Source organism: Rothia similimucilaginosa (assembly GCF_029850875.1).
Classification (GTDB): Bacteria; Actinomycetota; Actinomycetes; order Actinomycetales; family Micrococcaceae; genus Rothia.
In genome coordinates, this window is sequence record NZ_JAOVAM010000005.1 from 57672 (window position 1) to 173014 (window position 115343).

Annotated in this window: 88 protein-coding genes, 1 tRNA gene, 2 pseudogenes and 3 riboswitches (1 of these 94 only partly in view); of the genes and pseudogenes, 48 read left to right on the plus strand and 43 right to left on the minus strand. The window is 57.9% G+C overall.

The window, feature by feature from the left end:
• The first annotated feature begins 1321 nt into the window (after window positions 1-1321).
• On the plus strand, window positions 1322-1579 hold the full coding sequence (locus QFX05_RS05010; protein WP_279741469.1) for a hypothetical protein: 258 nt from the start codon (window positions 1322-1324) through the stop codon (window positions 1577-1579).
• 363 nt (window positions 1580-1942) lie between these two features.
• On the opposite strand, the gene QFX05_RS05015 is transcribed toward QFX05_RS05010, so the two are convergent.
• The 7 genes and pseudogenes from QFX05_RS05015 to QFX05_RS08395 all read right to left on the minus strand — a co-directional run.
• Window positions 1943-3373 carry an FAD-dependent oxidoreductase gene (locus QFX05_RS05015; protein ID WP_279741634.1) on the minus strand — a complete coding sequence of 477 codons (1431 nt, stop codon included), beginning with the start codon at window positions 3371-3373 and terminating at the stop codon, window positions 1943-1945.
• A 134-nt stretch (window positions 3374-3507) separates the two neighbouring features.
• Window positions 3508-3873: a DUF2218 domain-containing protein gene (locus tag QFX05_RS05020; RefSeq protein ID WP_279741470.1), complete on the minus strand. Its 366-nt coding sequence runs from the start codon at window positions 3871-3873 to the stop codon at window positions 3508-3510.
• A 181-nt stretch (window positions 3874-4054) separates the two neighbouring features.
• The gene (locus tag QFX05_RS05025) at window positions 4055-4504 is read right to left on the minus strand and encodes a hypothetical protein (protein ID WP_279741471.1); all 450 of its coding nucleotides are present in this window, start codon (window positions 4502-4504) and stop codon (window positions 4055-4057) included.
• On the minus strand, window positions 4501-5247 hold the full coding sequence (locus QFX05_RS05030; RefSeq protein WP_279741472.1) for an ABC transporter ATP-binding protein: 747 nt from the start codon (window positions 5245-5247) through the stop codon (window positions 4501-4503). The genes QFX05_RS05025 and QFX05_RS05030 overlap by 4 nt, the downstream gene beginning before the upstream one ends.
• A gap of 9 nt (window positions 5248-5256) precedes the next feature.
• The gene (locus QFX05_RS05035) at window positions 5257-5883 is read right to left on the minus strand and encodes a hypothetical protein (RefSeq protein WP_279741473.1); all 627 of its coding nucleotides are present in this window, start codon (window positions 5881-5883) and stop codon (window positions 5257-5259) included.
• Between the two features lie 36 nt (window positions 5884-5919).
• Window positions 5920-7209, minus strand: a complete 1290-nt coding sequence (locus QFX05_RS05040) for a hypothetical protein (RefSeq protein ID WP_279741474.1) — start codon at window positions 7207-7209, stop codon at window positions 5920-5922.
• Window positions 7210-7316: 107 nt separating this feature from the next.
• Window positions 7317-7520 (minus strand): annotated as a pseudogene (locus tag QFX05_RS08395) (lactococcin 972 family bacteriocin); the annotation flags it as partial.
• Window positions 7521-7988: 468 nt separating this feature from the next.
• Between QFX05_RS08395 and QFX05_RS05045 the strand changes: the two are divergent.
• Both QFX05_RS05045 and QFX05_RS05050 read left to right on the plus strand, forming a co-directional pair.
• Window positions 7989-9455 carry an NCS2 family permease gene (locus QFX05_RS05045; protein ID WP_279741475.1) on the plus strand — a complete coding sequence of 489 codons (1467 nt, stop codon included), beginning with the start codon at window positions 7989-7991 and terminating at the stop codon, window positions 9453-9455.
• Window positions 9456-9766: 311 nt separating this feature from the next.
• On the plus strand, window positions 9767-11215 hold the full coding sequence (locus QFX05_RS05050) for an NCS2 family permease (RefSeq protein ID WP_279741476.1): 1449 nt from the start codon (window positions 9767-9769) through the stop codon (window positions 11213-11215).
• 230 nt (window positions 11216-11445) lie between these two features.
• On the opposite strand, the gene QFX05_RS05055 is transcribed toward QFX05_RS05050, so the two are convergent.
• Together QFX05_RS05055 and QFX05_RS05060 are read right to left on the minus strand one after the other, a co-directional pair.
• Window positions 11446-11889: a YchJ family protein gene (locus tag QFX05_RS05055; protein WP_279741477.1), complete on the minus strand. Its 444-nt coding sequence runs from the start codon at window positions 11887-11889 to the stop codon at window positions 11446-11448.
• Window positions 11890-12068: 179 nt separating this feature from the next.
• Window positions 12069-13496: an LLM class flavin-dependent oxidoreductase gene (locus tag QFX05_RS05060; RefSeq protein WP_279741478.1), complete on the minus strand. Its 1428-nt coding sequence runs from the start codon at window positions 13494-13496 to the stop codon at window positions 12069-12071.
• Between the two features lie 113 nt (window positions 13497-13609).
• Window positions 13610-13718, minus strand: a riboswitch (SAM riboswitch).
• Between the two features lie 175 nt (window positions 13719-13893).
• Window positions 13894-13990, plus strand: a riboswitch (SAM riboswitch).
• Window positions 13991-13994: 4 nt separating this feature from the next.
• Between QFX05_RS05060 and QFX05_RS05065 the strand changes: the two genes are divergently transcribed.
• The 4 genes from QFX05_RS05065 to QFX05_RS05080 all read left to right on the plus strand — a co-directional run bounded on the left by QFX05_RS05065 (window position 13995) and on the right by QFX05_RS05080 (window position 19353).
• Window positions 13995-14831 (plus strand): ABC transporter ATP-binding protein, encoded by an 837-nt coding sequence (locus QFX05_RS05065; RefSeq protein ID WP_279741479.1) that lies wholly within the window; start codon window positions 13995-13997, stop codon window positions 14829-14831.
• Window positions 14832-14896: 65 nt separating this feature from the next.
• Entirely contained in the window at window positions 14897-15961 is a 1065-nt protein-coding gene (locus QFX05_RS05070) for an aliphatic sulfonate ABC transporter substrate-binding protein (RefSeq protein ID WP_279741480.1), read from the plus strand.
• A complete protein-coding gene (locus tag QFX05_RS05075) occupies window positions 15961-16803 on the plus strand; it encodes an ABC transporter permease (RefSeq protein ID WP_279741482.1) in 843 nt (280 codons plus the stop codon). Before QFX05_RS05070 ends, QFX05_RS05075 begins: the two co-directional genes overlap by 1 nt.
• 426 nt (window positions 16804-17229) lie before the next feature.
• Window positions 17230-19353: an AMP-binding protein gene (locus tag QFX05_RS05080; protein WP_279741484.1), complete on the plus strand. Its 2124-nt coding sequence runs from the start codon at window positions 17230-17232 to the stop codon at window positions 19351-19353.
• Window positions 19354-19496: 143 nt separating this feature from the next.
• Here QFX05_RS05080 and QFX05_RS05085 read toward each other — a convergent pair whose 3' ends face one another.
• On the minus strand, window positions 19497-20585 hold the full coding sequence (locus QFX05_RS05085; protein ID WP_279741486.1) for a C4-dicarboxylate ABC transporter substrate-binding protein: 1089 nt from the start codon (window positions 20583-20585) through the stop codon (window positions 19497-19499).
• 234 nt (window positions 20586-20819) lie between these two features.
• Between QFX05_RS05085 and QFX05_RS05090 the strand changes: the two genes are divergently transcribed.
• On the plus strand, window positions 20820-21671 hold the full coding sequence (locus QFX05_RS05090; RefSeq protein ID WP_279741487.1) for a transcriptional initiation protein Tat: 852 nt from the start codon (window positions 20820-20822) through the stop codon (window positions 21669-21671).
• Between the two features lie 116 nt (window positions 21672-21787).
• Here the strand turns inward: QFX05_RS05090 and QFX05_RS05095 are convergent, their stop codons facing one another.
• Together QFX05_RS05095 and QFX05_RS05100 are read right to left on the minus strand one after the other, a co-directional pair.
• Entirely contained in the window at window positions 21788-22912 is a 1125-nt protein-coding gene (locus tag QFX05_RS05095) for a C4-dicarboxylate ABC transporter substrate-binding protein (protein ID WP_279741489.1), read from the minus strand.
• A gap of 339 nt (window positions 22913-23251) precedes the next feature.
• Entirely contained in the window at window positions 23252-24835 is a 1584-nt protein-coding gene (locus QFX05_RS05100) for a DHA2 family efflux MFS transporter permease subunit (RefSeq protein ID WP_279741491.1), read from the minus strand.
• Window positions 24836-25097: 262 nt separating this feature from the next.
• Here QFX05_RS05100 and QFX05_RS05105 point away from each other — a divergent pair, with 262 nt between their 5' ends.
• On the plus strand, window positions 25098-25415 hold the full coding sequence (locus QFX05_RS05105; protein ID WP_279741492.1) for an acylphosphatase: 318 nt from the start codon (window positions 25098-25100) through the stop codon (window positions 25413-25415).
• Between the two features lie 50 nt (window positions 25416-25465).
• Here QFX05_RS05105 and QFX05_RS05110 read toward each other — a convergent pair whose 3' ends face one another.
• On the minus strand, window positions 25466-26098 hold the full coding sequence (locus QFX05_RS05110; RefSeq protein WP_279741494.1) for a GNAT family N-acetyltransferase: 633 nt from the start codon (window positions 26096-26098) through the stop codon (window positions 25466-25468).
• Between the two features lie 250 nt (window positions 26099-26348).
• Here QFX05_RS05110 and QFX05_RS05115 point away from each other — a divergent pair, with 250 nt between their 5' ends.
• The 3 genes from QFX05_RS05115 (at window position 26349) to QFX05_RS05125 (ending at window position 28547) form a co-directional block, all read left to right on the plus strand.
• Window positions 26349-26930, plus strand: a complete 582-nt coding sequence (locus tag QFX05_RS05115; RefSeq protein WP_279741496.1) for a peroxiredoxin — start codon at window positions 26349-26351, stop codon at window positions 26928-26930.
• Between the two features lie 3 nt (window positions 26931-26933).
• The gene (locus QFX05_RS05120) at window positions 26934-27464 is read left to right on the plus strand and encodes a carboxymuconolactone decarboxylase family protein (RefSeq protein ID WP_279741498.1); all 531 of its coding nucleotides are present in this window, start codon (window positions 26934-26936) and stop codon (window positions 27462-27464) included.
• A gap of 288 nt (window positions 27465-27752) precedes the next feature.
• Window positions 27753-28547 carry a trimeric intracellular cation channel family protein gene (locus QFX05_RS05125; RefSeq protein WP_279741499.1) on the plus strand — a complete coding sequence of 265 codons (795 nt, stop codon included), beginning with the start codon at window positions 27753-27755 and terminating at the stop codon, window positions 28545-28547.
• A gap of 100 nt (window positions 28548-28647) precedes the next feature.
• Here the strand turns inward: QFX05_RS05125 and QFX05_RS05130 are convergent, their stop codons facing one another.
• The 5 genes from QFX05_RS05130 to QFX05_RS05150 form a co-directional block, all read right to left on the minus strand.
• Complete coding sequence (locus tag QFX05_RS05130; RefSeq protein WP_279741500.1) at window positions 28648-29397, minus strand: amino acid ABC transporter ATP-binding protein; 750 nt, start codon at window positions 29395-29397, stop codon at window positions 28648-28650.
• Window positions 29390-30064 carry an amino acid ABC transporter permease gene (locus tag QFX05_RS05135; RefSeq protein ID WP_012904266.1) on the minus strand — a complete coding sequence of 225 codons (675 nt, stop codon included), beginning with the start codon at window positions 30062-30064 and terminating at the stop codon, window positions 29390-29392. The genes QFX05_RS05130 and QFX05_RS05135 overlap by 8 nt, the downstream gene beginning before the upstream one ends.
• A gap of 22 nt (window positions 30065-30086) precedes the next feature.
• Window positions 30087-30905, minus strand: a complete 819-nt coding sequence (locus tag QFX05_RS05140; protein ID WP_279741504.1) for a transporter substrate-binding domain-containing protein — start codon at window positions 30903-30905, stop codon at window positions 30087-30089.
• 482 nt (window positions 30906-31387) lie between these two features.
• Complete coding sequence (locus QFX05_RS05145; protein ID WP_279741505.1) at window positions 31388-31894, minus strand: CoA-binding protein; 507 nt, start codon at window positions 31892-31894, stop codon at window positions 31388-31390.
• Window positions 31894-33336, minus strand: coding sequence for an O-acetylhomoserine aminocarboxypropyltransferase/cysteine synthase family protein (locus QFX05_RS05150; RefSeq protein WP_279741506.1), 1443 nt, complete (start codon window positions 33334-33336; stop codon window positions 31894-31896). Before QFX05_RS05150 ends, QFX05_RS05145 begins: the two co-directional genes overlap by 1 nt.
• A gap of 385 nt (window positions 33337-33721) precedes the next feature.
• Here QFX05_RS05150 and QFX05_RS05155 point away from each other — a divergent pair, with 385 nt between their 5' ends.
• Window positions 33722-35323 carry an ATP-binding protein gene (locus QFX05_RS05155; RefSeq protein WP_279741508.1) on the plus strand — a complete coding sequence of 534 codons (1602 nt, stop codon included), beginning with the start codon at window positions 33722-33724 and terminating at the stop codon, window positions 35321-35323.
• Between the two features lie 137 nt (window positions 35324-35460).
• Here QFX05_RS05155 and QFX05_RS05160 read toward each other — a convergent pair whose 3' ends face one another.
• A complete protein-coding gene (locus QFX05_RS05160) occupies window positions 35461-36360 on the minus strand; it encodes a YwqG family protein (RefSeq protein WP_279741510.1) in 900 nt (299 codons plus the stop codon).
• A 391-nt stretch (window positions 36361-36751) separates the two neighbouring features.
• On the opposite strand from QFX05_RS05160, the gene QFX05_RS05165 reads away from it, so the two are divergent.
• A complete protein-coding gene (locus tag QFX05_RS05165) occupies window positions 36752-37435 on the plus strand; it encodes an integrase (RefSeq protein ID WP_279741512.1) in 684 nt (227 codons plus the stop codon).
• Between the two features lie 37 nt (window positions 37436-37472).
• Here QFX05_RS05165 and QFX05_RS05170 read toward each other — a convergent pair whose 3' ends face one another.
• The 3 genes from QFX05_RS05170 to QFX05_RS05180 all read right to left on the minus strand — a co-directional run bounded on the left by QFX05_RS05170 (window position 37473) and on the right by QFX05_RS05180 (window position 40669).
• Window positions 37473-38510, minus strand: a complete 1038-nt coding sequence (locus QFX05_RS05170; RefSeq protein WP_279741514.1) for a magnesium and cobalt transport protein CorA — start codon at window positions 38508-38510, stop codon at window positions 37473-37475.
• 169 nt (window positions 38511-38679) lie between these two features.
• Window positions 38680-39972: an adenylosuccinate synthase gene (locus QFX05_RS05175; protein ID WP_279741516.1), complete on the minus strand. Its 1293-nt coding sequence runs from the start codon at window positions 39970-39972 to the stop codon at window positions 38680-38682.
• 235 nt (window positions 39973-40207) lie between these two features.
• Entirely contained in the window at window positions 40208-40669 is a 462-nt protein-coding gene (locus QFX05_RS05180; protein ID WP_279741518.1) for a DUF4870 domain-containing protein, read from the minus strand.
• 541 nt (window positions 40670-41210) lie between these two features.
• Here QFX05_RS05180 and QFX05_RS05185 point away from each other — a divergent pair.
• A complete protein-coding gene (locus tag QFX05_RS05185) occupies window positions 41211-41327 on the plus strand; it encodes a hypothetical protein (RefSeq protein ID WP_279741520.1) in 117 nt (38 codons plus the stop codon).
• A 130-nt stretch (window positions 41328-41457) separates the two neighbouring features.
• Here the strand turns inward: QFX05_RS05185 and QFX05_RS05190 are convergent, their stop codons facing one another.
• Window positions 41458-41829, minus strand: a complete 372-nt coding sequence (locus QFX05_RS05190) for a recombinase (RefSeq protein WP_279741522.1) — start codon at window positions 41827-41829, stop codon at window positions 41458-41460.
• Window positions 41830-42059: 230 nt separating this feature from the next.
• Here QFX05_RS05190 and nadE point away from each other — a divergent pair, with 230 nt between their 5' ends.
• On the plus strand, window positions 42060-42893 hold the full coding sequence (gene nadE / locus QFX05_RS05195; RefSeq protein WP_279741524.1) for an ammonia-dependent NAD(+) synthetase: 834 nt from the start codon (window positions 42060-42062) through the stop codon (window positions 42891-42893).
• A gap of 118 nt (window positions 42894-43011) precedes the next feature.
• Here nadE and QFX05_RS05200 read toward each other — a convergent pair whose 3' ends face one another.
• Window positions 43012-44529 (minus strand): MATE family efflux transporter, encoded by a 1518-nt coding sequence (locus QFX05_RS05200; RefSeq protein WP_279741527.1) that lies wholly within the window; start codon window positions 44527-44529, stop codon window positions 43012-43014.
• 340 nt (window positions 44530-44869) lie between these two features.
• Window positions 44870-46510 carry a Na+/H+ antiporter gene (locus QFX05_RS05205; RefSeq protein WP_254757468.1) on the minus strand — a complete coding sequence of 547 codons (1641 nt, stop codon included), beginning with the start codon at window positions 46508-46510 and terminating at the stop codon, window positions 44870-44872.
• A 377-nt stretch (window positions 46511-46887) separates the two neighbouring features.
• Here QFX05_RS05205 and pdxS point away from each other — a divergent pair, with 377 nt between their 5' ends.
• Together pdxS and pdxT are read left to right on the plus strand one after the other, a co-directional pair.
• Window positions 46888-47793 carry a pyridoxal 5'-phosphate synthase lyase subunit PdxS gene (gene pdxS / locus QFX05_RS05210; RefSeq protein ID WP_254757469.1) on the plus strand — a complete coding sequence of 302 codons (906 nt, stop codon included), beginning with the start codon at window positions 46888-46890 and terminating at the stop codon, window positions 47791-47793.
• Window positions 47794-47899: 106 nt separating this feature from the next.
• The gene (gene pdxT, locus QFX05_RS05215; protein WP_254757470.1) at window positions 47900-48532 is read left to right on the plus strand and encodes a pyridoxal 5'-phosphate synthase glutaminase subunit PdxT; all 633 of its coding nucleotides are present in this window, start codon (window positions 47900-47902) and stop codon (window positions 48530-48532) included.
• A gap of 88 nt (window positions 48533-48620) precedes the next feature.
• On the opposite strand, the gene QFX05_RS05220 is transcribed toward pdxT, so the two are convergent.
• Both QFX05_RS05220 and QFX05_RS05225 read right to left on the minus strand, forming a co-directional pair.
• Complete coding sequence (locus QFX05_RS05220; protein WP_279741529.1) at window positions 48621-49286, minus strand: hypothetical protein; 666 nt, start codon at window positions 49284-49286, stop codon at window positions 48621-48623.
• 340 nt (window positions 49287-49626) lie between these two features.
• A complete protein-coding gene (locus tag QFX05_RS05225) occupies window positions 49627-50196 on the minus strand; it encodes a hypothetical protein (protein WP_279741531.1) in 570 nt (189 codons plus the stop codon).
• 311 nt (window positions 50197-50507) lie between these two features.
• Here QFX05_RS05225 and QFX05_RS05230 point away from each other — a divergent pair, with 311 nt between their 5' ends.
• Complete coding sequence (locus tag QFX05_RS05230; RefSeq protein ID WP_279741533.1) at window positions 50508-51254, plus strand: hypothetical protein; 747 nt, start codon at window positions 50508-50510, stop codon at window positions 51252-51254.
• Window positions 51255-51347: 93 nt separating this feature from the next.
• Here QFX05_RS05230 and QFX05_RS05235 read toward each other — a convergent pair whose 3' ends face one another.
• From QFX05_RS05235 to QFX05_RS05245, 3 genes are all read right to left on the minus strand, one after another.
• Complete coding sequence (locus QFX05_RS05235; protein WP_279741535.1) at window positions 51348-51695, minus strand: hypothetical protein; 348 nt, start codon at window positions 51693-51695, stop codon at window positions 51348-51350.
• 253 nt (window positions 51696-51948) lie between these two features.
• Window positions 51949-53256: a M18 family aminopeptidase gene (locus QFX05_RS05240; RefSeq protein WP_279741537.1), complete on the minus strand. Its 1308-nt coding sequence runs from the start codon at window positions 53254-53256 to the stop codon at window positions 51949-51951.
• A 143-nt stretch (window positions 53257-53399) separates the two neighbouring features.
• Window positions 53400-54380, minus strand: a complete 981-nt coding sequence (locus QFX05_RS05245; RefSeq protein WP_279741538.1) for a CPBP family intramembrane glutamic endopeptidase — start codon at window positions 54378-54380, stop codon at window positions 53400-53402.
• Between the two features lie 241 nt (window positions 54381-54621).
• Between QFX05_RS05245 and QFX05_RS05250 the strand changes: the two genes are divergently transcribed.
• The gene (locus tag QFX05_RS05250; RefSeq protein ID WP_279741539.1) at window positions 54622-56349 is read left to right on the plus strand and encodes a hypothetical protein; all 1728 of its coding nucleotides are present in this window, start codon (window positions 54622-54624) and stop codon (window positions 56347-56349) included.
• Between the two features lie 242 nt (window positions 56350-56591).
• Here QFX05_RS05250 and QFX05_RS05255 read toward each other — a convergent pair whose 3' ends face one another.
• Together QFX05_RS05255 and QFX05_RS05260 are read right to left on the minus strand one after the other, a co-directional pair.
• The gene (locus QFX05_RS05255) at window positions 56592-58058 is read right to left on the minus strand and encodes a glycosyltransferase 87 family protein (protein WP_279741541.1); all 1467 of its coding nucleotides are present in this window, start codon (window positions 58056-58058) and stop codon (window positions 56592-56594) included.
• A complete protein-coding gene (locus tag QFX05_RS05260; RefSeq protein ID WP_279741543.1) occupies window positions 58055-59416 on the minus strand; it encodes a glycosyltransferase 87 family protein in 1362 nt (453 codons plus the stop codon). Before QFX05_RS05260 ends, QFX05_RS05255 begins: the two co-directional genes overlap by 4 nt.
• 316 nt (window positions 59417-59732) lie before the next feature.
• Here QFX05_RS05260 and QFX05_RS05265 point away from each other — a divergent pair, with 316 nt between their 5' ends.
• Window positions 59733-62627 (plus strand): multicopper oxidase domain-containing protein, encoded by a 2895-nt coding sequence (locus tag QFX05_RS05265; protein WP_279741545.1) that lies wholly within the window; start codon window positions 59733-59735, stop codon window positions 62625-62627.
• A gap of 622 nt (window positions 62628-63249) precedes the next feature.
• Here the strand turns inward: QFX05_RS05265 and QFX05_RS05270 are convergent.
• From QFX05_RS05270 to QFX05_RS05295, 6 genes are all read right to left on the minus strand, one after another.
• Window positions 63250-64461: a cytochrome P450 gene (locus tag QFX05_RS05270; protein WP_279741546.1), complete on the minus strand. Its 1212-nt coding sequence runs from the start codon at window positions 64459-64461 to the stop codon at window positions 63250-63252.
• A 247-nt stretch (window positions 64462-64708) separates the two neighbouring features.
• Window positions 64709-66154, minus strand: a complete 1446-nt coding sequence (locus tag QFX05_RS05275; protein WP_279741548.1) for a sugar porter family MFS transporter — start codon at window positions 66152-66154, stop codon at window positions 64709-64711.
• Between the two features lie 225 nt (window positions 66155-66379).
• Window positions 66380-67381: an aldo/keto reductase gene (locus QFX05_RS05280; protein ID WP_279741550.1), complete on the minus strand. Its 1002-nt coding sequence runs from the start codon at window positions 67379-67381 to the stop codon at window positions 66380-66382.
• Window positions 67382-67417: 36 nt separating this feature from the next.
• Window positions 67418-69172, minus strand: a complete 1755-nt coding sequence (locus QFX05_RS05285) for an ABC transporter ATP-binding protein (protein ID WP_279741552.1) — start codon at window positions 69170-69172, stop codon at window positions 67418-67420.
• Window positions 69165-70856 carry an ABC transporter ATP-binding protein gene (locus QFX05_RS05290; protein ID WP_279741554.1) on the minus strand — a complete coding sequence of 564 codons (1692 nt, stop codon included), beginning with the start codon at window positions 70854-70856 and terminating at the stop codon, window positions 69165-69167. The genes QFX05_RS05285 and QFX05_RS05290 overlap by 8 nt, the downstream gene beginning before the upstream one ends.
• Before the next feature lie 122 nt (window positions 70857-70978).
• On the minus strand, window positions 70979-72124 hold the full coding sequence (locus tag QFX05_RS05295) for a radical SAM protein (protein ID WP_279741556.1): 1146 nt from the start codon (window positions 72122-72124) through the stop codon (window positions 70979-70981).
• A 516-nt stretch (window positions 72125-72640) separates the two neighbouring features.
• Window positions 72641-72757, plus strand: a riboswitch (SAM riboswitch).
• A gap of 117 nt (window positions 72758-72874) precedes the next feature.
• On the opposite strand from QFX05_RS05295, the gene QFX05_RS05300 reads away from it, so the two are divergent.
• From QFX05_RS05300 to QFX05_RS05315, 4 genes are all read left to right on the plus strand, one after another.
• A complete protein-coding gene (locus tag QFX05_RS05300) occupies window positions 72875-73780 on the plus strand; it encodes a methylenetetrahydrofolate reductase (protein WP_279741558.1) in 906 nt (301 codons plus the stop codon).
• 162 nt (window positions 73781-73942) lie between these two features.
• Complete coding sequence (gene metE / locus QFX05_RS05305; protein ID WP_279741559.1) at window positions 73943-76270, plus strand: 5-methyltetrahydropteroyltriglutamate--homocysteine S-methyltransferase; 2328 nt, start codon at window positions 73943-73945, stop codon at window positions 76268-76270.
• Between the two features lie 583 nt (window positions 76271-76853).
• The gene (locus QFX05_RS05310; RefSeq protein WP_279741561.1) at window positions 76854-78293 is read left to right on the plus strand and encodes an MFS transporter; all 1440 of its coding nucleotides are present in this window, start codon (window positions 76854-76856) and stop codon (window positions 78291-78293) included.
• Between the two features lie 107 nt (window positions 78294-78400).
• Window positions 78401-80383 carry a M13 family metallopeptidase gene (locus QFX05_RS05315; RefSeq protein WP_279741564.1) on the plus strand — a complete coding sequence of 661 codons (1983 nt, stop codon included), beginning with the start codon at window positions 78401-78403 and terminating at the stop codon, window positions 80381-80383.
• A 121-nt stretch (window positions 80384-80504) separates the two neighbouring features.
• Here QFX05_RS05315 and QFX05_RS05320 read toward each other — a convergent pair whose 3' ends face one another.
• Entirely contained in the window at window positions 80505-81638 is a 1134-nt protein-coding gene (locus QFX05_RS05320) for a DUF6318 family protein (protein WP_348635933.1), read from the minus strand.
• On the opposite strand from QFX05_RS05320, the gene QFX05_RS05325 reads away from it, so the two are divergent.
• Window positions 81570-82274, plus strand: a complete 705-nt coding sequence (locus tag QFX05_RS05325; RefSeq protein WP_279741566.1) for a hypothetical protein — start codon at window positions 81570-81572, stop codon at window positions 82272-82274. The two genes, QFX05_RS05320 and QFX05_RS05325, sit on opposite strands and share 69 nt — an antisense overlap.
• Before the next feature lie 85 nt (window positions 82275-82359).
• Here the strand turns inward: QFX05_RS05325 and QFX05_RS05330 are convergent, their stop codons facing one another.
• The gene (locus tag QFX05_RS05330) at window positions 82360-85209 is read right to left on the minus strand and encodes a choice-of-anchor M domain-containing protein (RefSeq protein ID WP_279741567.1); all 2850 of its coding nucleotides are present in this window, start codon (window positions 85207-85209) and stop codon (window positions 82360-82362) included.
• Window positions 85210-85471: 262 nt separating this feature from the next.
• On the opposite strand from QFX05_RS05330, the gene QFX05_RS05335 reads away from it, so the two are divergent.
• The 6 genes from QFX05_RS05335 to QFX05_RS05360 all read left to right on the plus strand — a co-directional run bounded on the left by QFX05_RS05335 (window position 85472) and on the right by QFX05_RS05360 (window position 93743).
• Window positions 85472-87715, plus strand: coding sequence for a TIGR03773 family transporter-associated surface protein (locus tag QFX05_RS05335; protein ID WP_279741569.1), 2244 nt, complete (start codon window positions 85472-85474; stop codon window positions 87713-87715).
• On the plus strand, window positions 87702-89477 hold the full coding sequence (locus QFX05_RS05340; protein ID WP_279741572.1) for an anchored repeat ABC transporter, substrate-binding protein: 1776 nt from the start codon (window positions 87702-87704) through the stop codon (window positions 89475-89477). The genes QFX05_RS05335 and QFX05_RS05340 overlap by 14 nt, the downstream gene beginning before the upstream one ends.
• Window positions 89478-89588: 111 nt before the next feature.
• Window positions 89589-90650: a choice-of-anchor M domain-containing protein gene (locus tag QFX05_RS05345; protein WP_279741574.1), complete on the plus strand. Its 1062-nt coding sequence runs from the start codon at window positions 89589-89591 to the stop codon at window positions 90648-90650.
• Window positions 90647-91525 carry a metal ABC transporter ATP-binding protein gene (locus QFX05_RS05350; protein WP_279741576.1) on the plus strand — a complete coding sequence of 293 codons (879 nt, stop codon included), beginning with the start codon at window positions 90647-90649 and terminating at the stop codon, window positions 91523-91525. Before QFX05_RS05345 ends, QFX05_RS05350 begins: the two co-directional genes overlap by 4 nt.
• Window positions 91522-92376 (plus strand): anchored repeat-type ABC transporter permease subunit, encoded by an 855-nt coding sequence (locus QFX05_RS05355; protein ID WP_049350274.1) that lies wholly within the window; start codon window positions 91522-91524, stop codon window positions 92374-92376. The genes QFX05_RS05350 and QFX05_RS05355 overlap by 4 nt, the downstream gene beginning before the upstream one ends.
• 296 nt (window positions 92377-92672) lie before the next feature.
• Window positions 92673-93743 (plus strand): alcohol dehydrogenase catalytic domain-containing protein, encoded by a 1071-nt coding sequence (locus QFX05_RS05360; RefSeq protein ID WP_279741579.1) that lies wholly within the window; start codon window positions 92673-92675, stop codon window positions 93741-93743.
• 505 nt (window positions 93744-94248) lie between these two features.
• Here the strand turns inward: QFX05_RS05360 and QFX05_RS05365 are convergent.
• Together QFX05_RS05365 and QFX05_RS05370 are read right to left on the minus strand one after the other, a co-directional pair.
• Complete coding sequence (locus QFX05_RS05365; protein WP_049363766.1) at window positions 94249-95613, minus strand: NADH dehydrogenase; 1365 nt, start codon at window positions 95611-95613, stop codon at window positions 94249-94251.
• A 209-nt stretch (window positions 95614-95822) separates the two neighbouring features.
• Window positions 95823-97388, minus strand: coding sequence for an MFS transporter (locus tag QFX05_RS05370; protein WP_012904341.1), 1566 nt, complete (start codon window positions 97386-97388; stop codon window positions 95823-95825).
• A gap of 177 nt (window positions 97389-97565) precedes the next feature.
• Between QFX05_RS05370 and QFX05_RS05375 the strand changes: the two genes are divergently transcribed.
• The 5 genes from QFX05_RS05375 (at window position 97566) to QFX05_RS05395 (ending at window position 104241) form a co-directional block, all read left to right on the plus strand.
• Window positions 97566-98144 carry a TetR/AcrR family transcriptional regulator gene (locus QFX05_RS05375; RefSeq protein WP_012904343.1) on the plus strand — a complete coding sequence of 193 codons (579 nt, stop codon included), beginning with the start codon at window positions 97566-97568 and terminating at the stop codon, window positions 98142-98144.
• Window positions 98145-98280: 136 nt separating this feature from the next.
• Window positions 98281-98601: a putative quinol monooxygenase gene (locus QFX05_RS05380; protein WP_070824786.1), complete on the plus strand. Its 321-nt coding sequence runs from the start codon at window positions 98281-98283 to the stop codon at window positions 98599-98601.
• A gap of 261 nt (window positions 98602-98862) precedes the next feature.
• The gene (locus QFX05_RS05385) at window positions 98863-99675 is read left to right on the plus strand and encodes an NUDIX hydrolase (RefSeq protein WP_070629352.1); all 813 of its coding nucleotides are present in this window, start codon (window positions 98863-98865) and stop codon (window positions 99673-99675) included.
• A 480-nt stretch (window positions 99676-100155) separates the two neighbouring features.
• Window positions 100156-101943: an ATP-binding cassette domain-containing protein gene (locus QFX05_RS05390; protein WP_279741589.1), complete on the plus strand. Its 1788-nt coding sequence runs from the start codon at window positions 100156-100158 to the stop codon at window positions 101941-101943.
• A gap of 474 nt (window positions 101944-102417) precedes the next feature.
• The gene (locus QFX05_RS05395; RefSeq protein ID WP_279741591.1) at window positions 102418-104241 is read left to right on the plus strand and encodes an ATP-binding cassette domain-containing protein; all 1824 of its coding nucleotides are present in this window, start codon (window positions 102418-102420) and stop codon (window positions 104239-104241) included.
• A 135-nt stretch (window positions 104242-104376) separates the two neighbouring features.
• On the opposite strand, the gene QFX05_RS05400 is transcribed toward QFX05_RS05395, so the two are convergent.
• Window positions 104377-105000, minus strand: a complete 624-nt coding sequence (locus QFX05_RS05400; RefSeq protein ID WP_279741593.1) for a superoxide dismutase — start codon at window positions 104998-105000, stop codon at window positions 104377-104379.
• 1471 nt (window positions 105001-106471) lie between these two features.
• Here QFX05_RS05400 and QFX05_RS05405 point away from each other — a divergent pair.
• The 11 genes and pseudogenes from QFX05_RS05405 to QFX05_RS05455 all read left to right on the plus strand — a co-directional run.
• Window positions 106472-107023: a MarR family winged helix-turn-helix transcriptional regulator gene (locus QFX05_RS05405; RefSeq protein WP_279741595.1), complete on the plus strand. Its 552-nt coding sequence runs from the start codon at window positions 106472-106474 to the stop codon at window positions 107021-107023.
• Between the two features lie 523 nt (window positions 107024-107546).
• Window positions 107547-108071 carry a ferritin gene (locus QFX05_RS05410; RefSeq protein ID WP_279741597.1) on the plus strand — a complete coding sequence of 175 codons (525 nt, stop codon included), beginning with the start codon at window positions 107547-107549 and terminating at the stop codon, window positions 108069-108071.
• Between the two features lie 232 nt (window positions 108072-108303).
• On the plus strand, window positions 108304-109656 hold the full coding sequence (nhaA, locus tag QFX05_RS05415) for a Na+/H+ antiporter NhaA (RefSeq protein ID WP_279741599.1): 1353 nt from the start codon (window positions 108304-108306) through the stop codon (window positions 109654-109656).
• A 255-nt stretch (window positions 109657-109911) separates the two neighbouring features.
• A complete protein-coding gene (locus QFX05_RS05420; protein ID WP_279741601.1) occupies window positions 109912-110598 on the plus strand; it encodes a hypothetical protein in 687 nt (228 codons plus the stop codon).
• Window positions 110487-110909, plus strand: coding sequence for a hypothetical protein (locus QFX05_RS05425; RefSeq protein ID WP_279741603.1), 423 nt, complete (start codon window positions 110487-110489; stop codon window positions 110907-110909). Before QFX05_RS05420 ends, QFX05_RS05425 begins: the two co-directional genes overlap by 112 nt.
• 234 nt (window positions 110910-111143) lie before the next feature.
• Entirely contained in the window at window positions 111144-111422 is a 279-nt protein-coding gene (locus QFX05_RS05430) for a hypothetical protein (RefSeq protein ID WP_279741604.1), read from the plus strand.
• A 1-nt stretch (window position 111423) separates the two neighbouring features.
• Window positions 111424-112389, plus strand: a pseudogene (locus QFX05_RS05435) (amino acid--tRNA ligase-related protein).
• Window positions 112390-112727: 338 nt separating this feature from the next.
• A complete protein-coding gene (locus tag QFX05_RS05440; RefSeq protein WP_279741606.1) occupies window positions 112728-114290 on the plus strand; it encodes an alanine/glycine:cation symporter family protein in 1563 nt (520 codons plus the stop codon).
• A gap of 186 nt (window positions 114291-114476) precedes the next feature.
• Complete coding sequence (locus QFX05_RS05445) at window positions 114477-114797, plus strand: PLDc N-terminal domain-containing protein (protein WP_279741607.1); 321 nt, start codon at window positions 114477-114479, stop codon at window positions 114795-114797.
• 88 nt (window positions 114798-114885) lie between these two features.
• Window positions 114886-114972 (plus strand) — tRNA-Leu (locus QFX05_RS05450).
• Window positions 114973-115200: 228 nt separating this feature from the next.
• Window positions 115201-115343: the 5' portion of a DUF3662 and FHA domain-containing protein gene (locus QFX05_RS05455; RefSeq protein ID WP_279741609.1), read on the plus strand. The gene runs 721 nt beyond the window's last position; the window shows 143 of its 864 coding nt (coding positions 1-143); the start codon lies at window positions 115201-115203; the stop codon falls past the right edge of the window.

The following is a 115343-nucleotide window of genomic DNA, read 5'->3' on the forward strand; positions in this document are numbered from 1 at the left end:
CCCGTCGTTCGAACCTCCACTAGTCTATGACAGGTTCGCGGAGGCATGCAAACCGTTTTTTCAATTTTGCCCGATTTTGACCCCTATTTTTAATCGTTTATAGCCTGGCACATATGCGTTTAAGCTTATCAATGAGGATTCAGAAAAACTTCAAAAAATTTTAAAATTTCTTCACAACACCCCATATCAGGGACTTTTGGAGAGGTTTTAGCGGCTTTTGGGTGCCCATAGAGGCTCTGAGAAAGCCTTATTATTTACCCTGATCCACACTAATTTCTACGGATCTTCTTCAGACTCTTCCAAAATTTTGTTTCTCAGAGAGCCCGAAGGGAATCCAAAGATGCTTTAGACACCCCCTCACATGAGCTCCGGGAGTTAGTTTTCCACCCCGCACTCACCTCACGGCAGCCTAAAACAGCAGAAAATATCTCCATAAAAAAATTCAGTTGTTTCTGGGGTGCCTGCATAAGGTGCACGAGCAAGCACTGCCCAGCCAGTACTACCCGGAGTGCGAAAACTGCAGAAGAGTGCACAGCAGATTCCACGATACATCTCCAGTAGATCCTGCGACACATCTTTCAGCTGCATCTTTCAGCGAGACTCACCCCAGCTTCATCCAATCCCCCCGAGCCCATAAAAATGTGCCTCGTAAAGCAATCACCCCCGCAGAGTGCACCTATATGAAAATGTTAACTCCAGGGAATACAATAAACCGGCTTGTCAGATACATATTTTTCTCTCTGTGCAGATATTTGCACAATAATGACGACATAGAAATATAAAGATTTGATAAACCTCTGGCGATTGACAAGGAGAGATGAAATCCAGCTGAAAATACCCCTGAATTGGCTTGAAGCCCCATCTTTGAGCACCGTAGTATAGAGGGCGTGAGGTCACTTCCGGACCTTGCACGGGGCCGCTTCCGGGCCCCAGACGTAGAGTTACCGCACATTACAGTACCGATAAACCGGATAGAGATCCAAAGGGGGATCCAGTATCCGCAACGATGAACCGCGCACGGCACTCCATGCACTTGGCATAGGTACCACAACCGTCGCTCTCGTCTGTGCGGTTGCACCCGCAGCACAGGCACAGCAGATGGCACACCTGCAGAAGGCAATGACTGCTGACCAGCAGCTCAAACTAATTCTGTGCCGCCTAGAGCATGTTCCTGCCTGTTTGAAGTATGCGAAGCCTGGATCCTCCAACCGCGGTAATAGCGGCATCGAGAGCGCACTGGGCAACCTGGCCACCGTCCAGGGCGCTGACGCAGGCCGTCAGATTGCAAGCGCCAAGGCCACTGTCCGCAAGTCTGATGGACGTGCCCACGCAGCCCTCTCCCCTCCCCCTTTGTGTTATTGCCTGCGTTATCAGTATTGCAAAGTTTGTCATTCAGCTGGGTATCGCCATTTACAAGCTTATTAGCGCACTCGTTAACGCCTTCAAGCAGTGGAAGACCTTCAAGAACATCGTGAAAGCTTTCATTTCTGGTGAGACTCGCAAGAAGCTGGGTACCGAAACTGAAACCATACTCAAGGTCATTTTGGGCATTGAAGACGTCCTCAAAAAGTGTGTATAGTCTACACACCGTACGGCCATGCACTTGTTGAGAGAGCTAATCTGGTGTTTCTTTAGCTTTCGAGACCCCGTTAAAGGGGTACGCTGCACGTGGATTCTGCGTGGGCTCGCTGCGCGTCCGGGGTAGCCGGAGAGTATGTCCTCGAGTGTCTTCGGCACCTACCCAACCCACCCACATGACCTCATGATACGGGGTGGGTTTCTTTAACCGCTCTTTCAGGCGAACGCTTCTCGATCTTTCCCCCTGACGTCCCCCCCCCATCTCCTTGTATATAGAGTCTCCTTATATATAGACAAAAATCGACCCCGCACCGACTAACGGTACGGGGTCGATTTCTATGCTCTAACGTACTACACGTATGGATTACTCACCGCGGGAGATGTTGATCATCTCGTCACGGTCCACGACCTTCACACGGGCGCGAGGCTCACCGGCTGCATCCTTAGATGCTGCGCCCAGTGCCTTCTCGTGATCATCCAGGCGGTGCCAGCCTTCCCAAGTGGTGTACTTGATGCCCTTAGAATCCAGGTATGCGCTGAATGCCTCTGCCTCCGGCTCGGGTGCGGTGTAGAGGTTCTCGCGATCCTCGAGCAGGTGGGTGATGGTCTCGAGTGCGTCAGACTTGGTGGAGCCAATCAGGCCGACGGGGCCGCGCTTAATCCAACCGGATGCGTACAGGCCGGGAACGATCTCGCCGTTCTCGTCCACGACGCGACCCTCAACGTTAGTGGTGACGCCGCGCTTGTCGTCGTAACCGATTTCGGGCAGTTCGGAACCGAAGTAACCGATTGCACGGTAGACAGCCTGTACGGGGTAGTCCACGTACTCGCCGGTGCCGACAATGCCGCCGTTGCCGTCGAGCTTGTTGCGCTCCATGCGCAGGCCCACGACCTTGCCGTCTTCGCCGAGGATCTCGTGCGGGGACTGCAGGAAGTGCAGGTGCAGGCGGCGGGATGCGGTCTGCTCGTTGGTCTTCTGGTCTTCCAGCCAGCCACGCAGGGTCTTCATCATAACCTTGGTCTGTGCGTTCTTCTCCATTGCTTCTTCGGAAGCCTCGTCAAATTGGAAGTCCTCTTCGTACAGGACGATATCCACGTCGCGGGAGTGTGCGAGTTCGCGCAGCTCAAGCGGGGTGAACTTCATCTGTGCGGGGCCGCGGCGACCGAAGACGTGCACGTCAGTTACGGGGGAAGCCTTCAGGCCCTCGTAGACGTTGTCGGGGATTTCGGTGACGAGCAGGTCGTCAGCGTGCTTGGAGAGGATGCGGGAGACGTCCAGGGCGACGTTACCGTTACCGAGCACTGCAACCTGCTCAGCTTCGAGCGGCCAGGTGCGGGGGTAGTCGGGGTGGCCGTCGTACCAGGAGACAAAGTCTGCTGCGCCGTAGGAGCCGTCCAGGTCGATGCCCTTAATATTCAGGGGTGCATCGAAAATCGCGCCGGTTGCGAAAATGATGGCGTCGTAGTGTTCACGCAGGTCGGCGAGGGTCAGGTCCTTGCCGTATTCGACATTGCCGAAGAAACGGATGTCGCCGCGGTCCAGGACCTTATGCAGTGCGGTAATGATGCCCTTGATGCGGGGGTGATCCGGTGCCACACCGTAACGAATCAGGCCGAAGGGGGCGGGGTAGCGGTCGAAGATGTCGATGGCGACCTCGACGGCGCCGGTGCGGACCTCTTCAGACTTGGTGAGGATGTCGGCGGTGTAAATACCGGCAGGACCTGCACCAATAACGGCGACGCGCAGGGGGCGTGCTGCTTCAGACACGAAAATCTTCCTTTCGAAGTTCACCATCCGACGCCCGGTGCGGCGCAAACAGACGGTGAGCTTAGTGTTCACTTCTTGCCTATTTTACCGGGGATTGACCGGTGTTCGGGGGCTTATAATGCTTTCGCATGCGACCCGAGACAAAGACTAAGGTTCGACCACTAGGAGGCGGGCACCGCCTCAAAGGCCACAACCAGTTCGTCGCGCTCACCGAAGCGGACCAGGTGGCGGTCCAGCACATCCGCCAGGCCAGTGGCCAACTCGTCGCTTTCGGCGCGTACCTCCATGATGAGGGCGCCTTCGGTTTCACGCAGATCGCCGTAGCCACGGAAAATGCCATCGCGGTTGAAAGTGAGGCGCAGACCGTCGGGCAGTTCTGCGGTGCCGAGCTTGCGGCCCATGTGAGAGCCGAGCTGCTTGATGTATCGGGCGGGGCGGTCGGTTGCTACGATGGCGCGCTGGCGTACCGGCAGGGATTCCGCAACGGGGTAGTTCTCAGCGGTGTTTTCTTGGGGAGTTTCAGTCACGGTGGGCTCCTTCTCATCTATGCCGAATTCTCATCTATTCCGGAAAAGGCTCACCACACGGAACCTGGCATCCGGCGACGCATTGTTTCACCTCGAATATAGCAGGAACTTAGGGTTCGCTAACCTAATATGTCATCGTTGTTCGCGTAGGGGCGATAAACAACCACCGTTCTTTACACGCCTACCTCTTGAGCTTAATCTCAGCAGCAGCACCCAAATGTGCCGAAGTCACCGCATCATTCAAACGCTTAAAATCCGACCGGTCAGTGTACGTAATCGTCAAAACAGCCTTCTGCCCATCGCACAGAAGCGTCTGAGAGAATTCAACATTCTTCGCAGCCGAACGAATAGCATTAAGCTCTTCAGTCCGCGCAAGAGCTTGCTGTACATCCTCCGGCGAAGAAGCTGTTGCACAAGCTGGTGTAGTGGTCGAATACTCATTCAGCCATGGCTCAAAAGCTCCACCCCAGTACAGACCCAGAAGAGCGCCAACAAACACCACGCAAGATACTAGAACGCCCACCACTTTTCGCGGCAGATGCCGCAATCCATTCTTTTGAGGGGCATCGCTTCCTGAATTTTCCGGCACACGATCATACTCATCACGAGCTAGGGGGCTCCTGGTCGTCATGATTCCTTCTCCTTCTGATGAGAATTTACGCTTACATCCGCTAGTCCCGAATCGGGAATTCGGGTGGGGGCTTCAAGACGGCATAGCCTATCGCAGGCGGCCATCATATCTGCGTCGTGAGTCGCCACGATAACTGTGGCTCCACGCCGAGCAGCAGAGCTCAAAAGCTCAACAACCAATGCCCGGTTCTCAGCATCGAGACTTGCCGTCGGCTCATCCGCAAAAATGTAGCGCACACCCTTATGGATTGCCCGAGCAATGCCCACTCTCTGCTTCTCACCACCACTCAGCAGGGCAGCCGAAGTACGCTCCTTCTCTTCAAGACCAATGACGCTCAGAAGCTCGCGGCTCTCATCCGTAATACGAGCACGGCCAAAGGTCTTACGGTCAAGCAGAATATTCTCGATAACGCTCCATTCCTCAATAATTCCGTAATCCTGAAATACGAAGGAAGCTTCATCAGCCCAGAATGCAAGACGTTCCTTCTCACGAGCACGTTCCATATGGCGGCCCCCGATAACCACCTCGCCCTCATGAGGTGGCATCAGCAGACCCAGAACATTCAAAAGCGTCGTCTTACCACATCCGCTCGGACCCACGATTCCGGTTACTTCCCCCGCATATGCCTCAAAGTGGGGACTCTGGAGAATGGGCTGCCCCTGCGCATACACCACAATATTGCGGGAGGCGATAGTTACCTCAGGATGTTCCGCATTGTTAGAAGGATAAACAGTCTTTGTCATCGTTCACTCCTATACGTGACGACGGTGAACCGTCGCGGTGAAGATACGGTTAAAACTCAGTCTCAGCACCAACGCCAGAATAGTGCCGTACAACAGCGGCGCCGCCAACGCTGAAAAGGCGTACTCTGCTCCCTGCACCAGGAGAAGTACCAACGCCACAGCAGAGCAAAGGCCCACAATGCAGGCTTCCTTCAGAAGGTACCCACTAAAAATTGTTCTGAGAGGCAGACCAGCAGTACGTAAAACAAAATCATTACGAGCACGAGCCGCAAGAGTAATGTACGTATTAATTGCTGTTCCGATAATGAGCGCCGCACAGAGAATTGCTAGGCCCACAAGATGCGCAACATACCGGTTACGTTCCAGCTGCGCGATGTAAAGGTGTTCCTCTCCCGCGCGGTCCACAGAAAGTAGGGTCTGCCCAATTTCCTCAGCGTTGTAGGCAGCCCGTACAGACGCAGGCTGAGAGACCATGATATTACCGGTAGTCAAGGCCGCAGAAATAAAGGAAGGTTGTAGATTCTGCGTCGCCGATTCGGTTACCACAAGAACAGGCTTTTTATAGTTCAGAAGCCGTGAATCCTGAGAGCTCAAAGCAGGCACCTTTACCCCCGACGAGTTGGTTTTATCCTCCACAGTGAGCAGAGTAAATCCGCGATCCTCCCGGTCTTTCTAGTGGAAAGAATACTCTGCACGCAAAGACTGAGATCCAGAGAAATTGCTATCCTCAACGTTCTTGAACGACAAGCCAAGACGTTGCTGCAGAAGGTCCACATACGCGCGGTTCACCATAAGAGCGCCGTCGTATCCACTGCCTTCCAAACCCTTAACGTTTTCCAACGCATAGGACAGAAGAACACCGTTCCGTGATTCAAGAGAACCTAAAGCACGCACTGTGGCCTGGTCGTAGGAGGCGAGCGCCTGTTCATCGCGTATCGTCGCTTCGGGCACGTTCACTCGTAAGGTGTACTGGTCAGACAGGAGAGACCAGCCAGCCGCCGCGTCGCTCCTACCCAAACTCATTTGGGCGCTTGAGACCAGACCCGGAATAGTGCATGCCACTAAAACCACCACGGCATACTTAGCGATTGCACTCGGAACTGTAAAACGTCGATACGCCGGCTCCCTACGTCCCACAGCATTAATGCTCGGCCAAGTCATGAGGTTGATAAGTAGCAGAGCAACCAACATGAAGACGGTAAACACGGCAAAAATCAGCGCTGTAACCCCCAGCAGTTGAGGAAGATGCGCCACGCCATACACGAACCCCTCTACACATCCCATACACAATGCTGTTACCGCTGCAGGAGGTAGCGACAGGAGCAGGAGGTCTTGCGCATCCCTTAGCTGCAGGCGCCGCGGGGAGTATCCGTTCAGAAGCAGAATATTCTGAGTTCGCGAACGGACCGACAGCCACCCCATGATTGCGGTACAGAAGAGCACAGCCAGGCAAATAAGGCTCATCAGAGAGCCCGAAGAAGTAACTGCCCCGTACACAACACGCATCGGGTTAACGGAGGTAACTTTAACATCCATACCTTGTTCACGGGCAAGGTTTTCAAAAGCTCGCACAAATTCTTGACTACCCGCCAGAGCGTATTGGCCGTCAAGTGAGGAATCCCCCAGTGCTCGTGCCGGATACTTCTTTCCGTGCTTATCCGGGTCAAACCAATCGATAGTTTCACCGTCAGAGCTCAGTGAATTCGCCCCAAATACGTAGATGGATTTTCCGTGCCAGAAATCTTCGGGGTCGGCGACCACCTTGAGTAGCTGGGCACCATCGGCAGCGTAACGGTCCACCAGAGCGTCAAAGTTCTGAATCAGCTCAGACTTAGACTGTTGCGAAGCACGAAGAGAAAGCTGTGCTTGCGTATTGGTACCCAGAGGAGTCTGCGTCTCCAGGACGGAGATGAGGGCGCTACCCAGCAGAAAGGTCAGAACCGTGCACAGTACTGCGCACACTCTCAGAGCATTTTTCATCGTTGAACTCCGGTAACTGACGTAATTTTGTACAGTGGGCGGACGCTTTCACAGCGCCCGCCCACGTATCCGTTCAAATATCTACAGGTTTAGCAGACACGGTAGTAATAGGAAGGGTGGTAGTGCCAGAACAAGTTTCCCCAGACCCATTTCGATGCCCGAGCAGTTTCGCCAGCACGAGTATCTACGGAACGGACAGTCCCGAACGCAGTAGAAACAGTAGAACCATGACAACGATCATTATGGTGATAATCAGAGAAGGCGCGGTTACCGCCCCATTCAACCCCATAATTCCAATCGCCACCCTCATGCGGCTTCTAAGTACCGGCCAGGGCTGCTGTCCTGACACCAGTTGCAAGTGCTCCCGACATGGCGAGCACAGCGAGTGATTTCATGACTTTCATAGTCTTACCTTTCGGTAGAACTTTCCCCTTTGCAGGAGATATATTTTGCTCTTCCACCCTGTGTGTGGTAACGATATTAGCACTATAGTGAAGAAAATAATATAGTTTTTCAGAATATTTAGATTTAAAACATATATTTTTTTACTAGTCAGCGGATTTTAGAATTTTTACCTGCCTTATCAGGCTTCCTGAACGAAAGCTGGGAATTTCCTGGATTAACGCTTAGAGAAACTTTAACCGTAGAATATTCCGGTAACAACAGTGTCACCTCCCCAACACACCGGGAAGTGGCACTTTTTTATGCGGGATCGGAACCCCGAACCCCGCCCCTACGAGAGTATCTACGGATTTTCACGAATGTCCTCTGAGAACACCGCGGCTCCCCAGAACCCCAAGGCAGATGCCAAGGGCGCACTGGACCGTTACTTCAAAATCAGCGAACGTGGCTCCACCATCGCAGCGGAATTCCGAGGCGGCCTCGCCACCTTCTTCGCGATGAGCTACATTGTCGTGCTGAACCCCCTCATCATCGGCCTGGGTAAGGACGCATCCGGCAACGCCCTCGGCGTACCGCAGGTCGCAGCAATGACCGCACTGGTCGCAGGCGTCATGACCATCCTCATGGGCGTCATCGCCAAGCAGCCCTTCGCCATGGCGGCAGGTCTCGGCGTGAACGCGCTGCTGGCAACCACCATCGCCTCCACCCCGAACCTGACCTGGCCCGCAATCATGGGCCTGGTCGTATGGGCTGGTGTGCTGATGACCATCCTCGTGCTGACCGGCTTCCGCACCGCAGTGTTCAACGCGGTCCCCGAATCGCTCAAGGTCGCAATCGTCGTTGGTATCGGCTTCTTCATTGCCTTCATCGGCCTCGTCAACGCAGGTATCATCCGCCGCATGCCCGACGCAGCCGGCACCACCGTGCCCGTCTCCTTCGGCGTCAGCGGCCACCTGCTCGGTTGGCCCACCCTCGTCTTCCTCTTCGGCCTGTTCCTCACCATTGCGCTGTTCATCCGCAACGTGAAGGGTGCAATCCTCTACGGCGTGCTCGCCTCCACCGCCCTCTCCATCATCCTGGAGAAGGTCGTGCCCTCCGGCAGCTCGCTTCAGTCCCCCACCGGCTGGTCCCTGAACGTCCCCGTCTGGGACTCCAACACCAGCAAGCTGCCCGACTTCTCCCTGTTCGGCTCCGCTGACCTGTTTGGCGCCTTCGGCACCCTCGGCGGCATGGCTGCAGTTCTGCTGATTTTCACCATCCTCATCTCCGCATTCTTCGATGCAATGGGCACCTCTGTCGGTCTCGCAACCGAAGCAGGCACCATCAAGGACGGCCAGATTGAGAACGTTGACAAAGTCCTGCTCGTGGACGCCCTCGGCTCCGTAGTCGGCGGTGGCACTTCCTCCTCCTCCAGCCAGATTTTCGTGGAATCTGCAACCGGTATCGGCGCGGGCGCACGCACCGGCTTCGCAAACGTCGTCACCGGCGCACTCTTCCTCGTCGCAATCTTCCTGTCCCCGCTGGTCACCATCGTCCCCTTCGAGGCGGTTGCACCCGCAATGGTGTTCGTTGGCTTCCTGATGATCCGCCAGGCAGTGAACATTGACTGGAACGACTGGGGGCTGGGTATCCCCGCATTCATGACCATCATCTTCATGCCCCTCTCCTACTCCATCGCGGACGGTATCGGCGCAGGATTCATCTCCTACGTCTTCATCCGCCTGGTGCAGGGTCGCGGCAAGGACGTGCACTGGCTCATGTACGTGGTTTCTGCAGTGTTCCTCATCTTCTTCGCTAACGGCCTGATTACCGGCTGGATGCACTAAATACATCGGGTGCTTTACTCTCCACGCATGGAGGCGCAGGCACCATCGGGGCGGGGTATCGGCACCTTTGAGGTGCCGGTACCCCGCCCTGCGCTATTCTTCCCCCGCTGCCGACCTAACTACAGGAGCGGGGAAACACCACATCACCGACTGAGCTGCCGCACACAACGCGTTTCAACGGCACAAGCTAGGAGGCGGCGCCTACAATGGTTGAACCATTGTGACGCCCAACCCCAGGATTTACCCGTGAGCTTTACCCGCGAAACTGGCGGCGCAACAGTACACACCGAACAACATCAACGGATCCTTATATGTCTGAACATCAGAAGGCGGCAGCGCCCACCAGCGCACTCGACCGCTACTTCAAGATTTCTGAACGCGGCTCCTCCATCGCCGCAGAATTCCGCGGCGGCCTCGCCGCATTCTTCGCCATGAGCTACATCGTGGTGCTGAACCCCCTCATCATCGGTACCGGCGCTGACGCATCCGAACGCATCCTCGGTATCGCACCCGTCGCAGCTGTGACCGCACTGGTTGCCGGTGTGATGACCATCCTCATGGGTGTTATCGCCAAGCAGCCCTTCGCGATGGCGGCTGGCCTGGGCGTGAACGCGCTGCTCGCCTCCACCATTGCCACCACCCCGAACTTGACCTGGGCAGACATCATGGGCCTGGTCGTTCTTGCCGGTCTAATCATGACCGTTCTGGTGCTCACCGGCTTCCGTACCGCGGTGTTTGAGGCGGTCCCCGAGTCGCTCAAGACCGCGATTGTGGTCGGTATCGGCTTCTTCATTTCCTTTATCGGCCTGGTCGACTCCGGCATTATCCGCCGCATGCCCGACGCTGCAGGCTCCACCGTTCCGGTGACCCTCGGCGCGGACGGTCACCTGCTCGGCTGGCCCACCCTCGTCTTCCTCTTCGGCCTGTTCCTCACCATCGCCCTGTTTATCCGCAACGTGAAGGGTGCAATCCTATGGGGCGTGCTCGCCTCCACCGCCCTCTCCATCATCCTGGAGAAGGTCGTGCCCTCCGGTTCCGTGACGAAGGCGGCAACCGGCTGGTCCCTAAACGTGCCTTCCCTGGAGGATCTGAAGTTCACCACTCCGGACTTCTCCCTCATCGGTTCCGCTGACCTGTTCGGTGCGTTCACCCATATTGGCCCGCTGGCTGCTTCCCTGCTGGTGTTCACCATTCTGCTGTCGGTGTTCTTCGACGCGATGGGCGTTTCGGTCGGTCTTGCCGCCGAGGCTGGCACCATGAAGGACGGCAAGGTTGAGGACATCGACAAGGTCCTGCTTGTGGACGCTTTCGGCTCCGTTGTTGGTGGTGGCGCATCCGGTTCAGCGAACCAGATTTTCGTAGAGTCCGCTACCGGTATTGGTGCGGGTGCACGCACCGGTTTTGCGAATATTGTGACCGGTGTGCTGTTCCTACTGGCGATTTTTATCTCGCCGCTGGTCACCATCGTCCCCTTCGAGGCCGTTGCTCCAGCGCTGGTCGTGGTGGGCTTCCTGATGATCCGCCAGGCCGTGAACATTGACTGGACCGACTGGGGTCTGGGTATTCCGGCGTTCTTGACCATTATTTTCATGCCGCTGTCGTACTCGATTGCGAACGGTATTGGTGCCGGCTTCGTGGCGTACACCTTCATTCGTCTGGTGCAGGGCCGCGGCAAGGATGTGCACTGGCTGATGTACCTGGTCTCCGCGGTGTTCGTGATTTACTTCGGTATGGGCATCATTAACGGCTGGACTAGCTAAGTCCGACAGTCTACATATTTGCTGGGGGCAGGTTCCTGAGGCGGCTGAGAATGTAAGTTTTCAGGCTGCCGAAGGGCCTGCCTTTGGCGTATCTGGTTCACTCTTGCATGTTCCTTATCGCTCCTGGGCGCGAGAAAATCATGGCAGAATCATTCCGTTTTCGGTATGATTCTGCCATTTCTTCTACGCCCGCCTTCTACACGTACAAGAGGCAGGGAAAGCTACGAGACCTAGCGGACGTCACCATCCACATAGAACCAGGCGCCGCCCACCTTCTCAAAACGCGACAGCTCATGCATGCTACCCTTCACCCGCTCCTCCGCAGGGACACCCGGCACCGAACGGTAATATGCAACGAACTCCACCGTACCTGATGCATCAAACGGGCCACCCGAAGCACCCAGAATATCCAGGCGATACCAGCGGATATCATCCTCCAAATCCAAGGTGGCCGGGCGAGTACTCGGATGCCAGCTCGCTAGCAGATACGCCGCATTCCCGGTCGCAAACGCGGTAAAACGCGAGCGCATCAGCTGCTCCGGCGTGGGAGCAGTCAACGTGCCGGAGGCGACAAACTCGCCCAGGAACCTGCCGCAGCAGGCGCCGTATACCTCGCCGCTCGAACAGGGGCAGCGGTCATCATGGTTAAGTTCAACCTGGTTCAGTTCAATCATGCCAATCAGTATAAAGAAAGCACCGCGTCAAGAAGGTGCCCTGTATCAAGAAAACGGCGGCGGCACAGCACGAAGAAACGCCCGCTCCGCCTGGGATACACATCCCCAGCAGAACGGGCATTCTTGTTTTCAATCGTTAAGTTTGAGCGAACCTACACGGTGCGCATCAGCGACAACGCTTATTCAGCGATTGCGCGAGCCGGGGTGTCAGCCGCCGAAGGCTTACCCACATATGCGCCGCGGTACTTAGCAGCCGGGTGGCTGTCAGCAACCTTGGTGTGGCCCTTACCGAAGATGTTCTCACGCAGGGTGTTGCCCTCGTACTCGGTACGGTAGCGGCCGCGCTTCTGCAGCTCGGGAACAACGTACTCGATGAAGTCCTCGAAGGAGCCCGGGGAGACGTGGTATGCCAGGTTGATGCCGTCCAGTCCGCCCTCGTCGATCCAGCGCTCCAGCTCGTCAGCAACCTGAACCGGGTCACCAACAATGACCTCGCCCATGCCACCGATGGTGGTGTGCTCAGCGATGTCCTTACGGGTCCACTTCTTATCCTTCGCCTGCAGGGTGAAGGGGGTCAGGAAGGACTGAATCGACTCGGTCTGCACGTAGTTCAGGATCTCGTCCTCGTCGAACTGGGACAGGTCAACACCGGACCAGCCGCCGATAATGGCCTGTGCAGATTCGAGGTTCACGTACTTCTTGTACTCCTCGTACTTTGCCTTTGCCTTCTCTTCGGTCTCATCCACGATGACCGAGAGCATTGCGAGGATCTTCACGTCGTCGCGGCTACGGCCCTGCTCCTCGGCAGCGGCACGAATACGGTCGGTCACAACGCGGGTCAGGTCCGGGCGCAGGGCGCTAATGAACACAGCCTCAGCGTGCTTACCGGAGAACTTCTGGCCGCGGCTGGATGCGCCAGCCTGGAAGATCACGGGGGTGCGCTGCGGGCTCGGCTCGGTCAGGGAGATGCCGGGCACGGAGAAGTACTTGCCCTTGTGGCCAATCGGGTGGACCTTGGAGGGGTCAGCGTAGATGCCGCGCTCGCGGTCCTTGACGACTGCGCCGTCTTCCCAGGAGCCTTCCCACAGCTTGTAGCAGACGTCCAGGAACTCGTCAGCAATTTCGTAGCGCTCGTCGTGCGGGATCTGGGTGGGCAGACCCTGGTTCTCAGCAGCCGAAGGCAGGTAAGAAGTCACCACGTTGAAGCCGACGCGACCCTCAGTGAGGTGGTCGAGGGAGGCGTAGCGGCGAGCCAGGGTGTAGGGCTGCTCGAAAGTAGCGGCAGCAGTCACGCCGAAGCCGAGGTGCTCGGTCACTGCAGCCATTGCAGAAATCTGGGTTGCGGGGTCATTCACAGGAACCTGAGCGGCACCCTCAATGGCGGGAGCGGCAGAGTTCTTGTACACGTCGTAGATGCCGACAACGTCAGCGATGAACACGGCGTCAAACAGGCCGCGCTCAAGGGTCTTAGCCAGGTCAGTCCAGTACTTGATGGTGTTGTACTCGGTTGCGCGGGAGCGCGGGTGACGCCAGAGGTCGAAGCTCTGGTGCCCAATGCAGGTCATCTCGAATGCGTTAACTACGATGCGCTTCTTCTGCTCAGCCATCGATTTTCCTTTCGCGAATGATCGGGGACGATCGGGTTTGTACCCTGCACCCCGCGCGCCGCCTCCTGATGCCTTCTGCGTTCGGTGGTGGCCTTCGTGCAGGTGGCGCGTTCGCGCCGTACTTGCCTCTTTTCGTTGAGGCCAGATCATCATCTGGGGCACCCCGCTACGGGAGAGGGTTGCCGCCCGGCTAGCCAGAGCTTAGCGCCGGGACTCATAATCTCGTGGTTTGAGTGTACGGGGCGCACAGGAGGGAGAGCACGTTTGTGACGAAAAAATATTTTTGTGACGCGCAACCGAAATATTTCGTGACAAATGCGAAATATACAGTCATAGAAATTCATACGCGCCCACTGGATTGATTGAGGCACGCCATAGCCCATAGGGTTGGAGGAGCAAACCATCCAGAGCGACTGAGAGACCTGGCTCCACGACGTCGCAGCAACCGGCACAGATTTTTTCGCCCCCGGTGCTAACGCCAGGACCGATGGAAGTGACATGACACTCAACAGTGCAGTACTTGACGTACCCACCAGTGAAAACACCGGCCACCACGCCGTATCCACCGCCGCCGTCCCCCTGAGCTTTGAAAACGTCGGACAATCTTTCCCCGTGCCCGGCGGAACCCACGAAGTTCTTCGCGGAGTCTCCTTCACGGTAGCCCCCGGCGAGATTATCTCCGTCATCGGCTCCTCCGGATGCGGCAAATCCACCCTCTTGCGTGCAGCAGCAGGTCTGAACCGCATCACCGCAGGTACCGTGCGTATCGGCGAGAAGGCAGTGACCGGCCTCGATCCCCGCGTCGCTATCGGCTTTCAGGAACCGCGCCTACTCCCCTGGCGCACCGTAGCCGACAACGTGGCGCTCGGACTGCCGCAGGGCACCAAAAAATCTGAAGGCACAGCATCGGTAGCATGTCTGCTCGACCTGGTCGGCCTGGGCGAATACGCGACCCACCGTCCCAAGGAAATTTCAGGCGGTATGGCTCAGCGTGTGTCCCTGGCGCGAGCGCTCGCACGTAACCCCGGCGTGCTGCTGCTCGACGAGCCCTTCGGTGCTCTGGACGCGCTAACCCGCATCAACATGCAGGATTTGCTGTTGAACGTGCACCGTCAAGACCCGACCACGATTCTGCTGGTCACCCACGATGTGGAAGAGGCGCTGTACCTCTCTGACCGGGTCATCATCCTCGGTAAGGACACCCCGGAGGCACCCGCCACCATCCAGCGCATTGTGACCGTTGAACGCTCTCACCCGCGTGACCGCGCCGATGCAGAGATCACAGCACTGCGTAGCGAACTGCTGGCTGAGCTCGGCGTGGAAGATAACGCCTAAAAGCCGCCACGAAATACATTTCCCGCACATCACACCATCATCTTCAGAAGCGAAAAGATTTCATCATGACTTACTCCCCGTCTCGCCGTACCGCCCTCAAGTCCCTTGCCGCAGCCACCGCTTTTGCTACTCTGCTCAGCGCCTGCGCCGGTGAAGGTTCCGGTTCCGCTAACGCCTCCGGTGTTGCCGGTGGTGGCAGCCAGAACACCGTGACCATTGACTACGCCACCTACAACCCGCTGTCCCTGATTATCCGCAAGAAAGGTTGGCTTGAGACCGCCCTCGCTGCCGAGGGCAAGAAGGTTGAGTGGGTCAAGTCGGCTGGTTCGAACAAGGCGAATGAGGCTCTGCGTAGCGGCAATATTGATGTCGGCTCGACCGCTGGTTCGGCGGCGCTGCTGGCACGCGCTAATGGCTCCCCCATTAAGGTCATTAGCCTCTACTCGCAGCCGGAGTGGTCGGCACTGGTAACCCGCAAGGATTCGGGCATCACCAAGGTTGCGGATCTGAAGGGTAAGACCGTTGCTGTGACCAAGGGTACCGACCCGTACTTCCTACTGCTGCAGGCGCTCAAGCAAGAGGGTATTTCCGCTTCGGATTTGACCATTCAGAACCTGCAGCACGCCGACGGCCGTACCGCCCTGGATAACGGTCAGGTCAACGCGTGGAGCGGCCTGGACCCGATCATGGCTGCCGCCGAGGTGGAAAGCGGCGACGTGCTCTTCTACCGCAACCTAAACTTCAACACCTACGGCTTCCTGAACGCGGCCGAGAAGTTCATTCAGTCCAACCCGACCGCCGCACAGACTATCGTGGACGTGTACGAGTACGCTCGCGCCTGGGCTAAGAAGAACCCCGAAGAGGCAGTGAAGATTGTCGAGGAGGAGTCCGGCATTAAGCACGAGACCGCCCAGGTCGTCATGGAGCGTACCCACCTGGATATTGACCCGGTTCCGGGCGCTAAGCAGGTTGAGGTTCTGAAGGGTGTCGGCCCGATTTTGGTCGAGTCCGGCGACGTTCCTTCCCAATCCGACGTGGACAAGGCGCTGAACAGCATTGTGGACGACCAGTTCGCAAAGAAGGCTGACAACGCAGCCGTCGAGAAGATCGCGAAGGTGGTTGAGAAGTAATGACCGCCGCAACGATTACCGCCGCCTCCAGCGCTCGCGCTGAGCGTGCCGAGAAGCGCGTCTCATCCGTGAAGCTACCGTCGAACCCGTTCGCCGGTAAGCAGTACCTGGGTCTGATTCTTCCCCTGGCACTGATTGCCCTCTGGTACATCCTGAGCACGAACGGCGTGTTCACCCAGGTCCAATTGCCGTCCCCCGACCGTGTGGTCAGCGCCGGTATTGAGCTAGCGCAGCGCGGCGAGTTGGGTCGCCACGTGGCGATTTCTACTCAGCGTGTACTGATTGGTTTCGGTATTGGTGCCGTGCTTGGCCTGGTGCTGGGTGCGCTGATTGGCTTGTCCGCGCCGGTGCGTCTGATTGCCGCGCCGACTATCGGTGCGTTGCGTGCCGTGCCGTCCCTGGCGTGGGTTCCATTGCTTCTGCTGTGGATCGGTATCGGCGAGAATTCCAAGGTGACCCTGGTTGCTATTGGTGCGTTCTTCCCGGTGTACACCACAGTTTCTGCTGCCCTGGCGCACGTTGACCCGAAGCTTGTGGAGGCGGCACGCGCCTTCGGACTGAAGGGTCTGCGCCTGTTCACCACGGTTCAGCTTCCCGCGGTTCTGCCGTCGGTGGTTTCGGGTCTGCGTCTGGCGCTAGCTCAGGCGTGGCTGTTCCTAGTCGCCGCTGAGCTGCTGGGTGCATCTATGGGTCTGGGTTATCTGCTGACCGACTCGCAGAACAATGGCCGTACCGACCGCCTGCTGCTGGCTATTGTGGCGCTGGCGGTGCTCGGTAAGATTACCGACGCGCTGGTGGGCGTATTCGAGCGCTGGGTGAAGGCGAAGTACCCCAGCAACTAGAACCACAGCTAGACACAATACTCAGCACGCTCTGAGTTTTAGGAGAGATGTCCGCTGCGTGGTTGCTCCCCCGAAGATGAGCTAATCATCGCTACGTGCCGGAGAAAGAAGTCGGCGGGGAAACCTGTCGTCTACTGAATGATGATGAATCCCGCACCGCGCCCCACAGCAGTGAGCGCGGTGCGGGGTCTTTAAATATGTCGTTATATTACGAACTGGTGCTCACCATACCGAATATGACGGTCCCCTTTGCGTCCGCCCCCTCGGGCGCGCTTTACTAAGAAGGCAAACCATCCAGAGCGACCGAGAGACCTGGCTCAACGACGTCGCAGCAACCCCCTCGTCAACGCACACACAGACCCCACGGTCGCACAGACAACGGCACGGCGAGCAAGGGTGCTAATGCCAGCAACCGATGGGAGAATAATGGGACTGCCCACCCCCTACTCGTTCACCGACCCGCTGAACCCCACCCCGAATCCCGCCCTCGAATCTGACGAGGCACGCGTCGCGTTCTGGGAGAAGCAGGCACAGCGCCTCACCTGGGCTGAGCCCTGGCACACCGCGCACCGCTTCGAGAAGCCGAAGTCCCTCGGCTTCGATAAGGACGGCATCGAACAGTTCAGCATCCCCGAAATTAAGTGGTTCGAGGGCGGTAAGCTCAACGTCGCCTACAACTGCGTAGACCGCCACGTGGAGGCGGGCCGCGGCGACAAGGTAGCCCTCTACTTTGAAGGTGAACCCGGCGACCGTGAGGCCATCACCTACGCCGAGCTACAGCGTCGTATTGCGAAGGCAGCGAATGGTCTGCTGTCTTTGGGCGTGCGTAAGGGTGACCGCGTGGTCATCTACCTGCCCGTCATTCCCGAAACCATTATTTTCACGCTCGCCTGCGCACGTATTGGCGCGATTCACTCCCTCGTTTTTGGTGGTTTTTCCGCCGAGGCGCTGAAGTTCCGTGTGGAAGACACCGGCGCGAAGGTTCTCATCACCACCGACGGCCAGAACCGTCGCGGCAAGGTCGTTCCCGTGAAGGTGAACGCTGATGAGGCATGCTCGGGTGAGAACAACATTGAGCACGTTATCGTGGTGGACCGCACCAGCGCCTCCAACCCGGTTGCACACGCGGCTGTGCCGTGGACTGAGGGCCGCGACGTCTGGTACCACGACCTGGTGGACGATCAGCCAGACACTCACGCCTACAAACTACATGATGCTGAGGATCCGCTGTTCATCATTTACACCTCCGGCACAACCGGTAAGCCCAAGGGCCTGGTGCACACGATGGGCGGCTATCTGGTGCAGACCGCATACACTCACGCGCTGCTGTACGATTTGCTGCCGGATTACGTGGACGAGAACGGCGTATTGCGCCCCGACGAGCTGTCCGCGGTCAATGACGCACAGAAGGTTGAGTCCACCGTTCACTGGTGCACCGCCGACCTCGCATGGGTGACCGCCCACACCTACGAAATTTACGGTCCGCTGGTGAACGGTGTCTCCGAGGTAATTTACGAGGGTACCCCGAACACCCCGCACTTCGGCCGCCACTTTGAGGTCATTGAACGCTACGGCGTGACCAACTACTACACCGCCCCGACCCTGATTCGTTCGCTCATGGGCGCGTTCCCGAATGGCCCGGAGCCCGGCAAGTACGACTTCTCGACCGTGCGTTTGCTCGGTTCGGTGGGCGAATCCATCAACCCGGAGGCGTGGCGTTGGTTGCGTCAGCACGTGGGCGGCGGCACCGCGGCGTTCATTGACACCTGGTGGCAGTCAGAGACCGGTTCGACCGTGTGCTCGCCGCGTCCGCACGACCCGGCATTCGCGCCCGAGGGCACCTACCCGGAGGACACCCCGCGCTGCACTCCCCTGCCCGGTTGCGCTACCCGCGCCGTTCCCGGCGTGTCCACCCGTGTGGTGGATGAGCACGGCGACCCGGTCGAACCGGGCAAGCAGGGCTTTATTGTGGTCGATAAGATTGGCCCGTCCATGGCTCGTACCGTGTGGCAGAACCCGCAGCGTTACCTGGAATCCTACTGGCGTCACTACGGCGAGCACGGCTGGTTTCTGGCCGGCGACGGCGCGAAGGAAGACGAAGAGGGTAACGTGTACATCCTCGGCCGTATTGATGACGTGATCAACATTTCAGGTCACCGTCTGTCCACGATTGAGATTGAGTCGGCTCTGGTGACTCACCCGGCTGTGGTTGAGGCTGGTGTCTGCCCCGTGGAAGATGAACTGACCGGTCACCAGGCGGTCGCCTACGTAACGCTCACCGATGAGGGTAAGGCCCTGACTGAGGATGAGCTGAAGGGTGCGCTGACTGATCATGTGCGTGAGCACATTGGCCCGATTGCTAAGCCAAAGGATGTTGTGGCGGTTGCTGATATCCCGAAGACTCGTTCGGGTAAGATTACTCGCCGTCTACTCGGTGAGCTATACCAGGGTCGTTCTTTGGGCGATGTTTCTTCGCTGCAGAATGAGGAGGCGCTGGGCCACATTGCGCAGGTTTTGGTGGATACTGGCCGCGTAAGCGAGGCTGTCTAAGCTCCCCTGCTGAGCTGAAAAGTTGCATAGAGTAAAGGCGCGGATACCGAATAATGATTCGGTATCCGCGCCTTGCTATTTTACTGAGCTGACGAGGCTCTTTATCAGCAGTGTGCAGACCGGTTAGATTCCGATCAGTCAGCCTACTTAATCAGGCCCAGCGAACGAGCGTGTTCAGCGGTAATGCCGCTCGGTTCAATGTGCTCGGGGCCCTTGCCCTTCTCCGGGTTTTCGGTCGCCTGGAAGCGGAGCACCTTCATATCGTTTGCCGCGCCCAGGTTGGTAATCATGCCGTCACCGTTGAGGTCCACGGACACCGGCTCGGTGTCGATCTTACCGTTGCTGTTAAAGTCAATCGGCTGGTTGGCGGGCTTACCCTTGTACAGGAATCCAGCCGCGCGGGGACCAAAGCCGCGTGCCTCGTACAGCTTCGCCTCGTTGAGCATGCGATACTCTGCGGTGGAGTAGCCGAAGTAGCGGCTACCGTCAGCCATGGGCACGCCGGTGAGGGTGTACTGGTAGTTCATGACGCTATAGTAGTTGGGCTTGTAGTTGATTTCGTCCCAGCCGCCGTGGCTCAGGGCGAGGTTGTGGCCGAGCTCGTGCACAAACACTGCCACGCGGATGTCGCTGCTTGCCTTGCCCCAGAAGTGCGGGCCGACGGTGACCATGAGGTTGCGACCACCGAAGTTAGCGATCCCGGAGGAGGTGCCGTTATCGTAGTAGTCACCCCAGATGACGTAGTGGAAGGTGCCTTCGCGGGCGGGGTTGAACTTACCTTCGGTTGCCTTGATGCGGTGGAGAGCCTTGAACTCGCTGTCGAGTTCCTGGTAGATGATTTCGTTGCCGCCGCCGAGGTTGTATTTGGCGCTGCGGGCACTACCGGCGTCCAGGTGAATGTTCACGCCGGTGGTGCCATTGGGGTTGCGCACAGGTAGGTCGGCATAAATCTTGGTGATGCGGTCCAGTTCGTCTTCGCTGGGTAGCAGGCCAGCCATGTAGTCCATCTCAACGAAGATGTCCTTGTGGTTGGGGTCTGCGCCCATTGCGGGGAAGTCGACGTCGATTTTGCCGTCTCCGTCGGCGTCGTAGCCCTTCATTTCCCAGGTGTTGGGGATGCCGTCGCCGTCAATATCGGGGCTGTAGGCGTTTGCTGCGGGGGCTGCAATAGTACCCAAGCAGAGCACTGAGAGAGAGGCGAGCGTGATGCGTGCGCTCTTCATAAATGCCATATTGTGTTCCTTAAGTGTGTGTGGTGACCGGTAGTGTTTCTATGGAGTTTTCCGGGAGGACGTCCTCCACAGTTTCCATAATGCTCCCGTTTCACTCGCTATGTGAGCTGGGTGCCACAATGTTCATACATTGAGGTAAAAGTTGAGATAATTTTGAAGATGAGCTGAATTACATTAGAGTATCAGTAATTCAAGTCACATGCATCACCGCATTCTTCATAACAAGAGAGATCCATGACTTCTTCGCCGAACATCACTAATGGCCTGAACCGCCGCGCCCTCATCAAGGGTGCCGTGTGGGGCACCCCCGTCATCGCAACCGCAGCGGCGGTACCCGCCTACGCGGCGTCCACCGATGCGCAGGAAACCCCGACTCTAAAGTTCGGTGTCTTCACCCAGGCGTTCAACTCGAACCCCACCAACGACTTTGACACCCGCTACGGTGTGGACTCCTACACCGTGCAGGTACCCAACATCACCGCAACCTCCACCACCCCGCAGAGTGCCGGCGGCGGCGCCTTCACCCCCGGCGGTAGCGTCGGCGCAGGCCTGTACGGTGGTGCGGGCCTATGGATTTCCGCACCCATCAACTCCAAGGGCGAGTTCCAGGGTAGCACCTGGCTGTACGGCTCCGCGCACCTGCAGGTGACCTTCGAGTTCACTTTCCCCACCGCCGAGGATGTCACCGACCCGCTGCTGTGGGACATCGATAACGACGTTGAGATCCCGGCACTCGCCAAGAGCGAGGGCGGCGCGAAGACCAACAACCCCGCCGTGGCGGCGTTCAACGGCGTCGCATACACGGCAAAGTTCTACGAGCCGATCATCGAGAACAACGTCTGGACCGGTGTACTAGACATCCGCACCTCCGACTTCTTGGAAGCCACCGCGAAGGACGGCGTGAGCTACGCACAGGTGCTGGCTTCGCTGGTTCCGGTGTACTTCACCGAGGTAACCTCCAGCTACACCCTGACCACCACCGCTCAGATTACCAGCGGTAGTGTCGCAATGCAGCTGACCGAGGGTGGCGAGTACACCTTCAAGAACCTGGCTGGTTTGAGAGCTTCGGCAACCATCACCCGCTAAAGGGACAAACATAAACGAGGGGCCCGGCATCCATAACGGATGCCGGGGCCCTGTGCTATTGACCTGCGCTATTGAGGAAGCTTGGCCTATCGGTTACCGTTGGTAGCCGCTAGAGGCTAGTCCTTCGCGGGAACCAACCCCTCAGCACGAGCGTACTCAGCGGTCATTTCGTTGTCTTCAATCTCGCCAGAGAGCTCTGCCTCGGGAGAGTACGCACCCCGCTGAACTTCCTTGCCCTGAGCCTGCAGCTTGAAGGTCTTCATATCGTTCGGCGCAGTCAGCACGGTCTTCTTACCGTCACCGTTAATGTCCGCCTCAACCGGCTCGTCGTCAATCTTACCGTTACCGTTGAAGTCTATAGCTTCCCACGCGGGCTTGCCGTTGTAGTAGAAACCATAGGCGTTACGACCGAAGCCGGTCTTCTCGTCTAGCTTAGTTTCGTCCAGATCCTTGTAGGCGCGGGTCGAGTAGCCGAAGTACTTCGTGCCGTCTGCACGCTCCAGACCACGCAGCTGGTAGCGGTAGTTCATAATGCTCATATAATTCGGCTTGTAGTTCACGTCATCGGTGCCACCGTGGCTCATGCCGAGGTTGTGGCCGAGCTCATGCACGAAGGTTGCCACGCGAACATCGGAGGTTGCGGACTTACCCCAGAATCGCGGGCCAACGGTCACGATGAAGCCGCGACCGCCCATATAACCCTGACCGGAGGAGCCCTTATCGCCGTAGGAGTCGCCCCAAATCATGTAGTGGAAGACGCTGCGACGGTTCGGATCCATATTTTCGATGTAGAGATCACCCCAGCGCTGCATCTTATCGTCCAGCTGCTCGTGCGCCACTTCATTGCCGCCACCTAGGTTGTACTTGGCGCTACGGGCACTACCGGCGTCCAGGTGAATGTTAATGCCGGTGGTGCCATTGGGGTTGCGGATCGGTAGCTTCGCGTAGATTTCGGTAATGCGGTCGAGCTCATCCTCGCTGGCGAGCAGGTCGGGCATGTAGTCCATCTCCACGAAGAGGTCCTTCTTCAGCGGGCTAGCGCCCATACCGGGGTAGTCCACGTCTACCTTACCGTCGCCATCGGCGTCATAGCCCTTCATCTCCCAGGTGTTGGGGATGCCGTCGCCGTCAATATCAGGGTTGTATGCATTAGCGGCAGGTGCGGTTACAGTACCGAGCACCAGCAGAGCCGCCGAGGCAAGCGCGGTACGTGCCGCTCGAGTAGAAAAGGAGAAAGGCATCTGTATCTCTTCTTGTGTTTGTTCGCATGGATGTGCGCGAAGACCCTCGTGATGATGCGAGTAGCCGTGGGTGGCGTTGAGTAAACCGTTGGATCATCAGGCACAGCCGATGCGTGAGAGTGAATTATGTATGCACTGTAGTACGGCACCCCAAACAAGTATGGTGGCGCGGGATGCCGCTTAAAAGAACAGCGGGTCACTGTTTTTCGTGAGGTTTTGACACCTCAGGGCAACAATAACCCGCTTCATCATACACAGCGTTTATATGCCTTGTCCCGGTGTACGCACCGTATTTGCGTTGACATGGCGAACATTACGTAAAAGCGCTCTGATAAGCCTCTATTTAGTCTTTTCTACCTCAGACCCTGCCTCAGCGTTCTGTACGGTAGCCTTCGCCCCGGAGGTCTTTGCGGAGGCGTAGAACAGGCACACAACCGCACCCACAACCGAAGCGGCCAGGGGCAACATCATGGAATCCGCCATTGCCGCCGCGTAGGGTTCACGCAGGATCTGCGGAAGAACGCCGCCTCCAGCACCGCCGTGAGAGCTACCGCCCGCTGCGACAGCCGGACCCAACGCGGAAAGATGCGAGGTAATTGCAGAAGCCATAATCGTAGTGATTGCAGCCGAACCGAGTACCGACGCCATCTGGCGGGTCTCGTTGTACACACCCGAACCGGCACCGGCACGCTCAGGCGGCAGGTTACGAGTCGCAGACACCGACAGCGGACCCCAGATGCAGGCGTTTGCCGCACCCAGAATAATCATCGGGCCAACCATCAGCCACAGGTTGCCGTCAGCAACCATCGTCGGGCGTAGCAAAGCAAAACCGATAACCAACAGCGTAAAGCCAATCACCGCAATCCACTTCGGGTCATAGCGGTTCAGGCGCGCACCCACCGCCGGTGCCAACGCACCCGAGGACAGAGCTAGCGGTGCAGTCATCAGTGCCGCCTCAGTCGGGTTCAGGCCCTCCACCTGCTGCAGGTACAGGGTCAGCGGGAACGCCATGCTGATAGCGACCACGCCCATCGCAGCGATACCCACGTTCGACACGGAGAAATTACGGTCACTGAACAGGCTCAGCGGAACCAGCGGCTCACGCGAGTTAATAGCCTGCCAACCAATGAACAGCGCCAGCACCATAATGCCGGCAATAATCAGGCCCCACACGCTCACCGCAATGCCGGTGCCCATGAACGAATCAGTGATGATACCCCAATCGTAGGTGGTGCCTTCCTGAATACCGAAAACCAGCAGGAACAGACCAATCGCCGAAAGCACCACACCTAACCAGTCGAAGCTGTGCTTCTTCTGCTCGAACACCGGCACATTACGCCACGCCAGGAACATGCCCAGAATGCCGACCGGAATATTGATGAAGAAGATCCAGCCCCAGCTGAGGGTATCCACCAGCACTCCGCCCAGAATTGGGCCGACCAGCGCGGCAATACCCGCGGTCGCACCCCAAATACTCATGGCAACACCACGCGCATTCGGCGGGAACATCAGCGTAATCAGAGACATGGTCTGCGGGGTCATCAACGATGCGCCCAGGCCCTGCACCACGCGGGCAGCGATGAGCGATTCAACATCCGCCGCCAGACCACACCACAGGGAAGCGAGCGTAAAAATACCCATACCGATCATGTACAGGTTCTTCTGACCGAAGCGGTCACCCATACGGCCGGTAATGAGCAACGGCACAGCATACGCCAGCAGGTAGGCGCTCGTCACCCACATGCCCTCCGACAGGGACGCCTCCAAATCCTGCAGCATATGCGGCAGGGCGATGGTGACAATATTGCCATCCACAAGAATCATAAAGAAGCCAACGACGAGGGACCAGAGAGCAGGCCAGGGCTTGTAGGGTGTCTTTGCCGGGTTACCGACAAGAGGCGCTTTTTTAGGGCGTGAACTCAATGATCCTCCAGGGATGGGTTGTATACGGATAGGTATCTGTGTGGTCAGGGTTGCCGCTTAGTGAATGTCCCTAATGTTACTCCTTTTCAGAGCGCGGCTTCGGTTGCTCTACCCTTATTCAACTCTTCACGGCGCATATGCAGGGCAACTAGGCAACAGGCACCCCGCACCCTCTAAACTAAAGCTATAGAAACTGTTAGAGCGCCATCATCGGCGCTCACTCCATCAGACCACCCTCAATGAGATGTCCCCGGGAGGGCCCATGGGTTTCTTTGATTTCTTCACCGACCGCACCCCGGCAGAACCCGCCGAAATCCGCCTCGTCGCTTTCGTGAGCGGCAAGGTGCAGGGTGTGGGTTTCCGTTGGTGGTGCGCCGGAACCGCAAAGCCTATGGGCCTAACCGGCTACGCCGAAAACCTGGACGACGGGCGCGTGAAAGTTGTTGCGGAAGGTACCGCCACCTCCTGCACTCGCCTGGTGGATGTGCTGCACGGTGACGACACCGCCGGACGCGTGGATGAGGTACTTGTCGAGTGGGAGGAGCCGAGCGGCTCATTCCGCGGCTTCGGCATCAGGTAGCTTTTGCGGGTTCCCACTCAACCTCGTGCACGTTACATCCAGAGCGCAGTTTAGTTAGCCCAGAGCGCCACAAATTGTGCGCGGTTCATATCAGCTCGGCGTACCCGATGCTGCACCGGGTGACCGTTCTCGTCGGGGCGACCGGAGTTCGGGTCAATATCGTCATAGATGCCGGTGAAACCCACCTTAACCGCCACTCGTTCAGAGGCCTCGTTACCCGCCAGGGCGGTCCAGCGGACGGTATCAAGACCCAACCCGAGCGGGTCGAAAGCGTAGCCGAGTACGGCTCGCAGAGCCTCGGTCATATAACCCTTTCCGCGCGCCTTCGGGGCGGCGTAATAACCCAGTTCGGCGCGAGTTCCGGGGCCTTCGGGGGTTCCGTCAACCAGACGCAATTCAATGGTCCCGGCAAACACGCCGGAGGCGTCAATCGCCCAACGCTGAATCTGTCCGACGGCAATCTGGCGGGCAGTGGTGAGCAGGTAGTCCTCGGCGTCGGCGTGCGTGTAGTTCAAGGGAATGCGGGTGTAGCGGAGGATTTCTTCATCGCGGCAGGATTCCACGATGTCGGGGATATCCGCCTCGCGCAGGTGGCGCAGGGTGAGGCGTTCGGTAATGAGTTCGGGTTGGCCAGGCTCTACATATTCGCTGTCTTCTAAGAAGTCACTGTGTTCAGGGGTCATGATTCGAGCTTAACCCCTGGGGTTTGTAAGTGGGATTTGCGCCTGGCAATTTGCACGGGTAGAAACTTTTCGAATACCCCAGAATATTCAGTGATGCATATCATAGTTAAACCTTCGGGTTTTATTCCAAGGCCACTTGATTATTATGAATTATTCATAATAAAATAGTTATCAGGCCCGTTCACTGGGCACTATTAGAACAAGCGCCACGCACTCTCGTCGCGCGACACAAATCAGAAAGAAGAACACTATGGCAGTTCTGACCATCGGCGACCAGTTCCCCGAATACGAGCTCACCGGCGTTGTCCCGGGTAAGCTCGCTGACATCGAAGCAAACGCCCCCGAAGACTACTTCACCACCGTATCCTCCGAGGGTCTGGACGAAGACACCTGGCGCGTCGTCTTCTTCTGGCCGAAGGACTTCACCTTCGTTTGCCCCACCGAGATTGCTGCATTCGGCAAGCTTGCTGACGAGTTCGAGGCACGTGACACCCAGGTGATCGGCGTTTCCGTTGATAACGAGTACACCCACTACGCATGGCGCCGCTCTCACGAAGAGCTCGTGGACCTGCCCATCGTCATGGCATCCGACCTCAAGCGTGAGCTGGTTAGCGCGCTGGGCATCCTGAACAAGGACGGCGTTGCAGACCGCGCAACCTTCATCATCGATCCCCACAACACCATCCAGTCGGTCTCCATTACCGCTGACTCTGTCGGCCGTAACACCGACGAGGTGCTCCGTCAGCTGGACGCACTGCAGTCCGACGAGCTGTGCGCATGCAACTGGAAGAAGGGTGCAGAGACCATCGACGCATTCAAGGAGATGAAGTAATCCATGAGCATCGATAACCTGCGTTCGGCTCTGCCTTCCTACGCGAAGGACATGAACCTCAACCTGTCCTCTCTGCCCCGCATTACCTCCCTGTCCGAGCAGCAGCTCTGGGGTGCAATCCTCGCAACCGCAGCAGCAACCAAGGTTGACTCTGTTGTTGTTGAGATTGCTGCAGAGGCTAAGGAGCACCTGAGCGACACCGCTTACGAGGCTGCTCTGGGCGCTGCAACCATCATGGGCATGAACAACATCTTCTACCGCACCCGTGGCTTCCTGAACGGTGCATACGATGACCAGCGCGCAAACCTGCGCATGCAGATCATCGGCAAGAACGGTGGCATTGAGAAGCTCGACTTCGAGATGTTCGCACTGGCAGTGTCCGCAGTCAACGGCTGCTCCCACTGCGTTGAAGCTCACGAGCACACCCTGCGCGAAGAGGGCGCAACCAAGGAACAGGTCAACGACCTGATCCGTATTGCTGCAACCCTCGGTGGCGTGGCACAGGGCATTCAGCTGGCTGAGGCACTGGGCTAAACCCACTAAGCGTTAGAGCTTACACAGAAGCGGCGCATCCACCCATCACGGGTCGGATGCGCCGCTTCCGCTATGCCCTCAAGCCCCGGCCTTCAAACAGCCTTGATACAAGCGCCTCTTAACTAGGAGCAGAGGCGGGGGCGGGTCTACAATAAATCGGTGCCATTTCAGGTACGCGCACAGGCAGACAGAGCCGGATGCGGTGATAACGTCGTCACCCGACCCGCCCACCGTGCGCGCCTTACCCGCACCCCACAGCACACGTATCACGTACGCAGGAGAACGCCCATGCACGAGCTCTTTGACCCGGACCAGGTATTCCGCATCGTCGACATTGCCGCCGTTGTCGCCAACGGCCTGCTCGGCGGTGCTGTGGCGCGCGCCTTCCGATTCGACATTGTGGGCTTCCTGCTGCTCGCAGTCGCCTGCGGTATGGGCGGCGGTATGATCCGTGACATCCTACTCAACTCTGGTCTGCCGGTGGCACTCACCGACGGCGGCTACTGGGTAGGCGCTATCGGCTCCTCAATTCTGGCGTACAGCATCGATTTGAGTGCCCGCTGGGCAACCCGAACCATGCTCGTCATCGACTTCATCGGTATGGGTGCGTGGGCGGCAACTGGCACCATTAAGTCCCTGAACCTGGGTCTGCACTGGCTGCCCGCTATTGCACTGGGTGTGACCACCGCGGTCGGCGGCGGCGTTATCCGTGACATTATGGTCAACCGCATTCCGGCAATTTTTGGTGGCAACTCCCTGTATGCGACGGTCGCGTTTGTGGGGGCCGCCGAGACCGCCCTCGTGACTGGCCTATTCCACCGCCCGAACCTGGCGATGGGTCTGTCCATTCTGCTGTGTTTGGTGCTGGGTGTACTCGCCCACGCGAAGAATTGGCAACTGCCTACCACTCCGGCTGAGCTACGTGTGCCTCGCCCGCGTCTCTTCACTTTCGGTAAGCAGGAGGACCGCACCACCGTTGCTAATGAGGGCTGGGCGCCCGGTGCTCCACTCACTGAGCAGCTTGAGGTGATTAATGCTGAGCAGTTGGAGGAGTATCGTCGCTCTAAGGGACTTTCAGAGTAAAAACCAATATATGCTGTATATAGAATATGGGCTGGTTTCTGCTGATCAGATAATCATCTGATGAGCAGAAATCAGCCCACATTTACTATATGCAGTACAACTAAATCGTGTACTCAGTGCTGTCATACACGGTCAAGAACTTACAGATACGCTCATCATCCGAAGCAAAGAAACCGGTCGGCTCACCGTTATAGCGTAGGGTACCGTTCTCCAGGAACACGATACGGTCCGCGACCTTCTTCGCAAACGCCATATTGTGCGTCACGATAACCAGGGAGCGACCCTCCTTCGCCAGCTGCATGAGCACGCGAATGACCTCCGCCTCCAGCTCGGGATCCAACGCACTCGTCGGCTCATCAAATAGCAGGTAGGAGGGTTCCAGTGCCAGGGCGCGGGCAATCGCCACACGCTGCTGCTGGCCACCAGAGAGGGCGTCCGGGTAGGAATCCACCTTGTCGGCAAGACCCACCTTCGCCAGCAGCTCGCGGGCACGCTCCTGAGCCTCCTGAGCACTCAGGGTGCCGTTGAGGGTCGGGGCGAGCGCCACGTTCTTCAACGCCGTGTAGTTCGGGAACAGGTTGAACTGCTGGAACACCATCGCAGAACGGGAACGAATATCACGCACCTGCACGTCGGTGAGCTTCTGGCTGTAGTCCACCTGCGCACCGTCAATGATGAGCGTGCCAGACTGCGGGGTTTCCAGCAGGTTCAGGCAACGCAGCAGAGTCGACTTACCGCTACCGGAGGGGCCCAGAATAACCGTGGTTTCACCGTCGGGGATATCCAGGCTAATGTTCTTGAGAACCTGCGTCTCACCAAAGCTCTTCGATAGGGATTCAACGCTAAGCATTGTTGCTCCTCACGTAACGGTTGCTGTACTTCTCCAGCGCCGACTGCGCGGCGGTCAGCAGAGTGAAAATCACCAGGTAAATGATGGCGACCTCGGAGTACATTGCCAGCGGCTCGAAGGTACGCGACGCGATCTGCTTACCGGTCTGGAACAGGTCAACCATCGAAATGACCGACACCAGCGAGGTGCCCTTAATCAGGTCAATGAAGTTGTTGCCCAGGTTCGGCAGAGCGATACGCACCGCCTGCGGAATGACCACGTGGCGCAGGGTCTGCATGCGGGTGAAGTTCAGGGTTGCCGCCGCCTCGAACTGGCCACGCGGAATAGCCGCCACCGCGGAACGGAAGGTCTCCGCCACGTACGCACCGGTATGTAGGCTCATCGTGATGATTGCGGCACTCCACACATCCAGGGCGATCCCGACCTTCGGCAGACCATAAAAGACAATGAACAGCTGCACCAGCAGCGGGGTACCGCGGAAAACCCAAATGTACACCCACGCCAGCCAGTTCACCGGTGCGAAGCGGCTCGTGCGCGCGCCCGCAGACACAATGCCCACCAGCAGCGCCACAGCGAAAGAAATCAGCGACAGCGGAATGGTCACTGCCAGGGTCGAACCCAGCAGCTGAGGCAGGGACTCAGCCCAAAGATTCAGGTAGCGTTCCATAAACGGAACTCAGCTCCTTTAATTAGTTCTTCGGGGAGAGGTCTTCGCCCACGTACTTCTCGTAAATCGCCTTGATGTCACCGTTCTGCAGGTGATTCTTCAGCGAATCGTCGATAGCGTTACGCAGGGCATCCTGACCCTTAGGCAACAGGATGGAGGAGTTGCTGCCGGTGCCCAGGTCACCGGAGAGCAGGCGCAGGTTAGCGTCCGGGTGCTCTTTGAAGTACTCAGCGAAGGACACGGAGTCGTTCGCGGTCATCTCTGCACGGCCCGAGAGGACCTGCTCGATAGCCTCATCAAAACCGGAAACAACCACGATTGAGGCGCCCTTCGCCTCCACCATCTTGCGGAAGTTCGAGGTCTCAGACTGCGCCGAGGAGTGACCGGAAATCTCGCTCACGTTCAGCAGGGAAGAATCTTTCTTCACCGCGACCTTCGGTTCGGAGTACAGGTAGGGTACGGAGAAGTCATACTTCTGCTTACGCTCATCGGTTGCAGAAACGTTGTTGATGACGATGTCGTAGCGGTCAGCGTCCACGCCGGCGATCAGGGAATCCCAGGGGGTTTCGGTGAACTCTGCGGTGACGCCCAGGTCCTTAGCGACCAGGTCGATGATTTCCTTCTCGAAACCGACCAGGGTGCCGTTCGAGTCGTGGAAGGAGAAGGGGCGGTAGGTACCCTCCAGGCCCACACGGATCTTTCCGGCAGACTTGATAGCCTCCAGCTTGTTGGTACTGGATGCGGTGCTGCTGCCATTGGAGCCGCACGCTGCGAGCAGTGCAGCTAGGCCTGTGAATGCGGAGCCTGCGAGGACGGTGCGGCGGTTAATCATTGCGGACATGTTGTTCTTCTTTCGTGTGGTGGTTGATGCTCTTGTAGTTGCGGGTTGTCGCCCTGCGGTAACCCGGGGGCATCATGCGGCGTGCCCCTCTCTGCGGGTGCAACGCTGGCTATCGTACAGCTATTCCCGGTGGGAAAGAATTCAACGTAACATTCCGTCACAATCTGTGAGAGAGGAAAACCCGGCGGTCGGTACGCGTGTGTGCTGCGTGCCGGCCGCCGGGCTCCACACTAGGATACCGGTTCAGCACCCCAGAACATAGAGGTAAGGTTTACCTCAAAGCTGAACTGCTCTCCACAAGGGGCGATGCTACGCCCTCAATCTCACCCACAACACACCGGATGCTCCACCGGGCACTACACCGGGCACAGATAAGGGGCGCGCCCGGGAATCACCCCGGGTACGCCCCTTATCGTTCAAGCACTGACAAGCACCTAATTTTTGTAATTACAAGCTACAGCGGCTTATACAGCACAGGCTGCTTACTTCGACAGCACCTGACGCTTCGAAGAAATCACGCCCGTGTTAAAACCAGCCAGGTGCAGACCACCGTGGAAACGCGCATGCTCAATCTTCACGCACTTATCCATCACCACGTTCAGGCCGGCAGCCTCACCAATCGCGGCAGCCTCCTCGCTCCAGGAGCCCAGCTGCATCCACACGGTCTTCACACCCAGATCCACAGCCTCCTGAACCACACCCGGCAGGTCCTCATTACGGCGGAAAATCTCCACCAAATCCGGGACCTCCGGCAAGTCCTGCAGCGACGGGTACACAGGCTGACCCAGAACCAGCTTGCCCTTTGCCGCCAGAATCGGGTTCACAAAGTACAGCTTGTACGGTGACGCCGACTGCAGGTACGTCGCCACAAAGTACGAAGCACGCGAAATCTTATCGCTCATACCCACAATCGCAATCGTGCGGGTATTACGCAGAATGTTCAGACGCTCAGGGGCGGAAGGACCCACCCAGGTACGCTTCTCAGTCATTACTTTTCCTCCTGAGTGGTAGTAGGCAGGGAGCAGGACGCGCCAGCAGCGTCCTCGGCGGCCTTAGCAGCGGCAACCGCTTCCTCAGCCACCACAATCTTGTCTGCGCTGGATTCTCCAACACGCTCACCGGCGTGGTTCAGACCGGTTGCGTAGGTTAGCGCCTGGTCCAGGTCCCAAATGATGTCTTCAACGTCTTCCAGACCCACCGAGATACGGATCAGGTCCTCACCGACGCCAGCAGCTTCAAGCTGCTCACGCGACAGCTGCTGGTGCGTGGTCGAACCCGGGTGCAGCACCAACGTACGGGAGTCACCAATATTCGCCAGATGGCTTGCCAGCTGCAGGGCGCCGATGAACTCGCCACCGACCAGGCGGCCGGATGCCTTCTCGGTGCCCTTGACACCGAAGGAGAACACGGAACCGACACCCAGCGGTAGCAGCTTCTTGCCGCGCTCATAGTGCGGGTGGTCTTCCAGACCAGCGTAGTTCACGTAGGCGATACGCTGATCCTCAACCAGCCAGGCGACAACCTGCTTAGCGTTCGCCAGGTGCGCATCCATGCGCTGCGGCAGGGTCTCAACACCCTGCAGTAGGTTGAACGCGGCCTGCGGGCTCAGCGACGGACCGAAGTCACGCAGCTGCTCAGAACGCAGCTTAGTGAGGAAACCGTACTCACCGAAGTTACCCCACCAGGACACACCATTGTAGGAAGGAACCGGCTCGGTCATGGACGGGAAATTGCCGTTACCCCAGTTGAAGCGACCGGACTCGACGACGATACCGCCGAGGGTGGTTCCGTGACCGCCCAGGAACTTGGTGACCGAGTGGATGACGATGTCCGCGCCGTGCTCGATGGGGCGAATCAGGTAGGGGGTGGACAGGGTTGCGTCCACGACCAGGGGGATGCCTGCCTCGTGTGCGACCTCTGCGAGGCCTTCCAGGTCGGCAACCTCACCGGAGGGGTTCGCCACGATTTCGGTGTAGATTGCCTTGGTGTTCTCGGTCAGTGCCGCCTTGTAGTCGGCGGGGTCGGTTCCGGGAACGAAGGTGGTCTCAATGCCGAAGCGGCGCAGGGACACGTCCAGTTGGGTGACGGTGCCGCCGTAGAGCTGCGAAGAAGCAACAATGTGGTCGCCCTGCTGGCACAGCGCCGCGAAGGTGATGAACTCGGCAGCCATACCGGAGGCGGTTGCTACCGCACCGATACCGCCTTCGAGGGAGGCGATGCGCTCCTCCAGCGCGGCGACAGTGGGGTTGGATAGGCGCGAGTAGATGTTGCCGTACTTCTGCAGGGAGAAGAGGTTCGCAGCGTCGTCAGCGTCTTTGAAGACGAAGGAGGTGGTCTGGTAGATAGGGACCGCGCGGGCACCGTGCTCAGCGTCGGGGGTGCCGCCCGCGTGTAGTGCGCGGGTGCGGAAGCCGAAAGTGTGTTCAGCCATTGGTTTGCTCCTGGTGTATCTGCTGTATCTGCCCGCCTGTGTGCGGGGAGTCGATAGTGGCTCGACTTTATACTGTGCCACCGGCGGCGGGGTGCACCAAGTGCGGGTACCTATATGTCGTTTATTGCGGATTATGACGGGGCATCATATCAGCCGTCATAACAACTTCTGTTATGACGGCTGATATGATGCGCGGTCAATGAGACCGATAAAAATACCCAGTTTTAGCCTGCTTTTCCGGGATTTTCAAGATTCTAAGAGTGATGAAGATACCGCATCATATCAACATCATCGCAGGATCATAACAACATCATGACAAGTCTTGTTATGATGCTGTTATGACGTTGCTATGACGTTCACCAAGAAGTAGCCATCGGGAGCATACATGGAAACAAACACCGCCGAACTCATCGAAAACCTACGCCGTAGCCAGGCTGAAAACGGACAGGTAGAAGTCAAAGCTGCAGCTGGCGGGTTCCTCAAGTCTGTTCTTGAAACCGTTAGCGCCTTCGCTAATGGAGACGGTGGCACCATTCTTCTCGGCCTCACCGACCCGGCAGAAGGTCTACAGCCGGTTGAAGGTTTCAACGCACAGGCAGTCCATGATGCATCTGTTGAGGCAATCCGTTCCAAGATTACGCCTCGACCTCCGGCAGATATTCACATTGAGCCAGTAGAGGGCCAGCGCCGTATCGTGCGCATCGATGTACTCCCCGGCGACCCGACGCAGAAGCCCTACTACATCGAAGCACACGGCATGTATAACGGCTCCTACCAGCGTGTTGGAGAGGCCGATATTCGCCTGACTAAGTACGAGATTGACCGCCTCCTAGAGAACCGCAGTCAGCCCCGCTATGACGAGGAGCTGATTAGTGAGGCAAGCTTCAAAGACTTCTCCCCCACCCTTGTGAGTGCCTATGTCGCTCGCCTGCGCGAGGAGCAGCCTCGTGTTTTTGCGGCGCTTTCTGACCGTGAGGTTCTTCTGCAGGCACGCATTCTACGCATCGATTCTCAGGGCCGAGAAGTGCCCACTCTTGGAGCGCTTCTCGCTATGGGTTCATACCCGCAGGCGTTCTTCCCACAGCTGATGATGAGCGTTGTTGTTCTTCCTGGTGAAGAGCTTGGTGAGGTCACCGAGGACGGTCGACGTTTCCTGGACAATCACAGCTGTACCGGCCCTATCCCCTCCATGTTGGATGAAGCTATGGGCGTTCTGGTTCGCAATATGCGCAAAACATCCACGATGGAGGGCCTCAACAGCAGCGGTATCGGGCGGGTTGAGCGCTACGAGTATCCGCTGGAGGCTATCCGCGAGCTCCTGGTCAACGCCCTCATGCACCGCGACTACTCCCCTGGTGCGCGCGGCTCGCAGGTGCAGGTTGAGCTCTACACCAACCGCCTGGTGGTGCGTAGCCCGGGTGGTATTTACGGTGCTGTAACTATCCGAGATTTCGGTCAGCCCGGTGTTTCTTCAACCCGCAATAGCTACTTGGCAAGCATTCTGACTGATCTGCCCGACCCGGGTACGGGGCGTTTGATTGCAGAGAATAGGGCTTCCGGTATTCCCACGGTTCTGCGAGCGCTGAAGGATGCGGGTCTGCCCGCTCCCCAGTTTGCTGACCGTCTACTCTATGTGCAGGTCACTCTGATGCAGCCTCCGCAGGGTGTGTCTTCTACGGAGCAGAAGACCGCGCCTGAGGATAAGATTCAGCAAGTAACCCCTTCCGAAAACAAACATTCAGCCGACACCGTCGAACTGGCGGGGGCCTATGCGTCGCTTGACGGCCTCAGTGAACGCCAGGCCGGCATTGTGCGCGGTCTGCGTGCACAGGGCGAGGCGGTTTCCGCGGCATTTATCCAGGAGCATTGGGGGCGGGGCGCTTCACGTACTTCCATTACGAATGACCTGCGCGGTCTTGTGGATGCGAAGCTGATTGTCCCGACGGCTCCGCCGCGTAGTAAGAACCGTAAATATCGCGCTGCTTAGACGTGCCCGATAAAAGGTACATAAAGGGGAGGGAAATAGAGCGGATATTCTCTATTTCCCTCCCCTGGTGCGTAGCTAGCCGAGTCAGTAACTAACCGAGGCGGCGTTGAAGGCAACCCCGGCTTAGCGGCAGGGCTTTAGCCGCAAGCCCACTCAAAGACGACCTGCGAGAAATCGCGGGCGGCAAGCGCCTCCGGAGTAATCAGCCAGTTTGCCGCACCGGCATCACCCCACATCACGTACACGCCCTCCTCTGCGTCCTCACCCCACTCCGATTCGATGGTCAGCAGGTTCACAGTGTGGCCGCGCAGCTCCTCGAACTCATCGCGCGGATCCTCCTGCACGAATGAAGGGTAGCCGCCGATATGCGAGTAATCCCTCTCCTCCGATTCGAAGGGCTCCAGCAGGTTGTAGGAGGCGTCATCTCGTGCATTCGGTTCCTTAGGAAGCTTCTGGTCCGGGTACATTTCATCCCAGGCGTCAGCGAACTGGTCGTAGATTTCGAAGCCACCGTCCAGGAAGCCCTGTTCCCAGGTCTCGAAGGCAAGTGCGTACTCGGCAGTCTCCTCAGAAACACCCTTACCATCAGGTCCCAGAGGCCAGCCGCCCTCGTCCCAGTCAACGTTGGGGAAGAGAGCATCCGGGTTCGGCTCACCCAGAGTCTCGTAGTAGATAACGCGGTGGTTCTTCTGCGAGAGCGGCTTCTCGTAGTCGTAACCCCACAAGCATTCTTCGTCATTGGGATTAATCCAGAACTGCAGCAGACCGGTCGCCGGGTAGATATTGTTTTCGGGCAGGTCGGCGCAGTTAATCTGCGCAATCATGCCCAGCGGCTCCCCCTTCTCATTGGTCGGCGGCAACTCGCCGGCGGGCAGGTACGGGCGGCCATCAATTTTAGAAGCAGTCTGAGGCAGCGGCGCTTCGGGGCGGGTTACCTTCAGACGGATCGCCTGCTTGCGGGCGCCACGCTCGTTGAGTGCGTCGATGACGCGGCGTACCTGCGCCAGGGTCTCTTCTGAGGGCTTGTTCCTCGGCATGATGTGTTCGTTTCGTCGGTGAATTATTCGGTGTGGAAGGCGCGGGCAACGATACCGCTGCGCCTTTCTGCCCCCATTAGACCCTATTTCGGGCGGGCACGCACCGATTCCGGTCACGAGTGCATCCAGCGGGCAAAAAGCAGGTGCATGGCGTGCAGAAAGCGCCGATTCCGGCCGCATAGGAAAGCACCCGGTTTTCTGTGTTTTACGGGCGGTTTCAGAATTTTTCAGAATTTTCCCAGTTTTACCCCGGGGTAGATTAAAAACTGCTTATCGTGTCAGGGGTCGCTCATAGAGTGTAGGTGTTGGAAGGGACGATCCTTCCGACCGGACACGCCGTCTCCTGCGGTGTTGCCGCTAGGTTAATTCAGCATCTACGGAAGGAACGGTCATGGAAAACACCACTCACGAGAGCCAGTACGCAAACGCAGAGATTTCCTGCACCGCAGATGAGCAGCTGTGCCGTGATGCAGAGTTCAACCTGCTAATGCAGGCGGGCACCATCGTTCGTATGGAGCGTTTCAACGTGGAGGAGCTCCGCGGCGTTCTGAAGCAGCTGGTGGCTGACGGTTCGTGCTTCCGCACCGCGCCGGTGTCCTCGACTATGGACCGCGTGATGCGTCACCTGACTCAGGGCGCTTCCGGTTACGAGGCGAACCTGGCTGAGCTACGTGCGGCGGCGCAGAACGCTCTGCTGTTCGTGTTCCCCCTGGAGAAGGACCTGGAGATGTGCCTGCGCTTTGAGCGTGTGCAGGGTACCGGCCTGGCGTTGACTCGCCTGGGTGTGAGCCCGGTCAATGGTGACCTGTGGACTCAGCACTGGGCGATGCGCGTGCTGGAGTGCACTGGCGGTGTGTTCGCGGTGGAGTCCGCTCCGGGGGCCTGCGATTTTGAGCTGCACCACAAGGTGTTCTACGCGATGCTGTCGCTGGTTGAGCTGTCGACTTTGGGTCTGTCGGCTGAGCCGAAGGACTTCTACATGTTTGCCGATTCGGAGGCTGTGTGTAAGAAATTCAAGCGTGAGCGTCGTGATTGCCGCCGCGCAATGCGTGCCCAGTACGACCGCGCGGCATAAGGTATATCGTGTATGTCATATCCGGCATACACACATATCAGAGCCATTTATTCTTCTTGAAGAACCAATAGAGGAGCAGACAGGAACCCACCATGAGCAACAGCGCGGCGGGGTAGCCGAACTGCCATTTGAGTTCGGGCATGACCTCAAAGTTCATGCCGTAGATCGAGCCAACGATGGTGGGCACCATGAGCAGCGCCGCGTAGGCGGAGATTTTCTTAGTGTCATCGTTCTGCTGCTGACCGAGCAGGGTATCGTGCACGCGCAGAGCGTTTTCGAGAGAGCTACGAAGGTCTTCAAGGCGTTCTTTTATTTGTGTTACGTGGTCGAGCACGTTGCGGAATTGCCGGGCGAGCTCAACCGCTTCTTCATTCTTTTCTTCGTCGGATGCGCCCGGGTAGGGTGAGGGGTCGAGCGTACCGGTGCGCATGCCTTCGATGATACGGCCAATCATGGATTCGAGGGGTCGGCAGGCACGCTGGAAGTCGATAACCTGGTTGAGCAGTTCGTAGATGCGCTGGGCGAGGGGGTTGGCGTCTCGTCGCTCATTGGTGGAGAAGAGGATGTCTTCGATTTCGTCACTGTCGTTTTCGAGGCCGTCCAGCACGGGTGCATACCCGTCGACGGTGCTGTCGAGGATACGGTGCAGCAGTCGGGCGGGGGATGCGTCGGGGGTGGCGTAGAACAGGTTGAACTGGTCGTTGATGCGCTGGTTGTTGCGTTGTTCGTCGCGGACGAGTGCGAGGGTGTAGCGAGGGCCGGTGAAGAGGTGCAGTTCGCTGAGGCGCACTTCTTCTTCTTTGTCGAGGTAGATAGCGGGGCGGATGACGGTGAAGAGGGAGTCGCCGTATCGTTCTAGTTTGGCGCGCTGGTGGCCTCGTCCGGCATCTTCGATGGCGAGTTCGTGCAGATTGAAGGTTTCTTGCAGGCCGTACAGTTCGTAGATGTCGGGGTTGGCGTATCCGAGGGCGACAGCGGTGTTAGGCTGCTGGTAGGCGTTGAGGGTTTCTTCTTCGGGTGCGCCTATGCGGATACGGTCTCCGCTGGGGTAGATGGCTCCGGTAATGTAGGTCATCGTTGTCCTCCTCTGAACGCTTTTGCACCACGTGTGCGAGGCGCTCTTTCCAGCATACGGCACACGCCCCACCCGGTCACATGTACCGCGCGTGCACCCAGCATACGAAAAGCCCCCGGAAGGCACCTATAAGGTACCCTCCGGGGGTTCACGTATTTAGCTTATTAGATTAGTTTTCGTTGATGAGGTCGCGAACCACAATGGTCTGGTCACGATCCGGGCCCACACCAATCGCAGAAATACGGCAGCCGGAAATCTCTTCCAGCTTCAGCACGTACTTACGGGCATTCTCGGGCAGCTCATCCAGGCTCTTCGCATCCGAAATGTTCTCGGTCCAGCCGTCGTAGTACTCGAAAATCGGCTTAGCGTGGTGGAAGTCAGTCTGAGTCATCGGCATCTCGTCGTGGCGCACACCGTCAACATCGTAAGCCACACAAACCGGGATCTTATCCAGGCCGGTCAGGACGTCCAGCTTGGTGATGAACAGGTCGGTGAAGCCGTTGATACGCACAGCCTGACGCGCCAGCACGGCATCGTACCAGCCGCAACGACGCGGGCGGCCAGTGTTCACACCGAACTCGCCGCCGGTGGTTCGCAGGAACTCGCCCATCTCATCGAACAGCTCGGTCGGGAAGGGACCAGCACCCACGCGGGTGGTGTACGCCTTCTGAATACCAATCACGCGGGAGATGCGGGTCGGGCCCACGCCCGAACCGACGCATGCACCGCCGGAGGTCGGGTTGGAGGAGGTCACGAACGGGTAGGTGCCGTGGTCAACGTCCAGGAAGGTTGCCTGGCCGCCCTCCATCAGCAGGGTCTTACCCTCGTCCAGTGCCTTGTTCAGCAGCTGGGTGGTGTCCACAATCATCGGCTTCAGACGCTCAGCGTATGACATGAAGTACTCGACGATTTCATCGACCTCAACGTGGCGGCGGTTGTAGACCTTCACCAGCAGTTCGTTCTTCTGGCGCAGTGCACCTTCAACCTTCTGGCGCAGAATCGACTCGTCCAGGATGTCCTGAACACGCACGCCGAGGCGGCCAACCTTATCCATGTAGGCGGGGCCGATACCGCGGCCAGTGGTGCCGATAGCACGCTTGCCGAGGAAACGCTCGGTCACCTTGTCCATGGTCTGGTGGTAGGGTGCGACCAGGTGTGCGTTAGCGGAAATCTTCAGGCGGGAAGTATCAGCACCACGAGCCTCAAGGCCGTCAATCTCAGCGAAAAGAGCTTCAGGGTTAACAACTACGCCGTTACCAATCACGGGGACGGCGTTATCGCTCAGGATACCCGCGGGCAGCAGCTTCAGCTCAAACTTCTGGCCGTTCACCACCACGGTGTGACCGGCGTTGTTACCGCCGTTGGGCTTGACCACGTAGTCTACGCGGGGTCCGAGCAGGTCGGTTGCCTTGCCCTTACCCTCATCGCCCCACTGGGCGCCCACAATCACGACAGCTGACATTTTTGTGCTCCTTGAAAGCCTTGAAGATACGCACCGGATTTCACGGCGCGGCGGCGACCTACCGCCTCATGATCCGGGTAGGCACAGCTCTTCTAATGATACCGTGCCCACCCCTTTAAGTCCCGTGTAACGAGTCGATAGGCGTGCCGAATACGGTGCCGGTGAGCTTCACCAAGCACGGCAACGCCCCCATCCAATATTCAGACGGGGGCGCTACCGATATGAGCCGTGAAGACTACTTGAGGATCTCGATGAAGGTCATCGGGTAGGTGTACTGCTCACCGCGGTTTGCAGCTAGAGCAGCCAGGCTGTGGAAGATAACCATCAGGATAGACACAACCAGCGGGACAACCCACAGGATGATGCCCAGGATGCCGAAGGTCACCACCATCAGCACCCAGGACGCCATGCTGATGAGCCACAGGGAGAAGTTGAAGTTGAACGCACGACGTGCCGATTCCTTAGTGAAACCGTAACCGGGCTTGTCCTTGTAGATGAACCACATCACCAGCGGTGCGAGAATACTTGCGGTTGCAAAAGACAGTAGCGACAGAATTGCAGAAGCCAGGTGTGTGAGCATCGCCATGTTCTGGTCATCCTTGGAGGAAACCACGTAACCGTTGGGCTGACCCGGCGCCTGCGAGTAGGAGGGTGCCTGCTGGGAGTACTGGTTGTACTGTTCAGGGTGCTGGGACATCGTTCTTTTCCTTAATCTATCGATGAGTGGATACAGCTAATCGTTGAGGCGCGGCAGCAGAATAACTCGCCGTTTTCGGCGGGTGCCCGCCTCGCTCTGCTTGGTCGCAACGCTCGTGATGGTTTCACCCTATCAAGGCAAGGTAAATGGAATATTAACCCTCGCCGGACAGCAGGCGAAGAAACCCGAATATGACAAGAAAAAGACGCCTCTGCCCCTCCACGCGGTGTTACGTGCGTGGAGGGGCAGGTCGTTATACGGTTCTGGGGCTACTCTGTTGTTTTGTGAATCCCTCGATGTCCGCGTAGCCATCCGGCCGGCGGTGTACACCAGGTAGTACCAGTACTCGGCATACCCCGTCTCCGCTGACGCAATCCCCGCACTCGGCGAATCCGGTGCATCCGCCAAGGCGCTGCTGCTACACCTACACAACGGCACCGGTGACCTCTCCGGCACCAACGGCGCTAAGGGCAACCGCACCGAGGTACTGAACATCAAGGATCAGCAGACCGAGTACATCACTCCGTCCCGCTTCACCGATGTGAAGAACACCGATCAGTGCTACACCAAAATCTCTTGGTTGGCTCAGCATCGCATCACCACCGGCTGCCTGGACGGCACCTACCGCCCGCTAGAGTCCGTGGAACGTGGCGGCTGACTTCGTTGAGCGCTATAAGAGCGTCTTTGAAAATCTAAGCCACTGATATTCCTTTGAAAAAGAAGTACCCCCGGCGAATGCTGTACGCATCTGCCGGGGGTACTTGCTTGCCCTGCCCGAGGCGGGCTAGTTAGTGGCGGCGGGCTTCTTTACGGTTGAGCTTCTCAATGGCGGCTTCCACCTTGGACTTGCGGTGACTCAGCTTCCAGAGGCTAAAAGACTGCGTCAAGGTACTCTTGCCTATCTCCACGAGGGAAGGCAGCCCCTGCCGGATGAGTGCCTCATTGATTTCTTCCTGGGTGGCGCCCTGCTCCTTCATCTGCTCGACGATGATGTTCGCCTCCGCTATTTTCCCGGAGGTGAGCGGGTGGTTTTCGAGGCTGGTTTCGATGTCTACGAGCTCATCGTAGAGTTCAGTTTTTGTTTTTGCCATGGTGCTGTCTTCACCGTCCTTGGTTGACGTGTTCTGTGGCGTAGCGGGGGTGGGGGCGTTTTCCCTCATCACCGGGTGTTTTGAACGGTATTTGAACCGTACACTCATCCTAGCAAACGAGGGGGGGTGGAACAAGGATTGCAACCTGTGAGTACGCTGCGTATTTGCGGAACTAGAGGAAGGCTAGAGCAGCACTGAACCCGCCGCGTACGCCGCGCTGAACGGACCGTGTGGAACACTACCTCGCCTCCCTCGGCGGTTCACCGCACGGGCCATAAGGTGGAGCGTACACTTAAGTCATGCGTGAATTACAGGCACAGATTATCCGTGAAATGGGCGTCAAGCCCAACATGACCGAAGAGCAGGCACGCGAAGAAGTGGAGCGCCGCATCCAGTTCATCTGCGACTACCTGGAAGCCACTGGAAGCCGCGGCCTGGTACTGGGCATCAGCGGCGGCATTGACTCCACCCTGGCGGGTCGCCTCTGCCAGCTGGCGGTGGACCGCCTCAATGAGCGTGGCCGCACCACCGAGTTCGTGGCAGTGCGTCTGCCCTACCGTGTGCAGCACGACGAAGAGGACGCGCAGGAGGCGCTGCGTTTCATCCAGCCCACCCGCTCCCTGACCTTCAACATTGCCGAAGCCGTGGATGGCTTCGACACCGCCTACGCTGCCGCGACCGGCGAGCAGATTAGCGATTTCAACAAGGGTAATGTGAAGGCGCGCGCCCGCATGATCGCCCAGTACGCGATTGCTGGCGGCCCCGGCTACCTGGTGGTCGGCACCGACCATGCGGCGGAATCCATTACGGGTTTCTTCACGAAGTTCGGTGACGGCGGCGCGGACCTGCTGCCGCTGGCTGGTCTGAATAAGCGTCAGAACCAGCTGTTGCTGCGTGTTTTGGGTGCGTCTGAGCGTCTGTGGGCTAAGCCTCCGACTGCTGACCTGCTGGACGGCGTGCCCGGCCGTACCGATGAGGATGAGCTGGGTCTGACTTACCCGCAGATTGACGACTACCTGGAAGGTAAGGAAATCGACGAGGCGGCAGCTGCAAAGCTGGAGCAGATTTACCTGCGTAGCCGCCATAAGCGCACTACTCCGGTGACGATTTTTGATTCTTGGTGGAAGAACTAGCGCGGAAGAATCTAGCGTCTTCCGGTTGAGCGCCTCAACCAGCGTAAGAACTAACGTAAAAGCCCCGGCTCCCTCGATGGGAGTCCGGGGCTTTTACTATGTTTTCGCAGGCTGAAGACTATGCCTTCCGCTCGGACTGTGCGCCAGAAACCTGGGCAGCCTGAGCATCAGATTCCTCAGAACCTTCAGCTTCTACCTCAGGCTCAGCGGGCGGTACCTTCGTGCCGCCCGTAGCGAGGAACAGTACCAGACCCAGCGCGCAGGCGAGCACCTGAGTGAAGGGGAACGCCCAGGTCAGGCCCTTAAAGCCGAACCACATATTGCCGAAGTACACGGCGGGGAAGAACAGCAACGCAATGCCGAGGGTCATCAGCATTGCCGGGCCGCCCTTACCGGATGCCTGGAACCAGGAGACAAACACGATGCTGACCGCGTTGAACACGGCGGCAAGCATCAGCGCGACCAAGACCTCTTCGCCGGTGGAGACCAGACGCTCATCACCAACCACGGCAAGCAGTTCGCGGCGGAAAATCAGCACCGGGATAGTGAGCACCACGGAAGTTGCCACAGACAGTATGGTTGCGGTGCGCAGCGCCTCCTTCACGCGGGCGCCGTTGCGGGCACCGTATGCGTAGGCGTACAGCGGAATACCGCCCATGCACAGGCCCATACAGAGCATTTCGGGCACCATGTTCAGGCGCATTGCTAGGCCGAATGCCGCCACAGTATCATCACCGTAGGAGGCAGCGAGGTTGTTCAGCAGCAGGGCGGAGAAGATCAGGTTCAGGCTCTGAATGAGCTCAGCGGCACCGACCGCGACCACGGGCTTAATGATGGCGGGGTCGAGGGAGAAGTCACGGATGTTCGCGGAGAAGTTCTCGCTCTTACGCATCAGGAACAGCAGGTAGTACAGCATGGACGCAACGTTCGCCAGGACCATCGCCCAGCCGGCACCGGCGATACCCATGTCCATGATGGCGATGAACAGCACGTCAAAGATGCAGGTGACGACGGTGCCGACGATGATGCCGTACATGGACTGCTTGGCGTAGCCTTCGGATCGGACCAGCTGTTCCAGGGTGAACATGCCGATGGCGAAGGGGGCGCCGAGGAACATGAGGTGCACGTAGATGCGGGTCGGTTCGTAGGAGCCGCCGGAAGCACCCATAATGCCGGTAATCGGGTCGGCAAGGATGAAGCCGATAATGGCGGCGATAACGCCTGCACCGAGTGCCGAGTAGAGCGCGAAGGAGGTGACACGGTGGATTTCGTGGGCGGGCTGGCCTTCGCCAAGCTTTCGGGAGGCGAGGGTGGAAGCGCCCAGACCGAACAGGCCCGCAATTGCCATGATGACGCCGAAGACGGGCACACCGTAGCCGGTGGCGGCGAGCTCTTCGACGCTGCCGTAGTGGCCGACGAAGTAGGAGTTCACCACGTTGTAGATGCTGGTGATGGCGAGGCCGAGTGCCATGGGCACGCCGAGAGAGAGTAGCGCCTTGAGGATAGGGGCGTCTTTGAGCAGGTAGATGTTCTGCGGATCTTCGCTTGCACCGTGCGGGCCATGTCCTGCGGTGGGTGCGGTGTTGTTGGATGCGCCGTTTTTGGGCGCGTTGTTTTCAGTCTGGTGGGACGTCATAGGTTCCTTGGTCTGTGCGGTCCGGTCACTTGTGTGCGTCAGATAGACGGCTGATGTCCGCGAGTGTGCGGGGCCGGGGTGCCCGAAATGTCTTACTCATTCCCTGGGCCGTTGAGGCTTCCGCGTGGGGGGGTGAGTGCGGGCGTAACTTTCATATTTTACCGATGTTCAGTGCGGGTGGGTAGATACTCACCCTGAGCAAAACCTGCCTTATGGCCGCTTGGGGTGCGCAGATACGGGAGGGCGCACAGAGGCAGCGGCAACATAAAGTAACGAGACGCCCCTCCCCGTTTAGGGGTGGGGCGCCTCACCTCATACGTATCGCATGTAGGAGCGTGAGCTATTCGAGCTCAAGCGGGCCGAGCACACGCGACACCTCAATGTCCAGGCGTTGCTGGATTTGGAGCAGTACGTTCGTGTCGATTCTGCCTTCGTCGCGCAGACGCTTGAGAATGTCGCGTTGAACTTCGAGCACGCCCAGGCGCAGTTCCTTTTCCTTTTCGTTCGCTTCGAGCACCTTCAACACATTCTCGGGGGTGTCCTCGCCGTGCATGTGCAGGGTGTGCAGGTTGCGGTACATACTCATGTTGAACATGTGTTCTTCAGCGATGCGGTCGATGACTTCCTGCGGGGCGTTGATGCGTCCACCGATTTCCTCGATGGAGTCGAAGGACTCAGCAATCAGGGTGCGGATTGCTTCGTTCATCTCTTCTTCTTCGCTGTTGTCGACCGGCAGGTTCGCCCAGCGGATTACGGCGGGCAGCAGCATGCCCTGGACGACCATGGAGCACAGCACCACACCGGACACCACGAAGATTACGAAGTCGCGGTATTCAACACTCGCCGGGATGGACAGCGCCACCGCCAGGGACACGCCGCCGCGCAGACCAGCCATGGTGGATACGACACGGCCGCGGTGGGTGGTGCGCAGGGTGCGCTGTTTTTCGCTACGGTCAAGCAGTCGAATCATGAAAACGGAGGCGTTCAGGAATACGTAACGAATGGCAATGCAGGCAATCCAGGCGACCAGCACAACGAGCAGGCCGTAGCTCCAGGTGGTGCCGTAGAGGTTAATGGTGACGCCCATACGTTCCACGGCGGTGGGCAGCTGCACACCGACCATGACGAACAGCACAGCGTTCATAACGAAGGTGACGAACGCCCAGGTGGGCGTACCATAGGTGCGGTTCTGCGGCTTGATGGTATCCGGGCTGTAGTAGGTGAGGAAGAACGCCGCGATTACGACAGCAACCACGCCTGAGCCCTTCATATCGGGGAAAGGCTCGATCTTCTCCGCGAGCAGGAACGCAATGAAGGGCACGCTCAACATGAAGCATGTGAACCACATCGGGTTGTCGATGTGGGCACGAATCTTGTTGGCTGCCCAGCCGACCGCCAGACCGACCAGAATACCGATGAGGAAGGAGAAGAAGAACATGCCGCTGGAGTGGCCGAGGGAGAGTCCTTGGCCGGCGGCTACCTGCATCGCGAGGGTTAACAACACGAGGGTCGTGCCGTCGTTAATGAGTGCCTCCGCCTTAAGCGTGGTGATGGAGGACTTGGGCAGTTTGCCGTTGAGGGTTGCGACGGCGACTGCGTCGGTGGGTGCGAGCGCCACACCGATGAGCAGGGCCGCACCCCAGATGCTCACGCCAACGAGCTCGTGCAGAATCCCGGCGACACCGAAGGCGGTCACGATGACCAGCAGGGTTCCGGTGAGGATAATGCCGCGAATGCGGGTGCGCGCTTCACGCCAAGAGGTGTTGCGGGCTTCCCAGAAGAGCATGATGGGCAGGAAGATTTCGAGGATGACGTGCGGCGGCAGGCCAATACTCTGAACTTCGTGCAGTTCGTGGGCGGGCATAATACCGATAGCCAGGCCAATGAAAATCAGCACAATGGCGGGGGTGATCCGCGTTTTGTGCGCGATTGCGCTGCCTACGAGGACAGCGAGGGATAGTGCGATAACGACTTCGAGCATGCTGTTCCTTTTCTTGGGCACAGGGGTACTGGACGCTCGGGTGCTGATATGGGTGTGCCCGGGCGCAGTTCCTGGTGCGCTACATGGTCTGTGAAATGTGTTGATGGTTGCCCTGCGGGCTTTTGTTCTAGGTGGCGTTTACGATGTGGTGAGCGCCTACCCGCGGTGCCCGTGTGCAGGGTTCTACTGGGTTAAAGAGTATACCGGCGGTTTTATTTCCTACGCTCGCTGGCGGGGCTGTCTACTTCATGGGTGCGGGCACCTTTCATGACATTTTGTGTCATTCTGACGTAAACTTCGGGTCGTACCGTGTCAGAGAACAGAAAATCCACCTCCGTGAGTGCGCGCGAGCACTCAGAACGTGAGAAGATAAGGTCATGACTGATAACAACACCGTAACCGGCAGCCCGCTTGTTAAGCGCGGCCTGGCCGACATGCTCAAGGGCGGCGTCATCATGGACGTCGTCACCCCCGAACAGGCTAAGATCGCTGAAGATGCTGGCGCTGTTGCCGTCATGGCTCTCGAGCGCGTTCCCGCGGATATTCGTGCGCAGGGCGGCGTGGCTCGTATGTCTGACCCGGACATGATTGAGGGCATCATTGATGCTGTTTCGATCCCGGTCATGGCGAAGGCACGCATCGGCCACTTCGTTGAGGCTCAGATTCTGGAGACCCTGAAGGTCGACTACATTGACGAGTCTGAGGTTCTTTCCCCCGCTGACTACGTGAACCACATTGATAAGCACCAGTTCAAGGTTCCTTTCGTGTGCGGTGCTACCAACCTGGGTGAGGCTCTGCGCCGTATCACCGAGGGCGCCGCTATGATCCGCTCGAAGGGCGAGGCTGGCACCGGTGACGTCTCTGAGGCCACCAAGCACATCCGCACCATTAAGCGTCAGATTGCTGAGCTTCAGGGCCTGTACAACACCATGCCCGATGAGCTGTACGTGAAGGCTAAGGAACTGGCTGCACCGTACGAGCTGGTTCGTGAGGTTGCTCAGACCGGCAAGCTGCCCGTGGTCATGTTCACCGCTGGTGGTGTGGCTACCCCCGCTGACGCTGCAATGATGATGCAGCTCGGTGCTGACGGCGTGTTCGTTGGTTCCGGTATTTTCAAGTCGGGCGACCCGGTTGCTCGTGCGAAGGCTATTGTGAAGGCTACCGCTTTCTACAATGACCCGAAGAAGGTTGCTGAGGCTTCTCGCGGCCTGGGTGAGGCTATGGTCGGCATTAACGTTGCTGACATTCCGGCACCGCACCGCCTGGCGGAGCGCGGCTGGTAATTCGCGCGCGCACCCCGTTTGTGGGGTGAGTGTTTGATGAGGGGGTGGGGTTCGCTGAGGCGGGTCCCACCCTCCTTGTGTTTGTTGATTTGTGAAGGGAGCGGTGATGAAGGTTCAGCCTACCGGTGTTTTGCCGGGTGAGGGTTTGACGGTTGGTGTTTTGGCGTTGCAGGGCGGCGTGAGCGAGCATGCGGAGATGCTGGAATCTTTGGGTGCGCAGGTACGTTGGGTGCGTACCGGTGAGCAGCTTGAGGGTCTGGATGCGCTGGTTCTGCCCGGTGGTGAGTCGTCGACGATTGACCGTTTGACCCGTATTTTTGGTGTGCGTGAGCCGCTGATTGAGGCGATTTCTTCGGGTCTGCCGACCCTGGGTACGTGCGCTGGCCTGATTATGTTGTCGAAGCATATTAATGATCCGGCGCCGGGTCAGCAGTCGCTGGGTATTTTGGCTGTTTCGGTGGGCCGTAACGCTTTTGGTTCGCAGGTTGATTCTGCAGAGGTGCGCCTGCCGTGGTTGACCCCTGCCGGTGATGAGGTGGTTATTGATACGGCGTTTATTCGTGCGCCGATTGTGACTGGCACTGGTGAGGGTGTGCAGGTGACGGCTCGTCATGAGGGGAAGATTGTGGGTGTGCGTTCGGGCAACCTGATTGGTATTTCTTTCCACCCGGAGGTTACGGGCGATACGACGGTGCATGAGGAGCTGCTGGCTCTGGCACGCGAGGTGAAGGGCAAGTAACCCCTCCCCTAGCCCTGCGAGGAGGCCGTTTAAAGAGCTGTGGCGGTGACCGTTGTTCGGTCACCGCCACAGCTGTTTTTGAGTGGGTTTATGCGCGGGAGCTGCTGGGGATTTGGGGCTGGGCCTTCCACTGCTGGTAGGCGCTCGTGGCGAGGAATCGTGCACGGTTGCCGTCGCTGAGCGTCTTGATGTCTGCGGGGGCTGCCTCGTACCACTTTTCGTAGAGACGAATAATCATCTCGGGGTAGGCGGCTTCTTCCAGGTCTGCGCGGTGGGGGATGAATTCGTTGCGGTTCTTGATGTCTCGGTACTCGCTGCCGGCAAAGGGGTCGGTGACTCCGACGCTGGGGTGAGCGTTGTAGGCATCGATGTTTTGAACGTATTCGGGGAGGGTGCTGCGCCCTGCTTTGAGTGCGGCGTGGCATTTGCTGTCGATTTCGCTGGGCTCAATGATGTGGGCGCCGTCTGCGAGGATGTGCCGGTACTGGATGTACGCGGGGTATTGTTCATCGGTGCGCGGGGCGGGCTTGGCGGCTTCTGCTGATGCGAGATCTTCGGCGGAGTATGAGGAGCAGCTGATGTACGGTGTGGTGCTTGCCGTTGCTGAGGCGCTCGCCGTGGGGGGTGAGGAGGTGCTGCTTGCCGCGGTGTTTGCACCGCCGCAGGCGGCAAGGAACAGGGGCAGGGTTAAGAGAGCGGCGCCGTATCGCAGTGCGTTATAGCGGGGGTTGGGGGTCCTGGATTTCAGGGCCATAATGTCACCTCATTGTGGGCTGGAGCATACTGAGTTGCCCCTCACTATACGGGCAGTTTTGATATATGGTCAAGAGAAAATTATGTTTATTTTTTAAAATCCAACATCTCGGAAGAAAATCGATAAACAAGTTTTTTCAGCGCCTTGACTTGCACAAACATGCAAGCCACCGGGCTCTTGAGGCAAACATGTCACTAGAACACCAGCATCAGATATTGCTATTTGCCTGATAATCAGCGGAAGCCAACATGCCCTGAGGAGCACGGTCAGGGCGCCACGGTCAGGGTGCCCATGACGCAACCTCCAGTTCCGTAAAAGCCTGCGCCTCAACAGCCCAACGCTACTGCAGGAGGAAATAGATAAGTCCCCTAACGTATTCCCAGAGCAGTACCAAGATGACGCACTGCACAACAAATGCGGCTATAGCTGCGAGGGTTGGTATCCAGTAGCTACGCTTAGAACATGCAATAAAAACTGCTATAAAAATAACGCATGAGACAATATCGGGACCCCAGAGAATGAATGCCTGTAGATCATATGGCCACAATATTCCCTGCATATATTCTGTAGGGACTTTACATGAACTTAAGATATTGCCTTTTAAAATTTCATAAGTCCCATACATTTTAAAAACTAAATATAGCGATGCGATCCAAAAAATTCCTATACGAAGCTTTACACCCAGCCACATACTAAAAGTCTGCCATAAGCTAGCTGATACAACTCCCACCACAAAGAAGGGTATATAGTCGAAATATGCACTTTGCCACCTATCACATGGCGATACAAATCTATAGAAATCTGCATACAGGGCAGTTGGGAAAATATAGAAAAATTGCAATACAATGAGAAATAAGATATACAAAATTATTTTCTCATTTACGGCAAACATCTTATAAGTAGAATTCATGATGCCATTTCCTTTCAGTAGCATAAAAAGCTAGTAGCGGAACATCGAACACATAGCCTCAATGTTGTTTTTCTTATCCACTAAGCCTCAAAGCCAATACTGGGATAGGTAGGCGACCCGCAAAGCCTCCGCACTCTTACCTTATCTACCTCATGTTTAAGCAGGTCAGAACCTTAAGACTACTGGGTAGCACACTTTGTGTCTAGAGTGTTGGTTTTAAACTAAGATGATATTTTCCATTGACCGCATATCAAATATTTGGGTATGTTTAGACGCAATATATCGTTCCATCCCTCTTGTGAGGTGGTCTCATGACCCACACCCCCGTTTTTCTTTCGTTCCGTTCCAGCGGTCTACGACGCAGTGCCGCGCTGGCGATTCTTCCCCTACTTCTTGCCTCCTGCAGTAATTCCACCAGTGCGGCATCAAACACTCCGGCACCCTCGAATACAACCATAGCTTCATCCCCGTCAGCAACAAGCGCCACCGGATCCGCTTCCTCTTCCGCGGCGAAGAAGAGCTCCACCCCCTGCCTTGAACCTGACGAAGCCGCGAAAGCTGAAACCCATAAGCAGCAGGAAGCCATCAGCGCCGACCGCGGTACGGCACTGCCCTCCTACGTCTCTGCGCGGCATGTTGTGCGCAACCAGGCGAACTTCCCCACCCGTGCCGAAGCTGAATCGGCGGGAGCCGAGTGCCTGGCGCTGTACGAGAAGAACAAGGCCGATCACGCCTACGCCGCGGCGTGGGTGCGCGCTATCGATGACAATAACGTGGCAAGCGGAAAGGTAGCCTCCGGCCCGCGCAGTGACATCCAGAGCGCAGACCCCTACAAGGCAAGCAACTACGTCGATATTCGAGAGGGTAAGGAGTACTTCCCGACCCGCCAGGAGCTACTCGCGGCAAACTACCCTGAGAACTACATTGTTGCTTTTGAGGCGTGGGCGCAGCAGGCGCCAGCCGATGTGAAGCAGAAGAGCGACGCGAACCGTGCGGCCGCTAAAGATACGCGCTGGTCTGAGGTGGTAACCCTACCCAGCCCCGACAACCCTGTCTAATCGAACCCCGTCTAATCTGAGTCTGTCTCATCTTAAAAATAGTTGTGGCGGTGACCGTTGTTCGGTCACCGCCACAACTGTTACACGCTCGGACTAAGGCAGGAACGCCAGCCCAAACTCAATAATGATTAGCGCAATAGCACACGCGAAGAGTACCCCACGCGACACATTGAACTTCTGCCAGAGCTCATACAGCTGCCGAGGAACCACCCAAATAACGCACGCATGAAAAGCAAGCGAGAACGAGGCGTTACCCCACTGAATAATCATCAGGGCAAGAGCAAAACCCACGCCGAGCACATCCAGGATGCGCAGGTGCTTTCGCGCCTGCTCCTTCTGCTCCCGATAGCCCGGGTCGTTTGGCGACGTTCGCGGTGCTTTCTTCAGCTGACCCACAATGATCAAAACCGCCAGTGGGATCAGAGAAATATCGAAGAACATAGAAACCGCCTTTCATGTTGAGGTTCGCTCGCTACGCCGGTGACGAGCTGATGGTGCACCATCATTGGTGAAAATTTCTCAAAAATAAGTAGTGTGCAACACTTATATAACGTATTGTGGGTTACTTTACGGCAAATATAGACCCTGTTCAAGAGGTAAACACCTCCCGAAAGATTTTTAAAAATAAGGGCGCCGGGAACCCTAAGTTCCCGGCGCCCACTCCCCAGCTGCTCATACCTCAGCGGGGTTCAATTTAGAGGCGGAAGAAGCCTTCCACCGCGCGGGTCATGTACGCCATATCGTCCACATGGCACATCTCGCGCATCGAATGCATCGACAGCAAACCAATACCCACATCCACAGTGCGCATACCCAGGCGAGTCGCCGTAATCGGGCCAATCGTCGAACCACACGGCATATTGTTATTCGACACGAACTCCTGATACGGCACACCAACCTTCGCACACGCCGCAGCGAACACGCCAGCACCCACCGAATCCGTTGCATAACGCTGGTTCGCGTTAATCTTCAGCAGCGGGCCACCACCGGGCAGCGGCTGCACGGTCGGGTCGTGGTGACCCTGATAGTTCGGGTGCACCAGATGACCGGCATCAGCCGACAGACAGAACGACGCCGCCACCGAACGGCGGTACTCCTCCGTGCTCTCACCACGCGCAGCGGACAGGCGCACCAGAATATCCTCCAGGAACGGGCCCGCCGCACCACTGCGCGACTCCGAACCAAGCTCCTCATGGTCGAACGCTGCAAGCATCACGGTCTCGGTGGCGTACTCGTCCGCATTATCGGCAACGTAACGCTCCAGGGCGGTCAAACCCGCATGCACCGAAGACAGGTTATCCAGGCGGCCGGAAGCGAACAGCTCCTGATCGGCACCGAAGCGGCACGGAGGCTGCGAATCAGCGAACAGCAGGTCGTAACCCACAATGTTTTCCGGGTCGACCGGCTCGCTGTCAATCACGTGCTTCGCCATGTAGCCGAGCACATCATTCTCCGCCGGGTCCACGCCCCACACGGGGTACATGTTGAACTGCTTGTCCAGCACCAGTTCGTTGCGCTTGTGGTCCAGGTGCGGCGCCAGCTGCGGGATGCGCGCAATCGGGCCGGTGCGCACCAGGCGGTCCTTCAGCTCCCCGCCCTCAAGGACGGTGAGGCGGCCCGCCACGCACAGTTCGCGGTCCAGGAAGGAGTTCAGCAGTGCGCCGCCGTAGTTCTCAACAGCAATCTGGTGCCAGCCCTTCGTGGTGATGGAGGAGGAGGGCTTGACCTTCAGGGAGGGCGAGTCGGTGTGTGCACCCAACACGCGGTAGCCGCTTGCCTTCTGCGCCTTCTCGCCGCCAGCCCAGGCGATAATCGCGCCGTCGCGAACGACAAAGTGGCGGCCGGTTGCGACCTGCGGGTCCCATGCTTCAGTCTCTATAAGCTCGGTGAAACCTGCTGCTTGCAGGCGGCGCGCTACCGTGCGCGCGGCGAGGTAAGAGACCGGCGAATCCGCCACGAATGCGGCGAGGTCTTCAATATTTTTTACAGCATCAACAGTCATGGTTTAACCCTACCTTTTCTTGGGTGTTGACGGGGTGACCCGGGCGATAGCCCACGCGGTGTGGAGCAAGAGCCCTAGTGAGGCCCGCATGGAGTGGGGCGGGTGGGTTGGGGTAGCTGGGCTAGAGCAACCCGCCACAACCTTTAGTTATCAACCTTGAGCGGCTGTGTTTCACGTGAAACCTCGCCGCGGCGAGCGCGTGCGTTGAAGATCAGGCAGGCGAGCACCACGTACAGGCCTTCCAGTGCGATACCCTGCAGTGCATCCACGGGGGTCACGCCCTCGGAGGCGAAGGGATCCAGACCAGCCACCATGGACAGCAGCATCAGGATCACGTTATTTGCCACGTGCAGGCTGATGGAGGCTTCCAGACCGCCGGTGTACCAGCAGAGGAAACCGGCATAAATACCCATCGCGAGAATCGTGCTCTGACCCCAGGGGTCGTATGCGTGGGAGAACATGAACAGTACTGCGGGTAGCACAATCGGCAACCAGGGGGTGCGGAGCCAGCGGCCAAGCATCTGCATCATGAAGCCGCGGTAGGCAAGCTCTTCGGCGTAGCACTGCACGGGTACGAGGAGTAGCATCATCGCTATATAAACCCAAAATTCAACCTGTGGAGGTTGAAAATAATGGTATTCAGGCAGGTTCGCACCGCTCACCACCAGCATCACGGCGTAGTAGATGCCGTAAACCGCGAAGCTCAAAGCCAGGTACGGAAGCAGCAGTGAGCGGCGCAGGCGGCCCGCCACCGAGTGGATTAGACCCCAGGGCTTCGGACCCACGACTAGGCGCGCTACAAAGAGCGAAGGCACGATGGCGACGAGGGAGAGGAAGGTCAGCGCGAACAGTGCCGGGTGTTCCATGATGACGGCACGGTTCGTAGCTACATCCTGGAGGGAAACTCCCGAACCCCTAACCGACATAACCAGGGCGACTGAAATGATCAGGTTGAGGCCAATAAATACGGCGACGCCGAGCAGACCTTCCAGCAGGGGTGAGAACCAACGGGATTTCGGGTCGGCATGGGAGAGACGGTGGTAGGCAAGGCCGGCAGGCGCAGTAGCAGCTGCGGGGGTTCCGGCGGCTACCTGCGGAGGTGCGGGAGGCGGTATCGTGTTCATTCTTTAATCCTAGCCTCCGCGGGTTCACTGGTGACCGCGCATACGGCAACCTTCAAGAACTAATCGATACGGGATGTTTCAAAACCATTGAAAAGCCGTGAATTACAGTCAAAACCCACCATTCACGGGGTTCATTTTCTGAACCTATGCCATAATTTGTAGCGATAATACGCTCATATACATAGTCGCTGATGACCGCTCTTCCGGGGTGTTTTTTCAGCACCAGAAAGGCTACTTTCTTATGGCACTCGTCTTCAACCCGCCGCCCAACTGGCCCGCTCCTCCTGCCGGATGGGCCCCCACTCCCACGTGGCGTCCTGACCCCGCGTGGGGTCCCGTTCCTGAAGGCTGGCAGCTGTGGGTCGAAGAGCCCGAGCCCGAACCCATTCAGGTTGAAGAGGCCACTATTGAGCCACTGATTCCCAAGGAGCCCGCTGCTGAGGCAGCTCCCGCTGCGCAGGTTGTAGAGGCACCCGCGGCTGAGTCAGCTGAGGATTCCTCCGGGTCCAAGCCGATGCGTCACCTGACTCAGGTTCCGCTGGCCGGTGTCACTCTGCCCGAGCAGGTTCTCGCATCCCAGTCTTCCGCACTGTCCGATCCCGCTGTTTCTGAGCCGGTTGTTTCCGAACCTGTTGCAGAGCCCGCTGCTGAGGCTGTTGAAGCTCCCGTAGTACCGGCTGTTTCTGAGCCCGCTATTGCTGAGCCCGTCGCCGAGGTTACTCCCGAGGTACCGGCGGCAGCTGAACCGGTTGCTGAGGGTCCCGTAGCTGAGGTTCCCGCCTCCACCGAAGAGGCTGCCCACACCATCGAGAGCTCCCCGCTGGTTAAGTTCCACACTCCGGAAACCGAACGTACCGTGAACCTGTCTGAGCGACCCGGACAGAACGCGCAGGGCGACCAGAACGCGGCGTTCATCCCGGCGGGTCAGGTACCGAATGGTTTCCACCCGAACCAGGCTGATGGTTTCCAGGGCCAGAACTTCCAGGGTGGCCAGAACGTCCAGGGCAGTCAGTATCAAAACAACCCCTACCAGGGTCAGCCGTACAACGCTCAGCAGCCCTACGCGGGTCAGGTGTCTGGTCAGGACCAGGCAACCGTGGCACTGAGCAACCCCTACGGTACCGAGCCCGCAGCTCAGGGCAAGGACAACTCCCAGAAGAAGGGCCTGTTCTCCGGCACCAAGATTTGGGGTGTTATCGGTGGTGTGCTGGCTCTGCTGATTGTTATCATCCTGGCGATTGTCATGCTGGTTCCGCGTGGCGGCTCGACACCCACCTCCGATTCTTCCAAGTCGGCGAGCACAGCGGTTACTTCCTCTGAGGCATCATCCCCTGAGGCTTCTTCCGCAGCGCCGGTCGCTGCTGCTGAAGCGAAGATGCCCGAGGGTGAGTTCAAGGAATACAAGAAGACCATCACCGACAACAAGGACACCATCGAGATTGAGAAGCTCAAGGGCGATGTGTCCACAGGCCTGCTCTACTACGAGTTCAAGTCCGCAGATGGTGTGGTTAACGCCTTCATCTCTAGCCGTGATGAGAAGGGCAACAACAGCGCAGGTGTGAGCGTTATCGACTCGACCCGCGACGGCAAGGACCTCAAGGGCACCGCATGGATTGACGCGAGCGGCCACTCCACCCCCACCCGTAAGCTGGAACTGACCGGTAAGGGCGAATGGACCATTCGCGTCTACGATGCAGACTCCGCACCCCACTACAAGAAGGGTGAGAAGTTCCAGAGCACCATGAACCACTACGCTTTCACCTACGAAGGCACCGAGGCGACTATGGAGTTCCAGACCAGCGGCCCGACCAGCCGCGGCTTCAGCGTTCTGAACGCAACTAAGAACGACCCGTTCTTCTCCTCGACCATGTCGCCTGTGAAGGGCAGCATACAGTGGGTTCAGAACAACAAGAGCTACCTGCAGGTTCGTACCGACTCCGCAATTATTTGGAGCATCGGCACTAACTAGTGGCTTGGCTGACTAGATCAACAGGCTGGGTATAAAAGTATCCCCCGCATCCGAATAGGTGCGGGGGATACTTTATACCGGAATATTTATATACTGGGATACTTTTATGCCCGGAGTCTATGCTCTGAGGTTCTGTCGGATGGGCTTACGCCCCTGCTGGATGCGCCCGCCGCCGTGAGCGGGCAGCAACCGTGAGCGGGCAGCAACCGTGAGCAGGTAGCCGCCGTGAGCAGGCGGTTTCTTTAGCGGGAGTACTTCGCCTCTGCCAGTTCGGCACCTGCGGCGTATGCCGCACGTTCCACCAGCTGACGATTCGCCAGGTACACGAAGAACGTCACCAGGATGAACAGGTACATCAGCTGGTACGGCATAGTGCCAGCCATCAGGCCCAGGGATCCCTCGGGCACCATCAGAATCTGATCCGAGTTGAAGTGCGGGGAGAGCGCCAGCACAATCCAGAACGGTGAAATGTACATACCCACCAGCGCCGCAGTCGCCAAGATAACAGCCAGCGTGAAGACGAAGGAGCTGACCCGCTGGTACATGAGCGGGAAGATTTCCATGACCACGGCGGCGAGCATCAGCGGGTACCAGGTGTTGTGGTGCGACCAGCTGATCGGCGAAATCTGCAGCATCATGAACGCGGTCAGCGCCAGCTGCGCCATGAGCGCGCGGGCACGAATCAGCGGAACCAACAGAACCGCCGTAACCAGCACAATCAGCAGGGTCAACGCCACCTGCACCACCGACAGGGCGGTAGCCGTCAGATGATGCTGCAGGCCCGCATGGGTCAACGTACCCATAATTGACACATTATCAAAGTAGCTGAACCAGCCCACACGCGAAGTATCACGCACCGCGTGGAACCAGAACGTCAGCGACTCCTCCCGAATCACTAGGAAGCCGATACCCACGGTCGCGGCGAAGCTAGCACCCAGGGTCGCGATGCCCTTCCAGTCCTTACGCATGAGCAGCAGCAGACCGAACGCGAGCGGGGTCAGCTTAATACCCGCCGCAATACCCAGCAGCACGCCGCGCGGAATGCGGGTTGCCGGACGCATAAAATCAGCGAGAATCAGCACTAAAATGATGGCGTTAATCTGCCCGAAATGCGTGGTCAAACGCCACGGGCCGCACATCCAAATAAGCGCCGCAATCAGCGACACCATACCCCAATGACCCAGGTGCTTCTGCAACGGCAAACGCCACGAGTGGCTCCGCGCGTAGGAGTACAGCAGGTACGCGCACCAGTAGCAGAGCGCACAAATAATGGCGGTAATCAGCAGCATGCTCTGTGGCTCGGTGAGGAACGCGAGCGGGTAGAAGAGCAGCGCCGCAAACGGCGGGTAGGTAAATGGCAGGCCGCGCGTGCGGAAGGTGTACAGCTGGTAGCCGTCCGGGCCGTCCGCGAGGGAGACAGCGCCCAGGCGGTACACGTAAATATCGTCGGCCGCCGCGTGCGTCACGTAGTCGAAGGCGTAGAGGGCAACCAGGATGAACAGCAGGTGCGCCCAGAGAGCGCCGCTGCGCATGCCGGGGATGCGGTCAAAGAAGCCTGGACGCGCAGGTTTTGTGGGCTCTGCGGCAGGCTCCGCACGTTCTACAGTGCTTTTAGCAGCCGGTTCCGCAACCGCGAAATATGCCGAAGCCCACGGGATTATAGACGCTACCGCCTCGGCGTTCTTCTCGCGATTCTTCTCGCGGCTCACGCGGTTGCCTCCCGAGAAGTAGTAGCCGCGTATTCAGATACAACGGCACGAGCACCCCACCAGCCCAGGGGCGCATCGCTTTCGGCTGGTTCAACCGGAGCGCCACGCACCGGCGCACTCAGTGCGGCAACCGACCAGAACATGACCGTAGCCCACAAGGCAAAGGATGGAAAACCACCAATAGCTACGCCGGGCCCCCATAGGAATTCCAAGCCATTCATATCTAGCTGGGTGATACTGCCGATAATACGCGGTGAAATATACAGGCCCACACCGGCCACCCACGCCAGCACGCACGCAATTTTTTGTGCCGCGGAGGGAAGATACACCATAAAGGTGGGGAATGCGTCTAGGATAAGGGCTGCCAGCAGTAGCGGCAGGAGAACATTGTGATGCGACCAGCTAATCGGTGAAAGTGCCACCATAAGAGTGCCGGTCACGGCCACCTGTGCAAGGGTTTTGCCGCGGCGTTCAAGCTGGTAGAGCAACACGGCAACCAGGGCAATGCTGAGCGCGGCCAGGGCGTAGAAGCCGAGCTTGAGGGCTGTGCCCTTCAGACCGAAGTGCATGAGCCAACCCTGGATGGAAATATTATCCACGAAGTTAATGTCGCCCACGCGGGAGGGGTCAGAGATTGCTGAGAACCAGAATTGGGGAGCCTCATTCGGCAAAAGGATAAAACCGACCGCAATTGTTGCCAGGAAGGTGGCGCCTAAGGCCGCGATGCCCTTCCAGTCGCGGCGCACCAACAGGATAAGGCCGAAGACCAGCGGAGTAAGCTTTAAGCCACCCGCAATACCGACGAGCACACCGCGCGGCACGCGGGTTGCCGGACGCACAAAATCGGCAAGAATCAGCGCCATAATGAGCGGATTAATCTGCATGAGGTCAAAAGTACGTCGCCACGGGCCGCACAGCATCACCACGATGGTCAAGGCAGCGATAGTTCCGGTACGACCGAGGCGACCCTGCAGGGGTAACGCACGACCGGAAGTCTGGGCATAGTTATAGATAGTGGCCGAAAGCCACCAAGCGGCGGCCGTGGTTCCCAGCACCATAATGGCTTTGCCTACCTCAAGCGGCAGGAACGCAAAGGGCAGGAAGACTAGAGCCGCAAACGGCGGATAGGTAAAGGGGAGCTTCAACACCCCAATTTCAATAAATGCTGGCGCGTATAAATCCTTGGTAAACCCCTCATTGTCGAAGATGGTCATGGCACCCATGCGGTATATGGAAAAGTCCAGACCGCCGAAGGGGTTAATAAGGATTTCAAAGAGGTAACCGCACACCACCATGAGGATGAGTGCCACAATAGCGATTTTTCCCCAGATGGGGGTGGTGGAGTCAGTCCTTGTCACGAGGTGCTTGTCCTTACCTTGGTACCGGCGGATGCGCGCATAAGGTGGGCGGGCATCTGATTTTGGAATCCTAATAGTTTATCGCGCGCACCTGTGAAAGGTGCATTGGGGAGAAGATTCGCAGGGGAAGAATCAGTTGAGCGCACAAGCACAACTATCACGGTATGAGCCGCCTTCATATGCACGTCATGTCTTCAAAATTGGTACTACCCGGGCAATATAATGGGCTTATTGGCACCCGCCCCAATGCAGGGGTACCGGGTGCCGACCCGCACACCGACGTCCACGAACAACCAGCAGTGAAAGCAGTGATCACGTGAGTGAACATCTCGGCACCCCACCCGAAGGTGAGAACACGAGCGGCAAGCCCGCAAGCGTCTCCGGAGGCGGCTCCTCCGGCCTGAGCATTGGCGCGCGTCCGGCTGATGTACCCGGCGGGAACCTCACCCCCGAAGAGATTGCACGCCGTGCATCCGGTCGCGGTACGTGGCATCGTCGCGCCTCCAAACCCGTCTCTTACTGGATGTTCACCCTTATCGGTGCGCTTCTGGTGCATAAGCTTATCCCGAATAGCGGCTGGCTGCTGGTGCACATTGTCACCCTCGGCCTGATTACGAACTCGATCCTGATCTGGTCGCAGCACTTCACCGAAGCGCTCATGAAGATCAAAATCTCCGATGAAGCGCGCGGCACCCAGGTGCGCCGCATCTTCATCCTGAACGCCGGTATTCTCGTGCTCATGGTCGGCATGATCGGTCAGCTGAGCGTGCCCGGACTCTACGCCGCCACCGTGGTTGGTGCACTCATTGTGGGCGCCATGGTCACGTGGCATGCCCTGTACCTGCTGAAGCAGATGCGCCAGGCTCTGCCTTCGCGGTTCGGTGTGACGATTCGCTTCTACATTGCGGCGGCGCTCATGCTGCCCCTCGGTGCGACGTTTGGCGCGATGATTGCATACCCGAACCTGAAGGGCACCCTGCACGCCCAGTTCCTGCTCGCGCACGAGGTCGTGAACGTGCTCGGCTTCGTCGGTATTACCGTGGTGGGTACGCTGGTGACGTTCTGGCCGACTATGTTGCGCACGAAGATGGTTGATAAGGCGCTCACTTACAGCCTGCGCGCCCTGTACCTGATGTGCGGCGGCTTGGCGTTGTCACTTGTCGGATCAATATTCGGGATGCGCCCGCTCGCTGCCGCGGGCCTGGTCGTCTACCTGGTCGGTCTGCTTATTGTTGCCTGGGTGATGGTACGTACCCTGCGCACCAAGCGCCCAACCGAGTACCCGCCGATGGGCGTCGGCATGGGCTTCCTCTGGCTGATTATTGGCGTGGCGGCCACCGCCTACATGGTGGCAACCACCCCGTTCGCCGTCATGGATATTCGTGCGGTCACCCCCATCTTCGTGGTGGGCTTTCTACTGCAGGTGCTGCTGGGTGCGATGAGCTACCTGCTGCCTCAGCTGATGGGTGGCGGCCCGGCGGTGGTGCGCGCCTCCAATAAGGAGTTCAGCCGTTTTGCTGCCGGTCGCGTGACCGCCGTGAATCTGGCGCTGCTGATCTTCATGATGCCCAGCTCCATGGTGGGCCAGTCCATTAAGATGGCGGTCGCCATCGTGGGTGCCCTAGCACTTATCGCCTTTATCCCGCTGATGGTGCGCGGCGTGAAGGCTTCCGTGAATACCCGCAAGGAAATGATGGCAGCACGCGCCCGCGGCGAGAAGCCCGTCTTCAATCAGGAGGCGCTGACCCCCGCACCCATCCCGCACACCAAGCAGAGCTTCCAGGCGGCACTCGCGGTTGCTATGGCGTTCCTGCTGGGCTTTGCGGTGAACCCGTCCGCATTGAACCTGCCGTCGGTTTCTTCGTCGGGTTCCGTGGCTGCGACCGGTCAGACCACCACCGTGCAGGTGAAGGCGACCAGCAACTACCGTTTCACCCCCGCCGAGGTCGAAGTACCCGCCGGTAACCGTCTGGTCGTTGAAGTCACCAACGACGATGAGGGCATGACCCACGACCTAACTTTCGATAACGGCGCGACCACCGGCGTTATCAACCCTGGCGAGACGAAAACCGTTGATGCCGGCATCATTACCGCCGACCAGGAAGGCTACTGCTCCGTGGCGGGTCACCGCTCCCTGGGCATGGTGTTCAAGGTGAAGGCGACCGGTGCCTCCGCAAACCAGGTGGCACAGAATGGCCACAACCACGGTTCTGCGGGCGGCCACAACCATGCCGCGTCGGGTAGCACTCCGACCCTCATGACCGTTGCGAACAGCAAGATTGACATGTCCGCAGCACCCGGCAGCGGCTACAAGTACCGCAACCCAAACATCCCGGCACCGAACACCGCCGAGCGGGTGAACGGCAAGACCGTCCGCAAGGTCACCCTGGAAGTTGAGGAAGTCGACCGCGAGGTGGCGCCCGGCGTGACCGTTCACATGTGGACGTTCAACGGGCAGAACATGGCACCGATTCTGCGCGGCAAGGTCGGCGACATTTTTGAAATTACACTCATCAATAACGGCACGATGGGCCACTCGCTGGACTTCCACGCGGGCATGGTCTCCCCCGATAACACGATGAAGACCATCGCCCCCGGTGAGCGTCTCGTCTACCGTTTTGAGGCGAAGGGCGCCGGCATCTGGCTATACCACTGCGGTACCGCCCCGCTGAGCCTGCACATGACCCAGGGCATGTACGGTGCGGTCATTATTGACCCGGCGGACCTTGACCCGGTCGATCACGAGTATGTGATGGTTCAGGGTGAGGCGTACCTGCACGACACCGGAAAGACCGCCTCCGACGGCAATAAGCTGGCGGAGAACTCGCCGGAGCTGATTGCGGCGGGCACCCCCACGCTGACCATGTTCAACGGTCACGCAACCCAGTACAAGGCGAAGCCGCTGCAGGTGAAGAAGGGTGAGCGTATCCGTATTTGGGTGATGGTTGCAGGCCCGAACCTGGGCACGAGCTTCCACGTGGTCGGTTCGCAGTTCGACACGGTTTACAAGGAGGGCGGCTACCTGATGCGCCGCGGTGTGGATGCGTTCGGTAGCCGTGACGGTCACAGCCAAGCACTGGGTTTGGCGCCCGCTCAGGGTGGCTTCGTGGAGATGCAGTTCTTGGAGTCTGGCACGTACACGTTTGTGAACCACTCCTTCTCGGAGATGGAACGCGGTGCCGCCGGCAAGATTGTGGTGACCGACCGCTAGTAGTGGCTACCCGCTAAACCCTCACGCTATGCGCTTCTAGCGCCCTGTAAGAGGTTGACCCCGCCCCGGTGCATCCTGTGAATGGATACGCCGAGCGGGGTCTTTCTATGCCCGAACAGAGCGCCGGCACACACCCCGGTAAACAACCCGGCAGGAGCCTGCACGCGCATCGGCGAACTATGCTTTTAGCCTCATGGGTGGACTTCTCTTAGCTAGGAGCGGGCATGGTGCGCTAGTCTATAGGAATGGCAGATTGCACTTCGGGCGCCCCTTCCGAGCATAATGTTACGAGCGCTTCCAACCACATTTCCGTTTTGGCGGACGAACAGGCTTCTTCTCGGCAGCGTAAAGCTTTCCTGCTTCGCTTTCTCGCCAGTTATAACCTGGGTCCGGGTTCTTCAGTCAAGCCTTCTGTGATGAGTTCCGGCCACTAAATTCATTTTTTTGAATAACCCACTACTCTATATAGCCGATAGAGAATATTCCCTTTTGTCTATAGTAAGCGGCTGACATCAGCCGCCATTCTCCTACTATTCACTTTTATATTTACTCTTAACAGCGCGAGGCGCCGACCCCCATTCTCAGGGTTCGGCGCCTCGCGCTTTGTACGACTGGAGCGTGCTTAGTTAAAGATGGCGCGCACGACCGAGTAGCCGGAAACCGGGTACACAGCATTCACAGTTGCGGGCTTCTCGCTCTCGTCCGCGATCTCGATGGACTCGATGCCGCACAGTAGCTCCTCGAGCAGGATGCGCAGCTCCAGGCGTGCCAGGGGGGCACCGGGGCAGACGTGGATGCCATCACCGTACACAAGGTTGCGGGACTGGTCGCGGTGCGGGTTATAGGTGAGGGCATCTTCGAAGGCATCCTCGTCACGATTGGCGCTTGCCCAGTTGATGGTCACGCGGGAACCGGCGGGCAGGGTGCGGCCGCCAAGTTCAGTGTCCTGGGTGGTGATGCGGCGGTTGGTGACGAGGGTGTCTTCAAGTCGCATGATTTCTTCAACGGCGAGAGCGATTTCGCTACGGTCATCGATGGCGTTGCCGTCGGAGAGGGATGCGCGCAGACGGTCCTGCTCGGCACGGTTGCGTGCCAGGAAGTTCACGAATACGCCCACGGTTGCGGAGACGGTGGACAGCTCACCCACGGTCCAGTTACGGATGAGGCTGACGATTTCTTCGTCAGTCATGGTGCGGGGCTCTTCGCCGGGCAGCTGTACGGTGTCGGTGAGCAGTTCGGCGGTGACGTCCTTGGGGTTACCTGCTACGGCATCTTCGCGGCGCTCATCGAGCAGCTGGCGGATGTAACCGTCGAATTCGAGGGCAACCTTAGCGATTTCTTCGCGGTCGCGGCGAAGGGTGGCGACACGGTTCTTTTCGATCCATTCGGTGAGGGGCTGCTCGAGGCATGCGGGCCAGCCCATGAAGGCGTTCTGCACGCGCATTGCGTAGGCCTGGCCGAAGCCCTGCATGACGTCTACTTCTTCGCCTCGGGGCAGTTCTGCGATGAGAGTCTTCACGGCGTCACGGATGACAGGTGCGAACTTTTCGAGGCGTTCGGGGGTGAAGTACTTGTCGTTGACGGTGCGGAAGGTGGTGTGTTCGGGTGCGTCCATGCCGTTGGGGACGGCGATGTGGCGGGTGGAGACGACATTGGAGTAGATTTCGGGGTGATCAAGTACGTGCTGTACGTCGGCATTTTTGAAGACGGAGTAGCCCATGAATTCATCGTGGGCGACGGGGCAGCGGCGGCGCATTGCGTCGTAGGCAGCTACCTGGTCTTTCTGCACTTCTTCGCTTCGGAGGTCCCAGTCGTTGTGTACGTTCTCAGTCATTGTTCACCCGTATTCGTAATAGAGTTGTGGTGTGCTGGATGCAGGGGTCCGGGCGATGCACATAGGGCAGGGTCGGGCGTGCATTCGAGCATGTGTAGCCATTATTAGTTGTTAGTTCTTTGACCGTATCACTTAAGGGCTGGTTGCGCAGGATAGGCGTTCCTTGTTTTCTCATTCAACGAACGACTTCGGGTAAGGCGAGGGCCGGGTCAGGGACCGCCCGCCTCATGCGTTTCTACCCCCGGGTCTAGCGCCCGCGTGCGAAGGGGTAGATGCTACCGTCCATCACGCCACGCTCCACCTGCTCCAGGCTCACGCCGCGAGTCTCTGGCAGGTTGCGGAACATCAGCAGCGCAATGACCACGTTCACCACGGCAAAGCCAATGAAGGAGCCGGTCAGACCGACCGCACCCAGAATCACAGGGAACGCCAACGACAGCACACCGTTCATCATCCAGCCGCTAAACGCCGAAATGCCCATACCCGCCGCACGCACATGCAGCGGGAACAGTTCACTCATAATCACCCACGTCGACACGTTCAGGCAGGTCTGCATCGCACCCACAAAGCAGACGATGAGCACCAGCAGAATCCAGGGGCGCGCCGCGTTATCGGCGGGCAGCAGTATGGATGCGCCCGCAATCAGCACGTGGAAAAACGCGGTCGACACATAACCAGTCATGACCATGACTCGGCGCCGTACGCGCTCCATCAGGCGCAGCGACATGATGGAGCCGAGCACCGCAATCGTACCCGGCGCAATGTTCACGATGAGCGCCGCGGATTCGCTGAAACCGGCTTCCTTGAGCACCTTGATGCCGTAGTACATGATCGAGTTGATGCCGGTCAGCTGCTGACCCGCGCCGACGAGAATACCGACGAGCAGGATGCGCATGAACCAGCCGCGCACGCCCACGCTTTCCTTACCCGCCGCATCGTTCTGGGAGGTTGCCGCCTCCGCCTGCAGGGTGCGCTCAATGTCGGCGATTTCAGCTTCGGCACGCTCGGTGGAGCGGATGCGCTTCATAACCTCCAGCGCCTGTTCACGCTTGCCGACGCGCAACAGCCAGCGCGGCGATTCGGGCACACGCAGCATGCCGACGAACAGGCCTATGGCGGGCAGGGTGCAGATGGCGAACATCCAGCGCCACACACCGTCGTGCTCACCCCATAGGTTGCCAATGAGGGCATTCACGATGAACGCGGCAAGCTGACCGCCCACAACCATGAGCTCGTTACGGCCGGAGAGGGAGCCACGAATTTCGTAGGGTGCGAGCTCCGCGAGGAATACGGGCACCACGGCGGAGGCGCCACCGACCGCCAGGCCGAGCAGGGTTCGTCCGGTGATAAGCACGGCAACGTTGGGTGCGAAGACGCAGGTCAGAGCACCAATGAAGAAGATGGTGGACAGCCCAATGATGGTGGTTCGGCGGCCGTACCGGTCGGAGATACGACCACAGGTGAGCGCGCCGATAGCGGCGGCAAAGGCGAGCGATCCGGTGACCCAGCCTTGGGCGGTGGAGTCCATGCCGAGTTCGCGGCTCATGGGTTCGAGCGCGCCGTTGATCACTCCGGTGTCATAGCCGAAGAGCAGACCGCCGAAGGTGGCGATGAGTGCAATGATGCCGAGGTATCGGCGGTGCTTCCCAGTGCCCAGAGGGGGCAGGGTGGAGGCGGTGCGCTGTGCGCTCATGGTGTCCTTTGATGTGCCGGTGGCGGGTGGCTGCGCCGGATTGGTTCCAGGCGGCAGGGGTGGATACATAGATAAGGTGAGGTGCGTCAGATTAGACACACCTCACCTAATCCTAGCGAAAACGCTCGGCGGGTGATATTTATTTCTCGCCGCGGACAGTTTTCAGCATATTTTACGGCCAACACGTGCGACCGTCTGAGTGCCCTGTTAAGAGGGAGCCCGTGTTTAGAACAGCGCAATCTTCTCCGGTGCCGGGAAGATGGCGTCCAGGGCGGCGAGGTCCTCAGCGTCGAAGCGCAGGCAGGTCGCCTGTGCATTGGCGCGTACCTGTTCGGCGCTGGTCGCACCGGCAATGACGGAGGTGACCGGCGACTGCTGTGCGAGCCAGGAGAATGCCGCCTGCACCTCGGTGATGCCACGCTCGGTGCAGAAGGTGTGGAAGGCTTCGAGCTGGTCCCAGTTGGCGGTGTCGAGCACGTTCTTCTTGGAGTGGGACAGGCGCGAACCGGCGGGAATGTTGTCGCGGCGGTACTTGCCGGTCAGCAGGCCGTTAGCGAGCGGGAAGTACGGCAGCACACCCATGCCGAAGTGTTGTGCGGCGGGCAGGATTTCTAGTTCTGCGCGGCGGTCGAGCAGGTTGTAGTGGTTTTCTGCGACGATGAACCGTTCGGTGCCGAGTTCGTGGGCGCAGTGTTCGGCGTGGGCGAGCTGCCAGCCGGAGAAGTTGGAGTGGCCTAGGTAGCGGACCTTGCCGTCGCGTACGAGCTGGTCGAGGGCGCTGAGGGTTTCTTCGATGGGGGTGTTGGGGTCGGGGCTGTGGTAGAAGTACAGGTCGATGTAGTCGGTGCCGAGGCGGCGGAGGGACCCTTCGACGGCGCGCATGATGTAGCGGCGCGATCCGCGGGCATTGCGGTCGTTGCCGTTGAGGTCGCCGACGGGCAAACCGAATTTGGTGACGATGGTCAGTTCGTCGCGGTCGAGGCCGAGCTGGGTGAGGGCGGTGCCGAACATGGTTTCTGAGAGGCCGGGTTCGGCGCCGTAGAGGTCGGCGATGTCGAAGAAGCTGATGCCGGCATCGACTGCGGCGGCGATGACTTCGTTGGTGCCTTCTTGGGTGCGGGTGGGGGTGCCGGGGCGGCCGAGATTGTTGCAGCCGATACCGACGCTGGGTACGACGAGGCCAGACTTGCCGAGCCTGCGGTAGACGGGAGATTCAATGCGTTCCATGCTTTTAACTCTACGTTGTGTGGGTATGTTGCGAGGTTATTTCCCCTCCAGTTGGGAGGCGAAGAGCTTCCTGAAGCGTGATGTAGGGTCGGTCGTTAGGTCCCGGTAGGTTCCTTGCTCCACCACACACCCACCATCCAACACCACCACAGAATCAACACCACGCAACGTCCACGCACGATGAGACACCAACACCACCAAACGCCCAACAGCAGCCACCTTCAACCGAGCAAAAATCTCCTCCTCAGTCTCAGCATCCACAGCACTGGTCGGCTCATCCAACACCCACACCGGCGCATCCCGAAGAACCACACGCGCCAACGCCAAACGCTGCCACTGACCACCCGAAAGACCAACACCACCAAACGACTCACCCAACTGAGCATCCAAACCACCCTCAAGACCACGCACAAAATCATCAGCACAAGCCACCGACAAAGCCGACCACAAATCAGCATCACCAAGACGCTCAACCGCCTCCTGCGGCAAACCCAGAAGAAGATTTTCACGCACAGTCAGTTCATAACGGCCGTAGTCTTGACTCACCAAACCAACATTTGCCAATAAATCATCAGGTGATATGTCCTGTACCGACTTATCTCCGATTAGGATGTCTCCTTTGGAGGGCTTAAGCATGCCCATGAGTGCATTTACTAGGGTTGTCTTTCCCGATCCGCTGGGCCCGACAATACCAATCATCTGCCCGGGACCAAAAGTGAGATTGATGTTTTTAAGAGCGAAAGAATCAGCTTTTGGATACTGGATAGCAAGATTCCTAATGGAAACGCTGCAGATTTCGGGGTAGGTATCGGCAACCGAATTTTTCAGCCCGGGCTGTGCGCTAGAAATAAACTTTCGATATATATCAATTGCGTTTGACCCCGCTGCCATCGAGCTAAGGTCGCTTCCCATCGAGCCAAGCGAGACTATAGCCGAGGTAATACCTATAACAGCTCCAGCAAGAGCACCGGGAGCCGGCACCGAGGCCGCTAGAAAAATAAGGGCTAAAGCTAGCAATGCAGCGCTTATAAAACCAACAATTGTATATATTCTGAGGATGTAACGAGCTAGGCCAATTTCCTCCTCACCGGATTTTTTCCGTTCTTGATTAGCACGATGCGCAAAGAACGACCGAGCATTAAGAATTGCAAGCTCACGAGCAGTAGTTATTTGTGCAATCTGGTTAGTGCTATGCCACGCGTTGTAGCTATATGAATATATTTTTTCCATTGCCTCAGCATTCTTACTCGAATAGAGATGTGACATAAAGGCAACAGGAATCATGCCTGCAAGCATGCAGAGTGAAGCATATACATTGATCTTTCCTACGGAATAACTAAGGGCTCCCGTCGAAAAAATGATGAATATCAGAGCACCCATAGTGGAAACTTGAGCCCCCAGGCTCCCCCCTGTCACAGCTTCATGAGCTGCCCTTGATGAGCGAGCATAATCACCGCTCGCGATTTCCTGAGAGGAACAAGTCGCCAGACGAGAAGATACGTTCTGAATACCCGTACTTGACATTCGAGAATTTAGAATCATACGCAGAGAGTCTGATGCTTGTCCCAGGGCAATGTATCCTGCCAGCACAAAACTAACCCCCAGCGCTAGCGGGAGCACTTCATCCTGGCTCTGGCCCAAATGCTCAACAAGTCTAGTGACAGCCTCCATCTGCAGAGCAGGGAATAGTGATAGGCACACAACAGACACTAGATAGGAAACGGTCCATACGGGGTGATTTTTGAAAGCATAAACCACGGACCAAACAGTATTAGCCATAATCTTACGCATCTTTATAGTCCCTTTCAGCGGAAGTTTTGCGCCCTGCAGAATCTTCAGAGATCTGATTTTTGAAAATTTCCATAAACTTTCCCTCTGCCTTCAGTAGCTCCCGGTAGGTTCCTTGCTCCACCACACACCCACCATCCAACACCACCACAGAATCAACACCACGCAACGTCCACGCACGATGAGACACCAACACCACCAAACGCCCAACAGCAGCCACCTTCAACCGAGCAAAAATCTCCTCCTCAGTCTCAGCATCCACAGCACTGGTCGGCTCATCCAACACCCACACCGGCGCATCCCGAAGAACCACACGCGCCAACGCCAAACGCTGCCACTGACCACCCGAAAGACCAACACCACCAAACGACTCACCCAACTGAGCATCCAAACCACCCTCAAGACCACGCACAAAATCATCAGCACAAGCCACCGACAAAGCCGACCACAAATCAGCATCACCAAGACGCTCAACCGCCTCCTGCGGCAAACCCAGAAGAAGATTTTCACGCACAGTCAGTTCATAACGGCCGTAGTCTTGACTCACCAAACCAACATTTGCCAACATGTTGTATTTACTCTCAGAAGAAGCACCCTTATACGTTATGCTCCCCTGGGCAATTGGTGTAATTCCAAGAATTGCATTTATTAGCGTTGTTTTTCCCGCGCCCGAGGCACCAACTACTGCAATCATTTGATTATTCATCAGCTCAAGATTAATATCTTTAAGCGCAAAAGACGACGCGCCCTCATACTGAACGGATACATCTTTGCATATAATTTTTGAAATATTTTCACGGTTAGGGTTAGAAGTTTTTATCTCAGAAGCATGGTCGTAAGTATCAGAGTCGCATACCCTTCGGAATTGCTGAACAGATAATGCTCCATTAATAATCTGGCCGAATGAATATCCCACCTCTTGGGTCGCGTTAACACAGGCGATGATTCCAATCAGCGATCCGGCCACATACGATATATCGGCTCCTGAATCCACAAGGAAGTACAGGGACGCAAAGAGTAAGACAGAGCAGAGTAGCCCTGCAACTATGGAGATGATTCCTCTAACACTTTCAAGGCTCAATTCCCTACCGGCTGCCCGGCGTCGCCAGGACGCTACGCGTTGCGAGAAAAATCGGGAGGCTCTCATGAGGTGAAGTTCTTGGGCGCGACTTTGAGCCATCAGATTGTCTAGATAGTAGTTCTCTACCCGATAGTCCTCGTACATTAGGGTGTATATAGCGTAATCACGTTTAGCGAGGATTACCATTGCAATAGATAGGGGTAGTGAACACAGTGCCGCAAAAATTGCTGCCACAATGCTGACGTTCGCAATATTGAGACAGAGAAGTAACACCATTGCGAAGGCACTCACCAGTGCCATAACTGACATGGTGTGAACCTGCAATTCCTGTTTTGATATTGCCTCTCTAGCAGCACGTATATCTTCCTGTGATTTTGTGCTACTTATATCAGATAACGGAAATGTAGATAACTTGTTATTTAACATGCAGTGAACCCGATAGTTCATCTTTGACTTGAGGATGCGCATGTTACTTATGACCCAGCGTTGAGCAATGATATTAATTCCAGCAACAAGGGCAAGAGCAACGATATAAATCCAGGCCGCGCCACCATTTGAACCACTCAAGGCTGATACTGTATTACCGATCAGCAGGGACTGACTCAAGGGAATGCAGGCTATAACGGCTAGTGATAGGGCGGCGCTCACTAGGGTCCCAGGACAGGTTTTCCAGGCTAGGCGGAAAGACCAGAGTATAGAAGAAAATAGATTTTTCATTCTCACCACGCTCACAAAATCATATTGAACTCATCTTTAAGCATCAAAATAACTGAATTGATGGCTTCCCGTTGTGACAACTTATTACAATCCAAGTAGCCACACTGAACCCATGACTTTTCATAAGCTGCAGGATTATATCCATCAATAACATTTCCAACCTCCATCGATTGCTGGCCGGCACTGTCCCAGCAACTATACAATTTTCCAGAGGATGTCAAGACTACCCCTTCTGGCTGGTACCCTAATTCAGACCTTGGGGTTCGACATGTTGAACAATAGCCACTATGCCCAGGGCGAGATATTTTGAAACCTTTCTTCACTGCAACCCTATACGCATTAACATATTTATCAATATATTCATTCGACTCCTTAATAGAATCATGATACATATTTGTATTGTCAATAAGTGCGAAATAAATCGAAATGTTATTAGGATGACCAAGATTTATATACAGGTCATCGAGAAGACTCTCTATAGAATTAATGCTCACACTAGTTACATTAACCCTAATACTTACATAAAATCCTTCTTGTAAGAGTAGGAGAATTGAATCAATAATCTTCCGATAACTCCCCCATCCCGACTTAGTTTTTCTGTACATATTATGCACATCTTCAGCTCCATCTATTGTAATCTGAATGGTATAACAATCTATAATTTTCAAATACTTTATATTTTCTTCATTGATTAGCACACCATTAGTTACCAGAAAACTTCCATTAACCGGCATAAACTTGGTAAGGCATCGGTGAAAATCAAGAATATCTTTTATATACAAAAGAGGCTCACCACCCAAGTAAGTCACAGAAAATTCAGACTTTCCCATATCCCTGGCATACCCAGCAAGAAATCTAGCCATCTGTTCTGTGGTAATTGCCTTATCTCGTTTATTTTGGGGGCGGAGTCCACTAGAATCTACCTGATAGCAATATGAGCAAGTCAAATTACAGGCAAAACCTGGATGATACGTTATCGAAAGCGCATCATCAGAATCTTTTTTTAGCTGGCTCATAGATAATAATCTATCCAGCACCCATGGGCGCAAACACGTCCCACCATTAGCAGTAACTAACAAACGAGGCACAATAAAATAATTACCCTTATGCTCCACAAGGGAAATCCTATTTCCTCTTTTAGCCCACACTTCACCCATGACCGACAACTCCTTTGTATCTTTCAGAAGCGTAGCCCTGCCTCCACCCATTAGAGTAAGCACACGCTACAGCAGGTGGAAGCAGGGATACTTCACTTTCTACAGCGGCTTCTGTCCCGGAATCGGCATACGACCACCGCAATGATCAGCGCAACGACCGCCGCCCGCCGGAACAATTTCAATACCGAACAGATTGCACATGAACTTAACCATGAGAACTCCTCGATGAGCAGTTAATGAAGTACGGCTGTACTTCACTAACTAACCCTACTCTTCAATGAAATATAAAACACATATATTCGTGCGTGTCCAAGAATATTAAGCAGATATATCTGCGATAGTTCCGGACATCCATGGGTCAGCCGACAGCCCTACCCGCAACACCCCCAGCCGCCCTTCGTCATAGTCAGTCATATTAAGTTCATATTTCGCCCCAATGTCATGTCCAGAAATATTAGGACATCAACCGCCGCATCCCTTGCACGCCCTCGGAGGCGGTGGGTAAAGTGAAAGCGTTATCTATCAAGAGCGACCGAGAGATCTGGCTCGTCGACGTCGCAGCAACCTCGCCAGTATCCCCCACCGTCACGGTGCAGGGTACGGACAAGGTGCTCCCGCCAGAACCGATAGAGAAGAATACCCTTCGGCACCCCTTGATGAGTCGTACTCGCAAACCGGTACAGCACATCCTGCAGAAGAATTCACGCACCCTCCCGGTGCGTATCTATCGGGTGAACACGAAGGAAGGTTATGACGACAGTTCACCCGGCTCTTTCTTTTGAGCTATTCCCTCCGCGCTCACAGGCGAGCTGTGAGTCGCTGCTCCGCACCATTGCGGAGCTTGAGGGCACCAACCCCGACTACGTGTCGGTCACCTACGCCGGTGACGCGAAGCGCCGCCAGAAGACCCTCGCGCTACTCGACCACCTGGTGCATGAAACCTCCCTCACCCCGCTAGCTCACCTGATTTGTGCAGGCCATTCGGTACACGAGCTGGAGCGTGCAGTCCGCCTGATTCTGGGCCTGGGTGTGCGCGGCTTCCTGGCTCTTCGCGGCGACATTCAGGAAGGTCAGGTTTCTGAACTTCCTTTCGCCCGCTACCTGGTAGAGCTCATTCGCCGCGTTGAGCGTGAAGATTTCGCCCACCTGGCGGCTGGCAAGGTGTCGATTGGTGTAGCGGCATACCCGCAGAAGCACCCCGAGTCCGCATCCCTGCTGCAGGATATTGAGATTCTGCTGTCCAAGCAGCGTGCCGGCGCGGACTTCGCGATCACTCAGGTGTTCTTTGAGGATGAACGCTACAGTGCCCTGGTCGATTCGGCGCACCTGGCAGGCGTGGATATTCCGATTATCCCGGGCATCATGCCGGTAACCTCCCTGAAGCGGTTGCAGAATCTTTGCCAGATGGCGGGCATGCCGGTTCCGGCAGATCTTGCCTACCGCCTTGAGACAGCAACCAGTAGCGCTGAGCTGCACCGCATCGGTGTTGAGTACGCGTTGAACCAGTGCCGCACCGTGATGGACGCGGGCGCACCGGGTCTGCACTTCTTCACCTTCAACGAGCATGCGGCGGTTCTGGACGTTCTGGATCAGCTGGATTTGCCGCGGTACAGTAACCGATTCTCTCAGTCGCTGAGCGAACTGGAATACGCCTAAAAACCCCGCTTTAACCCATAACGCTCCTTGTCGGATGCGTTTCCACTTTCTCCCCCACAAATATTCCGGGAGTTGTTGAGTTCTCCGTTTTACCGCCCATAGTCGGGTGGTAAAACACCGGAACTGACTCCCCTATCTATCCCCAGTAAAGGAATAACTATTATGTCGAACACCGCATTCCCCGCCGCAACCATTGTTGGCTACCCCCGCGTGGGCCGCTTCCGCGAACTGAAGAAGGCTCAGGAGGCTTTCTGGAAGGGCAAGGCAACCCTGCAGGAGCTGCAGGACACCGCTGCTGACGTACAGCGCACCTACTTCGAGCGCGTAACCGCTGCGGGTCTGAAGGCTGATAACTACTCGATTCCGGCGGCCTTCTCCTACTACGACCAGGTGCTTGATGTGGTTCGCCTGTTCACCCTGGTTCCCGAGCGTCTGGCTGAGGCTAAGGACGGCCGCGGCCTGCTGGATCTGCCCGGCTACTTCGCACTGGCGCGCGGTACCGAGACCCTACCTCCGCTGGAGATGACTAAGTGGTTCGATACCAACTACCACTACCTGGTACCCGAGATTGGTGCGTCCACCGAGATTAAGCTGAACCTTGAGGCTATTGACGAGCAGCTTAAGGTGGCAAAGCAGGCTGGCGTGAAGGTTCGCCCGCAGATTGTTGGCCCGCTGACCCTGCTGCTGGGCGCTAAGGCTGAGCAGGGTTCCGCTGAGGACTTCTCTCCTATCGACCGTCTGGACGAGTTCGTTGCCGCGTATGCTCAGGTGCTGGAGCAGCTGGCTGAGCGCGGTGTTGAGTGGGTTCAGCTGGACGAGCCGGGTCTGACCGTGGACCGTGCCGACAACACGAAGGTTGCTGAGCTGGCTGAGCGCACCTACCGTGCCCTGGCTGCTGGCGAGAAGCGCCCGCAGATTCTGGTGACCAGCCCTTACGGTTCCCTGCGTGAGAACCTGCCGGCACTGCTGAGCACCGGTGTTGAGGCATTGCACCTTGACCTGGTGCACGGCGTGTACTCGAAGGCTGAGCTGGAGTCTGTTTCTGCCGCTGGTGTGCACCTGGTTGCCGGTATTGTGAACGGCCGCAACGTGTGGCGTGCCGATGTTCGTGCGGCTCTGAAGACTCTGGAGGATCTGCCGGGAGCATCCGAGGGCGGCGTGTCTGTGGCTTCTTCGACTTCCCTGCAGCATGTGCCGCACGACCTGGCTCTGGAAGACCCGGCCGAAGTTCCGGTGGACGGCCTGTCATTCGCTGATCAGAAGGTCGCTGAGATTGCTCTGCTGGCTCGTGGCCTGGCTGGGGGTGAGGCTGTTGTTGAGCCGGAGTTGAAAGCTGCTGATGAGGCACTGGCTCGCTTCGCCGCTGACCCGCGCAAGCACAACGACGAGATTCGTGCCCGTGCCACCGCTGTGGTTGCTGAGGACTTTGACCGCCCGACCATTGATGTTCGCCGTGCGGCCCAGGCTGATTTGAACCTGCCGAAGCTGCCGACCACCACTATTGGTTCTTTCCCGCAGACCGCTGAGATTCGCCGCCACCGTGCGGAGGCTCGTGCGGGCAAGATTTCCGCTGAGGAGCTGAACGGCTTCCTGCGTGACGAGATTGCTTCGGTCATCGCACTGCAGGAGGATCTGGACCTGGACGTGCTGGTTCACGGTGAGGCTGAGCGTAACGACATGGTTCAGTACTTCGCTGAGAATTTCGATGGTTTCGCAACCACCCGCCACGGCTGGGTTCAGTCCTATGGTTCGCGTTGCACTCGTCCCTCGATTCTGTTTGGTGACGTGAAGCGTCACGGTGATGGCCTGCGCGGTGAGGCGTTCACCGTTCCGTGGAGCTCCCACGCACAGTCGCTGACTGAGAAGCCGGTCAAGGGTATGCTCACCGGCCCGGTAACGATTCTGGCGTGGTCCTTCGTGCGTGACGACCAGCCGCGTCGCGAGACCGCTAACCAGGTGGCTCTGGCTCTTGCCGATGAGATTGCTGACCTGGAGCAGGCGGGCATCCGCATCATTCAGGTGGATGAGCCGGCTCTGCGTGAGTTGCTACCCTTGCGCCGCGATGAGCAGCCGCAGTACCTGGATTGGTCGGTGAATTCCTTCCGTCTGGCGACCAGTGGCGTGAAGGATTCCACTCAGATTCACACTCATCTGTGCTACTCGGAGTTCAACGAGATTATCGACTCGATTAATGCTCTGAATGCTGACGTGACCAGCATTGAGGCGGCTCGTTCGCACATGGAGTTGCTGGCTGACATTCCGGAGAGTTTCGTTTCCGGTTTGGGCCCGGGCGTGTGGGACATCCACTCCCCGCGTGTTCCTTCGCAGGATGAGATTGAGTCTCTGCTGAAGGCTGCGATTGGTTACGGTACCATTGCTGACCTGTGGGTGAACCCTGACTGTGGTTTGAAGACTCGTGATTACGAGGAGACCAAGCAGTCTTTGCATCACCTGGTAGCTGCTACGAAGGCTATTCGCGAATCCCTCTAGGAGTCGCCTATTGGTTCCGCTGCCTGCCGTGGGTTGACCGGATGATGGTTTGCTCGCGGTGACTTGCGGCAGGTGGCGGCTGTTCGGCTTCGTGCCGGTATGCGTACCGACTGTATGCCGAGCTTTTGGGGATAGATAACGGGCCCGCCCGCACGGATTCTTCTGCACCGTACGGGCGGGTTTTCCTGTGCTTATTGGCTACGTTTGTTGGATGCGCTGGTTTTCTGTACGGTTTTTGGGTGCAGGTTTGGTGTGGTGTTGGCTGTGGGCTGGTCTTAGTCGTGTTCAAGTGGTTTTCTTTTTGAACTTAGGGTATAAATTACTCTAAATTTAGTTGTGGTCTGACCAAAATATGCATTTACTCAACAGGAAAAGTATTTATATTCATTACGCCATATGCGGCACTGTTGCCCAGTAGACAGATGTGCATCACACATTTTCTAGACATCCCTGGAATTTCAAGGCTAGAACAGTATTTATAGAATAGTCACTCTGAATATTTGTTCACCTCCGTGAACAATTCAGTGAAAATATGCCCAATAGATTAGTATTTTTATAAGACCCCGCCTCTAGAATGCCAAACATGACTACTACCGCTTCATCAAAGAAGAAGAAGGGTTCCGTACCCCACTGGCTTGCCATTCCGGCGCCCAAGCCTCAACTCAGCGAAGCTGAAGTTTCTGCAAAGTACCCGCGCATGCGCCTGCAGGTCTTCATGGGCATTTTCATCGGTTATGCGACCTTCTACCTGATTCGTAACAACGTCCCGCTGGTCACCCCGATCCTGACCAAGGAGCTTGGCTTCAGCAACGCTGCAATCGGTGCACTGTCCACGGCGCTGCTGCTGGCTTACGGCTTCAGCAAGTTCTTCACCGCAATGATTTCTGACCGCTCTAATGCGCGTCTGTTCTTGCCGATTGGTCTGGTGCTTTCGGGTGTTGCAAACATTCTGCTGGCAATGACCGGTTACATGGGTGAAGGCGCGGGTGCAGCGGGCTACGGTGCGGCTATTGCCTCCATCATGGCGACCATTATGGTCTTCAACGGCATCTTCCAGGGCATGGGTTGGCCGCCCTCCGGCCGTGTGCTTGTGAACTGGTTCTCCACCAGCGAGCGCGGTACGAAGGTGTCCTGGTGGAACACCGCCCACAACGTTGGTGGTGCGCTGTCCGGTCTGCTGGTTGCGTGGGGCTTCTCCATGTTCGGCAAGACCTGGGAAGTTGCTTTCTGGTTCCCTGCTGTTATCAGCTTCGTTCTGGCGTTCGTCGCGTGGCTGCTTATTCGTGATAACCCCGAGGCGGAGGGCCTGCCCACCGTTGACGTGTACCGCAACGACCCGCACAAGGTTGAGTCCACCGCTGAAGATCGCGCAGAGTCCACTTGGACCACCATCCGTAAGCACGTACTGACCAACTCGACCATGGTGTATCTGGCTCTGGCAAACGTGTTCGTGTACACCCTGCGTTACGGCGTGCTGGTGTGGGCGCCGAAGTACCTGCACGATGTGCGCCACGCATCCCTTGAGGGTGGTATTGCGGGCTTCTCGATTCTGGAGCTTGCCGGTATTGGCGGCACCGTCCTGTGCGGTTACGTTTCTGACCGCATGTTCAAGGGTCGCCGCTCCCCCGCGGGTATCCTCTTCCTGATTGCAACTGTCGGTGCGATTCTGCTGTACTGGTTGCCCTCTTCGGATGCGCCGCTGTGGATTGCCTACGTTGCGTTGGCTCTGATTGGTGGCCTGATTTACGGCCCGGTCATGCTGATTGGTCTGCAGGCTATTGACCTGTCCCCCTCGCATGTTGCGGGTACCGCTGCGGGCTTCACCGGTCTGTTCGGTTACGCGCTGGGTGCAACCCTGGCTTCTGCTGGTATCGGCATTATTGTTGACCATTGGGGTTGGAGCACCGCGTTCGTCTTCATGATTGTGTGCTCGGGTCTGGCGGTTTTGTTCCTCTGGCTGGTTAATGGTGCTGAGAAGCGTCTGATGGCTGAGCGTGCAGAGAAGCTGGCAGCTCGGGCATAATTGCCCGATCTTTCGTGTAGGGAAGCCACACCTTTGCTGGTGAGTCACCATATGGTGGCTTGTCGGTAATCGTGTGGCTTCTTACGTTAAGAACCTAGAATGGAACCATGACTACTAACTCTGGAATCACTAAAGAATGGGTGGATGAAACCGTCAAGCCGGGCGACGATTTCTTCCGCCACGTCAACGGTAAGTGGCTGGCAACCCACGAAATCCCGGCGGACCGCCCCAAGGATGGCGGCCTGTACACCCTCCGCGATAACGCAGAGAAGCACGTGCGTGAGCTGGTGGAGAAGATCGCGAAGGAGCAGCCGGAGTCCCGTATTGGCGCACTCTACAACTCCTTCATGGACGTTGAGAAGATTGAGGCGGACGGCCTGGAACCTCTGCTGAAGGAAATCGCCCCGATTCTGAACTCGGCAACCCCCTCCCACCTGGCTGTAACCCTGGCACTGCTGTCTCGTGCGGGTCTGCCGCAGCTGTTCGCCTGGTACACCAGCAACGACCCGAAGGACCCGAAGAATTACACGTTCTTCCTGTACCAGTCGGGTCTGGGTCTGCCGGATGAATCCTACTACCGTGAAGAGAAGCATGAGCAGGCGTGCGCGGCGTATGTTGAGCATATTGCTCGCATGTTTGAGCTGACCGGTCTGGCTGAGGGCTTCGGCCTGACCCCGGAGCAGGCGGCTCAGCTGGTGTTCACTCACGAGTCTGAGCTGGCTCGTCTGCACTGGAACGTCGTGGAGAACCGCGACGCTGAGGCGACCTACAACCCGTACCAGGCGAACGAGCTGGACGAGAAGTTCCCCGGCTTCCCGTTCTCCCAGTGGCTACTGGCGCTCGGTGCCGACCCGGAGACCCTGGGTCAGGTTATTGTGGCTCAGCCGTCCTTCTTTGAGGGTGCGGCTAAGCTGTTCACCTCCATCCCGCTGATGACCTGGAAGCTGTGGGCTGTGTGGACCGTTCTGCGTTCACGTGCGCCGTTCATGTACGACGAACTGGTTCAGGAGAGCTTCAACTTCTACGGCAAGACCCTCTCCGGTACCCAGCAGATTCGTGAGCGCTGGAAGCGCGGCGTGGGCGCTGTCGAGAAGGCTCTGGGTGAGGAGATTGGCCAGGAGTACGTGGCTGTACACTTCCCGCCCTCGCACAAGGAGAAGATGCTGGTTCTGGTCGGCAACCTCCTGGAGGCGTACCGCGAGTCCATTGAGTCGCTGGACTGGATGACTGAGGCAACCCGCGAGAAGGCGCTGGAGAAGCTGTCGAAGTTCGTCACCAAGATCGGTTACCCCGATAAGTGGCGTGACTTCTCCGCCCTGGAACTGGTCCCCGGTGACCTGTTTGAGAACCTGCGCCGTACCGGTGCGTTTGACGCTGACTGGCTGATTGCCCGTAAGGGTCAGCCGGTGGATAAGGCGGAGTGGCTGATGACTCCGCAGACCGTGAACGCGTACTACATGCCGCCTGCGAATGAGATCGTGTTCCCGGCAGCGATTCTGCAGCCGCCGTACTTCAACCCGGATGCTGACGATGCGGCGAACTACGGCAATATCGGCATGATTATTGGCCACGAGATTGGTCACGGTTTTGATGATCAGGGTTCCCGCTACGACGGCGACGGCAAGCTGGAGAGCTGGTGGACTGAGGAGGATTACGCGAAGTTCAAGGAGCGCACCTCCGCGCTGGTGGAGCAGTACAACGCGTACGTTCCGGTGGGTCTGGACCCGAAGTTCCACGTGAACGGTGAGCTAACTCTGGGCGAGAATATTGGCGACCTGGCTGGCATGTCTATTGCGTTGAAGGCGTACCGTCTGGCTTTGAAGAAGCAGGGCATTGAGTCGCTGGATAACGCGCCGGTGATTGACGGCATGACCGGTATTCAGCGTTTCTTCCTCTCGAATGCTCGCGGCTGGTGTACGAAGTCCCGCCCGCAGCATGCTGAGGTGATGATTTCGGTAGATCCGCATTCGCCGGATGAGTTCCGTGTGAACGGTGTGGTGCGTAATATTGATGAGTTCTATGAGGCGTTTGGCGTCTCTGAGAGCGATGCGCTGTACCTGGCTCCGGAGGAGCGCGTGCGTATCTGGTAGCACCTCGATAAGGGTATATGCTTTATTGTGCATATATGTGAGGCGCCCGCCTCGTGGTTTTCGAGCCACGGGGCGGGCGCCTTTCTGTTGTAGAAACTACACGTTTCTAGACTACTGAACTTTAGGAGTCAGAAGACGAGGACGAAGCAGAAGCCGAGGAAGAGGAAGAGGAATAAGCACGCATACCGGTCAGCTTCCACGCACCGTTCTCGTACACGCCGTGCAGGGTCCGCTCCACCTCGTCCTTACGTTCCGCTTCAGAGGGAGCTTCCTGCACGCGGTCCTTGCTTGCAATAAACTCGCCGGGATCCATGGTCAGGCGAATATTCCAGTTGTAGGTGTCGCCCTCACGCTCGGGCTGCGGGGTGAGCATGGTGATGACAACGGACGCGTCGTGCATCCAGGCTTCACCCTTGATCAGCTTCTCACCGACGGTGCCGCTTTCCTGAGGTACCAGGTACGGTGCGTAGTCCTGCTCGGGGGTGCTTTCCCACACGCCCAGGCGGACGCCGCTGCAACGGTCGGGGTAGGAGTCGCCGGGGCCGAGGCCGTAGTAACGCAGGTGCGAGAACTCGCCGGGCAGTGCCCATTCCAGACCGAATGCGGGCAGGGACGGTGCGTCCTTCTCGCCGGGGTAGTCGATAGTTACTCGCACGTTGCCGGTGCTCTGTGCTTCGTAGCGGACCGTAACAGCGGTGTGAGCGGGGGTTGCCAGCTCGTAGGTGTAGGTCACTGCCACGCTGTCATCGCTGGGCTGCTCGACAGCAACGTTAGCGCAACGGACGTAGCGGCCTGCAACGGTCCACTGGGCGCGTTCGAAACCGTGCCCGGCGCCGCGGTCGTTGTCGGTCAGGGGCCTGAAGGTGGTGAGCTTCGGTGGGCGAATAACGTGCTCGGTGCCGTTGTGTACCCAGGAGACGAAGCCGCCCTGAGTGCGGGACAGAATAACTTCAGCCTGGTTGTTGCGCAGACCGACGTTCCAGCGGCCGACGGTAACCGTCGCATCTGCTGCGTCTTCAGCGGTGTTTGCTTCAGCCTGCGATGCGGGGATGACGTACTGACCGAAGGCAATTTCGTGTCCTGCAGGAGCCCATGCGGCGTCTTCAGTGAGCACGAGGCTGACGTCCAGGGTTACTTCTGCGTTGTCGGCAGCGTATTCTTCCAGGGGCCAGGGAATTGCCAGCTCGTGGGTGGATTCGGGGGCTACGTCGAAGAAGTAGTCTTCCTGCCACTGAGGAACGCCGTTGACCAGCAGGTATGCATTGTCATCCTACTTCTTCTGGCGCTCCTATCCACTGCAGGTGTACTTTACATTGACACTGATCCTTGGACGCCCGAGACTAACTTTGCACCGTGGTTCTTGGTCAGTGCGTTGGTTGCTATTCGCCTCTTTGCGTTTAGTAGCGCGGAACCTACCGGCGAGATTCCCGACCTGCACCGTATGATGCAGTTTAACCGGTATATTCACTGGGTAACTTTGGTGTCCTCTGCTGTGTTGAGTATCCTGTGTGCGCTCATCCCCTTGGTTAACCTGAGCACAGCAGGCTATGACCCGATGGCTTTGGCAGTCTCGCTTTTCCTAACGGCAGGATTCCTATATTTTGTGCGTGAGGGTCTCTTCTATCTACAGGGTTCCCGTTTTGAGGATGGGACAGGCGGGTATAGCATCTTGCGCGGCTACTGTGTCGGTATGGTAGGTTTGGCAGGGTGTATGGCGCTTGGGTACCTGGGCTATTCGTTGCTCCGCAAAGAGTGGTTGCCCGCGCTGTTCTTTACTGCGTCGGTGGCGATGAATGCGTGGTCGGTGAAGAAGTACGTCACCGTGGGTATTTCTATTCCCGAGGATGAGGAAGATGATGAGGTCCCCGAAACTACACCTGTAACTGGCTAAATAGAATGTAAGAAGCCCCTGAGCTGAGAGATGACCTCTCAGCTCAGGGGCTTTATCGTATCAGCGCATCCTCACGCGGCGAGCGCTAGGAGGCGCGGCGGCGAGAACGCAGCACCATCGCAGTGCCGGCACCAAGCACCAGCGTACCGCCCAGAGCCACAGACACCGCACCGAAACCAGTACGCGCCAGGCCGCCCTGCTGGGAGCTCACGCCACCCGACGCGGCAGACACACCGGACTGACCCAAAGAGCCGCCAGCAGAACCACCAGCCGAACCCTCAGAGGAGCCCTGCGCGTTCACCTCACCGGTAGCACCGGAAGCACCAGCCTGACCGGACTGACCACCCTGTGCGGCACCAGACTGTGCGGAGCCGGGCTGGTTAGCATCAGCGGTACCGCTCGGGGTTGCCGTGGATATGAAGTCGTCCGCAGCCGCGTTCGGGTCCTTCGGCACGGCAGTCTCAAACGAGCACGCATCCGACGCCTTCTTACCCACAGCAACCGCAAGCTGCTGCACCGGGCTGTTCACCTCAGTACCATCAGCCAGGGTCGCAGAATAGTGCACGTCAAACATGTACTGGCCGGGCTCGGAGAACACCCAGTTCGCGTGCGCGTGCGTCGCGTAATCAATGTCGATCGTGGTCTTGCCGGTCGTCGAATCCAGCAGCACATCCGCGCCGTTCAGTGACTCGGTGAACATGCCGAAGCGTGCACCCTCAGGCATGACCTTCGGAACCACGTGCAGGCGCACGGGGCCGCGCAGCTGCGAGTAGTCAATGTCCTGCGTGTTGTAGCCGGGCCAGGGCAGGCCGCTCTGCTGGGTCTGCGGCAGGCCGTAGAAGGCGGTGCCGACCGGGCCCATGAAGTTCAGCTTCTCGTCAGCCATGCGTTCGGTGCGTACACGGCGGGCGTTCTCGCTGATGGTCCACACGACCGAATCGAGCGGGCGCACGGTCGAATCAGCGTCAATGATGCCGCTGTCGTCACGCAGACCCACGGACAGCTGGCGGTCCTTCAGGGTCGCCTGGATGTCCAGGTGGCCGTGCGAAATCTTGGCGCGGCCGTCAATCTGGCCGGGCACGCACTGGTGCCCCGGGGTTCCGGGGGTGGACGGCTGCGCAGACGGTGCCGAGCTAGTCGGAGCAGGTGCGCTCGGGGTCGGGTTCGCAGGCGCGGGGCTAGACGGTGCCGGAGTGGAGGGTGCCGGAGCAGGTGCGCTCGGCTCTGCAGAAGGCTCGGCAGAGGGCGCGACGGTAGGCTCAGCGCTCGGCGACGGATCCACCGGAGCAGGCTTCGGCGCATCGTTAATGGGTGCGCTGTCCGGTGCCAGCGCGCCGTGTGCGGTGTACTTGGTGCCCGGCTCGTAGTTCGCCGCAACCTCAGTGGTGGAGGCAGAAGCATTCATATCCGGGTGGGTCAGCATCTTCACGCGCAGAGCGGTGCCCTTGTAGAAGGACTCGTCACGGAAGGTAAAGCGCGCCACGCCGTCCTCGACGGAGCCTTCCAAATCGAGGTAGGGGTAGACCGGGTCATCCTGGGCGTAGAAGCCGCCACGCAGGAAGCCGCGCACCTTCGGGTCTTTGAAGCGGACCTCAACGGTGCTGAAGCCGTTGCCGTTCGGGGTGACGGTTACGTCGTAGTCCATGCTGGTCGGCGTGTACTGCCCGGTGCTGAGCACGGTATTCGCTTCGTCCGGGATTTCTTCGGGCCAGGAGCCGTTACCGTCGTCGCTGTAGACGCTCTCGGCGCGGCCGGGCTCATAGGCGAGCTTATGCGAGATCCAGCGGGACGCCTCCGCGCTATTCTCGTCGGAGGTGTCGGGGGTGAAGACAGCCTGCAGCTGAGAACCCTCGCTACCGAGCATTTCAGACCAGGTGGCGGTACCGTTCACGACCGGCAGGTCGGTCAGGAAGTAGCCGTTGTTGTACAGGGTCAAGGTGCCCTTGAGGTTCTTGTTCGCGGCGGTGAAGGTGATATCGCTGAGCTTGTCGTCAGCATCCTTATTCTTTGCCGGGTCGGCGTCCAGGCGGTGCGGTGCCACGGACAGCACGTACTTTGCGGCGTCCAGGTCACCGACGGGTGCCGCGTTGTAGCGGTCAACGGTGGGCACGGCGGTGGGGGTGCCGTCGCCGAGCACGGGCTGCATGCCGCCAACCTGCCAGACCAGCTTCGACGGCTTGGAGCTAATGATGCGGCCGTCGGTGGAGCGCGCCACGGTGCGGTAGGTGACCACGTAGCGGCCCGGGCGGGTGAAGGTCGTGGTGTTGTGGGTGTGGCTACCCTTGTCGAGCAGCCAGGAGTGCCAGCCGCTCGAGCTGCTGGAGAGCATGCGGTACACGTCGGCGGGGGCGTCGTCCGGGTTGTAGCGGAAGAGCTCCATACGGCCGGGGCCCTCAACGGAGAGAATGTCGGTAGCGAACACGCCGTCACGGAAACGCTCAGTAGGCACCTTCGTGGATGCACCCAGGCCAGCCCAGATGGGGTCCTGGTTGCCGAAGGTCAGGTGCGGTGCCATGTAGAGGGTCTGGCCGGGTTCGCCGAGGAACGCCAGGGAGGGCGAGTCGCCCAGGGTCATGGTGTACTGCGACTTGCCGTCGCGGCCACTGTAGCCCTTGCCGACCCAGTTGACGGTTTTGTCCAGTTCGTAGGTGTCTGCGCCGGTCTTGTAGGGGTTCGCCTCGTTCATGAGGACGAAGGTGCCGTTCTGCTCGTCCCAGTATGCTTTGGGGGCGTCGACGTGACCCTTGGTGGTGACGATTTTGCCGTCATCGGGGCCTGCGGCGGCGGGCAGGGAGGGGGCTGCGCCAGCGAGCGCGAGCAGTGCTGCGGCGGAGAGGAATGCGGCTGCGCGGCGGAGGGCGGGCTTACCGCCGGGGATGAAGAGTGCGGGGGTGTGTATGGTGATCCGTCGTTGGGTCTGCTTCTGAGAGTTCATGACAACCTTTCTCATTTTTCTATTTCTTAGGGTAACCCTTTTGCAAATAATTGTCATTTGGAAACTAACTGAGTATAGTGATTCTCAGAAACACATGTGTGCAGAGGCTCGCCCAGAAACGCACACCACGTACATCCACAAAGAGAAACCGGCACGCACGCGCCTACCAACGCGGTAGAAACCCGAAAAGCCCCAGCACCGGGCAAACCCCGAAAGTATCGGGCAGCACGCCAGCCAACGAGCAGTCATCCAAGGAGCTACCATGCAAGGACGCACCAAACCCCTGAGCCTACTCAGCGCAACCACCCTCGGATGCACCCTCGCACTCGGGGCACCCCTCGCCCTCCCCCAGGTCGGCACCTTCACCGCCGCACAGGCACAGGAAAACCAAGTCGGTACCCAGACAGGTACCGAGTCGCGCACCTACGTCAACTACGAAGGTGACTACGTCATCGCGGGCGTACACACCGAAATGCTCAACGCATTCCTCGACGGCAACCAGTTCACCCTCGGCACCCTCGCAGACACCGGCCCCGGCAAGCAGGGACGATTCAACCCCGCCCGCACCGTCTTCCACCTGCCCGACGTCGAGGACGCACACACCAACGTCGTAGCAGGCTACGACTACATTGCCCCCGAAGGCACCGACATCTTCTATATTCCCTCCACCCGCACCCGCGGCCTGCTCTACCCCGGCCTCGGTGCGGAAGGAATCCGCCCCGGCACGCTCAAGAACAACACCATCAACCTTGAACTCGTGCGCAGCAGCGTACCCGAAGGCGGCCGCGCCGAAGTCTTCACCGAATCCGGCCGCGACAACCCGCGCGTCTTCAGCACCAACGACCAGCTGGCACCGCACACCATCACCTCTGGCGGTCACGAGCACCTCAGCTGGGCATTCACCCGCGCGGGCATCTACCAGCTGACCTTCCGCGCCACCGCAACCCTTGCTGACGGCACCCCGGTCAGCTCCGAGGCGACCTACACCATCGCTGTGGGCACCAACGCTGAGGACGGCTTCAAGCTCCTGAACGCACAGAATGCCGCGAAGGAAGCGGCAAAGGAGAGCACGAGCGAAGCAACCACTACCCCCGAGGCGAGCGCCACCGCTACCGAGAGCGCCGATAGCACATCTACTTCCACCTCCGCAAGTGCTGAGGCGAGCACGTCCACCGGTATTCGCCGCGTGGATGCATCCGTGAACGGTCAGAACGCCGCACAGATGACCGACCCGAACGGTGCGAAGGCAGAGGCAAATGGTGAGCAGGCATCCCAGGGTGGATCCGGTGTTACCGCTATCAGAGGCACCGACAACACCAATAACGGCTCCGACAAGGGCGAAAGCAAGGACGGCAACTCCCACGGTGTGAAGGGCTCCAGCGTGAAGGGCTCCAACGCCCGGAACATCAGCGCACCCAGCACCGGTAGCGGTGTGCTGTCCTCCGGTCTGCCCGGTAGCCTGAACCAGCAGTGCATCGCCACCGAGGTTCCCGCCGAAGATGCCAAGGACTCCAAGGACGCTCAGAAGGACAACAAGCAGAGCAACCAGGCAGCCCAGGCGCCGACCAGCATCCCCACCATCGCCGTGGTCAACTCCGCCGAACATAGCGGCCGTGAAGAAGTCACCCACGGCCACTTTGACGTGGGCCCGGTCCTCAACGGCGGCAACCTCACCAGCAGCGTGAAGGACGACCGCACCAGCCCCGCCCGCCACGTCTCCCCCGGCGCCCTCGAGTTTGTACTCAATGACGCCGCGAAGATCAACCTGCCCGCAGGCATGGAGAATATCGCCCCGGCGGGCACCCCCGTGCACATGATTGGTGCAACCCAGCAGCAGGGCGTGCCCTGGCTCGGCTGGAGCACCCAGGACCCCGAACTGCTCAAGCAGCTCGACGGCCCCGTCACCATGAGCCTCAACGGTTTTGAGGGCCCCGGCACCATGTCCACTTTCCTCTCCGGTAACTTCGGTTCCGCCGGTCAGAAGGTCTTCGATTCGCGTAGCGGCGGCTCCTTCCAGGTGCCCGCAAACACCCACCAACACAGCAACTGGGTGTTCACCGCTGAGGGTCGCTACACCCTGACTATCGGCTGGACGGCACGCCTGAAAAACGGCCAGCAGGTCAGCAGCGAATCGGTTCTGCACTTCACCGTTGGCAACCCCGATAACGCCCCGGCAAGCAACAACGCGCAGGGTGCGCAGAACGGCAGCGAGAAGAGCACCGCTAAGAACCCCGTCAACGGCACCATAGACGAAGCCACCGGCATCGTCACCAAGCCCGACGGATCCAAGGTACGCATCGTCGGTAAGACCGCCTCCGGTGAGGATTGCGCCCTGACCAGTCAGGAACTCGCGAACGCTCAGAAGGCAGCCGCGGCAGGTAAGCTGCCGAATACCGGTGTGGTCATCGACCCGTTCATGGTCAGCACCTCCATTCTGGCACTGGCACTCGGTGCCATGATTCTGCGTTCGGCACGCCGAAAGGGCCGCAGCGGTGACACCGCATAGCAGACATACCGGCAACCGCGCGCAAGCATATAGTCGGCGTACCGCCCTCACCCTCGCCTCCCGTATCGCGGTGGGTGCGGGAGTGGGGGCTGGCGCCTTCGCACTGAGCGGATGCGCAGGCACCGTGAATGCGTCCTCCGACCGGATGCGCGTGGTCGCCACGACCCCGATTCTGGCGGATTTGGCGCAGCAGATTGCCGGGGAGCGCGCCAGCGTGCACTCTCTGGTGCCTGCCGGTGCTGACCCGCACTCGTACGAGCCGAGCCTGCGCGATATTCGCGATGTCGCCTATGCCCGCTGTGCTCTGACGAACGGTCTTCTGCTGGAGCAGCGTAAGCTCAGCAAAATGGTTGAGGCGAACCTGCCCGCCGGGGTCGTGTCCGTGGCGGTGGCGGAGAAGATTGAGCAGTACGGCGGCAAGCTGGAAGCCATTGTTGAAGATGCCTCCCTAGACTCTATCTGGCTGGGGTTGCGTGTTGAAGAGGGCGGGCAGAACGAGTCTGCCCCCACCGACTCTTCGGATGCAGGCATGCGCTTTGAGGTGCAGAGCGTACGGGCGCGAACCTCCACGGATTCCTCGAATGCGCAGTTGGCGGCGTTCATTACGCAGACCTTCGGTGCGGTGGAGATGCTGTGCGATTCGCATGCGCGCGGCGTGAACCTCACCCGTGAAGGGGACACAGCGATCCGTACCGGCGATATGGGTTCGCTGGAGCTTCCTTTGCAGGCGCATACGCACCTGTCGTGGGCATTTAGTGATGCCGGCGAGTACGCGATTGAACTGAGTGCCACCGCGGTCAATGCGCCGGAGTCGGTGCGTTCTTCGCGCGGCACCCTGTACTGCGTGGTCGGTCGTGACCCGCAACAGCTGGTGGACCGCCTAGCGAAGGAACAGAACGTTTCCGCTTCGGACATCAAGGTTCTTTCGGCAGGTCACGCCGATATTACCGCACGCACCGGCGACGGCAGGATCGTGCTTCGGGCGGATTCCTCCCAGGGTGCCGTAGAGCACGAGCTGAACCGCACCGTAGTCGCGGTCCCCTCCCGCACTCTGCAGGAGGTGCCCGCGGGCGGTAGCTACCGTTTTCTGCGTTCGGGTGCTTCGGAGGATCGCGGTCAGGTGTACCTGCTGGCGCAGGCTGTTCTGGGTAAGCACGTGCACGGCGAAATCGACCCGCACATTTGGCATTCAGTACCGAACGCGAAGGCGAGCGTGCAGGTCATTCGTGACGCGCTCATCTCCGCCGATCCGGCGGGTTCGAGCGAGTATGCGACCCGCACCGAGCAGGTGATGAAGGAGCTTGATGCCCTGGACGCTCAGCTGCGTCAGGTGTATGGAGCCCTTCCGGAGTCGGCACGCAATCTGGTCACCACGCACGACGGTTACCGCTACCTGGCGAGCACCTACGGGTTGCATATTGCCGGTTTTGTGAGTGCTAGTGCCAGCGGCGAGCCGAGTATTCAGCAGCGTCAGCGTTTGCGTCGCACGGTCGAGGATTTGAAGGTTCCAGCGATTTATCTGGATAAGTCAACGGCGATGCGTTCACCGGTTCTGACGGAGCTGGCTCGGGAGGCTCAGGTGCGTACCGGGGTGCTCTATTCGGACACTCTGGATGCGCAGGCTCCTCACTACGCACAGATGATGTTGGCGAATGCTCACACGATTGCGCTGTGCTCGGGGAATGGCGCTGGGCACAGTTCCGGCGGCGATTCTGGAGATAGCTCTTCGGGTGCTAGTTGCTCGGAGGCGAGCACATCGTAACCCGGTTTTCAATCTCCCCACAAGCTCATATAGCCGTATCAGTATATAGATAATCTTTCAAACACCGTTTCGGTCATGATCCAAGTTCGGTCATGATCTAAGGAAGTCCTCATGATGAACTCAACCACCCGCCTCTCTCGTAGCCTGCCCGCCCTGGCTCTGGGCACCAGCCTGATGCTCGCACCCCTGGGCGTGGCACACGCGGAGACCACCCCGGCAACCGCAGAGAGCGCCTCGACTCAGCCGAGCGACAGCAACCTCAGCCGCGGCGAGCGCGCCCTCGCCCAGACCCTGTCGGCGGAGCAGCCGGTTGCATCCGGTCGCACCGAAATTTCCTCCGGTCACGTGGATATGGGCCCTCGTTTCAACAACGGCAAGTTTGAGCTCATGCTCCACGACGATCACGGTGAAACCCCCGTCTGGCGCAGCCTGGACGAAGTCATCTACCGCGGTAGCGACCAGGCGATTCTTGAGGTGCCGAACGACCCACGCTATTCCTTCGTGGGTGCACCTGCCGGTTCTAAGGTATACGTGATTCCGCAGACCGAAGCTAAGGGCGTGATTTGGCCGGGGTGGAACACCCAGGATCCGCAGCTGGTGTCCAAGCTGAACCGCGGCGTGAACCTGACACTGGAGCAGGTGAGCGGCCCCGGCACGTTCAGCCTGTACCTGGAGAACGGCAACTTCTCGGCACCGCAGGTGCTGTGGTCCTCTACCAAGAATGAGCCGCAGAAGTTGTGGGTGGAGAAGAACACTCACACCCACGCGAACTGGGTGTTCACCGCCCCGGGCGAGTACCTGCTGAAGGTTACCGCGAGCGCTGAGCTGTCTGATGGTTCGACCGTGTCTGATACCCGCTACCTGAAGTTTGCGGTGGGTGATTCTGCGAATGCTGATGCCCTGTACGCGATGGAGGCGCAGGCTCGTGGTTCAGCATCCTCGGGTTCTTCTGCACCCTCCGATGCTTCGTCTACCTCTGCATCCCAGGCTGCCGGTTCTTCTTCTGCCGCAGCAAGCGACCAGAGCGGTTACCGTACCGAGTTCACGATTCCCTGGGGTGTCATTGCCGCAGGCGTGGCAGCTGTCATTGCTGTGGGCGCTTTCCTTGCGTTCCGTCGCCGCTCCTCCGCGCAGCGTGAGGCACTGGATGAAGTGCGCGGTGACCGTTCGTGAGCGCGTCGGTAACAGCTGGCACTGAACCCGTCCTAGAGATTTCGAACCTGTACGCCGGATACGCACGCCGTTCCATCCTCAAGGATCTGTCCCTGACGCTGGAGCGCGGCGAGTTTGCGGGCCTGATTGGTGCTAATGGTGCCGGTAAGACCACACTGCTACGCACTATTTTGGGTCTGATCCGCCCGGCATCCGGTCAGGTTCGCGTGCTGGGTGAGTCGCCACGTGTGGCGCGTGCGCATATCGGTTATGTGCCGCAGAAGCACCAGTTCCAGTGGGATTTTCCGCTGACCGTCAAGGATACGGTGATGACCGGTCGAGTACGTGAGATTGGGTTCTTCCGCCGCCCGGCGAAGAAGGATTGGGTTCAGGTTTTTTCGGCAATGGAACGCACCGATGTTCTGCACCTGCAGGATGCTTCCATTGCGGAGCTTTCCGGTGGTCAGCGTCAGAGGGTTCTTTTGGCGCGCGCTTTGGCGGCGAACCCCTCCCTACTGCTGCTGGATGAGCCGTTTACGGGCGTGGACGCGCCGACCCAGACCACTCTGACCCGCCTGTACCGTGAGTTGGCGGGCGAGGGCATCACGATTCTGATGTCTACGCATGACATGCTGGCGGCGCGTGAGTCCTGCTCGCGTCTGTGCGGTGTGCGCGGCAATATTCACCTGGATGGTCCGGCGGACTCCTTTAGCCTGGAGCAGCTGCACACGTGGTTGCACGGTCACGATATTGAGGAGGCGCAGGGCCACGCCCGCACGGGCTTCACCTGTGCCGGTGGTGCGTTGGATGAGTACGGCCACGAGCTGCCTGATTCCTGCGCTTCTGACTCTTCTCTCTCCCCCGCCCATACTGCTTCTACCGGGGGTACCCGTTGATTACTCCTATCGATTTTCTTGCCGACCTGTTCAACCCGTCTCTGGCGTTTCTTCCGCGCGCCCTGGCGGCGGTGCTGCTCGCGTCGGTAGTTACCGGTGTGGTGGGCTGCCACGTGCTGATGCGCGGCATGGTCTTCATTGGCGATGCAGTGGCGCACTCGGTGTTCCCTGGCCTTGCGGTGGCGTTCGTGCTGGGCGGCAACCTGGTCATGGGCGGTCTGACTGCGGGCGTGGTGACGGCTATTCTGGTGGCTATTTTTAGCCAGAATCAGCGGCTACGCGAGGATTCCGTGATCGGTATTTTCTTCGCGGCATCTTTTGCGTTGGGTATTGTGATTATTTCGTTGGCGCCGGGCTATTCGGGCTCGGTGCAGGATTTCTTGTTCGGCTCGATTGTGGGTGTTTCGAATGAGGACATTACCCAGGCGGCGATTATGGGTGCCGTTATTCTGCTGGTGTTGTGGCTGTTCCACCGCCAGATTGTGACGGTCAGCCTGGACCGTGAGAGTGCCCGCGCGATGGGCCTGCCGGTGCTTGCCCTGGATATTGTGCTGTACGTTCTGGTGACCATTTCTGTGGTGCTGGGTTTGCAGACGCTCGGTAATGTGCTGGTGTTGGCGCTTCTGGTGATTCCGGCCTCGGCTGCCCGCCTGGCGTGCCGCCGACTGGGGTCGATGATGGTGTTCTCGCCGGTGTTTGGCGGTATCTGTTCGATTGTTGGCCTGTACCTGTCGTGGGCGTTTAATCTGCCGACCGGTGGCACGATTGTGCTGTCGATGGTGGCAGCTTTTGTGCTGGTGTGGGCGGTGACGGCGGTTCGTTCGCGAGCGCGTGCCCAGCTGAAGAGCTAAGCCCAGCTCAACCCGGGCTCAACCCAACTTTTCTCGGCTAAACGCACGAGTAAACGCACGAGGCGCATCCCCGTTTGGGGGGTGCGCCTCGTGCGTTTTTTACAGGTCTTAAATACCCAAAGTGAATCATGTTCATGTTTAAAGAACCAAAAGATACACTCCGCGTAATAAAAGCGCATAATTCAACACGTCGGGTTTAATGAAAATACAACCTATCAAATATTTCTTATGGGTTGATACATGTAGTGATAAAGCAGTCACTGCACCCTCATTAGAGCTTCAAAGAAGGAGTGATCATGAAGGCATATGTATACCACGGCCCCGATCAGAAGGGCGCCTGGGAGGAAGTCCCGAACCCCACCATTCTTGAGCCCACGGACGTTATCGCCCGTGTCGACACCACCACCATTTGCGGTACTGACCTGCACATCCTGAAGGGCGACTGCCCCGAGGTGGACCACGGACGCATCCTGGGCCACGAGGCTGTCGGTACCATTACCGAGGTTGGCTCCGCGGTGACTGACCTGAAGGTCGGCGACCGCATCATCATCCCCGCCGTGACCAGCTGCGGTAAGTGCTCCTACTGTAAGGCGAACCAGCCTTCGCACTGCCAGACCGTTGGTGGTGTCGGCTGGATTTTCGGTTACATGATTGACGGCACCCAGGCAGAGTACGTGCGTGTTCCCTACGCAGAGACCTCGGTTCACCTGGTTCCGGAGGGCCTGACCGACGAGGACGTCCTCTTCCTCACCGACGCACTGCCCACCGGCTTCGAGATCGGTATTCTGAACGGTCACACCAAGCCCGGCGACACCGTCGCTGTCGTGGGTGCAGGCCCCGTGGGTCTGGGCGCGATCATGACCGCTAACCTCTGCGGTGCCGGCCGCGTCATCACCGTCGACTTCGACGACAACCGCATGAACAAGGCACTGGAGCTGGGCGCAACCGATAAGGTCAACGCGGGCGACCCGGACTTCATCGAGAAGATTAAGACTCTCTCCCCCGACGGCCTGGGCGTGGACGTGGCAATTGAGGCTGTGGGTGTTCCGCAGACCTTCGAGACCTGCACCAAGATTGTTCGCCCCTACGGCAACATCGCTAACGCCGGCGTGCATGGCAAGCCCGTTGAGTTGCCCTTGAACACCATGTGGATTTCTAACGTTCGCATCAACATGGGCCTGGTCAACTGCAACACCGTCGGTAACCTGCTGAACATGGTCCGCTCGGGTCGCCTGAATGCTAAGGCAATGGCAACCCACCGCTTCACTTTCGACCAGTTCGAGGAAGCCTACGACCTGTTCTCCCACGCTGCTGAGCACAACGTGGTGAAGGTTGTTATCTCCCGTAACCCCGAGGTTGCGGCATAGACTGCGGTAGGCTCATATACCGCTCATACTGAAACCCCGAACGTTTGTGAGGGATTTCGGTGGGATGTATTCATGACACTGCGAACATCCCTAGGATTCGCCTCCGGGTGGGAGTGGGTAGGTCCCACCCGGAGCGCGAATCGTCCTCCCCTACCCCGAGATGTAGTTATTTTCTGATGATGTAAGAAATCTGAAGATGTAGAGATGCGCCAGCTCGGGGTTTTCTGTTCCCTCAGCCCCCTCTCCGGTGGGCTCTGGGGCGGTTCCTCAAGCGTGATGCACCCTCTGCCGGGCGCTCTGCCAACCTGCTTCGGCGGGTTCTTCTGCCAGGCAACCTCTACCGGTGGAGGGGCGCATCATTTGGCTCTTCTTGGTCGGGTGGTACCTCCGATTCTGCTCGCCCTTGAAGGGAAAGGAAAAGGGTCGCACGCTTACGGTTCAATGGCGAACTCGTAGGCTGCGACCCTTTTCTCATGCCCGGTTTTCGGTGCCTCGGGCGGGCTATTTAGTTTTTAGGCTTCTCAGTACTGGGTTTTTCTCCGGCGGCATTCTTTTCACCGGTGTTCTCATGACCGGCAGCATCGTGCAGGATGCGGGTGAACGCCTCCGTGGGGTCGTCTGCCCCAGCTGCGGCAGAAGAGTCGGTGGCGCCTCCGATGACGGGTTCGGTGGGCGCATCCTCAACGGGTACTTCAGCCAGATTCTCGGCAGGTACCTCGGCAGGAGCCTCGACGGACACCTCCGCGACGATGGGCTCATCCGAGGCGGACTCCGCAGAGGCGGGCGCCTCCGGAGCCTTCTGCGCATCCTCCTGCTTATCCTGAGCCAGAGTCTCTACAGGCTGCTCAGAAACACCCTGCTCAGTAGCTACCGGCTCACCGTGCGCGGATTCCTTCTTCGCATCCTTGTGCGCGTCCTTATGTTCGAGCCTGTAGATGATGCGCGGTTCCAGGCGCTCAAAACCAATCTTGGAGCGCACCCAGTTCACGAAGCGGTCGATACGGTCCTCACCCTCGGTGGTTTCCGCAACCCGGTAGTTGCGCGGCAGCATCACGCTGTCGCTGAGCACGCGCGGGTACTCATCAATCTCCTGAATACCCGCCATGTACATGTTCTCGCGGAACTGGTGAGCGAACTCCTGCTGACCGAGGAACAGCTGGTCGGCGTAGGTTTTAGCCGCCAGGCGCTCGCTGTAGGCGTCCTTGGAGTCGCGAGCGCCCTTCTTGGAGCCGTAAATATCCCAGAAGTAAAAGTACACATTGTTCGCGATAATGGCGGAGATAATGCGGTTCTGCAGGTACACGAGGGCACCGACGGCGACCGCACCAACAATCAGGAGCACCACGGCGAGCGGGGAGAGTGCAAAGTCAGACAGATTGCCGCGGTGGTTCGTGAACAGGCCAATCAGGTAGGCGATGGTGACCACGATGATGGGCACGCCGATGAAAATCACGGCCAGCGGAACCCAAATGTACAGCAGGGCACGTAGAATCAGGCGGTAGTAGCTAATCGAGTCGCCAATGGGGATGGGCGTAGGCTTCACGGAAGAGTGCGCACGCTTCATGAGCAGGCTGAAGATACGGTTGCTGTCGATGCCAACTTTACGCAGCTTCGATTCGAGGGACGCACGCTTGAGGAAGACCCGGTAGTTTTCGAGGACGACGCGCTGGTCGGAGGTGAGCTTTTCGGGGTCGGGTAGGGCGTTGAGGTCCAAGCCGGCTTCGGTGAGGAGCTTGCTCCACAGTTCCAGTCGCGCCAGTTCGGAGGGTTTTGCCGCCGCCTGCGCCTGGTAGTTCTTGTAGGAGATGAAGATGGTGCTGGCACCAATCAGCAGTGTAATGAAGGGTGCAATCCAGTCTTTGAGTCCCATGGTGGCGTTCCTCCTTGAGTGTGTGGAGCCGTTGGTTCCTCTGTCTTTTTCGGGCGACTTTTTCGGGCGTGAGCCTACTGTTTTTACCGTACCACCGGCACCTGTGCTGAACCTTTAAATGCGCAGGTGGGTGCGTAAAAATAGCCCCGCCTCCCGGCGCTCAAGAGCAACGGGAGACGGAGCTTATCTATGAGGTTTAGTGCGCTGTATTAGTGTTCTGCGGGCTTCATTTCGCGCGGTGCCTTACGAATCATGAGGTAGCTGATGACAGCCATAACACCCATGAGCACGGCACTGAATGCGGAGCTCAGCACCACGCCCGAGTCGAAGGCAGCGAATGCGGAGGAGAGCAGCTGGTTCGCCTGCTCGCCACCTACATGGCTGGCGACGGACACGGCACCGCCGAGGGTTTCGTGGGCGTGGTCGGCGAGAGTCTCATCCAGGCCGTCGGGTACAACCACATTTGCGCGGTAGACGGCGGTGAGCATGCCACCAATGATGACGGTGCCGAGCACCGTACCTGTCTCGTAGGAGGTCTCCGAGATCGCGGATGCCGCACCAGCCTTACGCGGCGGCACGCTGGAGAGCATCAGGTCGTTCGAAATGGTCTGCGCAATACCGATGCCGGTACCGAGCACAATGAAGATCAGGATAATCACCAAGTCGTTGTGCGCACCCAGGAAGGCGAGCACCGCGAACGCGGCAGCGTGGAGCGCCAGACCGAAAGACACCACCTGCGCCGGGTGGAAGTGCACCGCCACGCGCGCAATCACCAGACCGGCGATAATGATCGCCAGGGTACCGGGAATCAGCAGCATACCGGCGTACATGGGCGGCAGACCGGAGACCAACTGCAGGTGCTGGGAGGCGAAGTAGATGAAGCCAACGTCCACCATCATGGAGATGAGGTTTGCGGTAATCGCGCCGGTGAACACGGTGTTGCGGAAGAGGCGCACATCCAGCATGGGCTGAATATCGTTCTTCTCGCGGTTGAGCTGACGCAGCACGAACAGGACGATGAAGCACAGGCCGGCAAGGATGGTGCTGATAGCCACCGCATCGAACCCGGTTTCGGAGGTGTGAGTCAGACCGAAGGTAATGCCGGTCATGCCGGTCATAATCAGCAGGATGCTCAGCGGATCCACCGGGCTGGGGTTCGGGTCCTTCGACTCGGGAACCATAATCGGGGCGAGAATCAGCAGAGGAATCAGAATCGGCACAGCGAGCAGGAACACCGAACCCCAGTCGAAGTGCTCCAGCAGGAAACCACCCACAATCGGGCCCAGCGCCGCACCCGCCGAGAAGCCCGAAGCCCACACGGCAATAGCGATGCGGCGCTCGGTCGCATCCACAAAGATATTGCGAATAATCGACAGGGTTGCCGGCATGAGCATGGCGCCAAAAATGCCAAGCAGGGCGCGGGCAACCACGAGCATCAGCGCGGAGGGCGCGAATGCCGCGAGCGCAGAGATTGCCGCGAAGCCGGTCGAGCCGATGAGCAGCAGCTTGCGGCGACCGATGCGGTCACCGATAGCGCCCATGGGCACGAGCAGGGCGGAGAGCACCAGGGAGTAGGAGTCAACGATCCACAGCTGCTCCGCGGAGGAGGGGCTCAGCGCCTTAGCGATTGCGGGCACCGCGAAGGCAAGCACTGTGTTGTCGATGGAGACCAGGAGCACCGGGAGCATGAGCACACCGAGTGCCGCCCAGCGCTTGGTCTTCTGGTCGGGGGCGTGAATGGGCAGAGCCGTGGTGTGCGGATTGTGATTCGTCATGGGTTGTTTTCGTGCGTCTATAAGGTGTCGGCTGATGCGGCGGACGCGGCGGCATCAGCTCGGCCTGTCTTTTGGGCTAGGTCTTTTAGTGAGGTTTTAGGGGTCCGGACGGGGCCATAAACGAAGATTAACTATACCAACTGGACGGTATAGTTTCAAGCGGTTAGACTGGTACCCATGACCACCCCCAACCACCGCAAACAGCGCGCCAACAACTCCCGCGAACACATCCTCGACACCTACGTCGACCTGCTGATTCGCTCGGGAGAACGCGCCGCAACCCTCAACGCCGTCGCCACCCCCGCCAAGGTTTCCAAGGGCGGGCTACTCTACCACTTCTCATCCAAGAAGGCGCTCCTTGAAGCGCTCGCAGAACGCACCCTCACCCTGGCTGAAGAGGACTTCGCGGCAATGGAGCAGGCACCCGAGGGGGCAAGCGCCTACTACATCAATTCCTCCACGCCGGATAACACCCCGTTCGACCGTGCCCTCATTGCCCTCAGCCGCCTGGCGCAGAACAATAATGAGCTCGCCCAGCAGACCATGAGTCGCGTACAGGATGGCTGGCATGCGCTCGTTCTCGCTGAGCTGGGTGATGAACAGATTGCCCGCACCGTGCTGCTTCTGGGTGATGGCATGTACTACAACGCGGCATTCGGAGGCGACTCCGCCAGCCCGCAGAGGGCTGCAGCCATCGCGGCAGACCGTGCGGCACTCGAACGCGCCCTGCAGGTACTCAAGGCGGCGGCTCGTTAAACCACAAAAGCCACTCGACACAGCGGTTAAAGCCACAAGCTAAAACCGCTACCTCAAACCCTATTCTTCAGCGCCGGCGAGCACCCGGGGCTTAAACTGGAAGGGTACGTATCTACTCTTCAACCAAGGAGTTCCGATGATTTTCATTGCTGTAAAGTTCCCCGTCAAGCCCGAATACGCTGACCAGTGGATTGAGAAGACCCGCGCTTTCACCGAGGCAACCCGCGCCGAGGAAGGCAATAAGTTCTTCGAGTGGTCCCGCAGTGTTGAGGACCCGAACGAGTTCGTTCTGCTCGAGGCTTTCAACGACGATGCAGCTGGCCCGCACGTGAACTCTGACCACTTCCAGCAGGCTCTGAAGGACATGCGTCCGCTGCTGACTGCAACCCCGAAGATTATTTCTCGCCTGGTTGACGGCGACGGCTGGGACGCTATGGGCGAGCTGCAGATCGACTAGTCTGCACCCCTGATATGCACCTAAAACTGCATAGTTAGATGTTGCATAAGTAGACGCTAAAGCGCCTCTCCTGCCTGTTCTATTGGACAGGCAGGAGGGGTGCTTTGGCGTGTCCGGTACCTGAACTTTTCCCCTTGACACGACGCGGATGGTACCGGTTTTCGGGTCAGCGGGTGCCTTGCGTGCATTTTTACCCTATTAACCCCTTAAAATGGGTAGAGTATGCACACCTATCGATACCCATTCGCACAGGAGGTCTGAATGAGCATCGCATCCCAGCCTCTTCCCGGCGCAGTCGCCGTTGAAGAGCACAACGACGTGGACCACACCTCTGTATCCCTCGCCGTCTCGACCGTTATTCTGGCCCTGCGCCCCAAGGACAACGAAACCCACCCGACCCTGTGGCTGCCGCTGGTTCGCCGCCTCCGCGAGCCTTATAAGGGCCAGTGGGCGCTTCCTGGCGGTCCGCTCAACCCGAATCTTTCCCTCGAAGAGGCAGCGGCTTCGACCCTGAAGCGCGCAACCAACCTGCAGCCCGGCTACCTGGAGCAGCTCTACGCATTCGGCGACGTTCTGCGCACCCCCGAGGCGCGTGCCGCCCGCGTTGTGGGCGAGCCCGAACCGGCACCCGGTACTGATCACGAGCGCGTAGTTTCCGTGGTGTACTGGGCGTCGATTCCCGCCACCGAGGTCGCGAACACTCGCGTGCACGAGAACATCCGTTGGTTCCCGGTCGATGAGCTGCCCGAGCTCGCCTTCGACCACAACGAAATCATTGAGTACGCGCTCTACCGCCTGCAGAACAAGGTCGAGTACTCGCGTATTGCGCACTCTTTCTTGGGTGAGGAGTTCACCCTGGCGCAGCTGCGTGAGGTGTACGAGGCGATTCTGGGTCGCACCCTGGATCCGGCGAACTTCCGCCGCCAGATTGCGGCATCGAAGTCGATTATTGACACCGGCCGCCGCGTGGAGGGCACCCGTCACCGCCCGCCGCGCCTGTACCGTTACAACGACGCTCAGGCGTACGCGGATGCGGGTCCGCTGGGCATGTACCGCGAGCGCCACGAGGCGTAATAGCCTTTCGCGCGTTGTACGCGCGCAGATTTAATGCCTAAGATTTAACGCCTCAAAGGAGGGGTGGCACCGATTGGTGCCACCCCTCCTTTTGCGTTCTCTAAGGGGTATCGGCACTTGTCAGGAGGTTTTACGGGAGGGTGTTTGACTCAGCACCCACACAGTTTCTATGCTTGAGCCATCAGCTCTCTATCCGCGCTACCCCACCGTGAGGGTAGCCTAAGGGACTGAACATATCGATTGACCGAAGCCACCCAAGGCACGACCGGGGTGGTATTCGGAATCTAGGAGGCATCAAAGAAATGACCCACCGAGCATAAGCCCGGATCCAACAACACCAGGTCAATACGCTTTTATGCGTCCACCCCACTACCCGGGCTTACGTGTACCTACAGACCGCGCTCGGGTTTTTCATATTCTCATGCCTAACGTGCACTACGATGGCGGGAATCCGAGCACCCATTCGAAGGAACTCGGCCCATGCCACACCACATTACACTCGACCATATTTCGTATGCACATCCGGGTGAGCCCCCACTTTTCACAGACCTTTCCGCGGTATTTTCTGCGCCACTCACCGGGCTTATCGGCGATAACGGCGCCGGAAAAACTACCCTCTTCAGACTTATTCTTGGCGACATAAACCCTAGTCAAGGCATAATCAGCACCCCACCGCACATAGCGTACCTACCGCAAGATTTAGGGTTGAGTGGGCATCAGCATCTTGCCGATATTTTTGGAATTACAAAAATACTGCAGGCGCTTGATGCGCTGGAATCGGGCGAATATTCCCCCAGCCTTTACGACACCATAGGCGACGCCTGGGATATTGAAGAACGCACCCTCGTAGCCCTTGCCGAACATGGTTTTGGTCCTGCCCTCACTACGACCGATACACAGGCCCGCCGCAACCTTCTGATGCGTCCCCTTAGCACCTTTTCAGGTGGTCAGACGGTCACAGCCGCACTCACCGCGCTTCTGTATTCAGACCCAGAGTTCATTCTGCTCGACGAGCCGACGAACAACCTGGACTCCGCGGCGAAAGCCCAGCTCTTCACGACACTGGAGGCACTGCCCTGCCCGGCGCTCATTATCAGCCACGACCGCGACCTACTGGAGCGTGTAAACGTGATTGCCGAGCTTCATGCTGACCGTCAGGGGCTGGCGCATCTGCGCCTCTTCGAGGGTAACTACAGCACATACCGGCAGGCGCTGGAGACCGAGCAGCAGGCAGCTCAGCGTCGCGTGACCGAGGCGAAGAATGAGGCGCGTAAGGCTGAGCGTGAGCGTGCCGAGAACCAGATTAAGCTCGATCGCAACACTCGCCGAGGTCGCGAATTTGAGCGGTCAAAGCGGAAACCTGGCATGGCTATGGGCCTGGATAAGAACAGTTCAGAGCGCTCTGCCGGGAAACTTCACACAGCCCACGAAAGCATGGTGGCGGATGCGCGGGCGGCAGTTGGAGAAGCCCAAGAGAACCTGCGCGTTCAGGAGCGTATCTATCTGGAACTTGTTCAGGATGCGCTCCCACTGGGGCGGAAAGTACTGGAATTACATCGGGTGAAGAACGACTCTTGCGCATCTACACCGCAGAGCGCCGACATTAAGAAGGCATACACCCAAAACATCGTTTCACGTGAAACACAACCTTATAAAGTTGATTATCTGCTTCAAGTCCAAGATTTTCCCGAGGGTCTTATCCTGACCGGACCCGAACACCTGCACATCACGGGAGCAAACGGCAGTGGCAAGACTGTGCTTCTCAACGCGATAGCGCACGCAAATGACCCTGACTACCGTTCCCCAGTGCCGCCTGCGTACCAAGTGCTCTACCGTCTGGACAACACCGCATACCTGCCGCAGCGCATCATCCTCGACCCGGAGCTCACCCTCCTTGAAACCGTACAGAGGGCGAATCCCGGTGCGAGCGAACAGCATCTGCGTGACCAGCTGGCGCGGCTGCTGTTCCGTCGCGAGAGTGTGCACCATAAGACCGGTGAGCTCTCCGGTGGTGAGCGGTTCCGTGCCGCGGTGGCGCAGGTGCTTCTGGCGGATCCGGTGCCGCAGCTACTCATATTGGATGAGCCGACGAATAACCTCGATATTTCCTCGGTGGATTGGCTGGTGCAGGCGCTCGAAGCCTATACCGGCGCACTCATTGTAGTGAGTCATGATGAGGATTTTTGCCGCCGCATCCGCATTGACCGCACACTCAACCTTTCAACAAAAACTCTCGGGAAGGAACCATTCGGGGAATCAGCATGCTGAATCTTCTCCTACATGGGAGGGTGTTTGACTCAGCGCCCAGTCAGTTCCTATGCTGGAGTTCTCAGCTCTCTATCCGTGTTACCCCGCCGCAGGGGTAGCTGGCGAAGCTGAACGTATCGTTTGACTGAAGCCACCCAAGGCGCGACCGGGGTACCCTTCGGAATCTAGGAGGCATCAAAGAAATGACCCACCGAGCATAAGCCCGGACTCAGAAGAATTTTTCGCGCGCTCACGCAGCTTTTTGTGCAGGCATATTCTCTGCACACTTCCATTTTTCTGCGTGTCTCCGTCAGCGCGCACGCACCCGGGCACAGGTACATCCACCGTTACGCTCGGGTTTTTTCACGCCTTTTTTGGGGCGATCCTCTTACCGCCACGCGCTCAGCATAGGCCCCCAAACCGCCGGCACACTACTGCAACGCACCACCGTCGGAGTTTGAGAGCACCCGAGCATCCACACCTCAAGGAGCTCGTATGACACACGTACTTCAGCCGCAGGCGACCTTTCCCCGTTCCGCTTCTTCCCGCGATGCCCGCTCGCACGCCACTTCCCACATGGTTTCCCATGCAGCGGCGCACGTTAGTATCGCCCATCTACACTTTGCGCACCCGAGCCAACCTCCACTGTTTGTGGACCTTTCGGCGGTGTTTTCGGCACCTCTGACCGGGCTCATTGGCGATAATGGTTGCGGAAAAACAACCCTCATGAGGTTGATTTTGGGTGATTTGACCCCGGATTCCGGTTCTTTGGCAGCGCCGGAGCGCATGGCGTATCTACCTCAGGATTTGGGTCTGGACCGGGAGCAGACCCTCGCTGAGCTCTGCGGAATCACCGAGATTCTGTGGGCACTGCAGGCGGTGGAATCCGGCGAATACTCCCCCGAACTCTACGAGACCATCGGGGATAACTGGGATGTTGAGGAGCGCACCCTGGCGGATCTTGCAACCTACGGTTTCACCCCGGCGACCGTGGTTGATCGCGACAACCCGGAGGCTGTTCGCGCGCTCTTTGCCCGTAGCATGCGCAGTTTTTCCGGTGGCGAGGCGGTCATTGCCGCACTTGCCTCACTGATGGTTTCTGATCCCGAGTTCATTCTGTTGGATGAGCCGACCAACAACCTGGACTCCGCGGCGAAGGCTCAGCTCTTCGCCGCGTTGGAGGCGCTACCCTGCCCGGCACTCATCATCAGCCATGATCGCGATCTGCTGGAGCGTGTAAACGTGATTGCGGAGCTTCACGCCGACCGCCAGGGGCTGGCGCATCTGCGTCTCTTTGAAGGTAACTACAGCACCTACCGGCAGGCGCTGGACACCGAGCAGCAGGCGGCTCAGCGTCGCGTGACCGAGGCGAAGAACCGGGTGCGTTCGGCGCATCGCGAGTGGGTGCATGCGCAAGAGATTATCTCGAAGAACATGGCGCAGGTCTGGAAGGACGACCAGCCGGATACAATTCTAGACCTGGCAAAGGATGCCTCACGTCAGGCGGCGGCGAAGCTTCGCGGGCTGCGCGTCGGCAAGCAGGAACAGGCTCAGGAGGCATACCAGAAGGCTCAGGATGAGGTGCGCGTGCAGGAGAAGATCTACGCCGAACTGAGCCAGCAGCCCCTACCCGCGGGTCGCAAGGTACTGGAGCTGCACCGGGTTGATGCCCGGCAGGTTTCACGTGAAACATTCACGGTTCAGCAACCCACCAAGGTTGATTCTCTGCATTTTTTGCCCGCCAAGGCAGATAGCGAGAACCAACAGGGAACCCCGGCGGAGCACCCCGAGCACCTGATTCTCAGCGGCCCCGAGCACCTGCGCATCACCGGCGCAAACGGCAGCGGCAAGACCACCCTCCTTGAGGCAATTGCCCACGCCGGCGACCCGGAGTACCGCTCCCCCGTGCAGCCCGCCTACCGCGTCGGCTACTGCCTCGAGGGGGCGTACATTCCTCAGCGCATCACCCTCGACCCGCAGCTGACCCTCCTGCAGTGCGTGCAGCGGGCTAACCCTGGCGTGAGCGAACAGCATCTGCGTGACCAACTGGCGCGTCTGCTTTTCCGCCGCGAGAGCGTGCACCATAAGACCTGTGAGCTCTCCGGTGGTGAGCGGTTCCGTGCCGCAGTGGCGCAGGTGCTTCTGGCGGATCCGGTGCCGCAGCTACTCATGTTGGATGAGCCGACGAATAACCTCGATATTTCTTCGGTGGATTGGCTGGTGCAGGCACTCGAAGCCTACACCGGTGCGCTCATCGTGGTGAGCCACGATGAGGATTTCTGCCGCCGCATCCGCATTGACCGCACGCTGGCGCTCTAGGGTTCTGCACCCAACCCCGCGGGGCAGCATCTGAATACAACGAACGGGTGCCCGGCACCTCCGAATATGGAGGCGCCGGACACCCGTTTCAGTTACCTCACCGCGGCTACTTCACCGCGCTGACGAAAACTTAGATTAGAGGACCAGGCCCTTGGTCTGGGACACTGCGCGCTCGAAGCGAGCCTGAACGTCAGCCCAGTTCACAATGTTCCAGAATGCCTTGACGTACTCGCCCTTGACGTTCTGGTAGTCCAGGTAGAATGCGTGCTCCCACATGTCCAGCTGCAGAACGGGAATCAGTGCAACGGAGATGTTGCCCTGCTGATCATAAAGCTGCTCGATGATGAGGCGCTTGCCAACGGTGTCCCATGCGAGGACTGCCCAGCCGGAGCCCTGAATGGTCAGTGCAACGTTGGTGAAGTGCTCACGGAACTTGTCGAAGGATCCGAAGAACTCGTCGATTGCCGCTGCCAGCTCGCCGGTGGGCTTGTCGCCACCCTCGGGGGACAGATTGTTCCAGAAGATGGAGTGGTTGGTGTGGCCACCCAGGTTGAACGCCAGGTCCTTGGAGAGCTTGGAGACGTTGCCGTATGCACCGTTCTCGCGTGCCTCTTCAAGCTGCTCGAGAGCTGCGTTAGCGCCTGCAACGTATGCTGCGTGGTGCTTGTCGTGGTGCAGCTCCATGATCTTTGCAGAGATGTGGGGCTCGAGCGCCGCGTAGTCGTAGGGGAGCTCGGGGAGGGTGTACTTTTCAGCCATGATGATGCCTTTCATTAGAATGCTTGGCCTGTATTAAAGATTACCAGCGTAGCGTTTACTTTACTTTTCACGAGTTGGGGAGCGTCACATGTGCACACCAACCCGCATGAGCCTGTGGATTTTAGGCCAAAACTTTTCCCCACGTCTGTGGATAACTCTGTATATTAACAGGCTTTTTAGGCTCGGCACCCTATTCTGCCTTGAAATAACAGGGTATGCACTCATATGAATAACAGTGCTGTAAGTTCTCCACACTGTGGATAACTACTGTGGATAACACCTCTTTTTGGGGATGCGCGGGGGATAAACTGCAGGATTTTCGCTTTCATTCAGGGCGTTTTTCCTTCTACTAGCCAAAATTTTGGACGCCGATAGGGACGCTGAGCGGTCTTATATACCCCTTTACACCAGAGACGGTGGATTAAGTGCACAGGGTTATCCACAGGTGTGGAAAATTTGGCATTCCGCGAATTTAAAGGTAAAAAGATCTTCTGTTTAAGAACTTACCCTCGGTTTTAATGGCTTCAAAAGCCTGTAATTACAAGAATTTTTCTGCAGATCTCTTAAATTGCACCCGCGACGAGCCTCAGGTCTGCTCCGCCAAATCACACGGGTGTAAGTTCTCCACACTGTGGATAACCCCTGTGGATATTATTCTTAGCACGATACGGGGCAACAATACAGTAGGTACGCAGCGTAGCCACACTGTATAGATACGCAACAGCACAGGTGTTTGCACCTCCTCGTACCCCCTCCCACGGCTCGTGCAGCCCTCTTGCTGGCGCCGATATGAAGGCAAAGAAAAAGAGCATCCGACCGTTGGATGCTCTTAGGAGTGAGTTGATAGAAATTTCAGTTAAAAATATACGGTACGGCATGCAGCCCAACCACGAACTGCATCCGCACCGCACATCCGTCGGTAGAAATACGAGTTACTCGTACACCAACGACAATCACCGATAAATAGAGAGTCGAACCTATCGAAGCGAGCTTCCGGTCTCGCCTCGGAGGCTTCCTTCGACCCCGTTATTTTATTAGTGTACATGTTTTCATTACGGTTGCAAAGCTAAAACCGAGATTTTTAAAAATTTTGTTATCATTTCGTTATTTTTCACACTTGGCAAGCTCTTTGCACCCCTCAGAATTTTCACCCAACTCCCTAAAACCCTTGATATTCCGCGGAAGTTAGCTCAATATGCGAGTAGGCTTCTTGGTATGTTCTCCTCTATACTTGTACCGGAAATCTTTATAAATATGCCGTGGAACACTCATGTATCTAAGGTTTTTTGCAACCGCCGCGTGCAAAAAAGATACCCCTAGCACCCTTCAAAAAATTAGCACTAAAGTGTCAACCATTACTTGACCGCACCAATTTAGGGTTACCGGCCATACCTTTCGCTACAATGGGTGCCAGCACACCACACCTCCCCCTATAAGGGAGCCCCATATCCGATAAAAGAGGAACGATCCCGTGTCCACACCAACCACATCTGCGCAGCGGTCCGAAAATACCGCACACAGCGAATCCACCCAATGGCTCTCCCCGCAAGAGCGAGAAGGCTGGCTCTTTATCAGCTCCATCATCTTCACCCTCACACGCAAGCTAGAGAATCAGCTACAAACCGAGGCTGGCATTAGCTTTGTTGAATACATGGTACTCGCAATGCTCTCCGAGTCTAGGGATCATTCCCTGACCATGACCGAGCTGGCAATTACTACCAATACCCTCCCCGCCCGCCTCTCCCGCGTCGTGGCACGATTGGAGAAGGGCGGCTACGTCCGTCGCTCTCTCAGTACAGAAGACCGCCGTGTCAGCATCTGCCACCTGCTCCCCGCAGGCGAGCAGAAGGTGCGGGAGGTAGCACCCAGCCACGTACATGAAGTCCGCCGCCAGATTTTCGACCACCTTACGACCGAGCAGGTTGAGCACCTTGCAGAAATTGGCGAGTCGGTCCTCGGTAACACCCCTTCAAACATCATCTCGATTGACGCACTAAAGCGCGGAGACTACCCCGCCGAATAACCTCCTCCGCTCTGGGTAAGATCGGCCCCTGGTAAGAGTTGAGAAAATCAGAGATAAGGCATATTCCCCACCGGGAACGAGCCTTATCTCTTTAACAGCCCCGTGGAAGCGCGAGAACCATGGCACGCGCAGCCCCTAAAAACCGCCTCAAGTCGCCTGGGGTACCGCTATCTGCGAAGAATTTTAAAAAATTTTTGCGGTATCACGTACCGCTTTGAAATATCGAATGATCGGCTACCGGGCACAGGGGCACCATGTATGCATGCGGGATATTGGGGTATCTCATGCGGCTTTAAACCGCGAAATCTCAAGGAAACACGCCCAATACCACCCATCCCCAAGGAGGTATTCAGGTTACCCACACTAAGGGTTATGGCGACAATATGTCAGGGGTACCTCATCTACCCCACCGATTAGCCTTTTCTCTCTGTACACGCAACAGAGCACCCCGTACGATAAATATCAACAGGTTGCACCGCGCCATCCGGCACTCAGAAGCAATCACCATATAAGGAGAAACCATATGTCTAAGTCTTTCTACGACCTGCTGAGCGAACAGATTGGTCACGAGTTCGCAGCATCTCACCAGTACCTGTCCATGGCTATCTGGCTCGACGGTGAGGACCTGCCCCAGCTGGCTAAGTTCTTCTACCAGCAGTCCCTCGAAGAGCGCGAGCACGCACTCATGATGGTTCAGTACAAGCTGGACCGCGGCCACAAGGTCGAGATCCCCACTGTTCCCGCTGTCAAGAACGACTTCGAGAACGTTCAGGAAATCGTTGACATGTCCCTGGCACAGGAGAAGGTCGTCACCGGTCAGATCGAGGCACTGTTCTCCGCAGCACGCGCTGAGAACTACGCACTGGGCGAACAGTTCATCCTCTGGTTCCTCAAGGAGCAGGTCGAGGAAGTCGCCACCATGGAAACCCTTGTAACCGTCGTAAAGCGCGCCAACGGCAACCTCTTCGACCTCGAAAACTACGTCGCACGCGAGCTGTCAGACGACCACGGCCAGGAGTCCGGAGCACCCGCCATCGCAGGCGCATAATCTCGCATTCGCGCGACTAGAGCACTAGTCGAACACGCAGAATACTAAGCGTTCCGCCCTCACCGCACCACGCGGCGAGGGCGGAACGTTTATACATATACGCTATGAAAGCACACCGCGGTGCACCGTCCAGGAGCTAAAAGCCGCCAGAAGCTACTCGAATACTCATACAGCGCAGAGTAAACTTAAAAGCCTTAGATGCCGCATAATATCGCGGCAGAAAGAGGAGAGAATGACTCACACCAATCCAGATACCCTCAGCCGCGGCTCATATAGCAACTCACGCCGCGTAGCCGATATTCTGCGTGCAGAATCCGTCGGTGGTACCGTACTGTTGATTGCGACGGTGCTGGCAGTAGTACTTGCCAACACCCCCGCATCCACCTTCTACTTTGGTCTGCGAGACACCGTTGTTGGCCCGGTCATCCCCGGCTTCAACCACCTGCAGATGAGCCTCGGTACCTGGGCAGCAGACGGTCTGCTCGTAGTCTTCTTCTTCCTCACCGGTCTGGAGCTGAAGAAAGAATTCGTGACCGGTGACCTCAAGTCACCGTCCACCGCTATTGTGCCGATTGCGGCTGCTTTCGGTGGCGTTGTGGTGCCCGCAATTATCTACACGGCCTTTAACCTCGGTAACCCCACCGCTCTGCACGGTTGGGCTATCCCCACCGCAACCGATATTGCGTTTGCGGTGTCCGTTCTCGCCGCTGTGGGCACCTTCCTACCCTCGGCGATGCGTGTCTTCCTGCTGACCCTGGCTGTGGTCGACGACCTGATTGCAATCTGCATTATCGCAATCTTCTACACCAATAACTTCCACGGCGAGTACCTGCTCTTCGCACTGATTCCCCTCGCCCTTTTCGCGTTCATTGCCTACCGTGGTGAGACCATCTTGCACCTAAAGCCACTGGCTGCCTGGCTGCTGCTTCTGCCCCTGGGTATTATCACCTGGGCGCTCTTCCTTGAGTCCGGTATTCACGCGACCATTTCTGGTGTGGTTCTGGGCTTCCTGGTGCCGGTGAAGATGTCCGCTCGCTCTAAGGCAGCCGAGGCTGAGCACGGTCTTGCGGAGGTGCTGGAGCACCGCTTCCGTCCCCTCTCTACCGGCATCTGCGTACCCATCTTCGCGTTCTTCAGCGCGGGTGTGGCTGTGGGCGGTTTTGAAGGCCTCGGACGCGCCCTCACCGACTCCGTGGCGGTCGGCATTATGGTTGCGCTGGTTGCCGGTAAGACCATCGGTATTTTCGGCACCACCTGGCTCGTAACTCGCTTCAAGAACGCTAACCTCGATCCGGATGTCGCCTGGATTGACGTGGTCGGTCTGGCTGCAACCGCTGGTATCGGTTTCACCGTGTCCCTGCTGGTGGCTGAGCTATCCTTCCCGCATGGCTCCCCGCACACCGAGGATGCAAAGATTGCGATTCTCGTCGGCTCTGTTCTGGCTGCCATTGTGGGCGCGGCTATCCTATCTCGCCGTAACAAGCACTACCGCGCCCTAGCCGAGAAGGAAACCTTGGACGCTGACGACAACGGCATCCCCGACGTCTTCGAAGGCACCTACCGTGACCCGAAGACTGAAGCCTAGCAAGAAATCCTAAGGTCCAGAACCTTCTTACACCCCAATGACCCGCTGATCATGATGTCTCACCGCGCTACCTCACGTCGCCGTACAGAACGAGTAGGGCAGGCACCCGCGCCTCCCTCAAGGTATGCAGAGATATCAGCACGCGTGGTCATTGGGGTGTATTCTTTTGCCACGCTTCTGACCACGTTTGCGTGGATTATCTCTCCGCTGCGGCACGGTTGAGGCTTCACCTGGTGGGAAGTCACCGCAGACCTGTTGAATATCCCATCCACTCACACTCTGCCCAGTGCTATTACGATGATTGTGCTGGTTTCTGGGCTGATTGTGCGCAAGCGCGCTGCCCTCATTGCCATCATCGTTTTTCAGCTGCAGGGCGCGCTGATTGCGACCCATAGCGCTTTTACACTGGTGTTCCCCGCGGGGATTATGCCTAAGGAGCGTATTTTCTCCTCAACGGTCGATATGCTCTCCATCGTGTTTGCGTGTGCGCTGGTGCCGTTCCTTTTTTCGATTCGTTCGGCGTTCCCGGCACGCATTGGTCGCCTCTCGTGGGTGGGTGCGGCTGCTACGGCAGCCGGCGGTATTCTGCTGACCACTTTGGTGCTCTGGTATCTCTGCCGTATTGGTGTGTGGGAACCGTTGCGTTCGGTTACCCCGTGGGAGTTGGTGATGCACGGTATGGGTATTGAGCGTACCCATCCCGGTGTTTGGTCTGCTGATGTGGTGGGTTTCTTGGCCTCTTTCGGTTACGGTGCTTCGCTGGTTGCGGCGCTGAGCATCAGCGAGGCTGGCGCGCGCCTATTAACCGTGCGGGTCTATCGATTATTCAGATGGGTGAGGAGGCGGTCCTTGAGACGGATCGTCTCACGCTCAATGACACATCGATGTTACTGGTGCGTCAGGCGGTTCAGCGTGTGCGCTATAGCGGGTATACAGCGCTGATACGTCGCTTTACGGAGCTGGATGAGCAGCAGCATCAGCAGGTTGCGGAGGGTATTTCGGCGTCGCGTCTGTATCATTTCAATCTGAAGTTTGCCCCGTTGTGGGTTCCTCATTTTTTGGCGACGGAGCCGACGTTGGCGATGGTGAATGTTATGTTTGCTGCGGGCATGGCGGAGGGCTTTTTACCGAATCTGTCGGCACGCCGTTTACAGGATCAGAAGCAGGTTCTTTCTACAGGTGAGTTGGATGCTCTTCACCAGATGCAACTCGCTACTGTGGAAGAGCTTCCTGAAGTGTCGCGTAGCGATTAGACTCAGCATCGTCTGCGCCACTTGGAGGCGCTACGCGCAGCGGGCATGGAGCCGTATCCGCTGGGTGGTGATAAGGGCGGTACTAGTGTATTTGTGTTGGGTGTCCAAAATGCCTGCGTATATTCTCTTCTATAAATATTCCAGATTCAGAATTTATTGTTTCCGGTCGTGTTCGCACGCTTTGTAAGCACAGCGGAGTCCTCTTTGTAACCCTTGTTGAAAAAGGGTGAAACCATGCAGGTTGTCATAGAGCGTAGCTTGGTGGGCGAGCGTTTGCTAAACCTCGCCTCCCGCAACCTGGATACGGGCGACATCATCACCGTGCGGGGCACCTACGGGGCGAGCCGTAACGGCACTGAATCGCTGATTGCCTCCACCTGGCATATGGCGTCGAAGAGCCTGCACCCCATCCCCTTTGACTCCTTTACTGACCCCGAGGTGCGTCTGCGTCGCCCGTTCCACGGACCTGTTGGTGCATCCAGATCAGATTCAGAATCTGCGCCTGCACACTAAGGTGATTAAGGCCTTACGTGCCCGTTTGGATGCGGAGGGTTTCCTTGAGGTGGAGACCCCGATTCTGCATACGGTGCACGGTGGTGCGAGCGCGCATCCTTTCCGCACGTATATCAATGCCTATGGTGAGGATTTGACGCTGCGTATTGCGCCAGAGCTGTATCTGAAGCGTCTGGTGGTGGGCGGTAGCGGTCCGGTGTATGAGCTGGGTCGTGATTTCCGTAATGAGGGTGCTGATGCGACCCATAATCCGGAGTTTACGGTGCTTGAGTCGTATCATCCGTATGCGGATTATGTGCAGATGCGGTAGTTGATGGAGCATCTGATTAAGGATGCCGCACAGGCGGTGTTTGGTTCGGTGTCGTTGCCACTGGGTCATAAGGCTTCGAGCGAGCACACGGTATCTGATGTGTCGGGTCCGTGGCATGTGGTGTCGGTGTGTGATGCCCTGTCGGAGGCACTGGGTCGCCGTGTGGATGTGCAGACAGATTTTGAGGAGTTGCTGGCTTTGGCGCAGCAGCACGGTGTGCGTGTTCATGAGGGTACGGGTCCGGGAGCCATCGTTGAGGAGCTGTATGGTGAGCTGGTTGAGGCGCATACAGTGGAGCCGACGTTCTATAAGGATTTCCCTGCGGAGACGAGTCTGCTTGCGGCACCGCATCGTAGTGTTCCGGGTTTGGCGGAGCGTTGGGATTTGGTGATCAATGGCATGGAGATAGGCTGTGAATATTCCAAATTGGCGGATCCTCTGGTGCAGCGTGAGCGCCTGACGGAACAGTCGTTGAAGGCGGCTGCGGGTGACCTGGAGGCGATGGAGGTGGATGAGGATTTCCTGTACGCCTTGGAGACGGGTATGCCGCCGACGGGTGGTTTGGGTCTGGGTGTGAACCGTTTGGTGATGCTGTTGGCTCAGACGCAGATTCGTGGGGTATTGTCGTTCCCGTTTGTGAAGCCTGAGTGTTCATAGTCCCGGCCGATACCCCCCGTTTATTCGCTAAGCCCGGTGCGAGGTTTTGCGTCTTGTGCCGGGCTTTTTGCGCCCACCCCACTAGTATTGGTGGAACCCTCATGGAGCCTATATTTACTCTGCCCGTATATTAAGTATTCGTTACATTTTGCGCTTGACCCCTTTTTTAAGTTGCTCCGTGAGGGTTGCGCATCCCACAATGAGGTGACTAATCATGCGGAGTATATTTGACTCCGCTGCGCGGCGTGAGTCCGCACCACCCAGCAATGTAACCCACACGTTGTCCCTCTTCCGGGTTTGAGCGTGCGGGCTTTTTGCTTTCAAGATTGGAGTACCGAGTGGATTTTCTTCTGAATATCATCGGGGATATTAATACGCATACTGCAGGGCTAACTTCCTCCGTGGATGCTGTGCAGAACTGGATGTGGAGTAATTTCCTCTACTACGCTCTGATTGCGGCTGGTCTGTACATTACAATTCGTACTCGCGGCGTGCAATGGCGTTCCATTAAGGAAATGATTCGTGTCCTGGGTGACCCGGTTGCTCGTGAGGCTGACGGCAAGAAGAGTATTTCTTCGTTCCGTGCGTTTACTGTTTCGGCGGCTTCTCGTGTGGGTACCGGTACTGTTGCGGGTGTTGCTCTGGCTATTGCTATGGGCGGCCCGGGTGCTGTGTTCTGGATGTGGGTTATTGCTGCTGTTGGTGCAGCTTCTGCTTTCGCGGAGTCCCTTCTGGGTCAGCTATACAAGGAGCGCGGTAAGGATTCCTATATTGGTGGTCCGGCGTACTACATGAAGCGCGGTTTGAATGCTCGTTGGATGGGTTACATCTTCGTGGCGTTCATTGTGGTCACTTATGCGTTTGTGTTTGTGGCGGTTCAGACGAATGCTGTGGTGGATGCTACGGCGAACTCGTTCAACATTGATGTTTCGGGTACTAATTCGATGGGCTTCCGAATCACTATTGGTCTGATTATGGTGGCGCTGACTGGGGCTATTATTTTCGGTGGTATTCGCGCGATTTCTTCGGTGACTGAGTGGCTGGTTCCGATTATGGCGGTGCTGTATCTGTTGCTGGGCCTACTGGTTGTTCTACTGAACATCACTGAGGTTCCGAATATGCTGCTGATGATTTTCCAGGGTGCTTTCGGCATTAAGGAGTTCGTAACCGGTGGCGCGATGGGTGCCGTAATTTGGGGTATGAAGCGTGGTCTGCTGACTAACGAGGCGGGTATGGGTACTGCTCCGAACGCTGGTGCGACCGCTACTATTTCTCACCCGGCTAAGCAGGGTTATGTGCAGACTCTGGGTGTTTACTTTGACACGATGATGGCGTGTACTGTGACTGCGTTTATTGTTCTGCTATCGAACCCGACCTATGGTGATCGTTCTCGTGGTGCGTCGCTGACTCAGTCGGCGCTGGCTATGCAGCTCGGTGACTGGGCGGTTCATTTCTTGACGATTGCGATTTTCATGTTTGCGTTCTCCACTGTGATTGGTAACTACTACTACGGTGAGTCGAATATACGTTTCGTGACTGAGCGTAAGCTGCCGATGAATATTTTCCGCGTGCTAGTTCTGGTATTCGTGTTCTTCGGTGCAATTTCTTCACTGGATCTGGTATGGACTACCGCGGATATGCTGAATGCCGGCATGGTGATTGTGAACTTGACGGCGGTTCTGTTGATGACTCCGCAGGTTGTTGCGGTGTTGAAGAACTATGAGGCTCAGCGTAAGGCTGGTTTGGAGCCGATTTTTAAGGCTTCGGATATGCCTGAGTTAAAGAATCTTGCGGCGTGGGATGGCACCGATGAGGTGACTACCCGTGAGTTCTGGGCTGAGTATGACGCGAAGACTGCTGAGCGTCGTGCTGCTAAGAAGGCCAAGAAGGCTAAGCGCTAGTTTATAAGCCTCGTATAGGCTTTATGGAGGGTCCGTCCTGCTGTGTGCGGGGTGGACCCTTTTTGTGTACCTGAGGCGTATATGAGGCACCCATCAGGGTGGGCTCTGCGCGCCTCCTCGGACTGTTCTGAGGGCCTGGGGGCTCCTCACGGCTCTGTATGCTTAGGGAGGATGTTAGGAGGACTTATGGCTTGGAATAATGTACTGGAGCTGGTGGTCACCATCGTGTTTCTGGCTGGTATTGCGTTGGCGCTACTGTGCTTGGTGACGATTCATCGGAATCCATATTTTTCTGAGGTGCAGAAGTTGAAGTGGCTTTTGCTGGTGTTGTGCCTGCCGTATGTGGGTCCGGTGACGTGGTTGTTGCGTGCGCGTTTGGAACGTATTGACCGGGAACATGCTGAACACGAGCGTATGGCGCGGGAGCAGGGTTCTGAGGCTGCTTCCGATGGAGTGTCCGATCGCGCCTCGGAGGCTCCCTCTGAACCCTCCACCACCTTAAAGTAACAAAGGTCACACTCACTCAATTGGACAGCACCGCATGCAGTCCGTATAGTTTTATGTGTTGCCTACAGTGATACACCGTAAGACACATGCGCGAGTGGCGGAATAGGCAGACGCGCACGGTTCAGGTCCGTGTGCCCGTGAGGGCGTGGGGGTTCAACTCCCCCCTCGCGCACCAACGATCCCCGGTTCGAAAGAACCGGGGATTTTTTCATATCCATAACCATTTCCCCGCTAAATGACGGGGTTCCAGAGCGATCGCGAGTGCATCACCTAAAATAGAATCGGGTGTGTTCTTTCACAGGGCACACAGCTAACGCACAGACACGCTCGTTAAACTAAGCCTTTCGGATAAAGACCGTTTGCGCGGTCTGTTCCTCGGAATGGTCGTTGAGAAGGAGGCGGCATGAAGTTTTTCGACAAGCTGGGAAAGCTGGAGCAAGGCATCGGTCGCACTGTCGGCCTTTCCAAGGGCTTCGGCACCTTTGCGAAGGCGGATGTTGCTAACCGCGTCCGTATCATGATGGATGACGAGTCCTATGTGGACGG

Bases quoted from the DNA above. Each gene is read 5' to 3' on its own strand.
- QFX05_RS05015 (WP_279741634.1), bottom strand. From the start codon at position 3,373: ATGGTGAACTTCGAAAGGAAGATTTTCGTGTCTGAAGCAGCACGCCCC.
- QFX05_RS05025 (WP_279741471.1), bottom strand. From the start codon at position 4,504: ATGACGACCAGGAGCCCCCTAGCTCGTGATGAGTATGATCGTGTGCCG.
- QFX05_RS05030 (WP_279741472.1), bottom strand. From the start codon at position 5,247: ATGACAAAGACTGTTTATCCTTCTAACAATGCGGAACATCCTGAGGTA.
- QFX05_RS05045 (WP_279741475.1), top strand. From the start codon at position 7,989: ATGTCCTCTGAGAACACCGCGGCTCCCCAGAACCCCAAGGCAGATGCC.
- QFX05_RS05050 (WP_279741476.1), top strand. From the start codon at position 9,767: ATGTCTGAACATCAGAAGGCGGCAGCGCCCACCAGCGCACTCGACCGC.
- QFX05_RS05055 (WP_279741477.1), bottom strand. From the start codon at position 11,889: ATGATTGAACTGAACCAGGTTGAACTTAACCATGATGACCGCTGCCCC.
- QFX05_RS05060 (WP_279741478.1), bottom strand. From the start codon at position 13,496: ATGGCTGAGCAGAAGAAGCGCATCGTAGTTAACGCATTCGAGATGACC.
- QFX05_RS05065 (WP_279741479.1), top strand. From the start codon at position 13,995: ATGACACTCAACAGTGCAGTACTTGACGTACCCACCAGTGAAAACACC.
- QFX05_RS05070 (WP_279741480.1), top strand. From the start codon at position 14,897: ATGACTTACTCCCCGTCTCGCCGTACCGCCCTCAAGTCCCTTGCCGCA.
- QFX05_RS05075 (WP_279741482.1), top strand. From the start codon at position 15,961: ATGACCGCCGCAACGATTACCGCCGCCTCCAGCGCTCGCGCTGAGCGT.
- QFX05_RS05080 (WP_279741484.1), top strand. From the start codon at position 17,230: ATGGGACTGCCCACCCCCTACTCGTTCACCGACCCGCTGAACCCCACC.
- QFX05_RS05085 (WP_279741486.1), bottom strand. From the start codon at position 20,585: ATGGCATTTATGAAGAGCGCACGCATCACGCTCGCCTCTCTCTCAGTG.
- QFX05_RS05090 (WP_279741487.1), top strand. From the start codon at position 20,820: ATGACTTCTTCGCCGAACATCACTAATGGCCTGAACCGCCGCGCCCTC.
- QFX05_RS05095 (WP_279741489.1), bottom strand. From the start codon at position 22,912: ATGCCTTTCTCCTTTTCTACTCGAGCGGCACGTACCGCGCTTGCCTCG.
- QFX05_RS05105 (WP_279741492.1), top strand. From the start codon at position 25,098: ATGGGTTTCTTTGATTTCTTCACCGACCGCACCCCGGCAGAACCCGCC.
- QFX05_RS05110 (WP_279741494.1), bottom strand. From the start codon at position 26,098: ATGACCCCTGAACACAGTGACTTCTTAGAAGACAGCGAATATGTAGAG.
- QFX05_RS05115 (WP_279741496.1), top strand. From the start codon at position 26,349: ATGGCAGTTCTGACCATCGGCGACCAGTTCCCCGAATACGAGCTCACC.
- QFX05_RS05120 (WP_279741498.1), top strand. From the start codon at position 26,934: ATGAGCATCGATAACCTGCGTTCGGCTCTGCCTTCCTACGCGAAGGAC.
- QFX05_RS05125 (WP_279741499.1), top strand. From the start codon at position 27,753: ATGCACGAGCTCTTTGACCCGGACCAGGTATTCCGCATCGTCGACATT.
- QFX05_RS05130 (WP_279741500.1), bottom strand. From the start codon at position 29,397: ATGCTTAGCGTTGAATCCCTATCGAAGAGCTTTGGTGAGACGCAGGTT.
- QFX05_RS05135 (WP_012904266.1), bottom strand. From the start codon at position 30,064: ATGGAACGCTACCTGAATCTTTGGGCTGAGTCCCTGCCTCAGCTGCTG.
- QFX05_RS05140 (WP_279741504.1), bottom strand. From the start codon at position 30,905: ATGTCCGCAATGATTAACCGCCGCACCGTCCTCGCAGGCTCCGCATTC.
- QFX05_RS05145 (WP_279741505.1), bottom strand. From the start codon at position 31,894: ATGACTGAGAAGCGTACCTGGGTGGGTCCTTCCGCCCCTGAGCGTCTG.
- QFX05_RS05150 (WP_279741506.1), bottom strand. From the start codon at position 33,336: ATGGCTGAACACACTTTCGGCTTCCGCACCCGCGCACTACACGCGGGC.
- QFX05_RS05155 (WP_279741508.1), top strand. From the start codon at position 33,722: ATGGAAACAAACACCGCCGAACTCATCGAAAACCTACGCCGTAGCCAG.
- QFX05_RS05160 (WP_279741510.1), bottom strand. From the start codon at position 36,360: ATGCCGAGGAACAAGCCCTCAGAAGAGACCCTGGCGCAGGTACGCCGC.
- QFX05_RS05165 (WP_279741512.1), top strand. From the start codon at position 36,752: ATGGAAAACACCACTCACGAGAGCCAGTACGCAAACGCAGAGATTTCC.
- QFX05_RS05170 (WP_279741514.1), bottom strand. From the start codon at position 38,510: ATGACCTACATTACCGGAGCCATCTACCCCAGCGGAGACCGTATCCGC.
- QFX05_RS05175 (WP_279741516.1), bottom strand. From the start codon at position 39,972: ATGTCAGCTGTCGTGATTGTGGGCGCCCAGTGGGGCGATGAGGGTAAG.
- QFX05_RS05180 (WP_279741518.1), bottom strand. From the start codon at position 40,669: ATGTCCCAGCACCCTGAACAGTACAACCAGTACTCCCAGCAGGCACCC.
- QFX05_RS05190 (WP_279741522.1), bottom strand. From the start codon at position 41,829: ATGAGGGAAAACGCCCCCACCCCCGCTACGCCACAGAACACGTCAACC.
- nadE (WP_279741524.1), top strand. From the start codon at position 42,060: ATGCGTGAATTACAGGCACAGATTATCCGTGAAATGGGCGTCAAGCCC.
- QFX05_RS05200 (WP_279741527.1), bottom strand. From the start codon at position 44,529: ATGACGTCCCACCAGACTGAAAACAACGCGCCCAAAAACGGCGCATCC.
- QFX05_RS05205 (WP_254757468.1), bottom strand. From the start codon at position 46,510: ATGCTCGAAGTCGTTATCGCACTATCCCTCGCTGTCCTCGTAGGCAGC.
- pdxS (WP_254757469.1), top strand. From the start codon at position 46,888: ATGACTGATAACAACACCGTAACCGGCAGCCCGCTTGTTAAGCGCGGC.
- pdxT (WP_254757470.1), top strand. From the start codon at position 47,900: ATGAAGGTTCAGCCTACCGGTGTTTTGCCGGGTGAGGGTTTGACGGTT.
- QFX05_RS05220 (WP_279741529.1), bottom strand. From the start codon at position 49,286: ATGGCCCTGAAATCCAGGACCCCCAACCCCCGCTATAACGCACTGCGA.
- QFX05_RS05225 (WP_279741531.1), bottom strand. From the start codon at position 50,196: ATGAATTCTACTTATAAGATGTTTGCCGTAAATGAGAAAATAATTTTG.
- QFX05_RS05230 (WP_279741533.1), top strand. From the start codon at position 50,508: ATGACCCACACCCCCGTTTTTCTTTCGTTCCGTTCCAGCGGTCTACGA.
- QFX05_RS05235 (WP_279741535.1), bottom strand. From the start codon at position 51,695: ATGTTCTTCGATATTTCTCTGATCCCACTGGCGGTTTTGATCATTGTG.
- QFX05_RS05240 (WP_279741537.1), bottom strand. From the start codon at position 53,256: ATGACTGTTGATGCTGTAAAAAATATTGAAGACCTCGCCGCATTCGTG.
- QFX05_RS05245 (WP_279741538.1), bottom strand. From the start codon at position 54,380: ATGAACACGATACCGCCTCCCGCACCTCCGCAGGTAGCCGCCGGAACC.
- QFX05_RS05250 (WP_279741539.1), top strand. From the start codon at position 54,622: ATGGCACTCGTCTTCAACCCGCCGCCCAACTGGCCCGCTCCTCCTGCC.
- QFX05_RS05270 (WP_279741546.1), bottom strand. From the start codon at position 64,461: ATGACTGAGAACGTACACAACGACTGGGACCTCCGAAGCGAAGAAGTG.
- QFX05_RS05275 (WP_279741548.1), bottom strand. From the start codon at position 66,154: ATGAGCGCACAGCGCACCGCCTCCACCCTGCCCCCTCTGGGCACTGGG.
- QFX05_RS05280 (WP_279741550.1), bottom strand. From the start codon at position 67,381: ATGGAACGCATTGAATCTCCCGTCTACCGCAGGCTCGGCAAGTCTGGC.
- QFX05_RS05285 (WP_279741552.1), bottom strand. From the start codon at position 69,172: ATGCGTAAGATTATGGCTAATACTGTTTGGTCCGTGGTTTATGCTTTC.
- QFX05_RS05295 (WP_279741556.1), bottom strand. From the start codon at position 72,124: ATGGGTGAAGTGTGGGCTAAAAGAGGAAATAGGATTTCCCTTGTGGAG.
- QFX05_RS05300 (WP_279741558.1), top strand. From the start codon at position 72,875: ATGACGACAGTTCACCCGGCTCTTTCTTTTGAGCTATTCCCTCCGCGC.
- metE (WP_279741559.1), top strand. From the start codon at position 73,943: ATGTCGAACACCGCATTCCCCGCCGCAACCATTGTTGGCTACCCCCGC.
- QFX05_RS05310 (WP_279741561.1), top strand. From the start codon at position 76,854: ATGACTACTACCGCTTCATCAAAGAAGAAGAAGGGTTCCGTACCCCAC.
- QFX05_RS05315 (WP_279741564.1), top strand. From the start codon at position 78,401: ATGACTACTAACTCTGGAATCACTAAAGAATGGGTGGATGAAACCGTC.
- QFX05_RS05330 (WP_279741567.1), bottom strand. From the start codon at position 85,209: ATGAACTCTCAGAAGCAGACCCAACGACGGATCACCATACACACCCCC.
- QFX05_RS05335 (WP_279741569.1), top strand. From the start codon at position 85,472: ATGCAAGGACGCACCAAACCCCTGAGCCTACTCAGCGCAACCACCCTC.
- QFX05_RS05345 (WP_279741574.1), top strand. From the start codon at position 89,589: ATGATGAACTCAACCACCCGCCTCTCTCGTAGCCTGCCCGCCCTGGCT.
- QFX05_RS05360 (WP_279741579.1), top strand. From the start codon at position 92,673: ATGAAGGCATATGTATACCACGGCCCCGATCAGAAGGGCGCCTGGGAG.
- QFX05_RS05365 (WP_049363766.1), bottom strand. From the start codon at position 95,613: ATGGGACTCAAAGACTGGATTGCACCCTTCATTACACTGCTGATTGGT.
- QFX05_RS05370 (WP_012904341.1), bottom strand. From the start codon at position 97,388: ATGACGAATCACAATCCGCACACCACGGCTCTGCCCATTCACGCCCCC.
- QFX05_RS05375 (WP_012904343.1), top strand. From the start codon at position 97,566: ATGACCACCCCCAACCACCGCAAACAGCGCGCCAACAACTCCCGCGAA.
- QFX05_RS05380 (WP_070824786.1), top strand. From the start codon at position 98,281: ATGATTTTCATTGCTGTAAAGTTCCCCGTCAAGCCCGAATACGCTGAC.
- QFX05_RS05385 (WP_070629352.1), top strand. From the start codon at position 98,863: ATGAGCATCGCATCCCAGCCTCTTCCCGGCGCAGTCGCCGTTGAAGAG.
- QFX05_RS05390 (WP_279741589.1), top strand. From the start codon at position 100,156: ATGCCACACCACATTACACTCGACCATATTTCGTATGCACATCCGGGT.
- QFX05_RS05395 (WP_279741591.1), top strand. From the start codon at position 102,418: ATGACACACGTACTTCAGCCGCAGGCGACCTTTCCCCGTTCCGCTTCT.
- QFX05_RS05400 (WP_279741593.1), bottom strand. From the start codon at position 105,000: ATGGCTGAAAAGTACACCCTCCCCGAGCTCCCCTACGACTACGCGGCG.
- QFX05_RS05410 (WP_279741597.1), top strand. From the start codon at position 107,547: ATGTCTAAGTCTTTCTACGACCTGCTGAGCGAACAGATTGGTCACGAG.
- nhaA (WP_279741599.1), top strand. From the start codon at position 108,304: ATGACTCACACCAATCCAGATACCCTCAGCCGCGGCTCATATAGCAAC.
- QFX05_RS05425 (WP_279741603.1), top strand. From the start codon at position 110,487: ATGGGTGAGGAGGCGGTCCTTGAGACGGATCGTCTCACGCTCAATGAC.
- QFX05_RS05430 (WP_279741604.1), top strand. From the start codon at position 111,144: ATGCAGGTTGTCATAGAGCGTAGCTTGGTGGGCGAGCGTTTGCTAAAC.
- QFX05_RS05445 (WP_279741607.1), top strand. From the start codon at position 114,477: ATGGCTTGGAATAATGTACTGGAGCTGGTGGTCACCATCGTGTTTCTG.